The sequence below is a fragment of the Aquimarina sp. AD10 genome (genome assembly GCF_003443715.1).
Classification (GTDB): domain Bacteria; phylum Bacteroidota; class Bacteroidia; order Flavobacteriales; family Flavobacteriaceae; genus Aquimarina; species Aquimarina aggregata.
The window spans coordinates 288,356-403,698 of sequence record NZ_CP031965.1; the positions used below are offsets into that span (position 1 = coordinate 288,356).

The 115,343-nt window shown below is 32.3% G+C and carries 98 protein-coding genes, 1 other RNA gene and 1 riboswitch (1 of these 100 cut by a window edge); of the genes, 46 read left to right on the forward strand and 53 right to left on the reverse strand.

What is annotated here, in order from left to right:
• The 4 genes in view from D1816_RS00945 to D1816_RS00960 are tightly spaced (at most 58 nt apart) and all read left to right on the forward strand, a layout consistent with a single transcriptional unit that may run on beyond the window.
• Positions 1-343, forward strand: the end of a protein-coding gene (locus tag D1816_RS00945; RefSeq protein WP_118500841.1) for an ABC transporter permease. 764 nt of this gene lie to the left of the window's left edge; 343 of the gene's 1,107 nt are visible here — the last part of the coding sequence; the start codon falls outside the window, past its left edge; its stop codon occupies positions 341-343.
• The gene (locus tag D1816_RS00950) at positions 336-773 is read left to right on the forward strand and encodes a hypothetical protein (protein ID WP_118500842.1); all 438 of its coding nucleotides are present in this window, start codon (positions 336-338) and stop codon (positions 771-773) included. The genes D1816_RS00945 and D1816_RS00950 overlap by 8 nt, the downstream gene beginning before the upstream one ends.
• A 58-nt stretch (positions 774-831) precedes the next feature.
• Positions 832-1,626 carry a 5'-nucleotidase C-terminal domain-containing protein gene (locus tag D1816_RS00955; protein ID WP_118500843.1) on the forward strand — a complete coding sequence of 265 codons (795 nt, stop codon included), beginning with the start codon at positions 832-834 and terminating at the stop codon, positions 1,624-1,626.
• A gap of 12 nt (positions 1,627-1,638) precedes the next feature.
• Complete coding sequence (locus D1816_RS00960) at positions 1,639-2,553, forward strand: bifunctional UDP-sugar hydrolase/5'-nucleotidase (protein WP_118500844.1); 915 nt, start codon at positions 1,639-1,641, stop codon at positions 2,551-2,553.
• 140 nt (positions 2,554-2,693) lie between these two features.
• On the opposite strand, the gene D1816_RS00965 is transcribed toward D1816_RS00960, so the two are convergent.
• From D1816_RS00965 to D1816_RS01000, 8 genes are all read right to left on the reverse strand, one after another.
• Positions 2,694-3,911: a GTP-binding protein gene (locus D1816_RS00965; protein ID WP_118500845.1), complete on the reverse strand. Its 1,218-nt coding sequence runs from the start codon at positions 3,909-3,911 to the stop codon at positions 2,694-2,696.
• Between the two features lie 87 nt (positions 3,912-3,998).
• Positions 3,999-4,952 (reverse strand): DUF5829 family protein, encoded by a 954-nt coding sequence (locus tag D1816_RS00970; protein ID WP_118500846.1) that lies wholly within the window; start codon positions 4,950-4,952, stop codon positions 3,999-4,001.
• A 69-nt stretch (positions 4,953-5,021) separates the two neighbouring features.
• Positions 5,022-5,609 carry a HupE/UreJ family protein gene (locus tag D1816_RS00975; RefSeq protein WP_066311954.1) on the reverse strand — a complete coding sequence of 196 codons (588 nt, stop codon included), beginning with the start codon at positions 5,607-5,609 and terminating at the stop codon, positions 5,022-5,024.
• Positions 5,610-5,621: 12 nt separating this feature from the next.
• On the reverse strand, positions 5,622-6,152 hold the full coding sequence (locus D1816_RS00980; RefSeq protein WP_118500847.1) for a DUF6702 family protein: 531 nt from the start codon (positions 6,150-6,152) through the stop codon (positions 5,622-5,624).
• A 148-nt stretch (positions 6,153-6,300) separates the two neighbouring features.
• Positions 6,301-8,508 carry a DUF5916 domain-containing protein gene (locus tag D1816_RS00985; RefSeq protein ID WP_118500848.1) on the reverse strand — a complete coding sequence of 736 codons (2,208 nt, stop codon included), beginning with the start codon at positions 8,506-8,508 and terminating at the stop codon, positions 6,301-6,303.
• Positions 8,509-8,523: 15 nt separating this feature from the next.
• On the reverse strand, positions 8,524-9,060 hold the full coding sequence (locus tag D1816_RS00990) for a hypothetical protein (RefSeq protein WP_118500849.1): 537 nt from the start codon (positions 9,058-9,060) through the stop codon (positions 8,524-8,526).
• Positions 9,057-9,530 carry a hypothetical protein gene (locus tag D1816_RS00995; protein WP_118500850.1) on the reverse strand — a complete coding sequence of 158 codons (474 nt, stop codon included), beginning with the start codon at positions 9,528-9,530 and terminating at the stop codon, positions 9,057-9,059. Before D1816_RS00995 ends, D1816_RS00990 begins: the two co-directional genes overlap by 4 nt.
• Positions 9,531-9,791: 261 nt before the next feature.
• Complete coding sequence (locus tag D1816_RS01000; RefSeq protein WP_066311949.1) at positions 9,792-10,106, reverse strand: hypothetical protein; 315 nt, start codon at positions 10,104-10,106, stop codon at positions 9,792-9,794.
• Between the two features lie 263 nt (positions 10,107-10,369).
• On the opposite strand from D1816_RS01000, the gene D1816_RS01005 reads away from it, so the two are divergent.
• Positions 10,370-10,879 (forward strand): hypothetical protein, encoded by a 510-nt coding sequence (locus D1816_RS01005; RefSeq protein ID WP_066311947.1) that lies wholly within the window; start codon positions 10,370-10,372, stop codon positions 10,877-10,879.
• Positions 10,880-11,026: 147 nt separating this feature from the next.
• Here the strand turns inward: D1816_RS01005 and D1816_RS01010 are convergent, their stop codons facing one another.
• Positions 11,027-13,294, reverse strand: a complete 2,268-nt coding sequence (locus D1816_RS01010; RefSeq protein ID WP_118500851.1) for an acyl-CoA dehydrogenase — start codon at positions 13,292-13,294, stop codon at positions 11,027-11,029.
• A 706-nt stretch (positions 13,295-14,000) separates the two neighbouring features.
• On the opposite strand from D1816_RS01010, the gene D1816_RS01015 reads away from it, so the two are divergent.
• From D1816_RS01015 to D1816_RS01050, 8 genes are all read left to right on the forward strand, one after another.
• Positions 14,001-15,455 carry an arginine decarboxylase gene (locus D1816_RS01015; protein WP_118500852.1) on the forward strand — a complete coding sequence of 485 codons (1,455 nt, stop codon included), beginning with the start codon at positions 14,001-14,003 and terminating at the stop codon, positions 15,453-15,455.
• Between the two features lie 25 nt (positions 15,456-15,480).
• Positions 15,481-16,428, forward strand: coding sequence for an agmatinase (gene speB, locus D1816_RS01020; protein ID WP_118500853.1), 948 nt, complete (start codon positions 15,481-15,483; stop codon positions 16,426-16,428).
• The gene (locus tag D1816_RS01025; RefSeq protein WP_118506181.1) at positions 16,418-17,392 is read left to right on the forward strand and encodes a deoxyhypusine synthase family protein; all 975 of its coding nucleotides are present in this window, start codon (positions 16,418-16,420) and stop codon (positions 17,390-17,392) included. Before speB ends, D1816_RS01025 begins: the two co-directional genes overlap by 11 nt.
• Before the next feature lie 5 nt (positions 17,393-17,397).
• The gene (locus D1816_RS01030) at positions 17,398-17,691 is read left to right on the forward strand and encodes a hypothetical protein (protein WP_162900329.1); all 294 of its coding nucleotides are present in this window, start codon (positions 17,398-17,400) and stop codon (positions 17,689-17,691) included.
• Positions 17,692-17,709: 18 nt separating this feature from the next.
• Positions 17,710-18,126: a VOC family protein gene (locus D1816_RS01035; RefSeq protein ID WP_066311938.1), complete on the forward strand. Its 417-nt coding sequence runs from the start codon at positions 17,710-17,712 to the stop codon at positions 18,124-18,126.
• Positions 18,127-18,283: 157 nt separating this feature from the next.
• Entirely contained in the window at positions 18,284-19,672 is a 1,389-nt protein-coding gene (rimK, locus tag D1816_RS01040; protein WP_233565298.1) for a 30S ribosomal protein S6--L-glutamate ligase, read from the forward strand.
• Complete coding sequence (locus tag D1816_RS01045) at positions 19,669-20,256, forward strand: SET domain-containing protein (protein ID WP_066311936.1); 588 nt, start codon at positions 19,669-19,671, stop codon at positions 20,254-20,256. The genes rimK and D1816_RS01045 overlap by 4 nt, the downstream gene beginning before the upstream one ends.
• 210 nt (positions 20,257-20,466) lie before the next feature.
• Positions 20,467-20,721: a hypothetical protein gene (locus D1816_RS01050; RefSeq protein ID WP_066311934.1), complete on the forward strand. Its 255-nt coding sequence runs from the start codon at positions 20,467-20,469 to the stop codon at positions 20,719-20,721.
• Positions 20,722-20,764: 43 nt separating this feature from the next.
• On the opposite strand, the gene mnmE is transcribed toward D1816_RS01050, so the two are convergent.
• Positions 20,765-22,156 (reverse strand): tRNA uridine-5-carboxymethylaminomethyl(34) synthesis GTPase MnmE, encoded by a 1,392-nt coding sequence (gene mnmE / locus D1816_RS01055; RefSeq protein ID WP_118500854.1) that lies wholly within the window; start codon positions 22,154-22,156, stop codon positions 20,765-20,767.
• Between the two features lie 306 nt (positions 22,157-22,462).
• Here mnmE and D1816_RS01060 point away from each other — a divergent pair, with 306 nt between their 5' ends.
• Together D1816_RS01060 and D1816_RS01065 are read left to right on the forward strand one after the other, a co-directional pair.
• Positions 22,463-24,916 carry a trypsin-like peptidase domain-containing protein gene (locus D1816_RS01060; protein WP_118500855.1) on the forward strand — a complete coding sequence of 818 codons (2,454 nt, stop codon included), beginning with the start codon at positions 22,463-22,465 and terminating at the stop codon, positions 24,914-24,916.
• A gap of 157 nt (positions 24,917-25,073) precedes the next feature.
• Positions 25,074-25,412 carry a DUF4870 domain-containing protein gene (locus D1816_RS01065; protein WP_118500856.1) on the forward strand — a complete coding sequence of 113 codons (339 nt, stop codon included), beginning with the start codon at positions 25,074-25,076 and terminating at the stop codon, positions 25,410-25,412.
• Between the two features lie 71 nt (positions 25,413-25,483).
• Here D1816_RS01065 and D1816_RS01070 read toward each other — a convergent pair whose 3' ends face one another.
• Positions 25,484-26,740, reverse strand: coding sequence for an ammonium transporter (locus tag D1816_RS01070; protein WP_118500857.1), 1,257 nt, complete (start codon positions 26,738-26,740; stop codon positions 25,484-25,486).
• A gap of 58 nt (positions 26,741-26,798) precedes the next feature.
• Complete coding sequence (locus D1816_RS01075) at positions 26,799-27,137, reverse strand: P-II family nitrogen regulator (protein ID WP_066311920.1); 339 nt, start codon at positions 27,135-27,137, stop codon at positions 26,799-26,801.
• A gap of 469 nt (positions 27,138-27,606) precedes the next feature.
• On the opposite strand from D1816_RS01075, the gene gltB reads away from it, so the two are divergent.
• Positions 27,607-32,106, forward strand: coding sequence for a glutamate synthase large subunit (gltB, locus tag D1816_RS01080; protein ID WP_066311918.1), 4,500 nt, complete (start codon positions 27,607-27,609; stop codon positions 32,104-32,106).
• Positions 32,107-32,118: 12 nt separating this feature from the next.
• Entirely contained in the window at positions 32,119-33,582 is a 1,464-nt protein-coding gene (locus D1816_RS01085) for a glutamate synthase subunit beta (RefSeq protein WP_118500858.1), read from the forward strand.
• Between the two features lie 117 nt (positions 33,583-33,699).
• Here the strand turns inward: D1816_RS01085 and D1816_RS01090 are convergent, their stop codons facing one another.
• The 3 genes from D1816_RS01090 to D1816_RS01100 form a co-directional block, all read right to left on the reverse strand.
• Complete coding sequence (locus D1816_RS01090; protein WP_118500859.1) at positions 33,700-35,235, reverse strand: T9SS type A sorting domain-containing protein; 1,536 nt, start codon at positions 35,233-35,235, stop codon at positions 33,700-33,702.
• A gap of 213 nt (positions 35,236-35,448) precedes the next feature.
• The gene (locus tag D1816_RS01095; RefSeq protein WP_118500860.1) at positions 35,449-38,115 is read right to left on the reverse strand and encodes a M56 family metallopeptidase; all 2,667 of its coding nucleotides are present in this window, start codon (positions 38,113-38,115) and stop codon (positions 35,449-35,451) included.
• Positions 38,115-38,474 carry a BlaI/MecI/CopY family transcriptional regulator gene (locus tag D1816_RS01100; RefSeq protein ID WP_066311911.1) on the reverse strand — a complete coding sequence of 120 codons (360 nt, stop codon included), beginning with the start codon at positions 38,472-38,474 and terminating at the stop codon, positions 38,115-38,117. Before D1816_RS01100 ends, D1816_RS01095 begins: the two co-directional genes overlap by 1 nt.
• Positions 38,475-38,687: 213 nt before the next feature.
• On the opposite strand from D1816_RS01100, the gene D1816_RS01105 reads away from it, so the two are divergent.
• Positions 38,688-39,974, forward strand: coding sequence for a carboxymuconolactone decarboxylase family protein (locus tag D1816_RS01105; RefSeq protein WP_066311908.1), 1,287 nt, complete (start codon positions 38,688-38,690; stop codon positions 39,972-39,974).
• 101 nt (positions 39,975-40,075) lie between these two features.
• Here the strand turns inward: D1816_RS01105 and D1816_RS01110 are convergent, their stop codons facing one another.
• The 15 genes from D1816_RS01110 to D1816_RS01180 all read right to left on the reverse strand — a co-directional run bounded on the left by D1816_RS01110 (position 40,076) and on the right by D1816_RS01180 (position 52,471).
• Positions 40,076-41,011, reverse strand: coding sequence for a pyridoxal-phosphate dependent enzyme (locus tag D1816_RS01110; RefSeq protein WP_118500861.1), 936 nt, complete (start codon positions 41,009-41,011; stop codon positions 40,076-40,078).
• Between the two features lie 46 nt (positions 41,012-41,057).
• Positions 41,058-41,702: a spermidine synthase gene (locus tag D1816_RS01115; protein WP_066311904.1), complete on the reverse strand. Its 645-nt coding sequence runs from the start codon at positions 41,700-41,702 to the stop codon at positions 41,058-41,060.
• A 64-nt stretch (positions 41,703-41,766) separates the two neighbouring features.
• The gene (locus D1816_RS01120; RefSeq protein ID WP_118500863.1) at positions 41,767-42,165 is read right to left on the reverse strand and encodes a heme-binding protein; all 399 of its coding nucleotides are present in this window, start codon (positions 42,163-42,165) and stop codon (positions 41,767-41,769) included.
• A gap of 74 nt (positions 42,166-42,239) precedes the next feature.
• A complete protein-coding gene (locus D1816_RS01125; protein ID WP_118500864.1) occupies positions 42,240-43,358 on the reverse strand; it encodes a Gfo/Idh/MocA family protein in 1,119 nt (372 codons plus the stop codon).
• A gap of 124 nt (positions 43,359-43,482) precedes the next feature.
• A complete protein-coding gene (locus D1816_RS01130; RefSeq protein ID WP_066311897.1) occupies positions 43,483-44,334 on the reverse strand; it encodes an alpha/beta fold hydrolase in 852 nt (283 codons plus the stop codon).
• A gap of 80 nt (positions 44,335-44,414) precedes the next feature.
• Positions 44,415-44,813: a hypothetical protein gene (locus tag D1816_RS01135; protein ID WP_118500865.1), complete on the reverse strand. Its 399-nt coding sequence runs from the start codon at positions 44,811-44,813 to the stop codon at positions 44,415-44,417.
• 173 nt (positions 44,814-44,986) lie between these two features.
• Positions 44,987-46,105 (reverse strand): DNA polymerase III subunit beta, encoded by a 1,119-nt coding sequence (gene dnaN / locus D1816_RS01140; protein ID WP_066311892.1) that lies wholly within the window; start codon positions 46,103-46,105, stop codon positions 44,987-44,989.
• Between the two features lie 249 nt (positions 46,106-46,354).
• Entirely contained in the window at positions 46,355-46,930 is a 576-nt protein-coding gene (locus tag D1816_RS01145; RefSeq protein WP_118500866.1) for a DUF1572 family protein, read from the reverse strand.
• 81 nt (positions 46,931-47,011) lie between these two features.
• Entirely contained in the window at positions 47,012-48,043 is a 1,032-nt protein-coding gene (locus D1816_RS01150) for an iron ABC transporter permease (RefSeq protein WP_066311888.1), read from the reverse strand.
• Positions 48,044-49,183, reverse strand: a complete 1,140-nt coding sequence (locus D1816_RS01155; RefSeq protein ID WP_118506184.1) for an ABC transporter substrate-binding protein — start codon at positions 49,181-49,183, stop codon at positions 48,044-48,046. It abuts the gene before it with no gap.
• A 101-nt stretch (positions 49,184-49,284) separates the two neighbouring features.
• A complete protein-coding gene (gene cobC / locus D1816_RS01160) occupies positions 49,285-49,812 on the reverse strand; it encodes an alpha-ribazole phosphatase (protein WP_066311883.1) in 528 nt (175 codons plus the stop codon).
• Positions 49,794-50,558, reverse strand: coding sequence for an adenosylcobinamide-GDP ribazoletransferase (locus tag D1816_RS01165; RefSeq protein WP_066311880.1), 765 nt, complete (start codon positions 50,556-50,558; stop codon positions 49,794-49,796). The genes cobC and D1816_RS01165 overlap by 19 nt, the downstream gene beginning before the upstream one ends.
• Before the next feature lie 30 nt (positions 50,559-50,588).
• Positions 50,589-50,900, reverse strand: a complete 312-nt coding sequence (locus tag D1816_RS01170) for a hypothetical protein (protein ID WP_066311877.1) — start codon at positions 50,898-50,900, stop codon at positions 50,589-50,591.
• 10 nt (positions 50,901-50,910) lie between these two features.
• Positions 50,911-51,948, reverse strand: coding sequence for a nicotinate-nucleotide--dimethylbenzimidazole phosphoribosyltransferase (cobT, locus tag D1816_RS01175; protein WP_118500868.1), 1,038 nt, complete (start codon positions 51,946-51,948; stop codon positions 50,911-50,913).
• A gap of 10 nt (positions 51,949-51,958) precedes the next feature.
• Positions 51,959-52,471 carry a bifunctional adenosylcobinamide kinase/adenosylcobinamide-phosphate guanylyltransferase gene (locus tag D1816_RS01180; RefSeq protein ID WP_118500869.1) on the reverse strand — a complete coding sequence of 171 codons (513 nt, stop codon included), beginning with the start codon at positions 52,469-52,471 and terminating at the stop codon, positions 51,959-51,961.
• A 79-nt stretch (positions 52,472-52,550) separates the two neighbouring features.
• A riboswitch (cobalamin riboswitch) is annotated at positions 52,551-52,847 on the forward strand.
• 76 nt (positions 52,848-52,923) lie between these two features.
• Between D1816_RS01180 and D1816_RS01185 the strand changes: the two genes are divergently transcribed.
• On the forward strand, positions 52,924-54,867 hold the full coding sequence (locus D1816_RS01185; RefSeq protein ID WP_118500870.1) for a TonB-dependent siderophore receptor: 1,944 nt from the start codon (positions 52,924-52,926) through the stop codon (positions 54,865-54,867).
• Positions 54,868-54,936: 69 nt separating this feature from the next.
• Here the strand turns inward: D1816_RS01185 and D1816_RS01190 are convergent, their stop codons facing one another.
• Positions 54,937-56,427 (reverse strand): S41 family peptidase, encoded by a 1,491-nt coding sequence (locus D1816_RS01190; RefSeq protein WP_118500871.1) that lies wholly within the window; start codon positions 56,425-56,427, stop codon positions 54,937-54,939.
• Between the two features lie 102 nt (positions 56,428-56,529).
• Positions 56,530-57,918, reverse strand: a complete 1,389-nt coding sequence (locus D1816_RS01195) for a S41 family peptidase (protein ID WP_118500872.1) — start codon at positions 57,916-57,918, stop codon at positions 56,530-56,532.
• 133 nt (positions 57,919-58,051) lie between these two features.
• On the opposite strand from D1816_RS01195, the gene D1816_RS01200 reads away from it, so the two are divergent.
• The 4 genes from D1816_RS01200 to D1816_RS01215 all read left to right on the forward strand — a co-directional run bounded on the left by D1816_RS01200 (position 58,052) and on the right by D1816_RS01215 (position 60,252).
• Entirely contained in the window at positions 58,052-58,561 is a 510-nt protein-coding gene (locus tag D1816_RS01200; RefSeq protein ID WP_066311861.1) for an RNA polymerase sigma factor, read from the forward strand.
• Positions 58,548-58,982 (forward strand): hypothetical protein, encoded by a 435-nt coding sequence (locus D1816_RS01205; RefSeq protein ID WP_066311857.1) that lies wholly within the window; start codon positions 58,548-58,550, stop codon positions 58,980-58,982. Before D1816_RS01200 ends, D1816_RS01205 begins: the two co-directional genes overlap by 14 nt.
• A 57-nt stretch (positions 58,983-59,039) precedes the next feature.
• On the forward strand, positions 59,040-59,576 hold the full coding sequence (locus D1816_RS01210; RefSeq protein ID WP_118500873.1) for a DUF4252 domain-containing protein: 537 nt from the start codon (positions 59,040-59,042) through the stop codon (positions 59,574-59,576).
• Between the two features lie 139 nt (positions 59,577-59,715).
• Positions 59,716-60,252 carry a DUF4252 domain-containing protein gene (locus D1816_RS01215; protein WP_066311851.1) on the forward strand — a complete coding sequence of 179 codons (537 nt, stop codon included), beginning with the start codon at positions 59,716-59,718 and terminating at the stop codon, positions 60,250-60,252.
• 80 nt (positions 60,253-60,332) lie between these two features.
• Here the strand turns inward: D1816_RS01215 and purB are convergent, their stop codons facing one another.
• Both purB and D1816_RS01225 read right to left on the reverse strand, forming a co-directional pair.
• Positions 60,333-61,676 (reverse strand): adenylosuccinate lyase, encoded by a 1,344-nt coding sequence (gene purB, locus D1816_RS01220; RefSeq protein ID WP_118500874.1) that lies wholly within the window; start codon positions 61,674-61,676, stop codon positions 60,333-60,335.
• A gap of 168 nt (positions 61,677-61,844) precedes the next feature.
• Entirely contained in the window at positions 61,845-62,396 is a 552-nt protein-coding gene (locus D1816_RS01225; protein ID WP_118500875.1) for an adenylosuccinate lyase, read from the reverse strand.
• A gap of 176 nt (positions 62,397-62,572) precedes the next feature.
• Here D1816_RS01225 and D1816_RS01230 point away from each other — a divergent pair, with 176 nt between their 5' ends.
• The gene (locus tag D1816_RS01230; protein ID WP_066311841.1) at positions 62,573-63,088 is read left to right on the forward strand and encodes a heme-binding domain-containing protein; all 516 of its coding nucleotides are present in this window, start codon (positions 62,573-62,575) and stop codon (positions 63,086-63,088) included.
• A gap of 15 nt (positions 63,089-63,103) precedes the next feature.
• On the opposite strand, the gene D1816_RS01235 is transcribed toward D1816_RS01230, so the two are convergent.
• On the reverse strand, positions 63,104-63,781 hold the full coding sequence (locus D1816_RS01235) for a Sir2 family NAD-dependent protein deacetylase (protein ID WP_118500876.1): 678 nt from the start codon (positions 63,779-63,781) through the stop codon (positions 63,104-63,106).
• A 531-nt stretch (positions 63,782-64,312) separates the two neighbouring features.
• On the opposite strand from D1816_RS01235, the gene D1816_RS01240 reads away from it, so the two are divergent.
• From D1816_RS01240 to D1816_RS01285, 11 genes are all read left to right on the forward strand, one after another.
• Positions 64,313-65,050: a LytTR family DNA-binding domain-containing protein gene (locus tag D1816_RS01240; RefSeq protein ID WP_066311835.1), complete on the forward strand. Its 738-nt coding sequence runs from the start codon at positions 64,313-64,315 to the stop codon at positions 65,048-65,050.
• Positions 65,051-65,467: 417 nt separating this feature from the next.
• A complete protein-coding gene (locus D1816_RS01245) occupies positions 65,468-65,827 on the forward strand; it encodes a hypothetical protein (protein ID WP_118500877.1) in 360 nt (119 codons plus the stop codon).
• Positions 65,828-65,864: 37 nt separating this feature from the next.
• Positions 65,865-66,023: a hypothetical protein gene (locus D1816_RS25500; protein WP_158597774.1), complete on the forward strand. Its 159-nt coding sequence runs from the start codon at positions 65,865-65,867 to the stop codon at positions 66,021-66,023.
• Positions 66,024-66,126: 103 nt separating this feature from the next.
• The gene (locus D1816_RS01250; RefSeq protein WP_118500878.1) at positions 66,127-68,187 is read left to right on the forward strand and encodes a sensor histidine kinase; all 2,061 of its coding nucleotides are present in this window, start codon (positions 66,127-66,129) and stop codon (positions 68,185-68,187) included.
• 106 nt (positions 68,188-68,293) lie between these two features.
• On the forward strand, positions 68,294-68,965 hold the full coding sequence (locus tag D1816_RS01255) for a response regulator (protein WP_066311829.1): 672 nt from the start codon (positions 68,294-68,296) through the stop codon (positions 68,963-68,965).
• An 816-nt stretch (positions 68,966-69,781) separates the two neighbouring features.
• On the forward strand, positions 69,782-70,117 hold the full coding sequence (locus D1816_RS01260) for a hypothetical protein (protein ID WP_066311826.1): 336 nt from the start codon (positions 69,782-69,784) through the stop codon (positions 70,115-70,117).
• A 189-nt stretch (positions 70,118-70,306) separates the two neighbouring features.
• Positions 70,307-71,263, forward strand: coding sequence for a type IX secretion system membrane protein PorP/SprF (locus D1816_RS01265; RefSeq protein ID WP_118500879.1), 957 nt, complete (start codon positions 70,307-70,309; stop codon positions 71,261-71,263).
• Between the two features lie 119 nt (positions 71,264-71,382).
• Positions 71,383-73,356 (forward strand): OmpA family protein, encoded by a 1,974-nt coding sequence (locus D1816_RS01270; protein WP_118500880.1) that lies wholly within the window; start codon positions 71,383-71,385, stop codon positions 73,354-73,356.
• Positions 73,357-73,545: 189 nt separating this feature from the next.
• Entirely contained in the window at positions 73,546-74,361 is an 816-nt protein-coding gene (locus tag D1816_RS01275) for a mechanosensitive ion channel family protein (RefSeq protein WP_118500881.1), read from the forward strand.
• Between the two features lie 1,705 nt (positions 74,362-76,066).
• Positions 76,067-76,726 (forward strand): RNA methyltransferase, encoded by a 660-nt coding sequence (locus D1816_RS01280; protein ID WP_066311818.1) that lies wholly within the window; start codon positions 76,067-76,069, stop codon positions 76,724-76,726.
• Between the two features lie 107 nt (positions 76,727-76,833).
• Entirely contained in the window at positions 76,834-77,199 is a 366-nt protein-coding gene (locus D1816_RS01285) for a VOC family protein (RefSeq protein WP_118500882.1), read from the forward strand.
• Positions 77,200-77,206: 7 nt separating this feature from the next.
• Here D1816_RS01285 and D1816_RS01290 read toward each other — a convergent pair whose 3' ends face one another.
• The 3 genes from D1816_RS01290 to D1816_RS01300 all read right to left on the reverse strand — a co-directional run bounded on the left by D1816_RS01290 (position 77,207) and on the right by D1816_RS01300 (position 81,115).
• Positions 77,207-77,971 (reverse strand): carboxypeptidase-like regulatory domain-containing protein, encoded by a 765-nt coding sequence (locus D1816_RS01290; RefSeq protein WP_066311814.1) that lies wholly within the window; start codon positions 77,969-77,971, stop codon positions 77,207-77,209.
• An 81-nt stretch (positions 77,972-78,052) separates the two neighbouring features.
• On the reverse strand, positions 78,053-79,810 hold the full coding sequence (locus tag D1816_RS01295; protein ID WP_118500883.1) for a DEAD/DEAH box helicase: 1,758 nt from the start codon (positions 79,808-79,810) through the stop codon (positions 78,053-78,055).
• A gap of 255 nt (positions 79,811-80,065) precedes the next feature.
• Entirely contained in the window at positions 80,066-81,115 is a 1,050-nt protein-coding gene (locus D1816_RS01300; protein ID WP_118500884.1) for a glutaminyl-peptide cyclotransferase, read from the reverse strand.
• A gap of 89 nt (positions 81,116-81,204) precedes the next feature.
• Here D1816_RS01300 and ffs point away from each other — a divergent pair.
• The 3 genes from ffs (at position 81,205) to fsa (ending at position 82,990) form a co-directional block, all read left to right on the forward strand.
• Positions 81,205-81,303, forward strand: an RNA gene (gene ffs, locus D1816_RS01305) — signal recognition particle sRNA small type.
• Positions 81,304-81,387: 84 nt separating this feature from the next.
• Positions 81,388-82,209, forward strand: coding sequence for an SDR family oxidoreductase (locus D1816_RS01310; protein ID WP_118500885.1), 822 nt, complete (start codon positions 81,388-81,390; stop codon positions 82,207-82,209).
• Between the two features lie 127 nt (positions 82,210-82,336).
• Entirely contained in the window at positions 82,337-82,990 is a 654-nt protein-coding gene (gene fsa, locus D1816_RS01315) for a fructose-6-phosphate aldolase (RefSeq protein ID WP_118500886.1), read from the forward strand.
• 56 nt (positions 82,991-83,046) lie between these two features.
• On the opposite strand, the gene D1816_RS01320 is transcribed toward fsa, so the two are convergent.
• Positions 83,047-84,525, reverse strand: a complete 1,479-nt coding sequence (locus D1816_RS01320) for a hypothetical protein (RefSeq protein ID WP_066311803.1) — start codon at positions 84,523-84,525, stop codon at positions 83,047-83,049.
• Positions 84,526-84,771: 246 nt separating this feature from the next.
• Between D1816_RS01320 and D1816_RS01325 the strand changes: the two genes are divergently transcribed.
• The 3 genes from D1816_RS01325 (at position 84,772) to D1816_RS01335 (ending at position 90,668) form a co-directional block, all read left to right on the forward strand.
• Positions 84,772-86,397, forward strand: coding sequence for an ABC-F family ATP-binding cassette domain-containing protein (locus D1816_RS01325; protein WP_066311802.1), 1,626 nt, complete (start codon positions 84,772-84,774; stop codon positions 86,395-86,397).
• Between the two features lie 304 nt (positions 86,398-86,701).
• A complete protein-coding gene (locus D1816_RS01330) occupies positions 86,702-87,127 on the forward strand; it encodes a hypothetical protein (protein WP_118500887.1) in 426 nt (141 codons plus the stop codon).
• A gap of 22 nt (positions 87,128-87,149) precedes the next feature.
• Complete coding sequence (locus D1816_RS01335) at positions 87,150-90,668, forward strand: hypothetical protein (protein ID WP_147405106.1); 3,519 nt, start codon at positions 87,150-87,152, stop codon at positions 90,666-90,668.
• A 58-nt stretch (positions 90,669-90,726) separates the two neighbouring features.
• Here D1816_RS01335 and D1816_RS01340 read toward each other — a convergent pair whose 3' ends face one another.
• Positions 90,727-91,326, reverse strand: coding sequence for a TetR/AcrR family transcriptional regulator (locus tag D1816_RS01340; protein ID WP_066311796.1), 600 nt, complete (start codon positions 91,324-91,326; stop codon positions 90,727-90,729).
• A gap of 282 nt (positions 91,327-91,608) precedes the next feature.
• Between D1816_RS01340 and D1816_RS01345 the strand changes: the two genes are divergently transcribed.
• The 4 genes from D1816_RS01345 to D1816_RS01355 all read left to right on the forward strand — a co-directional run bounded on the left by D1816_RS01345 (position 91,609) and on the right by D1816_RS01355 (position 96,953).
• Positions 91,609-93,162: a GMC oxidoreductase gene (locus D1816_RS01345; RefSeq protein ID WP_118500889.1), complete on the forward strand. Its 1,554-nt coding sequence runs from the start codon at positions 91,609-91,611 to the stop codon at positions 93,160-93,162.
• 334 nt (positions 93,163-93,496) lie between these two features.
• Positions 93,497-93,667, forward strand: coding sequence for a hypothetical protein (locus D1816_RS25505; protein ID WP_157766038.1), 171 nt, complete (start codon positions 93,497-93,499; stop codon positions 93,665-93,667).
• Positions 93,668-93,729: 62 nt separating this feature from the next.
• A complete protein-coding gene (locus D1816_RS01350) occupies positions 93,730-96,075 on the forward strand; it encodes a TonB-dependent receptor (protein WP_118500890.1) in 2,346 nt (781 codons plus the stop codon).
• 32 nt (positions 96,076-96,107) lie between these two features.
• On the forward strand, positions 96,108-96,953 hold the full coding sequence (locus D1816_RS01355) for a DUF4249 domain-containing protein (RefSeq protein WP_066311793.1): 846 nt from the start codon (positions 96,108-96,110) through the stop codon (positions 96,951-96,953).
• Between the two features lie 84 nt (positions 96,954-97,037).
• Here the strand turns inward: D1816_RS01355 and D1816_RS01360 are convergent, their stop codons facing one another.
• From D1816_RS01360 to D1816_RS01370, 3 genes are read right to left on the reverse strand one after another with little or no spacing between them, the layout of a single operon-like run.
• On the reverse strand, positions 97,038-97,238 hold the full coding sequence (locus D1816_RS01360) for a hypothetical protein (RefSeq protein WP_118500891.1): 201 nt from the start codon (positions 97,236-97,238) through the stop codon (positions 97,038-97,040).
• Between the two features lie 4 nt (positions 97,239-97,242).
• A complete protein-coding gene (locus tag D1816_RS01365; RefSeq protein WP_066311788.1) occupies positions 97,243-97,470 on the reverse strand; it encodes a putative signal transducing protein in 228 nt (75 codons plus the stop codon).
• Positions 97,471-97,481: 11 nt separating this feature from the next.
• On the reverse strand, positions 97,482-98,219 hold the full coding sequence (locus tag D1816_RS01370; protein ID WP_233565310.1) for a hypothetical protein: 738 nt from the start codon (positions 98,217-98,219) through the stop codon (positions 97,482-97,484).
• Positions 98,220-98,406: 187 nt separating this feature from the next.
• Here D1816_RS01370 and D1816_RS01375 point away from each other — a divergent pair, with 187 nt between their 5' ends.
• Positions 98,407-99,267 carry a family 16 glycosylhydrolase gene (locus D1816_RS01375; RefSeq protein WP_158597787.1) on the forward strand — a complete coding sequence of 287 codons (861 nt, stop codon included), beginning with the start codon at positions 98,407-98,409 and terminating at the stop codon, positions 99,265-99,267.
• Positions 99,268-99,914: 647 nt separating this feature from the next.
• Here D1816_RS01375 and D1816_RS01380 read toward each other — a convergent pair.
• The 10 genes from D1816_RS01380 to leuC all read right to left on the reverse strand — a co-directional run bounded on the left by D1816_RS01380 (position 99,915) and on the right by leuC (position 115,284).
• Complete coding sequence (locus D1816_RS01380; RefSeq protein WP_118500893.1) at positions 99,915-100,298, reverse strand: copper resistance protein NlpE N-terminal domain-containing protein; 384 nt, start codon at positions 100,296-100,298, stop codon at positions 99,915-99,917.
• Positions 100,299-100,652: 354 nt separating this feature from the next.
• Positions 100,653-101,192 carry a hypothetical protein gene (locus tag D1816_RS01385; RefSeq protein ID WP_118500894.1) on the reverse strand — a complete coding sequence of 180 codons (540 nt, stop codon included), beginning with the start codon at positions 101,190-101,192 and terminating at the stop codon, positions 100,653-100,655.
• 17 nt (positions 101,193-101,209) lie between these two features.
• The gene (locus D1816_RS01390; RefSeq protein ID WP_118500895.1) at positions 101,210-104,983 is read right to left on the reverse strand and encodes a DUF6443 domain-containing protein; all 3,774 of its coding nucleotides are present in this window, start codon (positions 104,981-104,983) and stop codon (positions 101,210-101,212) included.
• An 8-nt stretch (positions 104,984-104,991) separates the two neighbouring features.
• Positions 104,992-108,417: a hypothetical protein gene (locus tag D1816_RS01395; protein ID WP_118500896.1), complete on the reverse strand. Its 3,426-nt coding sequence runs from the start codon at positions 108,415-108,417 to the stop codon at positions 104,992-104,994.
• Between the two features lie 4 nt (positions 108,418-108,421).
• Positions 108,422-109,570 carry a tail fiber protein gene (locus D1816_RS01400; RefSeq protein ID WP_118500897.1) on the reverse strand — a complete coding sequence of 383 codons (1,149 nt, stop codon included), beginning with the start codon at positions 109,568-109,570 and terminating at the stop codon, positions 108,422-108,424.
• Position 109,571: 1 nt separating this feature from the next.
• Complete coding sequence (locus D1816_RS01405) at positions 109,572-110,621, reverse strand: tail fiber protein (protein WP_118500898.1); 1,050 nt, start codon at positions 110,619-110,621, stop codon at positions 109,572-109,574.
• Between the two features lies 1 nt (position 110,622).
• Entirely contained in the window at positions 110,623-111,660 is a 1,038-nt protein-coding gene (locus tag D1816_RS01410; protein ID WP_118500899.1) for a tail fiber protein, read from the reverse strand.
• A gap of 432 nt (positions 111,661-112,092) precedes the next feature.
• Positions 112,093-113,208 carry a 3-isopropylmalate dehydrogenase gene (gene leuB, locus D1816_RS01415; protein ID WP_066311761.1) on the reverse strand — a complete coding sequence of 372 codons (1,116 nt, stop codon included), beginning with the start codon at positions 113,206-113,208 and terminating at the stop codon, positions 112,093-112,095.
• A gap of 103 nt (positions 113,209-113,311) precedes the next feature.
• Positions 113,312-113,899 carry a 3-isopropylmalate dehydratase small subunit gene (gene leuD / locus D1816_RS01420; RefSeq protein WP_118500900.1) on the reverse strand — a complete coding sequence of 196 codons (588 nt, stop codon included), beginning with the start codon at positions 113,897-113,899 and terminating at the stop codon, positions 113,312-113,314.
• Positions 113,900-113,901: 2 nt separating this feature from the next.
• Positions 113,902-115,284 (reverse strand): 3-isopropylmalate dehydratase large subunit, encoded by a 1,383-nt coding sequence (gene leuC, locus D1816_RS01425; RefSeq protein WP_066311757.1) that lies wholly within the window; start codon positions 115,282-115,284, stop codon positions 113,902-113,904.
• Positions 115,285-115,343 lie beyond the last annotated feature (59 nt).

Below are 115,343 nucleotides of genomic sequence, written 5' to 3' on the forward strand. Positions count from 1 at the left end.
TTTTATTAATCTTATAAAAACAGTAAGAGAAAGAAAACATGAATTAGCTCTATTAAGAACCTATGGAACTACCGCCTTTCAACTATTAAAATTAATTTTTTTTGAAGCACTTTTTTTATCTTTAATAGGAGGTGTCCTGGGGTGGTTTTTAGGAAGAGTATGCATTTTATTGTTTTCAACTTTGGCTACAAATGGCTATACATATCATTTTGAGATAAGTGTACCAGATATAGAAGAGTTTTTTTTATTAATTGCAATAATTTTAATAACAATACTTGCCACGATTTTGGCTTCTTTCTCTTTATTTAAGTTAAATATTTCTAAAACCCTGGGAGATGCGTAAAGTACTTTTATTGCTTATTTTTATAAGTATTCCATTTCATTTTTTTGCTCAACAGAAATTATCTTGGAGCGATTTATCAAATGTTAGTTTTCATAATATTTATAATGTATACTATGATGATTATTTTTTAAAACCAACATTTGATAATAAAATAAAATCATATCAAGGATCCAAAATTAGTATCAAAGGCTATTTCTTAGATTTTTCTTATGAAGAAGAATTTTATATGGTTTCCCGAAATCCAATGTCTTCCTGTTTTTTCTGTGGGGGCGCAGGCCCTGAAACTATCATTGAAGTTATTTTTAAAGATAAATCAAACTATAAAACCGATCAGATAATAGAAGTTGTAGGAATATTAGAATTGAATGTAGATGATGTAGATCACTGTAATTATATATTAAAAGAAGCAACAGCTAGATTAGTGCAATAAATTGAATTAAAATTATACATTAGCTATTAAAGAAGAGATTAATTAAATTTAAGAATAAATGGATAGAATAATATACCATAATTGCTGTATAAAAAATATAATTAGTAAAAGTCTTTTTATACTTACATGTATAATCACCCTTTCTTCTTGTCAGAAAAATAAACACCTTGTAAAGGTAGAAGGAGCAAGGATTGAAGTAAATAATACCACTCCTGATAATCCAGACATCCAAGCTTTTGTTAAACCCTATATGATGCACGTAAATAAGACTTTAGATAGTGTTCTGGCGTATGCACCAGAAACATATTCTAAAAAGGATGGTATTTTGAATACAGCTATAGGCAATTTAATGGCAGATATTGTTTTAGAACAGTCAATTCCTTTTTTTAAATCAAAGACTAAAAATACAATCGATATGGTATTGTTAAATCACGGAGGAATACGAGCACCAATACCAAAAGGTAATGTTACTGCACGTACCGCTTATCAAGTGATGCCATTTGAGAATAGTATTGTAGTAGTTGAAATGAAAGGTACTCATATTTGGAAATTGATTACTTATTTACAAGAATCTCAAAAAGCGCATCCAATTTCAGGATTAAAATTGACTATTGATGCAGATAATAATATTGTACAAGCATTGATCAATAACAAGGAAATTGATGACAAAGAGGTGTATTTTGTTGCAACCAATGATTATCTGTATCATGGTGGTAGTGAGATGTATTTTTTTGAAGAAGCAGGCAAAGCTCATAAATTAAATTATAAAATTCGAAATGCAATGATTGACTATTTTAAAAAAGTAGATACAATCGCACCAAAGATTGATGATAGATTTTCACAGATCAACTAATTAAATAAAGAAATGAAACGAAGAGAATTTATAAAACATACGGCACTAACCACGGGTTTGATGACTATAGGAGGAGTTGGTTTATCATCTTTTGCTGATAACAAAGCAAAAAAAATAACGATTTTACATACAAATGACGTACATAGCCATATAGATCCATTTGGCCCGGATGATGGTAGAAATGCAAATAAGGGCGGAGTGGCAAGAAGAGCGACTATTATTGAAGATATTAGAAAAGAAAACCCAAATACTTTATTACTAGATGCTGGCGATATTTTTCAAGGAACTCCTTATTTCAATTTTTATGGGGGTGAACTTGAATTTAAATTAATGAGTATGCTTAAATATGATGTTGTCACTATAGGTAATCATGATTTTGATAACGGGATTGATGGGTTACATGCCCAAATGCCGTATGCCGGATTTAAATTTGTTTCTGCCAACTATGATTTCACCAATACAGTTATGGATACGTTTGTTAAACCTTATGAAATCATCATAAAGGATAATATAAAAATAGGAATATTTGGTTTGGGAATTGCCCTGGAAGGTTTAGTAATGAAAGATTTATATAAGGAAACTAAATATCTTAACCCTATAGAAATTGCTCAAGATATGAGTGCTACATTAAAAAATGAAGAAAAATGTGATTTGGTTATATGTCTATCACATTTAGGGTATGATTATAAAAATGAATCAAATAAAGTAAGTGATTTAAGTCTTGCCAAAGCTACAGATAATATTGATCTTATTATTGGCGGACATACCCATACTTTCCTTAAAGAACCGACTTTAGTAAAGAATAGAAAGGATAAAGATGTGCTTGTAAATCAAGTTGGGTGCTATGGTTTGTATTTAGGAAGAATAGATTTTTATTTTGATAGTCAAAAAAATAAAGCTTCATATGGACGAGCCCTCATGGTGTAAAATTCTAATAATTAGCTTATACACATATAAATTTAATAAGATTAAGATTTTAGATGCAGAAAATACTGTAGCAACAAATCCGGTAAGATTGTAGGCAAACCGGATTGTTCATTGTTGCATATTATTCTATTTTGAATTCATTACATTGATGACTCTTGATAATTTGGAATTGGCCAATCATCATTTATAGAGAATTCTCCTTTTTTCCATTGTGCAAGTTCTGGTTCTGTGAGTAAACAGTCATCCAGATGTTTAGTGACCAATTTTACATCGATATTTTGACCGATAAATACTAATTCAGTTTTACGGTCGCCAAAAGAAACATCCCAGTCTTCTTCTATTGTATTTTGATTATCTAAAAATGAGGCATAACTAATTCGTTCGCTAAAAGGCATAGAAGCCCACCAAACTCCTGCAGGGTCTGTTTTAAGTGATCCTCCAGCAGAACCCCAAACTAGAGCTTGGTCGGGACGAGAGGCAAGCCAAAATAATCCTTTACTACGAATAATATTTGAAGGGAAGTGATGTGTAGCAAAATTTAAAAATCGATTAGGATGAAAAGGGCTACGTTTTCTATAAACAAAAGAACCAATTCCATATTCTTCGGTTTCGGGGATGTGTTCATTTTCAAGTTCTTGAATCCATCCTGCCGATGCTTCTGCTTCCTCAAAATCAAATAGACCTGTATCAATTACTTCGTGCAAGGAAACTTTAGAATTTTGAGTAGGAATAACATGAGCATTTGGGTTTAATTTATGAATAATATCATATAAATTCCTTAATTCTGATTCTGTTACCAAATCCACCTTATTTAACAAAATTACATTCGCAAACTCTACTTGATCGGTAAGTAGGTTAACAATGGTTCGGTCATCACCTTCAATATTGGTGAGTTCTCTATCTATTAAATACTGTGAGCTTGAAAAATCTTTTAAGAAATTATATGCATCTACAACAGTAACCATTGTATCAACATAACTGAATCGGCTTAGATCTAGTTGTCCATCTTCACTGGCAAAACTAAAAGTTTGTGCTACAGGAATTGGTTCTGAAATCCCAGTACTTTCGATAATTAAATAATCAAACCGTTGTTCTTTTGCTAGTTTTTCTACTTCTAGCATAAGGTCTTCTCGTAAGGTGCAGCAGATACATCCATTTGACATTTCCACAAGTTTCTCTTCGGTTCTAGAAAGTGTGTTTTCGTTTTCAACAAGTTGTACATCAATATTGACTTCACTCATGTCATTTACAATAACAGCAACTTTTAGTCCCTCTTTGTTATGTAAAATATGATTTAATAATGTTGTTTTTCCTGCACCAAGAAAGCCACTTAATACAGTTACAGGTAGTTTTTTCATTTGCTTGAATATTTTCGTTTTAAATTTTAATGTTTTAATAAAATTCTATGTATTACTTTTTAAACAGGAGTTATACATTAGAGTCTTTTAAGGATTATTTCTGTAAAGCTCATCAAAGTCCCAGATCGATTCAGTTCCTTGATTAGTGATGGTAACGTTACCTAATTGGGTAATACTATCATCTTTATCATTCAGTCGACAAATTATTTTAGTGATTCTACTATATTCAATCTGATCAGAAGGTTGTATGTTAATGATAATATCCTCACTGGCAATAGTAAGTATATTGCCTTTTTTTTCTAAGAATTTACATCCTAAATAATTCAATTCCTGAATAATACGACGATAATCATTTAAAGTACAGTTTAAGTAAATTTCTTTAATTGCATTAAAAAGTTTTTGATCTGTATATACCGGTTCAAGGAATGCTTCGCGTGAATATGTAGCATGATAGTTTCCATAAAGGCTATCTAAAAAAGTAGGATTATAGAAACCATACCAGGTATGTAAAGCTGTACCGGGACTAGGCGTATAAAAAGCCTTAAACCACGTATGCTTATGGTTTCTCAAAGGCATTTTTACAGTTTCGGTAGCATAAAGAAATGAGTTTTTAGTTATTTTCAATCTAGGTTTAACACCTAAATGAAAATGTTCATTTTTGTTTTTTAAAGAGAAACCAATACCACTTTTCCCTATAGGTTCATTGTATGAATTTTTTGGACTCAAAATCTCAATATAATGCTGATGCCCACGTAAAAAACAAGTAAGTGCCTTATCATGAACAGGTGCAAAATCTGGTAATCCTGAATCTAGAGAACCATACTTATTTTTCCATTGATTATCTTTTGTTAGTTTGGTATACGTAATACTATCTACAACCACATATAAATGGTCCAATAATACTTTAGATATATCTTTATTAAAAACTGCATCAATCTTTTTTCGATCGATAATAGTATTGTCATTTTCTTTTTTTTCTTGTGTAATACAAGAATCAAAGGATAGTAAAAGAATCAAACAAATAGCTATACGTTGAAACATAATTGAAATCATTTTTTAAAAGTGAATTTTGCTAAATAATTAGTTTTTGTAGTAACAATTATTGATTCATTATTGTACATCGTTAACAGCATTTAGTAGTATGGTTGCGGCAATACCAAAACCCGCTCCAGAGATAAATAAATTCCATTTAAAATGTGCTCCATTTATAAATTTTGTATATAACCAAAGTGAGGTCATAAAAAGTAACACAATAAATATTTGCCCTACTTCGATACCAATATTAAATGCTAATAAAGGCATGATAATACTGTCGCTAAATAGCATGAATTTAAAATTGCTTGCAAATGCTAGTCCGTGAATTAAGCCAAAAACCAATGCGATTCCATATTTTACTTTCGTATCAGAAAATTTACCATGTTTATTATAATTAATGATGTTTGCTAGTGCTGTGATCATTATGGTAAAGGGAATTAGCATATCTACTATTGTAGAATTTGCAGGAATAATATCTAAAGCACTTAGTATAAGAGTTCCACTATGTCCTATGGTAAATGCAGTTATAATTACCAGTATTTGTTTCCATTGTGTTAATTTGAATGCTGCGCATAATGTCATAACAAATAACAGATGGTCATACGCATGTATATCAACAATATGATCCCATCCATTAGTAAAAAAAGAACTTAAATTATTCATTAGTAAATATGTTTATAAATTTATAGGTAAAGAAAAGTCGTCAAATGTAGCTTCAAAGTAATTTTCATTAATAAAAGGAGGGACACGTACTGTAATCATATTGGTTTGCATAAATGCAAATTCTTCAAAAAAAAGAGTATTTTCTACACAAAGTTGATCGCCTTTTTTGATGGGTAAGACCTCTTGCGAAAATTTAAGAATAAATACATTGTGTTCTTCTAGAACCTTAGAAGTCTCGTATTTTAGAGGAAATCTATGGTCATTAATGGTTATTGGATAAAATTTTTCAAAGTAACCTTCAATTCCTTTTTTATCCTCTTTTGAGAGGTTAGAAAGATTTATGTTATTAGTAAATGTACCATCTATACTGTATGTGAAATCATCAATAAAAACTCTGCATTCTATTTGTAAACGAGATGTTTTAGGATTATATTCAATTAAAGATGAGGTTAATTTAATAGGATGTGAACTTGTAAATGAGGTAGAAAAAAATACTACATTTACTAGTAACCATATGGTATAAAATTTTGTTGATAGTTTCATTTTAATATGTGTTAGTTATTTGTAGGGGTTTTTAGGCGATACTGTTATAGTTGTACTGACTACGTTTTTTATGATTAGCTCGGTTTTATTCTTTTCTATACCCAAAAAATCATGAAGAAAAGTGTAGATTTTAAATTGATTTAACATATTAAAACTGTTTTAAGAAGGTTATTTTACTAATGAATTGTGTATTGCGCTGTAGCGGGTCAAATACATCAGTTTGTGTATCATTAAACACTAAATAAATAAACGACAATGGCATATACTCCCAGCTAAAGCGAACATTCCATCTACCTTGTTCGTTAAAGCTATTGTATTGATAAAAAGTTGACAGTTGCATGCGAGGATTAAGAGCCAATCGCAGATTTGCAGTATACAAATCGGTATCTAGGTCTTCCTGTAATATTCCTAATCCATTAATGTCATTGTGTTCATAATCTGCAGAAAGTGCAATATGCGGAACAGGAGCATAGCGTAATCCGGCTATAACAGTATTTCGCGTACCATTATAAAAATTCCCAAAATCATACCGAATAGATGCTGATAACTTTTTAGATTGGTCTGTATTGTATCTCAATAGAAACCTAGTATATTGGTATTCATCTTCTTGAATTTCCAGACCTAGAGGAGCAAAATTAAAATTTATATTTTGCCAAGTAGGAGTAAAAGAAGCTTCGATAAAACTATTATCCTTAAACCATGTATAAATAGGAAAGATATAAATACTTGCTTGTTGAAAATTACCAAAATCTTCGAAGTCATGATAGTAATTTAAAAAAGCCCCAGGATCCCATCTTCGTACAAAAGGTAACCATTTAGGTCGAACAATAGCGTATCCTCCCGGACTATGATACATGACGTCTTTTTGAAATACAAAACCCATATCCGGAGCATAGGAATTGCTTACAAAAGTATTAACATAACCAAGGTAATATTTGTTAGTTCGAGATCCTGCAAATACTCTTCCAGAATAACCTGTATCACCAGTTTCGCTATCTAATGATGTAGATAGTAAATAAGAAAGTGTGATTTCGCTTTTAGGGCGGATAAATCCATCAATAGAAATGGTTGTGTTATTTTGTGAAGAAACTCCTAAATCTCTAGAAGAATCGTCTAATCGATACGTAACCATAGCTCCGATATTATTTTCTTTGCCATAGTTTTGGGTGTATCTGGCTACACCAAAAGTACTAGCGGGACTATTATCGGTATCTCGTTGACGAACAGCAAGCGCAGCGATTGTCCTGTTTTCGTTTCTGTCTGTATAACGAGCACCAACATCTAAAGGAGCGGGAGCGGCATTAAAAGTATTTTCTAGACCAATAGTTCTACTAAAGAAAGGACGAACTTGAGAGTTACCTCCTCCGGCCCATATACCAGAATTTTCCAGAAAGAATTGCCGTCTTTCTGGAAAGAAAATTGTAAAACGTTCTAGGTTATTTACAGCCCTATCAACATCTGCCTGTGCAAAATCAGTATTTAAAGTTAAATCTAGTACGGCATTAGGATTGATCGCCCATTTTACATCTCCTCCAATTTTTGGGTCATTCGATTTATTTGTAATGGTATTACCAGTCTTATTTTCATCATATTGATACAAAGTATATGGTTCGATGCGAATGTTAGCTGATGGAGGAGGTACTTCTAAACCTATAAGTTTGGCTGCATAAACCATCCTGTTTTGTGAGAAAGATTGTGGAATTGCCGGAAAAACTGTCTTTTCAAAATCTTTTCTTGCAAGTCGATAAAAGGTAATGCCCCATTCTACTGGAACTCCTTTAACAGGTTTATCATAACGTATAGATTTAAACGGAATTGCGAACTCGGCATAATATCCTATATCTGTTCGCTTTGTTCGTACGCTCCAAAGTGCATTCCAATCTCTATCAGTATTATTATCATTAAAGTTCTGAAGATCTAATTGATTACCGTAAGGTGTTGTTTGAAAAGAAGCGGCATACTGTTTGGTATTCTGCGCATCAATTTGAATACCAAACACATCATTTTCTCCACTATTAAAGTCACGCCTTAGGTCTTGTATACGTATACCTTTCTTACCCATAGAATCCTTGGCAAACACACCAAAATATAGATTCTTATTATCATACAGTACACGAACTGTAGTTGCATTTTTAATGGATCCGCCTTGAATCGGTTCTACTCTAAAAAAATCTGTGACCGCTTCGGTATTTTGCCATTCAGCTTCATTTAATTCCCCATCAATTGTTATTTTTCCTACCGTTTTTGTTGCCTTAATTTCTAAAGGTGTCTTTCGAGGAGGAAAGTTTTGTTCTTCCTTCTGGGACCATCCATTAAAATGATATATAAGAAGCAGTAAAATTGTAACTCTAAACATGTTCTATACATTATCTTAGTTAAGTGATATTTGCCCGTGCGATAACACCTTATTTTCAATTATTTTTGGCGGATAAAAAATTTGATTATTAGGGTGATATACAAAACTTTGGGTAGTGACTTCATTATGTTTCAAGACTTTTCCTAGAATAGCAGTTTCTAGCATATACTTTTGTTGTGCTTGTAAATGCCGAGATGCTAAAAGCATTGTTCTTAAAATAGGATGACTTTGATTTAATAAGTAGTCCGGTAACGTCTTATCCAGTTGTAAAAATGTTTCACTAACATGAAAAAAAGGTTCAATTTCGGGTTCGAGTATTTCTTTATAGAACATGTTCGTGTATTTTGTTACAAAAACAATTTGAGCTACTTTTTGATTCTCGATTAGGGTAATAAGGTTTTTTTGAGTATCAATGTCCCACCTAAAATTAGCTCCAAGAGCCGTATAGAAAAATGCATTAGTACTACAAGTTTGCCTTAAAATAATTTCTATATGATCTGTTGGACAAATCAGAAACAGACAGTTGCTGGATTCTAGTTTATTAAAACTCATACACTTTCTTCTATATTAAATGGTAAAGACGAATGATGTACGTCTATTTTTAGTTTTCCATTCGTGTCTTTGCGATACCCAAAAGTGTATTCGACTTTGGTATCTTGTCCATTTATATCAGTGAAAAAATAATTACCCATAGCTAGCGCTCGGTTTTCTTCTAAGATCAAAGCAGCATTTTCAAACCTAACTTGTGTCCAGGGTTGGAGAGCAAATCCTTTATCTTCTGTATATTTTGAATTTCCGCCAATGAAATACGAAATGGCACTTTTACTAGTAGTTCTGAATTGATCAATTGCAGCCTTAGTAGGTTTAAATAATACCTGTTTGTTTTTAAAGTCATAAAGTTCGTCTACAAAATTTTGCGTGTAATTTTCGCATTGAACTCTATCAGATTGTAATGTTCCGATATGCACTACTCCTTGCCCCCATACTTTTTGAGCATTTTCTAAATCTTGTTTTGTAATCATTATTACTGAATTTATATTTGTAAATAGCAGAAAAGGATACATTCTGCCGTTGTATCTTTTAAATTACGGAGAGAATAAGTATTGCAAAAGACGATATCCCGTTAGAAAATATGCTAGTATTTGTATATTAGAATATAATAGATGTAATTACTACAAGCAGGCTTATCCCTATAAAGTCAGGATAAAACATTTATCAGATTAAAAAAAAAAGAATATGATTAAGTAATAAAACAGATTAATGTTCTAATAATAAAGCAATACTTATGACTTTGAAGGAGGGGGTTTGTTATAAATACTTTTGGGTTGCGTAATACTATATTGAGAAGTTTCGTAACAAAAATTAATCTTCTGTTCCTGAAAAGCAACTATGAACTTTTGTTCTATTTCCGTTAACGAATTATTGGTAAAAGGTGTGAGCTGATTTGTGGTGGTGAATATTTCACATAGCTCACAATGAGTTTGATCATCATCGTCTTCAGAAAAATGAGAAAAAGCATGAGCATTAACAACTTTAAGAAATATAAAAGCCGAAACAAAAAAGAGAGAAATTATATTTTTATTAATGTTCAATCTCATGTGGTAAATATAATAATTAAAAAGGTTCGCTTACCTGAAGATGATCAAAAGAACTAATTTTGGCAAAAGATTAAATAAAAAATAACTTTTATTTAAAATAAATTACAAATCATTTAACAATTTTAATTTTGGTTATAAGTAAATACTTTTTTGACACTCCTTGTTAGATAAACGAAGTGTTTAATTTAAAAAAAGAGGACTTAAAATAATTTAGTGAAAAATTAGTTTTATACATTTGAAACGTAAACCAATTAATCAAAATCATGAAAACACTTAGTAAATTAGCAGTAGTTGCAACAGTTCTTTTGTTTGTTTCTTGTAAACAAAACCCTGCTGAAGCACCAGAGCATAAAGCAATGGTAGAAAAGCATCAAGAAATGGAGGCTTCTCATGAAGCTATGGCCAAAGAGCACAATGATATGAAAGATGATCATCAACAAATGGTAGATGCTCATAAAACTATAGAGAACGATTCTATACATATAGTTACTGAAAAGAATCACACAACTTTATTAGCTAAGCACAGTGAACTTATCTCGGCTCACAAAGCATTAATAGAAAAACATAAGGAGATAGAAATTAAACATGCTTCTGGTCAGATAACTTTAGAGCAAATGAAAGAAGAACATGAGTCTGTGAAAGCTGAACATGAAAATATGGAGAAAGAGCACAAAAATGTAGCAGCCGAACATAAACGAATTACTGAAGAAGATGAAAAAATGATAAAGGAAGATAAAGAGAAAGCTACAGAAGAAGTTTCAGACCAAAAGTAAATAACAATAGATGTAGTCATCGAAAAACCCATACATAAAAACACTTTTTATGTATGGGTTTTTTATTGTCAAATTATTAAAAATAAAACACTGATTTTATTGCATACCTAAAGTTTAAAAAACTAGTAAATTTAGCATATATGTGTATCATTTTTTTGAAATAGGTGCATTCATACAATGCTTTGGTATCCCATATCCATCGACTAATGTTTTTATATGAGGTCTCAATTCTGTAGAAAGTCGTTCTACACGACTTCGTATCGCTTTTGATTTTGTACCACTGATATATCGTTGTTCGAGATACCAAGATGCATCTTTTCGTAATTCGTGTAATGCATATATAGTACCCATTTTCTGAAATAGTTGTCGGTACTTTTCATCTTCGATGGTTTCTGTAAAATTTGTGAAGGTTGTATATGCTAGTTCAATACTGTATGCTTTTCCTAAGGCTAATAAATGTGTTTGTACTTTCAGAAAAGCTTGATACGAAGGAATTCCTTTTTTTACATAATCTCGAATTCGCATAGCTAGCGTATAGGTAAGCCTTCTGGTGCGATAATCAAATGCATGTTTATGAAATTTTGAACTATATAGGTGATCCTTATCTGTATTATTGGTATATGCAGGGTTGATAGTACTTAATTTATCAGTAAGTCTAGAACCTAACAGTTTTAATACTGCAGTAAAACCAGCACTATTAAACTCGGATTTAAATTCTGATAATATGCCTTTGGCTGCTAATAGAAGTAATACATGGTTATCTCCTTCAAAAGTGGTAAAAATGTCTACATCATTCTTTAGGTTGGCAATTTGATTTTCTAATAAATATCCTTTTCCACCACATGCTTCTCTACATTCTTGTATTGTGTTATTTGAAAACCAGGTAATTATTGATTTAAGTCCGGCTGCCTGAGTTTCAATTTTTCGTTTATCTACTACGGATTTGTCACTGTATATTTCCATCATATGTGTTAACGTAACATCATATACATAACAGGCGGCAACTGCAGGTGTTAATCGTAATTGATGTGTTGGATAATCCATAAGAAGATCTTCTTGTATTTTGATACTGTCATTAAATTGTCTTCTTTTTAAGGCATGTTTAACTGCTATGGCCAGAGCTTTTTTAGCGCCTCCCAATCCAGCTCGAGCAACACATATTCTACCTCCAACCAGAGTCCCCAACATTGTAAAAAACCTTTTGTTTGGATTTTTGATATCAGAATGATACATACCATTGGCATTAATATCACCATACTTATTTAATAGGTTCTCTCGGGGAACACGCACTTGATGAAACCATATTTTTCCATTGTCTACGCCGTTAAGCCCCAATTTGTACCCGTTGTCCTCTATAGTAACACCAGGCATTAATTTGTGTTCCTCATTTCTAATAGGAACCAAAATGGCATGTACTCCTTCATTTTTACCATTAACGATTAATTGAGCAAAAACAGATGCCATTGTAGAATGTAATGCATTCCCAATATATTCTTTATTATCATTTTTGCCAGGTGTATGTACTATAATACTATCTGTTTCTTTATGATATGTAGCAGTGGTTTTAACACCTCTTACATTAGATCCATGACCAGTTTCAGTCATGGCAAAACATCCTAATAGTTTTGTTTCGCCAGTATTTGTTAGATATTGATCATGATGTTTTTTTGTTCCTAATTTTTGGATACTTCCTCCAAAAAGACCAAACTGAACCCCAAATTTTATAGCTAAGCTGCCATCTACATACATTAAGTTTTCAAAAATAGCTGCATATCCAGGCATATTTTCTGTACCTCCATAAGCCTCTGGATATGCCATTGCGCCATATCCTTCTTTAGCAAGGAACTTTACTTGTTGTAAAACGTGTTCCCTAAACTCTTCTTTTGTTCTTTTAATACCCCAATCAAAAATGGGGGCTTTAAGAACTTTTCTAAAATCATCCACAACAGTAGTGTGTTTTCCTTTTAGAATTAAGTCAATTTTAGAAGAATCATAATGATTAGATGTAATTTCTTGGACTACTTCTAAATCAAATAAGTGCTTATAGTGGTTGGGTTGGATGCCAAGATTTATTTCGATGTCTTTTAAACGAACATTAAAAGGGCAATCAGCATGATAGTAACAGACTAATTTTTGACAGAATGTAGTAAGTGGATGCACTTCACTTTCTACAAGTTTAATATAAGAATTTGTTATTGTTTTTTTCCAGTTTTTAAGTTCCTTATCTTTAGGTGGGGCTTTTGGGTTTAACCAACTAATCAAAATATCTTGATCATCTTTTCGCAGTGTTTCGTCTTCATGTATTGCCGTTTTTATGACAGAAATTTCAGAGTAGGATAACAAATCATCAGACCAGATTACATAAAAGAAAGGAATATATTGTAAAACTCCTTGGGTATAGTTAATTACATTCATAGAATGAAAATACAATAATTATTTCAGAATGATTATAGATAATAAGATGAGGTTATCTATTTACATGACATGTTTCTCAGGTTAAGTGGATGCTCATAAAACTTACCTTTTATTATAGATATATTCTCTTGGTCTGTTAACCTTTTAAGCATTCATGCTTTTATTAACGATGTTAACATTTAATAGTAGTCATGGATTTACTGATTAATTTCTTTGGTATACACTATTGGGGTATTTTTATTAATTCTTAAATTAAATCTTGAGTTACTATTTTATGTAAAACGGAATTTTAAAAAAAAGTACACAAAAAAGTTTTTGATATTAGTTTTTTATTACATTTGAATATAACAAATAATGAGTCCACTAAGGACGCATTGCCTACATAAATGAAAACGTTTTTCAGATTCGGGCTTAGGAGCATAAAGAAGTCTACTCCAAAAGCTGCCTCAGGGATGAGGAACCGAATTCTCAGGCTGACTTCCAAAAAGTATACAATTGCACTTCAATTTTTTGAACGAATGTCATTCGTTCCCTATACTATTTCCATTATTCGAATATGAAATAATTTATGTAAATGATTTAACCATTTATTTTATCTATTTCTGATTTTTTAAATCCCTTATAATGGAATGATCTATTGATCGCAGGACTACTCTGGTCCGTGCATGCAATGGTGATTTTTATCTGCAAAACAAAAATAAAACAGATGAAAACAAAATACATCGATCTTATCGACCAAACCTTTCATTTTCCTCAAGAAGAGTTTAAACTAGAGGATAATCAATTACAGTTTCATGGTATTAATCTTATGGAGCTGATTGCTCAATATGGAGCACCTCTAAAATTCACCTATCTACCAAAAATATCTGAAAACATTAACCGAGCAAAATACTGGTTCAAGAGTGCCATTAAAGCGAATAATTATGCTGGTGATTATAGCTATTGTTATTGTACTAAAAGTTCTCACTTTCGACACGTGTTAAACGAAGCGTTAAAAAATGATATTCATATAGAAACATCTTCGGCTTTTGATATTGATATCGTAGAAAACTTAAAGACCCAAGGCAAAATCAGTAGTAATGCATACGTGATCTGCAATGGTTTTAAAAGAGACCAGTATATCCAAAACATAGCTCGATTAATTAATAAAGGCCATCGTAATTGTATTCCAATAATTGATAATTATGAGGAGTTAGATTTATTAAGCAACGTAATCAATGAAGACTTTCAAGTAGGGATCCGCATTGCCTCAGAAGAGGAACCAAAGTTTGAGTTTTATACTTCTAGGTTAGGAATAGGGTATCGAAATATTGTGTCTTTTTATAATAACCAAATCAAGAATAACCCGAAAGTGAAATTAAAAATGCTTCACTTTTTTATTAATACAGGTATTCGTGATACCGCTTACTATTGGAATGAATTATTAAAATGTTTAAAGGTTTATATAAGTCTTAAGAAAATATGCCCGTCGCTGGATAGCTTAAATATTGGGGGTGGATTCCCCATAAAAAATTCTTTGGCATTTGATTATGATTATCAGTATATGATTAATGAAATCGTAAATCAAATTCAGATTGCCTGTGAAGAAGCACGAGTAGATGTTCCTAATATCTTTACAGAGTTTGGAAGTTTTACAGTTGGCGAAAGTGGTGGTGCTATTTATGAAGTACTATATCAAAAACAGCAAAATGATCGTGAAAAATGGAATATGATCAATTCGTCCTTTATCACAACAATTCCAGATACTTGGGCAATAAATAAGCGTTTTGTAATGCTTCCTGTAAATAGATGGCAAGAGGAGTATGAACGAGTGTTACTCGGAGGATTAACCTGTGATAGTGATGATTATTATAACTCCGAACAACATATGAATGCCATTTATCTACCTAAATATAAAAAAGATAAACCGTTGTATATCGGGTTTTTCAATACTGGAGCATATCAAGAAACTATTGGTGGTTTTGGTGGATTACAACATTGCTTGATCCCACAACCTAAACATATTTTGATAGATCGTGACGAGAATGGAAATTTAACTACAGAAGTTTTTGCACCGCAACAAACTTCAGAACAATTATTATCCATTCTTGGATATCAAAAAATAACAAAAGAAGAAGTTGTAGAATATTCACAAAAAGAAACATTTATAAATCCTAATTAATTTATTAAATCCAAACATTGTTAAAATGGAAACTCAGAAAACATATGCCGGAATTCCAGAACGATTTGCTGGCTATGACAAATCAAAAGTAGTATTAATACCTGTTCCGTATGATGGAACTAGCACTTGGGGGAAAGGAGCAGACAAAGGCCCTGAAGCATTTTTACATGCTTCAGAGAATATGGAGTTATATGATATAGAAACCAATAGCGAAGTATATAAGCAAGGTATTTACCTTACAGAAGCTGTTAATGAAAATGATTCTCCAGAAGCTATGGTTACAAGCGTACATGCTATTGTCAAGTCTAATATAAAACGTAACAAATTTGTGACTCTGGTAGGAGGGGAACATTCCATTTCTATAGGAGCTATACGTGCTTTTGATGAGTGTTTTAAGGATTTAACAGTAGTGCAAATAGATGCCCATGCGGATCTAAGAAAAGAATATGAAGGTTCTAAGTACAATCATGCTTGTGCGTTATATGAAGCTAATCAAAATACCAACCTTGTTCAAGTAGGTGTTCGGAGTATGGATGCTTCAGAAAATTTAGTAATGAATAAAGACCAAGTGTTTTTTGCTCATGAAATGGCAACAGATGATTATTGGATGGATAATGCTATCGAGCTAATGACAGATAATGTCTATATCACTTTTGATCTGGATGCTTTAGATCCTTCTGTTTTACCTTCAACAGGAACCCCAGAACCTGGCGGGTTGTTATGGTATGAAACCCTTGAATTTCTTAAGAAAATATTTGAAGAGAAAAATGTAGTAGGATTTGATATCGTAGAATTATGTCCAAATAAAGATGATAAATCCTCAGATTTTGCTGCAGCCAAATTATATTATAAAATGTTGAGTTACAAATTTGAAGAACAAGATGTTGATGATGAGAATGAAAATTTATTTGTTCTTAAAGGAAATGATAAAAATAACTCCCTAAAATTTACAGATGATGAATATGAAGGATAAAGGAGCTATATCTCAATTTTTAGAAAAGTATTACCTACATTTTAATGCAGCTTCCGTAGTAGATGCTGCCAAAGCATATGAAACCCAAATAGAAAAGGATTCAAAAATGCTGGTATCTCTTGCTGGAGCGATGAGTACTGCCGAATTGGGAAAAATTTTTGCAGAAATGATTCGTAAGAAGAAAGTGCATATTGTTTCATGTACAGGAGCTAACCTCGAAGAGGATATTATGAATCTGGTGGCGCATAGCCATTATAAAAGAGTGCCAAATTATCGAGATTTAACACCACAACAGGAGTGGGGTTTATTAGAGCAAGGATTAAATCGTGTAACCGATACTTGTATACCAGAAGAAGAAGCTTTTAGAAGATTACAAGAACATATTTTTAAGATTTGGAAAGATGCTGAAGAAGCGGGAGAGCGATATTTTCCACATGAATTTATGTATAAGATGTTATTGTCTGGAGTTTTAGAACAATACTACGAGATAGATATTCAAGATAGTTGGATGTATGCTGCTGCAAAAGCAAATTTACCATTGGTAGTTCCAGGATGGGAAGATAGTACAATGGGTAACATTTTTGCTAGCTATGTAGTGAAAGGAGAACTCAAAGCAAGTACAATGAAATCCGGTATAGAGTATATGACCTTTCTTGCAGACTGGTATACCAAAAACTCTAAGGATGGAATAGGTTTTTTCCAAATTGGAGGCGGTATTGCAGGAGATTTTCCTATTTGTGTCGTACCAATGTTATATCAAGATTTAGAAAGGACAGATACCCCGTTCTGGAATTATTTCTGTCAGATAAGTGACTCAACCACAAGCTATGGATCTTACAGCGGAGCAGTACCTAATGAAAAAATCACTTGGGGTAAACTGGATGTAGATACTCCAAAGTTTATCATAGAAAGTGATGCAACCATTGTGGCACCATTAATATTTGCCTATTTATTAGATATGTAAACAAAATGAAAACAGAACGAAACGCAAATTTGAAAAGAGTAATTGTTGATTATAAAAAATTAAACAATACTATTTTAGATCTATTGGTAAACGAATATCCTGATGGATATGATGATCAAAATATCATTACGTTTAGAAATGCACAAAACGAAATCGTAGAATGTGTAGAAGTAAAAACAGAAGATACCCTGTACTTGGTTAAAGTTAGTAAACGCCTGGTTAGTGCAATGGAAAGCCATGAAGATGAAAATGACCAAGGTGAAGAAACTGATTTACCAGAGGAACCAAAAATGGAATAATCGTAAAACTTTAGAATAATGAAAAATGCAGAATTTCATTTGGCCCTTCCCTGTGAGGATATAGAAAAAACAAAAGATTTCTATACCTATAAACTAGGTGCTAAATTAGGAAGATCTACAGATGGTTGGATAGATATCAATTTGTACGGAAATCAGATCACTTTTACCAAAGTGGGAGATTTTAACTTTGATTTCAAAAATTACCGTTTGGGAGATCATGTATTACCTTCTTTTCACTTTGGCGTGATCATAGATATCCATAGTTGGGGTAAATTGTATTCTAGACTCTTCTCCATGGATCTTGATGTAACTACCGAAGTAACGTTTTTTGAAAAGAAGGTTGGAGAGCACCTTTCCTTTTTTGTGAAAGATCCCAACGGATATATGGTAGAGTTTAAAAGTTTTAAAGACCACAGAGAAATATTTACTGTGTAATAAAAATAAATACAGAAGCATACGCGGTACAAATTGCTGATGCAATTTTTATAAAGGATTATAGAAAAGAACTTTGAGTCAAAATTACTATACCAAGATACTGATGAACTCTTTTACGAGAGCTCTCAGGAACTAAATATATAAGAAAACAAATCAAGTGGTAAAAACTTTAATATATAACGACCTAAAAATAATAGGAAGTGAAGAATGGTGTGTATTCGGAGAGTTTGGAATACCCGCAATAAAGGCACGTGTGGATTCTGGAGCAAAAACCTCTTCTATACAAGCAAATAATATTAAACTTATTCATAAAGGAACCGAAGAATGGGTACGTTTTGAGGTAAACCCTATTCAGGATAATAGAAGTATCGTGATTCGATGTGAAACTAAAATACACGATAAACGTATAGTAAAAAGTTCATCAGGTATTTCCGAGCAGCGTTTTGTAATCAAAACACCTGTGAATCTGGGTGATACAACCTTTGATATTGAACTTACACTTGCGAATCGTGACGCAATGGAATTTAGAATGTTATTAGGACGTGAAGCCCTTATGAATAGATACATTGTAAACCCATCTATTAGTTTTGCACAGCAAAATTTTACAAATGAAGAAATTCTAACAAAGTATAGACCCTTTTTTAAAGAAAAATCAGGACTAAAGATTGCATTACTGGCTAGCAATCCAGAATTGTACAGTAATAAACGTATCGTTGAAGCAGGTATAGCCAAAGGTCACGAAATGGTATTTCTAAATGTAGAGCAAGCTTATATGAAATTAGATGCTACAGAACCTGAAATACGGTACCGCGGAGGGAACATCATTGATGAGTTTGATGCTATTATTCCTAGGATACGACCCTCAATGACATTTTATGCGTGCGCCTTAATAAGACAATTTGATTCTATGGGAGCCTTTTGCTTGAATACAGCAGAAGCGATTACCCAATCCAGAGATAAACTATTGGCAACCCAGCTTTTTGCCAAACATGATATCCATATTCCAATAACTGGATTTGCAAAATCGCCTTTAGATACAAAAGATTTAATAAAAATGGTAAATGGTGCTCCATTAATAATTAAACTTTTAGAAAGTACTCAAGGAAAAGGAGTTGTACTGGCAGAAACAAATAAGGCTGCAGAAAGTGTTATTAACGCTTTTAAAAGTGTACAAACTAATATTCTTGTACAGGAATTTATAAAAGAAGCTAATGGACAGGACATTCGATGTTTTGTGGTAAACGGAAAAGTAGTAGCATCCATGCAAAGACAAGCTGCAAAAGGAGAATTTAGAGCTAATATTCATCAAGGTGGATCGGCCTCTAAAATCAAAATAACTACCGAAGAGCGTAAACTAGCGATTAAGGCGGCTAAGATTTTGAATCTTCCAGTAGCTGGTGTTGACATTATTCGATCCAATAAAGGACCCTTATTATTAGAAGTGAATTCATCACCAGGACTAGAAGGAATAGAAAATGCTACCGGATTGGATATAGCTAATATTATGATTGAAGCTATCGAAAAGAAATTAAAATTTAAACGATGATACACCCCGATACAGAAATACGGTTTATAAGCAATGAAATTGGTTACGGTGTAGTTGCTAAAAAAATAATTCCCATTGGAACGATTACTTGGATATTAGATAAGTTTGATCGTGAGTTCACTCCAGATCAATATGAAGTATTAGAACCTGTATATAAGAATATTTTAGAAACTTACGCCTATAAAAATAATTTGGGGAATCAGGTGTTATGTTGGGATAATGGACGCTTTGTAAATCATAGCTTTAATGCCAATTGTCTCACTACAGCTTATAATTTTGAACTAGCTATTCGGGATATTCATCCTGGAGAACAATTAACAGATGATTATGGCTATTTAAATATTGATAATCCTTTTAGAGGTATCGACGAAGGAACAAAAAGAAAAATTGTGTATCCTGATGACTTATTAAGATATCATAAGTCTTGGGATAAAAAATTACTAAAAGCTTTTAAGTACATATCAAAAGTAAAGCAACCATTAATTGGGTTACTAGATGAAGAACTATGGCAATTAGCAGTACAAATTAGTAAGGGAGAAAAAGAAATGGACTCTATTTTAAAAAATTACTATTACAAAATATAAGAGTTAGAAAACAAATCAATATGGTTCTTTAATGTAATTTTTTTTGTGTAGTGATTATACAAAACCATTTTTGCTTGCTGAACCACATAAGTTGAGAAAAATCGAGTGGGTGTATTGGAAAGATACCGTAAAATTTACGGGAAAATCAGATAAAAAAGTAGTGAAATCTTTATTTAAACCTTGTAAACTGAATTACGAAAATTAACAAACATGAATGGCTCAATTATTAATCAAAATGTAGAGTCTGGAGTATTTAAGAAATACTATGACGGATACTATCAATTTGTAATGGATAACGAAGAGATTATCGTATTTGAGGAAGTATCTCCTAATGTTATTAGAAAATTCGATCTTAAATCAGATAGGTTTAAGGACAAGAGTTTTGAAATTACTTATTCAGAATATATCGAAGATGATGATGAAGATCTTGTATCCTTCAGAATTGAGAAATTAAAACTTATCTAAAGGAAGTAAAACACAAGGAAAACAAAAACCTGCTAAAAGAAACCTATTTTCCAATACAGAAATTAGCAAAGATGTTGCCTAGTAAATCATCACTCGTAATTTCACCAGTAATTTCACCAAAGTGATATAGGGCTTGTCTAATATCGATAGCCATTAGGTCTCCTGATAATCCAGAGTCTAAGCCATATTGTACTTTTTGAATTTCTTCTAAGGCCTTTAGTAAGGCGTCATAATGTCGAGTATTCGTTACTATCGTATCATTATTGCGTAAAGCACCAGTATTTACAAATTCTAAGAGTTTGTTTTGTAAGTCATCAATTCCTATATTTTTCTTAGCAGAGAGTAAATGAATATTTTCAATTTCGGTAGTTAATACATTAATTTGAGAATCATTTAATTTGTCTACTTTATTGGCAACAATAATCAAAGGTTTTTGCGGGTGTTGATTTTTAATTTTACCAATTTCAGTTTTTATTTCTAGTAAACTTTCTGTAGTCAGGTTATAACTATCTATTAAATAAATAACTACTTGAGCCTGTTCAATTTTCTCAAAAGTTTTTTTGATACCAATCGATTCAACTACATCTTTAGTGTCTCTAATCCCAGCAGTATCTATAAATCTAAATCCAATACCGCCGATATTGATTTCATCTTCTATAGTATCACGTGTTGTTCCTGCAATATCAGAAACAATAGCGCGCTCTTCATTAAGTAAAGCATTTAGCAAAGTAGATTTACCAACATTAGGTTCTCCAACAATAGCTACTGGTATTCCGTTTTTGATAACATTTCCAACGGCAAAAGAATCGATAAGACGTTTTAATACATCTATAATTCTTGAAATTAAATTTTTGAATTGAGTTCGATCTGCAAATTCAACATCTTCTTCGGCAAAATCAAGTTCTAATTCTATAAGTGAAGCAAAATTGAGTAATTCTTCTCGCAGTTTTTGGATTTCATTAGAAAATCCACCTCGCATTTGTTGCATTGCAATTTGGTGTGAAGCTTCAGAGTCTGATGCGATAAGATCGGCTACAGCCTCGGCTTGAGATAAGTCTAATTTGCCATTAATAAAAGAACGTAAAGTAAATTCTCCCGCATTGGCCATTCTGCATCCTTTACGAAGTAAAAGTTGAATAATTTCCTGTTGTATATAAGTAGAACCATGACATGAAATTTCTATAGTAGGTTCTCCCGTATATGAACTAGTTCCTTTAAAAATAGATACTAATACCTCGTCTAATATTCTGTTTCCATCAATAATATGTCCAAGATGAATTGTGTGACTTTTTTGAACACTGAGATCTTTATCATGAATGGATTTAAATAGGGGAGCGCATATAGTAATAGCATCTTTACCAGAAATTCGGATTACGGCAATTGCTCCAGCTCCAGAAGGTGTAGCTAATGCTACTATAGTATCTTGTGTGATCATTTTTTATGCAATGAAGTGCAAAAATAGACATTAATATAATTACTATAAATTTTGGAAGATATCTTTTTTTGAAGAGTTGTTTTTCTTTCTTATATTGTAACTCAATTGCAATAGTGTGCACTGCATTACTATCTTTCATATCATCTGGAAGAAAAAAAATAAGAGAAAAATTTTCCTTTCTATCTGATTAAAATATTGGATAATTAGTTCGTAATATGGAATACAAGATAGTTGTAACAAAAGTTATGACCATTTAATTAACTAACGAATTTAATGTCTTAACCAATAAATTTTAATCTTATTCGTATGAATTTTTACAACACAAACTCAAAAAACTTAACAAAATTTAAGGGCCGTTATTCCTTTCGAAGATTTGGAGTACTTATGCTCATGGCTTTCATGTGTTTACCATTACTTAATTGGGGGCAAACAGGAGGCTTGCCTCAGCATATTAAAGCTTCAAGCTTAACATTGAGAGCAGGAGATAACATTGGAAAAAGTAGTGCTCAGGTTATAACCAAAACCATTTCAGAGAAAGATGCAATTTGGCTACGTTTATTCTTTAAAGATGTTAATTTAGGTGTAAATAGTACCTTGACTATTACTTCCAAACTTGATGGTGCAAAACAGATACTAACTACCGCTAATATTAAAGATTGGAAAAACTCTAGTGCCTACTTTAACGGGGATAGTGTTATTTTAGAATTGTCAATTGCTCCAGGTGAAACCGCTATTGGGTTAGATGTTATGGAACTAGCAGTTGGAGACCCTTCTCTTCAGATTAAATCTCAATGTGGATCAGTAGATGATAGAGTAGATTCAAACGATGCAGCAATTGGAAGAATAGTTCCAATTGGGTGTACTGGGTGGATTATCACCAATGGTAAATTAGTAACTGCAGGACATTGCGTAAGTAGCAGGGCAGAGATTATAGAGTTTAATGTGCCTAAATCTAATCCTGACCGAACTATCGTACATCCTGGACCAGAAGATCAATATCCAATAGGAAATTTTGTGACTCCTTATACAAATCAACCAAGTCAAGCAAATGACTGGGCAGTTTTTACAGCAAGCGCAAATTCTTTAACAGGCCAAACACCTATTCAAGCACAAGGTAAATCGTTTAATGTAGTGCAAAGCGCACCAGGGAACAATATCACAATAACAGGTTTTGGTACAGATACTGGTATTGATAATCAAACACAACAAATCCATACCGGACCTCTTAGTTCAGTTACAAATACTTTTGTGCGATATAGAACAGATACAACAGGAGGAAACTCTGGTAGCCCTATAATTGATACCGCTACAGGAAATGCCATTGGAGTTCATGCCTATGGAGGATGTACAGGATCAGGAGGTTCTAATTCTGGAGAAAGAGCGACTATTCCTGCATTTTGGGATGCTATGGGGCTTGATGGAGGAGGTAATCCACCAACAGATGAGTGTACCGGTGATGTTTCTTCTTTTCCTTTTAGTGAAAGTTTTGAAAGTAATCTTGGTCAATGGAAACAAGCTACTTCGGGAGATGATATTAACTGGACAAGAAACTCTGGGGGGACACCTTCTAATGGTACAGGTCCAAGTGCAGCTAATGATGGTTCAACTTATCTTTATGTAGAAGCTTCTGGAAACGGAACAGGTTATCCTAATAAGCGTGCAATTTTAAACTCACCGTGTTTAGATTTTGGAAGTTTAACGTCACCAAAATTAACATTTCAATATCACATGGTTGGTAGTGCAATAGAAAGTCTTGCTGTAGAAGCAAGAACGAATAATACAGGAAATTGGGTATCTGTATTTAATAGAACGGGAGCGCAAGGTTCGGATTGGAATGCTGCAGATGTAGATCTTTCTTCTTATGCAGGTGAAGCAAGCGTGCAATTACGATTTAATGCAGTAACTGGTGATGGTGGACAAGGCTGGCAAAGTGATATCGCTATAGATGCCGTTGCTATTCAAAACGGAACAGGAAATCCAGATCCAAGTTGTCCAACGTTAAACTTTAACGATTTCCAAATTAATGCGTATGCTAATCAGGATTCTTCAGGTAATAATTCATCAGTTGTAAGTGGTGGTTCGGGATTGTCATTATCAAATAACACTTGGAAATATATAACACTTAATTATAACGTGACAGCAAATACAGTACTTGAATTTGATTTTAGTAGTAGTGCTGAAGGAGAGATTCATGCCGTTGGTTTTGATGATGACAATGCATTAACAGCAAATCGTTATTTCAAAGTACATGGTACTCAGAATTATGGAGTAACAAATTATGATGATTATACAAGTGGTACAAAGAAATATACAATTCCTGTTGGTAATTTTTATACTGGTAATATGAATCAGTTAGTTTTTATTAATGATAATGATGCAGGTTCTGGTAATACTTCTATATTTTCAAATGTGAAAATTTATGAGGGTTCTTGTGGACAATCGGCTACAGCTGAAAGTTTAATTTCGGCATTAGAGTCTGTAACACCAATATTAGGAGATGAAAGCGAAAATAGTTTATTTAATACAAGAATTCACCCTAACCCTGCAAAATCTAGATTTTCAATTTATATTAATGATTACGTAAAAGGTAATATTAACGCGACTTTTTATAGTGTTCTTGGAAGAAAAGTGGGGCAAAAAGAACTTAAGCCCGGTGTTAATATAGTATCAGCGCAAAGTTTATCATTAGGAAAAGGTATTTATTTGATTAGAATAGATAGTGAGGATGGATTATCTACTCAAAAATTAATAATAAATTAAAAAATAAACAAAAGACATTAGATTATTAAAGATACATCCTAAATTAATTTTTAGGATGTATTTTTTTATGCTGTAACAAAATATAGATTCTTTCGTCATATAGATATATGCTAATAATATTAGCAATTCATCAATCAATCAAAAACGTATAGAAATTATGAGACAGGACAAATCAGTATTGGTTATTACCCATTTATCACAGTTATTAGATATTGTAACAGGCTTTGGAGGATTTATTGTTCCTTTACTACTGTGGCTAACGCAAAGAGAAAAAGTGTTAGCTATGGATGAGCATGGTAAATCTATTATGAATTTTCAGATTAGTATGTTTATTTATGCTATAGTATGTGTGCCTTTAATATTATTGTTTGGCGTTGGTATATTAGGATTGATGCTTATCGCTTTGTTATGTTTTGTTTTTCCAATACTTAATGCAATTAAAGCCAGTAATGGAGAACCACCATCATACCCTTTATCATTACAGATCATCAAATAAAACTAAACCGGGAGATCAACGATCTCCCGGTTTTATACAATATCTACTAAAACTAAATTTTATACTTTAGTCTAATGTTGATTAATTCTAAAATCTGGATAAGCATCCATACCGTGCTCATGGCCATCTAAACCATCGATTTCTTCTTTTTCAGAAACTCTAATGCCAATAGTTTTCTTAAGTGCAAAGATGATGATAAAAGAAGTTGCTACACAAAATACTCCAGCCGATAATACACCTACTCCTTGTATTAAAAATTGATCGAAACCTGCTTTAGCTCCAAAAATACCTACAGCTAAAGTTCCCCATATACCACAAATTAAATGTACTGCTATGGCACCAACAGGATCGTCTAATTTTAATTTATCAATTAAAGCAACACCAAAAACTATAATTGCACCTGCAATTGCACCTATTAAAACAGCATCTGTTGGACTCATTTGGTCAGCCCCAGCTGTTATACCTACTAATCCACCAAGGATTCCATTTAAAAACATAGTAAGGTCATAATTCTTATATAATAAAGTAGATACAAGAAATGCTACTACACCACCTGCCGCAGCGGCTAAAGATGTAGTTACTAAAGTAAGAGATGTACCTGCTGCATCTGCAGAAAGAACAGAACCACCATTAAATCCAAACCATCCTAACCAAAGAATAAGCACTCCTGCTGCTGCTAAAGGTATATTATGTCCAGGAATAGCCTGTGGCTTCCCATCAGAACTAAATTTTCCTATTCTTGATCCTAATAAATATACTGCTACTAAAGCTGCCCATCCTCCTACAGAATGTACTAATGTAGAACCAGCAAAATCATAAAAACCTTCAGTCTCACCAATCTTGAATGTAGATAAAAATCCACCTCCCCATTGCCATGAACCTACAATTGGATATACTAAACCTACATATATAATAGTGAATATCATAAAAGCTCCTAGTTTGATACGTTCTGCAACAGCTCCAGAAACTATTGTTGCTGCTGTAGCGGCAAACATTCCTTGAAATAAGAAATCTGTCCAATAGGTATACCCTTCGTTATACGTAAGATCAAGTGCTCCTTCAGCAGTTAATGGAGAATCTAATCCAAAACCTGCAAAACCTAAAAATCCAGCAGCACCTTCTTCAAAACCTGGGTACATTAAATTAAATCCTACTAAGCAATAGAGTAAAAGACCTACGCAGATAATAAAGACGTTTTTAAATAAGATATTAATTGTGTTTTTTTGACGAGTTAATCCTATTTCTAAAAAAGAAAATCCTAAGTGCATGAAAAAAACTAGTGCTGTACACACCATCATCCATACATTGTTTATAGTTAACATTTCCATTGTTTAAATACTATTAAAGTTATTTTTTGTTTTCAGTTGGGTTAATGATAATAAAGACTTAATTTAAGGTGCCTCCACCTTTTTCTGAAGTACGAATTCTATAAGCTTCATTTACATCCGAAACAAAGATTTTTCCATCACCAACTTCTCCAGTCTTTCCTGCTTCTAGAATAGCAGAAATAGCAGCTTCTTCAAAATCATCATTGACTACTATAGATAAATATCGTCTTTGGATATCTGTTGTGCTGTATGATACTCCTCTGTATACACTTCCCTTTTGTTCGTTTCCTACACCAGTTACATCCCAATATGAAAAGAATGTTATTCCTTTATCGTGAAGAGCTTCTTTTACAACTCGATATTTAGACCTTCTGATGACTGCTTCTATTTTTTTCATATAGAATAAAAGTTAAAATTAATGTTAAATTCAGGTCAAAAATATGTGAAATTATATTTTACATCCAAATTTTATAGGGTAAAGACGTAATTTTTATCATTTTATAATATTTACCCCCTAAAAAATTGGGGGTATGTAATTTTTCTATTTAAAATTGAAGATTTCATACTTGATTAGTAGATGATAAATACGAAAACGTTTTCATTTGAAGTAATTGGTTATCAAAAGGCTATAATTTTGGTGAAACCCTAATTTTATTGAGGTTATTTAACAAAAACCGCGTTATCAAATTCGTAATCAGAGATCATTATTTTGTGATTATTTTATATAAGTGGCACTTTTTTTATGTAGCTCAAAAAAGTGAAGTAGAATGGTTCTGTTTTCTTTTTCATTCCTTAATGATTTGTTAATTTCAAACTCTTGAAACATCAAAATTCAAGAATAGTTCACAATTAGATCGGAAAATATTATGAAGAAACAAGGAATGTATCTACCAGAATTCGAACACGACGCATGTGGTGCTGGATTTATATGTAGTTTAGAAGGGAAAAAATCAAATGACATTATACACAAAGCATTAGAAATTCTTGAAAAACTAGAACATCGTGGTGCAGTAAGTGCAGATGGTAAGACAGGAGATGGAGCAGGTATCCTAATAGACATTCCTCATGATTTTTTTGTAGAAAACTGTGATTTTGATTTGCCTGAGGCGGGAGAGTATGCAGTAAGTAATGTATTCCTTCCTAAAAAAGAAAACCAAAGAAAATTTTGCATCGATACTTTTGAAAAAAATATTGTCGATCAAGGATTAGAGTTATTGGGTTGGAGAGATGTTCCTGTAGACCATATTCATTTGGGAGAGATAGCTGTAACGACAGAACCATTTATTAAACAAATTTTTATTGGTAAATCAAGTGATGAGCAAAGCTATTTTGATTTCAATTTAAAACTATTCACGGCGAGAAAAGTTACAGAACATACTATATATGGTTCTAAACTTTCTGAAAGTAAATTTTTCTATTTACCAAGTTTGTCTACAAAGACTTTAATATTTAAAGGGCTTTTAATGCCAGAGGATATTAAATTATATTATACCGATCTTATGGATCCAAAGGTGGTGACAAGGCTAGCTCTAGTGCATCAGCGATTCTCAACCAATACGTTTCCGACTTGGGATTTAGCACAACCTTTTAGATATATGTGTCATAATGGTGAAATTAATACGTTGCGCGGTAACGTGACAAGAATGAGATCTAGAGAAGAACTCTTAGAGAGCGATTGGTTTGGAGAGGATATTAAAAACATATTACCTGTAGTGTTAAAAGGTAAATCAGATTCTGCTTCTATGGATATGGTCGTAGAATTGTTGTTAATGACAGGAAGATCGCTACCAGAAGTTATGATGATGATGGTTCCAGAAGCTTGGGAAAAAAACCCAGACATGTCTGAAGCAAAAAAAGCTTTCTACGAATACAACTCTTGTGCTATGGAACCATGGGATGGTCCAGCTTCTATTCCTTTTACAGATGGAAATTATATAGGAGCCGTACTAGATAGAAATGGGTTACGACCTTCTAGATATAGTGTTACTAAAAATGGATATGTGATCATGTCTTCAGAAACTGGAGTTGTAGATCTTGAACCTAGTAATATAGAATATCACGGTAGATTAGAACCAGGAAAAATGTTCTTGGTTGATATGAGTGAAGGGCGAATTATTAACGATGAAGAAATTAAAGAAAAAATTGCTTCTAAACATCCATACAGAGAATGGCTAGATAATAATTTAGTTCATTTAAAAGATATTCCGTATAACGATTGCCCATTGTTTTTAGGTGAAGAAACAGTAACAAAACGTAAAGCTGTTTTTGGTTATACGCAAGAAGATATAGATACAATTATTGCCCCAATGGGACAATTAGGTAAAGAACCAATAGGATCGATGGGATCTGATACGCCTATAGCGGTTCTTTCTGAGCGTCCTCAATTAATATATAATTACTTCAAACAATTATTTGCTCAAGTTACTAACCCTCCATTAGATGGTATTCGTGAAGAGTTAATTACAGATATAAGTTTAACATTAGGAGCTGATCATAATATTTTTGATATTAATGAAAAACATTGTAATAAATTAAAAATTCAAAATCCTGTAATCTCTAAGGAAGATCTTGATAAAATAAAGACATATACAGATAAAGGATTTAAAGTTAGTTCTATTCCTATACTTTATAATGTAAACAGAGGGTTAAATGGTCTTGAAGATGCATTAGAAACTTTACTTCACAATGTGTCTGATGCTATCGATAAGGGGACTAATGTAGTTATACTGTCTGATAGAAATGTAAGTAAGCATAGAGGACCGATTCCTGCATTATTGGCATGTTCATATGTAAACAGTGGATTGCAAAAACTAGGAAAACGTTCTAGAGTAAGTATTATCATAGAATCTGCAGAACCAAGAGAGGTTCATCACTTTGCTTTATTGTTTGGATACGGAGCTAGCGCAATAAATCCTTATATGGTAAATGAAATTATTGGGGAAGAGATCCAAGAAAATAATATCACAGGGATAACGGTCGACGAAGCTATTAAAAATTATAATAAAGCCGTTGGTAAAGGTGTGCTTAAGGTGATGAATAAGATTGGGATTTCTACCTTAAATTCATATAGAAGTTCACAGCTTTTTGAATGTATAGGGATTAATACCAAAGTTGTGGATCAATACTTTCCCAATACAGCAACACGAATTGAAGGTATTGGATTATATGAATTAGAGAAAGAGATTGCTAAACGTCATAAAAAAGCATACGTAGAGCAAGAAGTAGCAGCAGATTTAGAATTAGAAATAGGAGGACAGTATCGCTGGAGACGTAATGGAGAAAAGCATCAATTTAATCCATTGTCAGTTGCAAAATTGCAAAAGTCAGTTCGAGATAATGACCCTAATACATATAAAGAATATGCCGAATTGATTAATGAACAATCAAAGAGTTTAATGACAATTCGTGGATTGTTAGAATTTTCTAACTATGATCCAATTTCAATTGATGAGGTAGAACCGTGGACAGAGATTGTAAAACGTTTTAAAACAGGAGCAATGTCTTATGGGTCCATTAGTAAAGAAGCTCATGAAAATCTAGCTGTTGCTATGAATCGTATTGGTGGTAAAAGTAACTCTGGAGAAGGAGGGGAGAATCCACTTCGTTTTTATAAAGATGTAAATGGAGATTGGAAAAATAGTGCAATAAAACAAGTTGCTTCGGGACGATTTGGAGTGTCTTCAAATTATTTAACCAGTGCTGCCGAAATACAAATAAAAATGGCACAAGGGGCTAAACCTGGAGAAGGGGGGCAGTTGCCAGGACCAAAAGTAAACCCAGAAATAGCAAAGACAAGAAACTCTACTCCATATGTAGGATTGATTTCGCCACCGCCACATCATGATATTTATTCAATTGAAGATTTATCACAATTAATATATGATTTAAAATCCGCTAACAGAGATGCTAGAATCAATGTAAAACTTGTTTCAGAAGTGGGTGTGGGAACTGTTGCTGCTGGTGTGGCAAAAGCAAAAGCAGATGTGGTATTAATTTCTGGTTTTGATGGAGGTACAGGAGCATCCCCATTAACTTCATTAAAACATGCAGGACTGCCATGGGAGTTAGGAATTGCAGAAGCACAACAAACTTTGGTGGGTAATAATCTACGTAGTCGTATTGTGTTAGAGTGTGATGGGCAGTTAAAAACAGGAAGAGATGTTGCTGTAGCTTGTCTATTAGGAGCAGAAGAATTCGGTTTTGCCACTGCACCTTTAGTGGCTTCAGGTTGTGTAATGATGCGGGTATGTCATTTAAATACATGTCCGGTAGGTATTGCTACGCAAAACCCTGAACTACGTAAGAAATTCAAAGGTAAACCAGAACACGTGGTAAACTACATGTATTTTGTCGCTCAAGAATTACGTGAGATTATGGCACAATTAGGATTTAGAACTGTTGATGAGATGGTGGGGCAAGTAAATAAATTAGATCATAATAAAGCTATTGCACATTATAAAGCTGCAGGTATCGATCTTACACCTATTTTACACCAAGTAGAAGCGCCAGAAGGTGTAGCTATTTATAATACAGAAACACAAGATCATGGACTTGGAAAATCAATAGATTTTGAAATTATAGAACAAGCGCATCCTGCATTGTTTAGAAAAGAAAAAACAACAATAGATTTCGATATCTGCAATACTGATAGAGCAGTAGGAGCTATTTTAAGTAATGAAATTTCAAAAATATATGGAGCCCAGGGATTACCAGATAATACATTGAAATTAAACTTTACAGGGGCAGCCGGACAAAGTTTTGGAGCATTTGCAACAAAAGGATTAACTATGGTTGTAAATGGTAACACCAACGATTACTTAGGAAAAGGACTTTCTGGAGCAAAATTAATAATTAAAGTTCCGGAAGAAGCTACTATTATTCCAGAAGAAAATGTAATTACTGGTAATGTTACTCTTTATGGTGCTACTGCCGGCGAAGTATATATTAATGGTAAAGCGGGAGAACGTTTTTGTGTACGTAACTCTGGAGCTAAAGCAGTTGTAGAAGGAATAGGAGACCATGGTTGTGAATATATGACAGGTGGAGTTGCAGTTATATTGGGAGAAGTTGGTAGAAATTTTGGAGCAGGTATGTCAGGAGGGATAGCATATATCTACGATGATAAAAAGACCTTTGAAGCACATTGCAATAAGGAAGCCTTAAATCTTGATCCTGTTGTTGAACAACAAGATATTGAAGAGCTAAAAACACTAATAGAGAATCATTATAATGCTACATTAAGTCCATTAGCGCAACGAATTCTTGAAAATTGGGAAAAAGAAGTGTCAAAATTCATAAAAATATTCCCAGAAGAATATAAGCAAGCACTAAAGAGATTAGAAGAAGAAAAATTAGCACAAGCATAAACGATAGTAAACATGGGAAAGATAACTGGATTTTTAGAATTTGAAAGAGAGATCGAACAGTACGAACCTGTTAAGGATCGCGTAAAAGGTTATAAGGAGTTTACTGTGGCCATGCCAGAGAAAAAACTTAAAGATCAAGGAGCACGTTGCATGGATTGTGGTATTCCATTTTGCCATAGCGGTTGTCCATTAGGAAATTTAATACCCGATTTTAATGATGCTGTTTATCGTGGTAAATGGGAAAAAGCGGCTAACATACTACATTCTACAAATAATTTTCCTGAGTTTACCGGACGATTATGCCCAGCACCTTGCGAAGAAGCATGTGTGTTAGGAATTAATGAAGACCCGGTAACCATAGAGAATATTGAAAAAAATATTGTAGAAGAGGCATTTAAAAATGGATGGGTAAAGGCAAACCCTCCTAAAGAAAGAACAGGAAAAACTGTAGCTGTTATCGGTTCAGGTCCGGCAGGTTTAGCAACAGCTCAACAATTAAATAGAGCGGGTCATTTGGTAACTGTTTTTGAAAGAGACGAAAAAGTAGGAGGATTATTGCGATATGGTATCCCCGATTTTAAAATGGAAAAGAATGTCATTGATCGCCGAATTACAGTTTTAGAAGAAGAAGGTATTGTATTTAAAACGAATACTGCAATAGGAAAAGATATCCTTGCTGATCAGTTAAAAGAAGATTTTGATGCTATTGCGTTGTGTACAGGAGCTACAGTACGCCGTAATTTACCAGTTAAAGGGTCAGATTTAAAAGGCGTTGTGCAAGCCATGGATTTTCTGCCACAAAACAACAGAAGAGTTGATGGCATCAAAGATTTAGGAGAAGAAATTTTAGCCACAGATAAAAATGTAATTGTTATTGGAGGAGGAGATACAGGGTCTGATTGTATTGGTACTTCTGTGCGTCATGGAGCGTCTTCTGTAACTAATTTTGAGATAATGGGTAAAGGTACTACAGAGCGTCCGGCTAATCAGCCGTGGCCTTTCTGGCCAATGCGCTTACGTACAAGTTCTTCTCATCAAGAAGGGGTTGAGCGTAACTGGAGCATCTCGACCAAAGAATTTTTAGGGGATAAAGATGGAAATTTAAAAGGATTGATTACTTCTGAGGTAGAATGGGTAAAAGAAAATGGAAGATTTACCTTAAAAGAAATTCCTAATACAGAAAAAGAATGGAAATGTGAACTTGCATTATTAGCTTTAGGGTTTACAGGTTCAGAGTCTACAATTGCAGAGCAATTGGGAATTGAAATGGATGCAAGAACAAATATCAAAGCAACAGAAAATGATTATGCAACTAATGTGAAAGGAGTTTTTGCCGCAGGTGATACACGAAGAGGACAATCATTAATCGTTTGGGCTATTGCAGAAGGTAGACAAGCGGCTCATCATATAGATTCATATTTAATGGGAGCATCAAATTTGCCACTAAAAGGAGAAGGAGATTTACCAAGAGTATAAAGATTAAGCTTTGGAAACTTAAATTTCCAAAGTTTTTTGAGTGTTAAATGAAAGAAGGATAAAGGCTGTTAATATGGGAGTTAACAGCCTTTACTATGTTTTAGAAATAACTTACTATTAATGAATTAGTTTTTTTAAATATTCTCCAGACGAATTTTTAACTTTAATCAAATATAGCCCTCTGGACCTTAGGACACTTTTATCAATTTGATATTGTGAGCCTTTAAAAGTAGTATTGATTAGTTCTCTTCCTTGAATATCATAGATCGATAAAGCACTTGTTTCTTCGGCTTGCCCTAAGTTTAAGGTGACTTGTTTTCCTAAACTTGGATTTGGTGACATTGTGAATCCTGCATTAGTATCATTTGCAAATATTTTTGATAAACCAAATTGAATGGCAAACTTTTCCTGATCACCAATGTTTGTTTTGTTACACGTCATTGCGCCGTTACCATTTACAGAGCTTATGTACTTTCCGTTATTTCCTTTAAAGCTATAAACGTTGTTACCGTGGTTTATGAGTTCAAATTTTTCCCAACCTAATGCACTGTTTCTATTACATGTTATGGGTTTACTTCCATTTTCGGAACTTACATATTTACCATTATTACCTTTAAGGGTTACAATATCGTTTCCGTTAGTAGAACCCACAACAGAAATATCAAATTTCTCCCAAGCTCCAATACTATTTCGATTACAATTCATAGGTTTTGTTCCATTTTCAGAACTTACATATTTACCATTGTTTCCTTTCAGTGCTGATAATGAACCACCACCTCCACCTGGAGAATCACCATTAACAAGGCGGTATGTGCGAACCCAGTCATAAAAAGCTGTGTTTTTATTTCCGTTGTTTAGGTCATTATTTGAAGGAAGACCTGGTCCCCAAGTAAAGGCTTCCATATCAAAAAACATGTACATATCTTCATTAAAATCATGAGATAATGTAACGCTTGCAACTTGCACACCGTCTCGATACCATCGTATATTACGACTATCCACCCACCAAACGCCATAAACTGCATATTCAGCAGAATTGCCTACATTTCCTGGATTAGTTGCATGTTTTGGTGTTTTTTTATCGCATGGCCATCCGCATGGTTTAGGATAATAATGGGTGTTCATTTCCATGGTGTAGTCAAGGTATCTCCATTGGTTGTTTTTAACTTCACCCCAATTTTCGATGACATCAATCTCACTATAATTTCCTTGCATCCAAAAAGATGATACAATAGCCATATCGGCATTTTTGATTCGAGCCTCGGCATACATGCCTTTTTTGAAACTTTTAGCTTTAGAGGTCAGACATGCAGTCCATATAAAATCTCCTTGTCTGTTTGGGTATCGTAAGGTTCCTTTTAGCCTTAAATTTCCATTTTGCCAGGATAGGTTATTGTTATTAAACTGGCTAGGGGATCTCCCTGCCCAATAGGGATGTCCTTTTTGCCATTTGTTACTATTAAACGAATTAAAATCGTCTGTGAGTTCATTTACAGCTTGCCATTTTTTTCCAGAAGGGGCATTGGGTTGTGCAATCATCTCCCCAAAGCTTAGGCTAGTGATAAGAATAGATATTACTATTCTTAGGAAAGAATTAAATTTCATGAGTATAGTGTTTTTTGTGTTACCAGAATTGTTTTTAATGCAATTCATACATAATTGATTAAGTGTATAAGATACAAATAATAATTCATAATTAACTAACAATCAGTAGTGTGGTTTGGTGAAGTAATGAGTTTATTGTTAATTTTATAAGAATATCTAATAAAAACTATTTTCAAATAAAAAAGATCATTAACAAATGAGCTAATGATCTTTTTCGTTTTTTGATTGATTGAATGTGTTTTGGCTACTGATAAACTGTTTTTAAAAATGAATTTTGATTCTAATGGCTTGATCTAAGGAAATATTAGGGTCCTCGTCTTTTAGTTTTTTTACAAATTCTGGGGTAACTCCATGAATTTTTAAGCTTCTTGCTTGATCTGCTGTAACGTTTGTAAACCCTAAGTCTTTAAAAGATTTTACAAATTCAGAAGTTACATTATGGATTTTAAATGAAGTTATTTCATTTAAAGAAAGGTCGCTAAATTGTGTTTTTTTAAACTTCTTAATGTACTCAGGAGTAACATTATGTATTTTGAGTTTTCTGACGTCGTCTAAAGAAATGTTTGTATACCCAAGTTTTTTATAGGCAGATGCAAAATCAGGGGTAACATTATGGATTTTTAAAGAACGAGCATCATCCAAAGAAATATTTTTATATCCCGCTTTTTTGAATGAATTAATAAACTCTGGCGTTACGTTATGTATTTTTAAACCAACCACCTCGTCTAGAGGTATGTTTTTGTATCCTGCGTCATTATACTTTTTTATAAATTCAGGAGTTACATTGTGTATTTTTAAGGCAATAATTTCATCTATTGATGCATTTTCATATCCTAATGCTTTAAAACGTTTAATAAACTCGTTTGGGTTTTGTTGATCATCATTTAAGTCTCCTGATCCCATACTATTGGTAGAACTAGATTTTTGATCTTGATACCCGTTTTTGTTTTTTGAATTCTTTTTGATAGCCTTTACATGTGAGGGATTGATATCATGAATTTTTAGTTTAATAGCTTCTTGTAGTGTGATATTGGTTTGACCAGCTTTTTTATACGATTTTATAAGTGCTGGTGTAACATTATGTATTTTAAGTTTCTTGGCATCCTTTAGTGATATATTTGGATAGCCTATCTTTTTAAAACTGTCAATAAATTCTGGAGTTACATTATGTATTTTTAGGTTTTTTATTTCTTTAATAGAAACGTCCGTGTATCCTGCTTTTTTGAAAGAATCCATATATTCAGGAGTTACTTTGTGAATACTTAAATTCATGTATTCTTTAAGCCCTATTGAATTAAATCCTTTCTTTTTGTAAGCGTTTACAAATTCTTTAGATAAATTATGAATTTTAGCTTTAGTAATGGTTTTTAACGGTTGTTTGTCATTAGTAATACTATTAATAAATTTTATATAGGGAATGTCTACATTAAATAAATTGAGTTTACTAATTTCTTCCATTGTGTAGTCTTGATATCCAATTTTTTCAAGCTCTTTTCGATACATTTTTAATTTGTCTAAAGGAAGAGATTTGTGAATGATATCCTCAAAATCATCTTGATTGATATCCAATTTTTCTTTTTTTAGATAATCAAGATAAGCTGTATCAAAACCGGTAAGAAAACAATGAACAAGATCATTTTCTTCTACAGTCAAACCGTATTTTTTTAATGATTGTATAAATGCTGTATTTGGAGTAAAGGTATATCTACCATCTCCTAGAGTATTGTCGAATTCTCCTATAAATGTTAAAGTTCCGGCATCTTTTGTGATAGCAAGTTGCTGTTTGTCTCCTTTTGGAAAATTAGCAAAAAATGAAGGGTCATAACATCTGGTAGTGGACCAAAAACTACGTTTTAAAGGTTCTGCATTTCTAAACATTATACAGAGCTTTCCTCCACCAACTTCCGCATCCCAAACTCCTTTTGTAAAATCATTTTGATTTAGAATTTTTACTTGTGTTTGTATTTGGGTATTCACATTTTCTTCAATTGTACTGCTAAGAGTTTGTTTAGGTTGTACGGGATTAAAAGAGAGTACTGTAATAGCAAGTAGTGGAATAATGATTAGGTATTTCCACCCAGATTTTGTTGTTGATTTTTTTGAATTCATCATGATTATTCGTTTTTTGAGAAATGATTGATTGTAACTTGTTGCCAAGCCAGTAGGCATATCGGGAGTCGAGACTTTTAAAAGGTTCATTTGATATACTTCGGGATCTTCTCCGATATTGAGCATGTTATTGTCGGTAAGATATTCTAAATTATTGTCAATTGCTTTGCGGTAAAGCCACGCAAATGGATTGAACCACTGCAACATGACAAGTAATTCTACCAATAACATATCAATACTATGTTTACCTTTTATATGTACTTGTTCGTGTTTTAAAATTTGCAGATAAGTATCAGGAGCATATTGACTTGGATTCATAAATATTCGATTCCAAAAAGAGTAGGGGGCATGTTTTTTATTAGTTTCAATAATTTTATAGTTATCAACTTCTACGGTAGGATATTTTATCATTCGATACAGTAAAACACCTAGTTGTATCAAGAAATGGATCCCAAAAACTAAAATACCTAGAATATAGATATATTTTATAATCGATCTCCAATCAAAATCAATGCTCGCGCTACTTGTGGTTGTAGTGTCTTTTGTAACAGTATCATCTAAAATTGGTTCTAAATTATCTGTTATAGATGGATTTGTTGTTGTTATATTTTTTGTGGGTGGCAGTATACGTTCTGAATGATTTAGTGACTTAAAAGATAAGTTCTCAGGAATACTTATAAAGGGTAATGTTAGTGAGAGAACTATTAAGGATAATAACACCCATCTATTTAGATGATAAAAAGTTTCTTTAGAAAGAAAAAGTGTATAGACCATATAGGATAATCCTATCAAAGCCGAGCTATGTATAAGATAATTCATTATTTCTTGTTTTTGATCAGTTTGATGATTTCTTCTAATTCTTCTGAGTTTATTTTCTCTTCTTTAGCAAAAAATTTAACCAATGCTAATGGTGAGTTATCAAAATAATTATGAACTACATCTCCTAATACTTCTTTTTGATATTCATCTTTAGATACAAGAGGGTAATATTGAAAACTATTGCCATAAGCTACATGATTAATAAACCCTTTTTCTTCAAGGATTTTTACAATTGTTGCGGTTGTATTATAATGAGGTTTTGGCTCTGTAAGCTCTTCAATAATTTCTTTAATAAAAGCCTTCTCTAACTTCCACAAACTTTGCATAATCTGTTCTTCTCTCTTAGCTAACTTTTGCATAGTATTGATTTTATAAAACAAACATACTACTAATCTTTTAGTTAACCAACTAATCAATTAGTTTTTCTACTAATCAATTAGTTTTTGTTGTCGCAAATTGTTAAATTTCATGTTGTTGAGCTCATTTTATGTTATGTGATCTTATTGTTAATAATTTAGAAATAACACAAAGGTTTTTTAAATTGTAAGAATAATTAACCAAACTCCCTCGTAATGATATATACACTAGCTCAACAATTAGAGCCCCTTGCTATTGATTTTGAAGTTTTACAAAAAAAGTATAGTCCAATGTTGTCATTGGTAAACGAATTAATAGGTGTTATTCCTAATGCCGATCCGATTATGGAAATATGGCCTACAGGATTCAGAACGTATAATTTATTAGTTCCGAATTTGTTAAATTTGCCACATTCTTTATGGAAAAATAAACCTTTGAAAGCATTAAAAGGGCTTGCTATGTATACTTCAAGTAGAGTAGCAGAATGCCAATATTGTTCTGCTCATACCTGTTCTTTTGCACTTCGTAGAGGACTAGATCCGGAAGTGATTTCTGGAAAACGAAAATATACAGTATTAGAAAATGCTATTGTAGAATTAGCAAAAGGGATATCCGAAGTTCCTGTCAAGATTACTAAAAAAGAATTAATACTATTAAATACTCATATTTCTAAGGAAGAAATTGAGGAAATAGTATTGTCTGTGGCTTTAATGGGATTTCTTAATAAATTTATGGATGCTGTGGGGATTGAGTTAGAGAACTCCTCGCTTAAAGATGTGGGTAAATTACTTTCTGCCACAGGTTGGCATCCAGGTAAACATAGAAGAGATGAAATTGATTTTGATGGACTGATCTCTTCACCAATACAGAAAGATAATTTTTGGACCTATTTGCGTATCCTTAAATTTGCCCCGAAAGCAGTATTATTAGAAAAAAAATGGACAAAAGGGGTTCCTGATAATTATACACAAAGTGCATTATATCTTAAAAAGCATACAGGATATACGTTTCCAATTTTAGAAAAAATAAAAAGTAAACGAGTGATTAAAGCTTTGACCACAGTCTTAAAAGATAATCTTGATCCTGTTAAAAGTGAATTGGGAATTAGAGTCAAATATTTAACTAGTCTGGTCTATTTTATTACGATTAATAATATAACATTGGCAAAAGAAGCAGAAGTAATTGTTACAAGATTAACACCAGAAATAGGTCTTATGACTTTGGATAAAGTTAAAAATATAGCGAAACAATGCACTCCTAAAGAGTCTAAAGTTTGTAAAAGTATTTTATCAGATTTCGAAGAAAATACATGTCTCACCAAAGAAGAAGCCGCTGCTGTTATTTTGGCAAAAGCAATGTCTACCAGCCCGGCAGAAGTAAATAAAACTATTTTGATAGAAATAACACCATATATGAAACCCGAAAGTGCCATCGAACTGGGAATCTGGATATCGATACAACAGTTGTTTCATAGATTACAAACATATTATCAAATCATCTAAAATTAGATTTTTACTCAATAGGTGTTAAGACAAAATGCATGATATATCTAGTTATCTTACTTAGGTAATAAATTTTTATGTACCCTGTTTTGTGCTCTTTTTTAAAAAGGTAAATTTCCCAAATCTACATTTCCTCCAGAGAGGATAATACCCATTTTTTTGTGCTTAAACTTTTCTTTTTCTTTAAGTAATGCAGCAAAAGGCACAGCGCAAGAAGGTTCTATTATAATTTTCATACGCTCCCATATAAGCCGCATAGCATCAATAATTTCTTGTTCTTCAACACGAATGATTTCTGAAACATGCTTTTGTATAATAGGAAAATTAATAACACCTAATTGCGTTTTCAAGCCATCTGCGATAGTGTTGGTAGTGGTATTTGTTTCGATTTTACCACTTAACAAAGAACGATAGGCATCATCAACTTCAAATGGTTCTCCTCCGATTACTTTACAATTATTTCCATAATAATGAGCAGCCAAGGCTGTTCCGGCAATAAGTCCGCCTCCTCCAACAGGAGTAAAAATATAATCCAAATCAGGGTGGTCTTCTAACAACTCTAGTGCTGCTGTTCCTTGCCCTATTATTACATCAAGATCATCTGATGGATGTATGAAAGTAGCTCCTCTCTCATTTTGAATTTTTGTAGCAGTTTCTTCTCGATCCTGAAGGGTAGGAGGACATTCTATAATTTGACCACCATAACCTTTTACAGCATCTTTTTTTACCTGCGGTGCATTAGAAGGCATAACGATATATGCTTTTACACCAAGGCTTTTGGCAGCAAGCGATAATGCTTGCGCAAAATTACCTGATGAATGTGTTACGACACCTTTTTCTTTTTGAAGAGCGGTTAATTGTGAAATACCATTGGCAGCTCCTCGCATTTTGAAAGCTCCCATGCGTTGAAAATTTTCGCATTTAAAAAACAAATCAGCCCCAGAGATTTCATTTAGTAAACTTGAAGTAAGCACTGCTGTTCTATGAATATAAGGTTTAATTCTGTTATGGCATTGTTTTAACTCTTGTGAAGTCATTTGTATTGATGTTACGTTTTCAAAATTATAATTTTTACACTATTGGTTACATTACTTTATTTCCAATTAATAATGTGTTTACACCCTCTACTTTATTATGTTGTTTACAGATTGTGTTTGGTTCTAAAATAGATTTTATTGGAGCTATTTTCGAAGTATCTTCAAGAAAAATACCTGCATTAAAAATAATATAACCTCCTAATTTTACTAGTTGGTTTAAAGAACTCCAAAATTTTTGATCATAAAAGGATTCAGGAACTGTATGATCAATAAAAATATCTACTATAATTAGATCATAACACTTTTTACAATGGTTAACATATTGTATAGCATCACTATGAATTATACGTAATTGTTTGTTTTCTTTGATATCAAATTCGTCCTTTGCGATTTGGATGATCGTATCGTCAATTTCTACAGCAGTGATTTTACCTTGATAATTGAATCTATTTTGAAGAGATTTAATAACTGACCCACCTCCGAGACCTAAAATCAATAGTTCATTAACCTGTTGCATTTCAATTTGTAAAAGCCCATATTCTAAGACTTTTTGCAATGCTCCGTAAGAATAATTAGCATTTTGACTATCAAGTACTTTTTTTCCATTAATCCAGGTAACCTCTAGAGGGCCATTTATTTTGGATGTTTTTCTTTTGGTCAGAGGCCAAATATGGCTTACGATTTTTTTCATAAATAAATGCCGATTGTTGTCATACAATATAACAACAATCGGCATTGTTCTACTAAAAAAAGTATTATAATGTTAATGCTCCAGCTTCTGCTACTGCATGATCATTTTCTACGGTACTTCCGCTTACGCCAATAGCTCCTATTATTTCTCCTGTTTCATTTTTAATAGGTACACCTCCAGGGAATGTAATAAGACCATTATTAGAATGTTCAATGTTGTAAAGTGGTTTTCCTGGTTGAGATAATTCTCCTATAGCTCCAGTATTCATATCAAAATATCTAGCGGTTTTTGCTTTTTTGATAGCAATATCTGTTGAACCTAACCATGCTTGATCCATACGAATAAAAGATATAAGGTTAGCTCCAGAGTCTACAATTGCAATATTCATTTTTGTATCTAAAGCCTCTGCTTTTTGTTTTGCAGCTTCAGTTATTTTTAGAGCTTGTTCTAAAGTAATATTCATGTTTTTGTGTTTAAAATATAATTAAAGTTATGTTACGTGTTTTAATAAATGGATAAGGAGGCTAAGAATAATTATTACAATCTTATAGCGATCTTTTTTCCACCTTCTTCTATAGATTTATAAATAGATTTTACGATTTTAATATCACGAAGTCCCATACTACCGGGTACTTTATTTGGAGTGTCGTGCAGGATATGTTTTGCAAAATCATCCATTTGTAAAGCTTGTTGTCTTTTATGTGGAAATTTTATTTCAGTTCCTTCAGAGGTTCTCCCGTGTAATGGCCCGTAAGTGTAAGCGGTATCCAGTTCATACCAACCTTTTTCGCAAGAGGCATAAAGTCGATCAGCTTTAGCATTATGCGAGGTAAATAAGTTGCCAATAGTCCCGCTAGGAAATTCAAATTGAGCAGTTATGGTCTCATCGGTATCTTTGAAATTTTCTGGCATTGTACTAAACTCTTGGGCGGTTACTGATATGGGTAACTCACCTGTGCCGTAGATTAATCCTTGTATAGCATATACTCCCATGTTCATTAATGCACCACCCCCAGAAAGTTTTTTATTAAACCTCCATTGATCCCAGTTTCCTCTAGATAAGTAAGCAGCTTCGGCGGATATATAATTAACCTTACCAAAAGTTTTTTCTTTTACGATACGTTTTACTTCTTGTGTATATGGTTCTGAGTGTAAACGATAACCAACGCTAAGTTTTACATTAGCTTTTGCACAAGCATCAATAATAGATTCACATTCTTCTACAGAAACGGCCATGGGTTTTTCACAAATGACATGTTTTCCTGCTTTTGCCGCTCTAATACAAAAATCTGCATGCATGGCATTTGGTAATACTACATATATAATATCAACTGCATCATTAGTAGCTATAGTATCAAAATTTTCATAATTATATATGTTCTCTTTGGGAATGTCGTACTTAGCTGCCCATAGTTTTTCTTTTTCAGGAGTTCCTGTAACAATAGCTGTTAGTTCGCAATATTCTGTTTCTAACAATGACGGAGCTAATTCATGCGTGCTGTACGTACCTAAACCCACTAATGCAATTCCTAGTTTTTTCTTTGAATTAGAATAGGTACTCATACCGCAGGCCATAGGAATGTGACTAGCCATTATAATACCTCCCATTCCTTTTATAAAATTAGAATTGAAGGTTCTTCTGGAAATTTTTTTCATACGTAGCTTATTCTAGAGTACTAGTTTAGTTTAGGTATTATTGTTATCCTAGAGATAATTACATAATACTACACGCTACTGTTAGTAGGGTTAATTAGTAAAAGCTAACGATTGTTTGCAAAAGTTATTTTATTGCATCAAACCATAGTAAGGTTTTTTTCCAAAGCGTATCTTGAAATTTTCTGCTAAAAAAACCAAAATGCCCTATTTTGTTAGTAGGAACACTACTTACTGGTATGATTTCTAGTTTTTTGTCAGATCTTACAAATAAATCATGTACTCTTTTAATAGCAATTTTTGTACCTATAGGATCATCTTCTATACCGAGAGTTAGAAGCTTTGAAGAATATGTATTATAAAAGAATTGTACACCCATAGCTTCCATTTGTTGTTTCATATTTGTATGTTTTCTTCTGGTATGCCATTGATCTACAACTCCTTTGGGAACATCTTCTAGTAGCCCTAATCTTTTACCCGGAAAGTAACCTATTACTTTTGTGACTAGCGGGAAAATAACATGCCATAAAAAGTATATTTTCTTTTTTTGTTCTTTTGACCAATCCTTATAATATGCAGTTTGTGCGGCAATTGTTATAATACCTCTTATTTCGGTGTTTTTAGGAGTCATACCAATTATAGTACCGCCAATACTATGTCCAAGAGTAACAATACAATCATTCGGAAATTCTTGTTTTACAAAATCAATTACTCCAGAAAAGTCTTTTTCACCCCAATCAATAAATGAAGTTTTAAATCCTTTTAGTTTTTTAGGCCTCGAATCTGCAATTCCTCTATAATCATAGGTCACAACATTGTAACCATGTTTAGACATATAAGTTGCGTAGTGGTGATATAAATTTTTGTGTACTGCTGTTGCTGAATTAATAATTAAAACCTTATTTTTTTGTAAAGTTTTGTTTCCTAAATATACTTTAGCAGAAAGGCTGTAATTGTCTATAGCAGGAATTTGGATCATTTATTAAGACTATATTATCCTTAAGTTTAATATTTTATAGTTGAAAGATAAATATTAAAAAATTGATATTTGTGTACAGATTAGTCAGTAACCGTTCCGGTTTCACCATTAGGCCCTGCATGTAATTTTATTAGTTTGCTTTCTTTGTTATAGTTTTGTGACCACCCCCATTTTTCTCCATTTAGCATGACAGAAACCACGCCTTTAATAGAATTGTCGGGTTTGTTTGTGAATATAATTATTTCATAACTTCCTACATCAAGTTTTTTCTCAAATGGTGTTTTGATGTTTTCTAATAGTGTTTCTTTTGATTTTGAGTTGTGAGTAGTTTTGCTAATTATTTTTAAGTTAAAATTTTCAATTTGATCTGTTGTCGAACTAATAGTAAGTAAATAAGTGTATTCATCATTTTCATTAGTATTTGTTGTAAACCCTAGTGTAATAGAACATAAAAGAAGGATTAAAATTTTAGTATTCATGATTTTGTATAATAAGTTAAATAATCTAATTTAAATATTTGTAATATAAATGAACTAAAAATCACTCTATTTCTTCAGTAGTACTATCAAAGTTTAGTTGTTGTAAATTCTATTACTAAAAAAACCAATCATATAGTATGATTGGTTTTTAACAATTTAATCTTTGTTATATTTTAACTATTAAGCATCACAGGCATTACTAACATAGTAACATGTTCTCCTTCATCCAATCCATCTACAGGTGTAAGAATACCGGCTCTGTTTGGTAAAGACATTTCTAATTGTACATCATCTGCATTAAGGTTATTAAGCATTTCACTTAAGAAACGTGAATTAAATCCAATTTGCATATCATCGCCTTGGTAGTCACAAGTTAAACGTTCTTCTGCTTTATTAGAGTAATCAATATCTTCTGCAGATATATTTAATTCTGCACCAGCAATTTTTAAACGAATCTGATGTGTTGTTTTATTAGAGAAAATAGAAACTCGACGAACAGAGTTTAAAAATTGTGTACGAGCAATTGTTAACTTGTTTGGATTCTCTTTTGGTATTACAGCTTCGTAGTTTGGATATTTTCCATCAATTAATCTACAAATCAATTGTGTCTCATCAAAAGTGAATTTAGCATTTGATTCATTATATTCTATTAGTACCTCACTATCACTACCTGCTAAAATTCCTTTAAGTAAGTTTAACGGTTTTTTGGGCATAATAAATTCTGAAGATTGAGATGCTTTTATGTCACCTCGAGTATATTTAACTAATTTATGTGCATCTGTAGCCACGAAAGTTAATCCTTCTGTCGAGAATTGGAAAAACACACCACTCATTACTGGTCTTAAATCGTCATTACCGGTTGCAAAAATAGTTTTACTTACAGCAGTAGCTAAAACGTCTCCTAAAAGTGTAGTAGCACTAGGATCTTCTAATTCTACAGCTTTCGGAAATTCTTCTCCATCGGCATACGCTAAAGCATATTTACCATGATTAGAGCTTATCTCTACGGTGTTGTTGTCTCCTGCCACAAAGGTAAGTGGTTGCTCAGGGAATGTCTTTAACGTTTCTAATAATAATTTAGCAGGTACAGCAATGATTCCTTGATCAGAAGATTCGACTTCTAATTTGGCAGACATTGTAGTTTCTAAATCCGAAGCAGATACTGCTAACGTATTATTATCTAATTCAAATAAGAAGTTATCTAAAATAGGTAAGGTGTTACTATTACTAATTACTCCACCTAATACTTGTAATTGTTTTAGTAAGTAAGAACTAGATACTATAAATTTCATCTGTATTTCTTTATTGTTTATTAGTTTTCAGATGTAATTCACCGCAACGCATTTATATTGTTTTATATAGTACTGTAGCGGGTCATTTCATGTGTGATTCATTATGTACAGTTACGCAAATATAATTGTAATCTATAAGGATTTCGGTATTCAAAAAACCATAGTTATTAACAAACCTTAAGGAGTTATTGACTATAGTGTACAATTATAGATTAGGCATAATCAAATATAAATTCTTTAACCTAGTAATTAATTAGAAGGATCGTCCATTAATTTATCTGTATAATGGGCTTTATGTTTTGGAGTTGCAAAACGTTTTTTATTAAAGTCTGATGATTGTCCTTTCGGGATAGACAAACTTTCCCATTTCGTTCCATTACTCATTTTTCCTAGAAATACAATTTGACCGATATGATATGCATAATGAGCTAATTGTCTATTAATAGCTTCAGTTATGCTATGTTCAATATTTCTAATGTAAACAGGTTGATTAAAGTTAGAGTCATTGATACTATTGAGCGCTTCAAAAAGACAACTCCAGCCTTCATTCCATTTAAGAAAAAGTTCTTCTTTTGTCCTAATATCACTGTCAAATTCTGCATCTCTTTGTCGCCATTCTTTTTCCCCATCTGATATTAAGAAATCTGTCCAACGAGACTTCATGTTTCCCCATAAATGCTTTACAATTATGCCAATACTATTACTCTCATCATTGTATTGCCAGAATAATTTCTCGTCAGGAAGTTGGTTTATGGTTTTCTCACCTAATGATTTATAGTAATTAAATTGTTTTTTAATTCCTTCAAGATATACAGATGCAGTCATAATTCTTTAAATTAAACTAAAGATAGTTCTTTTGGACAAGAATGATATATTTCAAATTTATAATTGAGTAAAAAAAAGAAATTAAAAAAGCATTTTACGCTTTCTTACTAAAAGCCAAATTACAACCGGAGCCCCTATAAGAGAGGTGATTGCATTAATTGGGAGGGTGTATTCGCTTGATGGTAATTGAGCAATACTGTCACAAATTAACATGATAATACTGCCAATTAATATAACCGCCGGAATCAAGGTTTTATGATCCGAAGTATGAAATAGTTGCCTAGTAAGATGGGGAACAGCTAATCCAATAAATGCAATTGGACCAGCAAAAGCCGTACTACTGCCGGCAAGTAAACCAGTTGCTATTATAATTAAAAATCTACTAGTTTTAATATTTAACCCTAAACTGCGAGCATAGTTTTCACCTAATAATAACGTATTTAACGGTTTTATAGAAGCAATAGCCAGAAGCAAGCCAAATAAAGAGATGCCAAAAAATATAAGTACTTCAAACCAAGATAAATTACCTAAACTTCCAAAACCCCAAAAGACGTATTGTTGCAATAAATCTGCAGGAGCAAAGTAGGAGAGTACACTTACGATGGCTGTGGTTATACTACCAAACATAAGACCTATAATAAGGATAGCCATAGTATCTTTAACTCTAACAGATACAATCATAACGGCAAACAAAACGATAACGCTTCCTAAACTTGCTGCAATAATCAATCCCCATTTTGATGTTAAAAACGAAGAAACTGCTATACCAGTAAAAGTACTTCCTAATATTAACAAGGCAACTCCCAGTGTTGCTCCAGAACTTATGCCTAATACAAATGGGCCGGCTAATGGATTTCTGAATAAAGTTTGCATCATTAATCCAGAAACACCTAGTCCACTACCTACAATTATAGCGGTTAAAGCTTTTGGTAATCGATATGCTATAACAATATGTCTCCATGATTCTTTTTCTACAGAAGCACCTATTAAACTACTTAAAGTATCTAACCAAGGAATAAAAACAGAGCCTAAGCTTATATTGGCAATAAAGCACAGTAATAGTAGGGCAATTATACCAATGAATACCTTTTTGTATGATTTATTTGGGGTCAATTAATTTAGTTTTTCTAAAAAATAAGGTTCGTAATCTATTAAAACTTCGGGGTGTGCAATTTGGATAATATCTTTGAGAATTAAGTCGGGTCGCATAGGACCTAATTCATAATATATTGTTCCTCCGGTAGCACCGGTTTTTATTGCAGAAGAATATACGGTTTTATTTTTAAACGCATCGAATAAAGCATATTGATGATTTTTTTCTTTAAGTTCAGAAAGTGACTTGGCTCTTCCTGCACGAATCCATAAATTCGCATTTTGTGCTTTTTCCAGAACACTTTCAAAACTTAAGGTAATGCTTCCGGTTTTGTTTATATCAGACCAAAGGTAATTTGTATTGGCATCTTTTAGGAATTTTGCAAAATAGCTATTTCCGCCAGGTACATACCACACATCTTTAAACATATTACCTGATAAAACAGTAGGCTTATTCTTGGTGTTTTTTGCAAGAGTTACGGCTTCCAAATAATCTTTTTTAATATTTTGGAATATATCTTCTGCTAAAACTTCTTTCCCAAAAAAAGCTGCCACAAATTTTATCCATTCAGCTCTTCCTAAAGGATGTTCTTCCATCCAGGAACCGTTCATGACTACTGGGATTCCGGTTTTTTGAATCAAATCATAGGCCTTGGTGTCACCTGTTGCAGAGAATCCAATAACAAGTTCTGGGGATAACTCTAAAACAACTTCTGTGTTAAGGTTATACTCTTTACCTAGTTCTTTGATTTTACCTTGATCAATTAATGCGCGTGTTTTTTCTGAGGAAATATAATCAGTATGAGGAAATCCAACTAGTTTTTGTTCTTGATTCAAATATTCGAGCATAGGAATATCTGTAGTCGAAGTAACTACAACTCTTTCTACAGGTACTTCTATAAAGATAATACTGTCGGATTGAAATGGTTTTTGAGTTCCTTTCGGATATAGAATATATTTAAGTTTTTTTTCTGCTTCTGGCCAAGGTGTAGAAACTACAATTTCTTTATAACCCTCAAGGTTTTTGATTGTAAAACCAGACGCGTATTCTAATTTTTGAGTGGCGAGTGGTTGAATAGTTAATGCTTCAGTTTTTTTAATTGTCTTTTTACAGGAATTAAATAATAAAGCAATTAAAAAGAGATATGTAATATTGCGCATAGCGTTAATCATTTCAATAAAAATACTAAATAGAGACGAGTTCAAGAACAAAAACAAAATTCATAAAAAAGGAGCGGTTAATTTTTAGATGATAAATACTACTACTTGACATCAAGTTCAATGACTTGACCATATTCGATTTTGATATCAAAAGAATCTTTAAGGTGAACCTCTTGAAGGTGCGATAACAAAGCTCTTAATGGTCCTGCATGGGATACAATTACATTTTTTTCGTTAGTAGTTTTATCTAAAGAATAAAAAAAATCTAACATGCGTTGTTGAAGCATAACATATGATTCTCCATTAGGGGTTTTTATGTTTACAAAATCTTTCATCCATGGATCTAGTTCTTTACTATGTATGGCATCCCAAGGTTGCAATTCCCAATCGCCAAAATTTAACTCTTTTAATCGATCATCAAAAATGGTCTCTTTTTTAAATGTTTGTGCTAGCAATTTACATCGTTGTAATGGACTACTATAGACTTTAGAGATTTCTTTAATCGGAATTTGATTATGTATTTTATGAACTTCTGAAGGAAATGAATCGGTTATTCCAAGATCACTTTGACCATAACAAATTCCTTTTTCGATGTTAGGAGTAGTGTGTCTTACCAAATATAATTCCATAGCGCTATTGTTGTAAGATAAAAAACTACTTCACTTAATTGTTGTACTGCACCTGCGCAGTCTCCTGTTTGCCCACCAATCCATTTTTTGAATTTGACTCCTAAAAACATTTTTGATAAGTACATAGGGATTAGTGTAATGAAAATCCAAGGGTTTTTGAAAAAAAACAATGGAGCGATTCCAAAAAAAGCACTAATTATAAGTAACCTTAAACTCATGCTTTTTGCAGCAGGTTTGGCTTTACTATCTTCTGTATCTCGTACATAAGGGTGTGTATATAATAATGTAGTGGCTATAAACCGACTCAAAGCATGTCCGGATATAAGAAGTAAAGGAATATAAAGCACCTCTGTTTCTCGCAATGATGCAAATTTAATAGACAACATTAATACGATACCTAGTGTACCATATGTGCCTAATCTAGAATCTTTCATAATCAAAAGAATCTTATCTTTAGTCCAACCACCACCAAAACCGTCACATACATCTGCAAAACCATCTTCATGAAAAGCCCCTGTAGCATATATAGTTGAAAACATAGAGAGTAAAAGAGAAACTTCTGTAGAGAATAAAAAAGAAGAAGTATAAAAAACGATGGCTCCGATACTTCCGATTAGTATGCCAACTAAGGGGAAATATTTTGAGCTTTGTTGTAAATAATGTGGATCATGATTTACCCATTTTGGACAAGGTATTCTTGTAAAAAACATTAGAGCGGTAAAGAAAATATGAATTTCTTTTTTCATGACTTATTCAAATATTATATCCAAATTCTTTTATTGTATGGCATATTGCCAAAAAGGAATAAAAGTTAGAATTATCAAAAATACGGCTAAAAGAATTCCAATACTCCCAATTTTATGTTTTTTAAGAAATGAGATTATTCCAAAATAAAGACTTAATAAACCTATACAAATTGTTGTAATGCGATACGTTTTACTTATCGTAAGAATAGTTTTGGGCACTTCTATCGTATTTTCTTTAGGATTAGTTAAGGTTGTCATATGTTCTAGAAGGCTATGATTAAACCAGTAGATAAAATAAAATCCAATAAGGGCAATACTAATAGATAAAATTCCTTGTTTCATTATCCTATGTTTAGTTACCATCAGATACTCCCGCGCTTTCAAAGCTAGCCATGTTATTTAAGAAAGCAACAGCAGATTTGATTATAGGATAGGCTATTGCTGCACCTGTACCTTCGCCTAAACGCATACCCAAATTGACAAGAGGTGTTTTACCAATATATGCTAGCATTTTTTGATGACCTTGTTCTCCTGATGTATGCGCAAATATACAATAATCAAGTACCTCAGGATGCATTGCATGAGCACCTAGAAGTGCTGCTGTTACAATAAAACCGTCGATAACAATAGTCATTTTGAGCCCTGCAGCTTTTAGAATAGCGCCCGTAATCATTACAATTTCGAACCCTCCAAAGCAGGAGAGTGCTTCTTGAGGTGAAGTAGGATTATGTTTATGGTATACTTCAGATAAGATTTGTTGTTTAATAGTAATGGATTCAGGTTGTAAACCTGTTCCGGCGCCAACACATTCTGCAACTGGAGTATCCGTGAAGTATGACATTAATAGGGACGCGGCAGATGTATTACCAATTCCCATTTCACCGAAACCAATACTATTACAATCGTTATGAAAAATCTGTTTAGCAATATCTCCTCCTTTTTTTAAAGCGTTTTCATATTGTACTTTGGTCATGGCTGGAACTTCTTGGTAATTTTGAGTGCCATAATCTATTTTGGCATCAATAAGATCAGAAATCCCATTAAAGTTATGATTAACACCTGCATCAATAATGTGCAGATCAATATTATTCTGGGTACAAAAAACGTTTATTGCGGCACCTTTATTTAAAAAATTATAGACCATTTGTGCTGTTACTTCTTGGGGGTAAGGATTTACTTCTCCCTTTTTAGCAATCCCATGATCCCCTGCAAAGACTGCAATGGTTGGGTTTTTTAAAATAGGCCGATCTGTACCTTGAATTAACCCTATCTGCAAAGCGATCTTTTCTAAAGTGCCAAGAGCACCAATAGGTTTGGTTTTTTGATCTATTTTTGATTGAAGTGCTTCTGCTAGATTTTTATTTGAAACAGATTTAATTTTAAAATCCATGTACGTTTGGTTAGTTATTGTTTTTGATTTCTACAGGTATTCCAGATATCATAAGTGTGGCCTTATCTGCATGTTTTGCAATATGTTGGTTCATCCAACCTTGTAGTTCTGTAAATTTTCTACCTACTTCTGTGGTGGCATGAACTCCCATACCAATTTCATTAGATATAATAATGATTGTGGCTTTTTTCTGTAAAAGTTTATAAAACTCTTCTTTAGCCAGTGCTAAAGATTCTTGTACATTATTTTGAGTATCTACAAAATAATTTGTCAGCCATAGAGTAACACAATCAATCACGACAACACTATTCTCTACAATTACTTTAGAGATTTCTTTTTCTTCTTCAATAGAAATCCAACGTTGGTCACGATCAGCAACATGCCTATCTATACGTTGCCGATGATTTTCGTCCCATATTCTAGATGTTGCCAAATAGTAAGGTGTGGGTGACAGTTGCAGGGCCAGATTCTGTGCATAACTACTTTTTCCAGATCGCTCTCCTCCTGTAATGTAATGTAACATTTGCTTTTTTTAAGAAAGCAAAGTTAATTGAATACATTATTTATTTGTTAAAGTAATCTCAATTTCCATAAAATATAATACATTCGCGCAGAATTTTGGTTCTTAACTCTTTGAATAAGAGTTAAGATTAAAAGGGAATCAGGAAAAATATACTGTAAACACTAAACTTGAATTTTTAATTCAATACTCTTAAAACTTGTATAGTAAATTAAAAGACCTGAGCTGTTCCCGCAACTGTAAGCTTAGCCAATTATAGTATTAATTGGTGTTTGTTATAATTCTTTAAACCACTGTATGCACTAATATATGTTAGTTAAACGGGAAGGTAAATAACAAAACGCAAGCCAGGAGACCTGCCTTAATTCGATAAGTCAAACTGTCGGGATAATAGTTTGGGTATGGGTAAACTGCATACTTTTTTCCGGTTATTGTAAAAAATAAGTATTTAAGTAATGAACAAAAAGATGTTTTTTGGAGCAGCATTTTTGATGCTGGGATCTTCGTATTTAACAGGGCAAGAGGCAACGTCTGAAGAGAAGGTTAATGAACTAGAAGAAGTGGTTATTTCTGATTCTAAATTTAATCTAAAACGAGAACAAAGTGGTAAAGTAATCACTAAAATTACTTCAAAAGAATTAGAACGAAGTCAAGGAGAGTCTGTAGCTACAGTACTTACAAGAACCGCAGGAGTATTTATTAATGGTAGCGGAGGTGCTGCCGGACAGAACTTAGGGGTTTATGTTCGAGGAGGAAGAAATCGTCAAGTTGTAATAAGAGTAGATGGCGTGACGGTTAGTGATCCTTCATCTTCTGCTGGAGATTTTGATTTAAGATTATTATCTGTAAATCAAATCAAAGAAATAGAAATCCTAAAAGGTGCATCCAGTACCCTTTATGGATCAGGAGCAGCGAGTGCAGTAATTAATATTACTACAAAAGGAGAGAGTAAAGAAAAGATTGCTGCAAGCTTTCAATCTACAATAGGGACTAATCAATCTCAAGATGATCAAGATTATGATATTAATGAGTTTGTTAATCTAGCTTCTATTAATGGAACTTTAGGAAAAGTAAGTTACTTAACTAGTTTTAGTAATCAATTTGCAGATGGATTGTCTACTGCAGAGGCAGAAGGAGCAGAGACCGATGCTTTTTCAAAATTTAATGTGTATGCAAAAGTTGGATATCAATGGAATACCAATTTCAAATTTCATTTTTTTGGAAACTTAGATCAATATACCAATGAATTTGATGCAGGAGCAGGCTTAGATGGAGATAATGAATTTGAGAGTAAACAATTAAGAGCAGGTTCTTTTTGGGAAATTAAATATCCTAATGGTAGTGTTACTTTTACAAATAGTATAGCAAAATTAGAAAGAGATCTTACACAATCAAGTTTTCCTTCAAAATATGAAGCAGATGTATTTACATTTGATATTTATAACAAATACAAAATTGATAATACATTTTATACGGTTATAGGGGCAAATGGTTCATATAGCGACTTTAATTTATTAAGTATTCCTTTCGGTACTTCAGATCTAGTTGAAACGATAAGTGATGATAATGCAGAGTTTGATATTATTGATCCTTATGCAAATTTTGTTTATGCATCTGATTTTGGACTAAATGTAAATGCAGGAGCTAGACTTAATATCCATAGTGTATATGGTAGTCAATTAGTGTATAATCTTAATCCATCTTATGTACATACATTTGGAAGTAATTATATCAAAGGATTGGCTTCATATAGTTCTGCTTATATAACGCCTTCTTTGTTTCAATTATATGATACAGCATTTGGTAGCGGGAATGTAGACCTTGAGCCTGAAGAAAGCAGAACGTTAGAAGTAGGAGTAGAACTATCTCATGCAAAAAGAGCATTGGTAAGTCTTGTGTATTTTAATCGTACTTCGGAGAATTTTATCACTTTTGACCCAAATACATTTGTAAATTTAAACTCAGTCAATGATATAAAGGTAGATGGTGTAGAATTAGAATTATCAGCTACAGTTTTAGATGACAAGTTGTTTATAAAGAGTAATTATACCTATACAAATATTGGTAAGTTAGATGATAACATTAGAATTCCTGAGCATATGGTTAATGCAAATATAGGGTACCAATTAAACGACAAGACCTATACCTCTTTAAATTACCAATACAATACCGAGCGATCAGATAATGATTTTTCTAACCCAGACCCTATTACTTTTGCCCCAGCACAAGTGACTCTGGATAATTTCGGATTATTAGATTTTTATATTAATCATAAATTGATGGATAATTTAACCGTATTTGCGGCATTGAATAATATAACGAATGAAGAATATCAAGAAGTTTTTGGATTTAGTACAAGAGGAAGAAATGCAAAATTAGGATTTAATCTTACTTTTTAACGATAAGAATTAAGTATAAAAAAAGTCCTGAGTTTTGCTCAGGACTTTTTTGTATTTAAAAATTGAAGTTTATTCTTTCTCTTCAAAAGTAGAGAAAGGAATATTGTCAATATACATTTTTTGATATGCTGGAGATAATGATTGTGTCTCCCAATTAAGCATTTTAAGCGGATCAGCACTTTTGTTTAATGCAGCAGCAGGTATTGTACCATCTACAATAAAATCCAAAGCAGCTTTTAATAATGGCTCTTCAACTTCTCCAAGAGTTCCTAAATTAAGAACCCTCTCTGTGAAAGGTACATCGGGTGTTAGTCCATTCACAAAATCAGAAACATCATTTGCATTTGCCGATTTTAATATTAGTGGTTGGATAGCATAGGTATGTGCTGTACTTACACCATCTTTACTCAAAAGACTAGGAGAATCATAAAGTGTAACTGAAGCTTGAAATTTACCTGTCGTAGTATCTCCAATCTGTACAACATCAATATAAGGTTCAAGGCCATTAATTACTAATTCACTAGCAGATGCGGTACCATCGGCTGTTAGTACATGTAATTTTGTTAGACCTAAACTATTTATGGGAGTGTCACTTAATGTTTTGTCGACAAATCTATTAATAAGATCTTCAGGATCACCAGCCTCAAATTGAGCTTGTAATTCAGAGTTAAAGATTCGCTTAGAAAAGACTTTATCAGCAAACTGTCCAGTAACTAAACTTGATAAAAGTACTGCACTAGATACTCGTCCACCTCCATTATATCTAAGATCAAGAATTAAGTCTGTAATACCATCTGCTTTAAATTGCGCAAATGCAGTATTAAGTTGCTCATCAAAATTAGCTACAAATGAATTATACATCATATAGCCAATTTTTTGACCCTTATAATCTAAGGTTTTAGATATTAATATTGGGTTTTCTGTATATTCTACTTTATTTAAATCAACAGTTGTTCCTGTAGGAACAAAGTTTGTTCCATTAAAAGTTGCTAAACTTAGATTATATGAATCTTTTCCGAAAGCGGCATTAAAATCTGTACTTCTAGTCATTTTAACACCGTCAATAGCATTAAAAATATCCCCTCTTTTAAGGCCTTTAGCTTCAGCATCGGTTCCTGGTAGAACATAACGTACAAAACCAATTACATCATCAGAAGTATCTGAAACGAGACTTAACCTAAAATTTAGTCCATTACTTTTAGAGACACCACTAAACGATTGCTCAAGAGCTATATAATCATCTACTATAAAACTAAACCTATCTCGTGGGTTTGTAGATTTCAAACCTTCATACACTTCTTCGGGTGAAGAAAATGTACTTAAGAATTGAAACAATTCTTGATCTGTAGTAAACCTATTATTAGCCAAATCATTTACACTTTCTTTATATAGATAATAAGCATTCATACCACGCCATATAAAAGCGTCTAATCCTTGATCTGGGTTATTTATTTCTTGTTCATTACCACCTCCTGGGGTGCTGTCATCATCACTAGAACAAGAGACGAGAAATAAAAATGTGAATACTAGTACTGCGGCTCTAAATATTTCCTTTTTCATTGAGTTATGTTAAAATGTGTTACTTTTTTAAGCTAAAATACTCTTTTTTTGAGTATTCTTAGAATTTTAAGAACTACAACAATAATTATACCAGTATAATACTTATTTGTACATAAGTTCGTAATCAGGGTTTAACATATTACTATTACCCAAACTTTCTAGTTGCTCTGTGAAATACGCTTTTGCATTTCTGGTACCAGAAATATTATCTATTGCGGCTTTTAAAAGAGGTTCGTTAGGATCGCCAAGAATGCCTAGATTAGAAAAATCTTCTGCAATTTCTATTTCAGGTGTAAACCCGCTGAAGTAATCTGTGAAACCTACAGAATTAATAGACCTAAGTACCAATGGTTGCATCGCATACCTATGCCCAATATTTGCTCCTAATCGCCTAAAATTTGGAGAATCATATATAGTTATTGAAGCTTGAAATTTTCCTCTAGAAGTTGATCCTACTTGGATAACATTGATATAAGGGTCTAATCCATTTATAACAAGTTCACTAGCAGAGGCAGAACCCCTAGTGGTCAAAATATATACCCTAGATAACCCTAAACTGCTAATATCCTCACCATTTCTAATTCGATTATCAAAAAGATTGGTACTTCCACGTTCACCATTTAAGTCTGCGTTCCACTCTTCTGTAGAAAAAACTTGACCATTAAACTGTCCTGTAATCATACTTGATAAATCAATAGCAGAAGTTACAGAACCCCCACCATTATATCTTAGGTCTAAGATTAAATCTGTTACATTATCTGCTTTGAGTTGTGTAAAAGCAGCATTCAATTGAGAATCAAAATCGGCTGTAAAGCCGTTATACATTAAATACCCTACAGGGTTGCCACCAACATCAATAGTTTTTGTAATAAAAACAGGGTTTTCGGTATACTGCACTTTTGTAAGAGAGATTGTATTGGTAGTTGGTGTGACTGTAGTGCCATCAAAAGTAGCTAATCCAATTGTATAGTTATCAGGAGCTATTAGTTGTCTAAAGTTTTGTCGAGTGATCTGTGTACCATCAATAGTATTAAAAACATCTCCTCTTTTGACTCCTTTATCCTCTGCATCAGTATTAGGAAGAACATAACGCACATATCCAAAAACATTAGTATCATCATTTGGATAGCCCACTAGACCAAATTCCATTCCGTTATTTCGCGTAATTCCATCAAAAGATTGTTCTAGAGCAATATAATCACTTACTAAAAAACTAAATTCATCTACATCAGATTGCAATGCATCAAAAATAGCTTCAGGCGAATTAAACCCATCTAAGAATGTAGTGAAAGCTTGATCAGAAGAAAAACGATTATTTGCTAAATCAGGAACATCGGCTTTGTATAAATAAAAATTATTCATACCTCTCCATATAAAACTATTAATTTCGGTAGTGCTTGATATTCTTAGTACATCATCATTATCATTAAAGCATCCAGAAAGGAAACTACTACACAGAAACAATATTGTAAAGGACTTGAGGTATTTCATAATGACTTCTCTTAACTATATAGCGCTAAAAGTAACTACTTTATTATTATTTTAAAAAAGATTGTAACAAATTATATGTATAGTCGTCTCCCTAGTATAAAGCTGACAAAGTTTTAATGCAACCAACCAAAAAATGAAAGAAAGAGTATTTATAACATTAACTAATGGATTTAAGGACAAACTATTTAGGTTGGCTAAGCGTTTATTGGTTAGTAATGAAGAGGCTGAAGATGCAACACAAGAAGTATTGCTAAAGCTATGGAAAAATAAAAAGAAGATAGAAGAGTATAAGAATGTAGAAGCCTTTGCTATGACGATGACTAAAAATTACTGTTATGATAAGCTTAAAGCAAAAGAAACTGGAAATCTAAAAATTGTACATAGTAATTATAAGGATGAAAGACCTTCGTTACAAAGACAAGTAGAAGCTAAGGATAGTTTAGATTGGGTTGGTAAAATTATGAATGATCTGCCAGAACAACAACGAATGATTATCCAGCTTAGAGATATAGAACAATATGATAATGCCGAGATTGCAGATATGCTTGGCCTAAATGAAACAGCCGTTCGAGTAGCATTATCAAGAGGAAGAAAAAAAATTAGAGAAGAATTATTAAAAAAACACAATTATGGAGTTGTCTAACATAGAAAAATTACTCGAAAAGTATTTTGAGGGTGAAACGACCATTTCTGAAGAAAAAGAATTAAAGGTTTATTTTACCAGAGAAACTGTGCCGTCACACCTCGAGAGATATAGAGATTTGTTTCAGTATTTTTCTGAAGAAAGCACCATAACTGCTACTAGGGATCTAAAACTAAAAACTCGTAACAGACCTAAGTTTGCTTGGGTTGGCATGGCGGCATCTATCGCTTTGATTACAGGCTTGTTTTTAACAAGAACTAATCCGCCTCCTGAAAAAGTAGATACGTTTGAAGATCCAGAAATAGCATTGCAGGAAACCAAAAAGATCCTCAGTATGGTTTCTCAATATATGAATGAGGGTAAGCAGGGGTTAGTGTACCTGAAGGAATTTGAAAACACTAAAAGTAAATTTATAAAATAGAAACACAAACACAAACAACGATCTCGATTAACTTCGAGGTAATTTAAATTAAGAAATATGAAAAAGTTAGCAATTATTTTAGTACTGGCTGTATTACCATATGTGTCTAATGCACAAAGTTATTTTGATAAATATGAAAACATGAGTGACGTTACCTCTATGGTGATCACCAACAAAATGTTTAAACTATTAAGTAAAATTGATTTCGAAAGTTCTGATAAAGAAACTCAAGAATATCTAAACTTGGTAGAAAATATTAATAATATTAAAGTATTTATCACAGATAATAAAGAGATAAGTCAGAAAATGCAAGGAGACGTAGGAAACTACTTAAAAAGTTCTTCTTTAGACGAATTGATGCGTGTTAAAAGTGATGATGGCGAAAATATAAAATTTTATATAAAGCCAGGTAGTACCGATGACTATGTAAGTGAGTTATTTATGTATCTAGAAGGAAATGATAAAAAAGATGGTCCAGAATCTATCATATTAACCATAACAGGAAAAATAGATCTTAGACAAGTATCAAAATTGGCAGATGATCTTAATATCCCAGGTGGAAAAGAATTAAAGAAGGTTAAAAAAGGAAATTAATCACTAGTATTTAAAAAACTACTATCATTTTAAACGAAGTCATTACTAACCGGCTTCGTTTAAAGTAGTAGTAGATTATAGTAACATCAATCAAAAACGATCAACCAGCCTTATCTAATTAAGGCAAAAAACCAAAAGAATGAAAAATGTATTTAAAACTTTAGGACTTGTAGGTTTATTAGCTTTTGCAAGTTGTAATAGCGATCAAACATTACAAGAATATTTTGTTAATCATCAAGACGATAATGATTTTATAGCAGTAGATGTTCCTACAAGCCTATTAGATAAAGATGAGATAGAACTAAGTGCAGATGAAAAGGAGACGTTAGAAAGTATTAAGAAAGTAAATTTTTTAGCATTGAAACTTAATGACGATTTAAGAGGTAAGTTTGATAAAGAAACTGCTGCTATTGGTAAAATATTAAGCTCAGACAAGTATGAGACGTTAATGAAATTTGGTTCTAACGGGACTAAAGTAGAATTAAAGTTTCAAGGAGACGAAGATAAAATTGATGAGGTAATCGTATTTGCTAACGATCAGGAAAAAGGACTAGCACTAATACGAGTTTTAGGAGATAATATGAAACCTGCAAATATTGCAAAACTAGCAAAGTCTATGGAAAAAATGGATCTAAGTGCTTTTAAGCAAATTGCAGAAACTATAGATATAGATTAAATAGATGGTTATAGTTAAACATAAAAAAGCCTCTACTAAATTTTAGTAGAGGCTTTTTTAATGTTTTTATGTCTCACAGATTAAATCCCTGTATAATTAGAAGGATTTATCTGTTTTAGTTCTGCTTTGATCTCGTTAGAAACCTCTAAAGTTTCTATAAAATCAGCGATAGATTTCTCGTTAATAGCTTCATTGGTTCTGGTTAACCCTTTTAATGCTTCATAAGGGTTAGGGTAGGCTTCTCTCCTTAAAATAGTTTGTATTGCTTCGGCAACTACCGCCCAATTATTTTCTAAATCTTGTGCAAACTTGCTTTCGTTTAATAACAATTTGTTTAAGCCTTTTAATGTAGCTTGAAATGCAATGATAGTATGTCCAAAAGGTACTCCAACATTTCTAAGTACAGTACTGTCTGTTAAATCACGCTGCAATCTACTTACAGGTAGTTTGGCAGCAAGGTGCTCAAAAATAGCATTTGCAATACCTATATTACCTTCACTATTTTCAAAATCAATAGGATTCACTTTATGCGGCATTGCCGATGAACCTACTTCGCCTTTTTTAATTTTCTGCTTAAAATAATCCATAGATACATACGTCCAAATATCACGATCTAGATCAAGTATGATGGTGTTAATGCGCTTTAAGCCATCAAATAAGGCAGCCATATGATCATAGTGCTCAATCTGTGTAGTAGGAAAAGAGTGATGTAAACCTAATTTTTCTTGAACAAAACGAGTTCCAAAAGCTTTCCAATCGATATTTGGATATGCAACTTTATGTGCATTGTAGTTTCCTGTTGCACCACCAAATTTTGCAGCGCTAGGGATATCATTTAATAAATCAAATTGTGCTTCTAGTCTGGTAACATATACTTGTATCTCTTTACCTAATCTAGTTGGAGAAGCTGGTTGACCATGTGTACGGGCAAGCATTGGGATATTAGACCATTCTTTGACCAGAGTGGTTAATTTATCTTTTAATTCTAAATATTGTGGAATGTAAACATCACCTATAGCTTCTTTAATACTTAAAGGTATAGCAGTGTTGTTAATATCCTGAGAGGTTAGACCAAAATGAATAAACTCTTTATATGCTTGCAACCCTAAAAGGTCAAACTTTTCTTTGATAAAATATTCAACAGCTTTTACATCGTGATTGGTTACTTTTTCAATATCTTTTATAGCCTGAGCGTCATTTGTAGAAAAATCTGAATAGATGGCTCTTAATTTTTCAAAAACAGCATTGTCAACACCTTGCAGTTGGGGTAATGGCAATTCGCAAAGCGCAATAAAATATTCGATTTCTACTAAAACACGATACTTGATTAAAGCTTCTTCGCTAAAATATGCACTTAAAGATTGAGTTTTTGATGCATAGCGTCCATCAATTGGTGAGATGGCTTGCAAAGGAAATGATGACATAATTTTTTGTTTTTTTGAAAGGGGCAAAGATAATTTAATTAATTACCAATTACGAAGGACTCGTAATGATTTTTTGATGAAATTAGATGCCTATGTCTTGAATATGAATCAAGTCAATAAAATTAATCTAGAAGATAAAAGAACTCATTAAATCTAATATAGTCAAAACTACAACTTTTTTAAAATCATTCTTGATCGTGCTTTATAAGCGGCACTGCCTTCATTGTAGTTATTTTCTAAAGTAACTTTAAGCTCAGGATGTACCCAATCAAATTCTGTACCTAGCAAATACAGTGATGTTATAGAATATGCTTTGGGAGCTACTTTCTGATCTGTGATTAACCAATCAAAACAAATTTCAGTAATGTTTTCTCTATGTTGCCGAGATAATGCTTTTCTAACCGCTATTGATTTGTCTTTATAATATGCAATACATAAATATTCGAATATTTTGGCCATTGGGCGTACTGCAGGATGTTGATATACCGATGGTACAATGGTAATAAGTTTATCTAGGTAGGGTAGAATAACGTTTAAATTCTTTTTTGATAAAAATTCTAAACCCCAAGATGCTCTGCACGAGATTTCATGATTGACTTCTGCACAAATCTCTAAAAGTTCAGGTAGTAATTCTGGAGAATCAAGAATTAAATTTGCAAAGTAATTTCTTTTTTCACGAGAATGATTAACGGTATCCAGTACATCTTTTAATACGATCATTATAATTTGATAGTTGTTCAAATCAAAATTAGAAAATAATATTTAAGTGTTAAAATCGTTATCACTTGTATAACACACAATTATCTAAATTGATTTTTGTTATGAATGAATCTTAATGTTTTGTTTCAATTCAAAGAAAAAAAATAAGAGATGTTCATTACTAAAGGGAATACGTCATGTTTAAAAATTTACTTTTTTTATTAGTATTAGTACTGGTTATTTCACAATTTTTAAGACCAGATAAAAATGAATCCAGTTATTTAAGTATTACTAATTTTGAAGAAAGTGTGGGGGTTACAGGTGAGGTTAAAACAATTTTAGAAAATAATTGTTATGATTGTCACAGTACATTTACCAGATATCCTTGGTATATGCAAGTAAGTCCTATCTCGCATTGGATGGCCTATCAAATTGAAGAAGGTAAAGAACATTTTAATATCTCTGATTGGGAATCATATACTATAAAACAAAAAGATCACAAACTAGAAGAGTTTATAGAAGAGCTGGAGAAAAAAGAAATGCCACTTAAACCATATACATGGGTACATGGGGAACTCTCTTCATCAGACTCAGAAGTATTGATCAATTGGGCTAAAAAGACTAGAGAAAAATTAACAGATACGATAACTCCCAAAATTACAGATACCCTCGCACAAGAATCTTTACAACTAAATAAAGATACGATACAGTAATATTACAAATTTGGATTACTTCATTAATTCAGTTACCACTTTTTGTACTCCGGTTGTTGCTTTTTCTGACAAAACAGTCAGGCGTTCGTTTGCAGATATAGAGGGTTTGGGATCTATAAAGTAGATAGGTGTGTTGTTGGGTGCATATTGAACCAGTCCTGCAGCAGGGTATACTTGCATAGACGTCCCAATGATCATAATAAAATCAGCTTGTTCTGTTATTGCAATAGCCTTATCCATCATAGGTACATCTTCGCCAAACCATACAATATGAGGTCTTAATTGTGAATTGTGTTCACAAAGATCTCCTGTGTTTAAATCTTCTTTCCAATCTAAAACAAGTTGCTCGTCAAATTGACTACGTACTTTAAGTAGTTCACCATGAAGATGAATAATTGAAGAACTTCCTGCTCTTTCATGAAGATCATCTACATTTTGTGTAATAATAGTGACATCATATTGTTGTTCGAGAGTAACAAGATCAAAATGTGCTTTATTAGGAACCACGGTTTGTAGTTGTCTTCGTCTTTTGTTATAAAAATCTAATACTAAATCTTGATCATTTCTCCAACCAATAGGAGAAGCTACCTCCATAATGTCATGACCTTCCCAAAGCCCATTTGCGTCTCTAAAAGTGTTGATGCCGCTTTCGGCACTTATTCCTGCTCCAGTAAGTACTACAATCTTTTTCATAAGGTAAAATTAAGGCAAAACAGAGTCTCTTCACAAGATTTGCTACAAATATATTTTAAGACTTTAATGCTAAATAGTATTAATAAGATGGTGTTTTTTAGTTTTTGGTAATCATTTAAGATGTATTATTCACGCATTTAGTAGTGCAAAGACTTAAACTTTTATTAAAATTTTAAAAAATAGTGGTTGAGGGGTGTCTTATTTAATGAAATTTTAATAGTTGTTTAATAAGTCAAGGTGGATTTTAAACTACTTTTGGCCGGTTTTTGGTAATATAATTATGGGTTCTGTAATTTTTCTATAAAAACATATACTATAATTCTGCTTTTGTCGTTTAAGGATGGCTGTATTTTTGTTTCGATTAAATGTAGCTATTGATCGATAAAGAACAGTCTGTGAAGCCTTGCTATCAAAGGCTCTCCATAAAAATGTTACGGTAAAACCGTATTTAAAAAAGAGTTAAAAATCCTATCTTGTAAGAACAATAATTTGATGTTCATTAACCGACACTAATATTTTAATTTTTACCCTATGAAATATCCTTATGTAATTATTGACAATGATCAAAAGATTGCAGATTCCATTCAAATAGCATTAGATGAACAGACAGATTATATTTGTACGGGAATTGCAAAGGATGAGCAAGAAGCATTAGATCTTATTTTAGAAAGAAAGCCAAGATTAGTGTTTTTAGAACCAGAAGTTCCAGGAACACATTGTGCTAAAACACAATACACGTTAATGACCGAATTAACAAAGTATATGACACAACTGCCAGAGTTTATTGTGATCACTAAAACATCAGATTATGCTATAGAAGGGATACGCAATAGAATTTTAGATTATATACTAAAACCAATGAGCAAAAGCCAGATAAACCGAACGTTGTTAAGGTTTGAGAAGGATTTTGATAAGGTAGAAGATAATACATTATGCTTTAAATCCTATGGGGATTATAGGTTTGTAGATGTAGAAGAGATATTATATTTAAAAGCAGATAATAATACTACAGATTTTATTATGAGTAACGGCAATAAGGTAGAAGCATTCAAAACCTTAAAGCATTTTCAAAATTTATTGCCAGATCATTTTGTAAGAATTCATAACAGTTATATTATAAATACCAACTATGTTTCTAGGATTCATTTTGGTAAAGCAAAATGTGCAATCAAGAACACAGACGATATGATTCCGTTTTCAAAATCATATAAGACTAATGTAGAAGAAATTAAAGATGCGCTATCTAAAAAAAGTTTGATACATATATAGTTTAACAAAGTATTATTTAAAAATTAACCGATAGATAACGTTATCTATCGGTTTTTTTTATTAAGCCTGTCATACTGTCTTCGAAGTCAGAAAAGACACTTTTTTCCTACAATAAAAAACCTGTATTTTTAAAATACGTCCAACCACCCGTATAATCGATCCAACCACACTTAATTGGGGGTCAATTACTAAACACACCTTAATATATTGGGCGCGCGCGAGGTTTAGGTCTACATTTGTAGTGTACAAACAGAGAAACACACTATCAAAATTGCATAATGAGTCTCTAGTACAAATTTTCGCAAGCGCAGCGAAAAACCCCAAAGTAAAAGTAAAAGTTAAACTAAATAAACAAACAATTACCCCAACTTAAGACAATAGTCTTAAGGAGTAAACAAACTAATAAAAGAAACAGTTATGAAAACTATAAAGACATTATTCGCAATAGTAATATTAAGTACATTTTTTATCGCTTGTGAGGCGGATGCAACAAATGATGAGATAGGAATTGAGGATTTAGATATTCTCTCAAATGAAGACGAAGAAGGAAATGGGGTTGAGCCACCGAACGTTATAAAAAACAATAATAACTCTGCAGTTGAAGATGAGGAAGGAAATGGAGTTGAGCCTCCAAGTGCTGTGAAAAATAATAATAAGTTCTCAACAGAAGATGAAGAAGGTAATGGAGTTGAGCCGCCTAGTACTGTAAATAATAAGTTCTCAACAGAAGATGAAGAAGGTAATGGAGTTGAGCCACCATCAGGAAAGAAGAAATAATAAGAAGATACGATATAAAATTTAAAATTTAAAATATATGAAAACTGTAAAAGCATTATTTGTTATATTGGTTTTAACTACAATTTTTTTGGGATGTGAAGCGGATGAGTTGAATGATGAAACGGCAATTGAAATAGAAGACGTAATGGGTGAAGATGAGGAAGGAAATGGAGTGGAACCACCTTCACCAAGATAGATTATATTGTCAAAAGACAAGATTAATAATTTTTGAAAAAAGTTCTAATATAATTAGAGCTTTTTTATTTTGTATAAAATGATTATTTTAGAATAAAAAATAGATGATTAGAGTCTTGCTTAAACAAGTTCCATTATTATTATTATTATTATTATTTATTGGTTGTACTAATTCAGGTAAAACAATAGAAGATAAGGAAGTGAAGTTAAATTTAATTCGTTCTTATATTGAAAATGCCAAAAATTCACAGAACTCTATCCAAGAAAGAAAAAACAATTTGGAGAAAGCTTATAATATTTGCTCTACACTTCAAGACAATTCTTTTAAGGTAGAATATATTCAAGAAGTTTCATTTGCATATTATAAATTAGGTGATAATGATAACTATAGGAGTATGAATGAAAAGGCGTTGAAATTATCAACCTCAATAAATGATTCAATAAATATGGCTGAATCTTTTGCGTATATTGGTATTTATTACAAAAGACGTTCACAACTTGACATAAATATTGCTTATAAAAATTTCTATGAGGCTGAAAAAATATATTCTTCTTTGAGTGAACGCAAGCATCTTCCAGAAAATTATGCATTTGATAGAGGTAAAGTTTTGATTGATCTAGCTTTAATACAAAGAAAAATTAAAAATTATAGTGAAAGTGAATCATTGACAATTAAAGCAATTGAAAATTTTGTTTTGGCAGATAATAATCAATATTTACCACTTTGTTATACAAATCTAGGGATTTTATCAAAGTATCTAGAACGTTATGAAATAGCTATTGATTATCATTTTAAAGCTATAGAATATGCTAAGGGAACGGCGGAAGAAATTCCTAGAACACTAACTTCATATAATAATATTGGTACTATATATAAATCTCAAAAAAACTATGTTAAGGCAAAAGAATATTATAATAAAGCACTTTTGTATGAAGATTTTTTGATTCAATCACCAAGACGAAAAGCTAGACTAATAGATAATTTAGCATATGTGAATTTTTTATCTAATGATTTAGATGAAATCCCTAATTTATTTTTTAAAGCATTAAAAATTAGGGATAGTATAAATGATAAATTTGGTATTGCAACAAATACTTTGCATTTAGCGGAATATTATCATTTTTTAAATAATGATAGTGTTTCTAGAATTTATGCAGAACGTTCAAGAGATGTCTCATTGGAATTGCAAAATAATAATGAAGAATTGTTAAAATCATATCAATTACTATCTAAGGTTACTAATAGTGTTGAAGGTTTAGAATATGCGAATCGATATATAAAGTTAAATGATAGTCTTGTGAAAGAAGAACGATTAGTTCGAGATAAATTTGCTAGAGTAAAATTCGAAACAGATGAAATTGCGGAGGCGAACCAACAAATCAGTAAAGAAAATCAAATCCTGATTATTGCCATATTAGGATTAACGGCTTTGTTTTTATTGGGATATATCATATTTAGACAACAACAAAGCAATAAAGAACTATTGTTTGCCCAAACACAACAAGAAGCAAATCAAGAAATTTATCGATTACTACTTAATCAACAAATAAAATTAGAAGAGGGTAGGCAGTTAGAGCAACAGCGTATGTCTGAGGAGTTGCATGATGGGGTATTGGGCCGATTATTTGGAGTACGGTTAAGTCTAGATGGTATTAATCAACGTGCCAATGACGGTTTTACAGAAGCCAGAAATAAATATATAGACGAACTTAAATCTATAGAAAAAGAAATACGACTAATCTCTCATGATCTAGGGGCAGAAACTTTGCCGTCTGATGTGGCATATATTGATGCCGTCGAAGATTTGATCAAAGACCTTTGTGCAATACATAAGATTGATTTTGAGTTTAATAACGATGAAGATATCGATTGGGAAGAAATCGACGATCAGAAAAAAGTAAACTTTTTTAGAATTTTACAAGAATCAATGCAGAATATTTTTAAGCATGCCAATGCAGAAAATATAAAAATTGATTTCGATTATTTAGAAGATAAAATAAATCTTACTATCTTGGATGATGGAATCGGATTTAAAAGTACTAAGGTTAAAAAAGGGATTGGTTTAAAAAATATTACATCAAGAGTCAGTCAGATGAGCGGTGTGGTGCAGTTTTTGAGTGAAAAAGACGAGGGTACTAAAGTAGCCGTAAGTGTACCAGTTTAAACTAACAATCTAATTATAATAGTAGGATCATACTATTTTTCTTTTGTAAAAGTTATATACGTTGAGTCTACTGTTTTTTTTAGGTAAAAAAACAACAAATTTTAAAATGAAGAAAAAGCTAAAAGTTCTTATGATTGATGATCATCCAATGATTATCGAAGGGTATAAGAATACCTTATTAGGTGAAAACCAAAATGAATATCAAATCAAGATAGACATTGCCTCTAACTGTGATGATGCCTATGCAAACATTGTCAAATCTTCAGAAACGATTCCTTATGATATGCTTTTTGTGGATATCAAATTGCCACCATCTTCTGATGGTACAATAACTTCTGGAGAAGATTTAGCAAAGCATGCAAAAGAACTGCTACCTAAATCAAAAGTGATCATTTTAACCATGCATAGAGAAGATCACAGAATACATAATATTCTTAAAAATATTAATCCTGCAGGTTTTTTAATTAAGAGTGATCTTACATCTAGTGAATTGCTATTGGCTTTTAATAACATTGTAAAAGGTAAAGCGTATTATAGTGCAACGGTTAATGACCACTTCAGAAAAATGATGACAAATAAGTTTTCATTAGATGAAAAAAATCTGAAGATTTTATATCACTTATCACGTGGTGTTAAAACTAAAAACTTACCAAATTATGTAAGTCTTTCATTAAGTGCTATAGAGAAAAGGAAGAATCAAATTAAAGAAATGTTCTCTATTGCAAAGGCAGATGATCAACAGCTTTTAGAAGAGGCAAGAAAACGTGGTTTTATATAATTTATACATTTTAATTATATAAAATTGTACAAAACAAAAGAGAGGCTATCATATGATAGCCTCTCTTTTGTTTGTAACATATTATTTAGATTTTAGTAGATATTGGTCTATAATCATTGTTTAATTTCTAAATACGATACGTTATAGTATAAAAATATGGTTATAACTTATAAATATTGAGGTTATGCCATGTTGTTAATTGAAGTATTATGTATAAATTTATAATGTTAACAAAAACATAATAGATTAGCGATACCCACTAATTGTTATTGTTACACAAAATTAAACACGATATTTTAGTGTTGTTATACATTATGTAGAAGCGGTTTAATTTTTAGATGTTGATCATTTTGATTTAAGTAGGTAGATCGTCAAAATCTGATTGTAATACTCTCGCGCCCTAGGAGATTATAATTGTAGTAACTTAAATTATTGAAAAACACATTGTTTATGAGCAAATATACGCTAGTATTTTCTGTGGAAAGGTTATTGTCGTTCATATCTTTTTCCACCTCTTATCTGGATAGTCGTAATTCGGATTTTTTACAATCTTTTTTTGTGTTACTATATAATAATACCATTCGAGTAAAATCAAATTAGGAGTAGGTTGTACCTGCTTTTGAAAATATAAGTTCACATTTTTTTAATTAAATATAAATTATATAATGAAAAATTAAAATCTAAAAGAATTACCTCATTGCCAATAAGGCATTCTCTTTAATCTAAAAAAAACAATCTCATAATTGTGAAATTTGTGGCGAGCCAGCAAGAAATGAGATTTGAATAACGATAAATTTTAAAAGTAAACCAATAACTATGAATTCATATTCTTTTTCGTCAAAAAGCATAAAACCACCTCCAACTTCTAAAAATAATAATCAGCAGTTAGATACCGATAATAATAAGGAACCTAAGAAGAGTAAAAATAAATATTACGTATTGTTAATGTTGATCATAGCCCTTTTTTTAGTAGGACTCTATTTGTGTATTGCTGGTCTGTTTTTGTATAGATCCTCTAACGACAATTTGGATACCTCATATAAGAGTAATCTCACGATGTCTAGTAAACAGTATTTAAATGTCTATGAGACTAAAATAGATTTGGGAACAAAAAAAAGAAAAGATTTTTTGGTTAAAATCAATAGGTCTTAATGCATAACAACTCATCGATATAAAATCGTAACCCATGGGGTGAAATGTGTTATAGATAGATATTTGAACATATACTATAGTAACTTTTTTACATTGTTATAGAATTTAAAAAAACTTTAAAAAAAGTATTTCAAAATACTAATAAATGTAGAACTGTAGGAGTATCTAGATAATATTAAAGGAAAGCGAATGAAAAAAATACACAAAATAATTGTTACTGGACTTTTAAGCATTGTGTGTACTATGGGGTATACCCAACAAGATGCTCAATATACGCAGTATATGTACAATACAATTAGTGTTAATCCCGCATATGCAGGAAGCCGTGGTGTCATGAGTATCATGGGGCTGCATAGGAGTCAATGGGTTGGTCTTGAAGGAGCTCCGCGTTCTCAAACCCTAACACTTAATACACCTATCGGAAATAACGAAAGAGTTGGTTTAGGGTTGTCTATTGTGAATGATGAAATTGGCCCCACAGATGAAACGTATTTTGATATTGATTTTTCGTATACAATTCCGACCTCAGAAACAGGAAGGTTAAGTTTTGGTTTAAAAGCAGGAGCACATTTACTGAATATAAATCTACAAGAGTTATCTCAATTTAATCAAAATGATGCACTTTTTGAGACGAATATAGACAACAAATTTTCTCCTCAAGTGGGTATAGGTGTGTATTATCATACAAATAGGTTTTACTTTGGATTAAGTGCGCCTAATTTGTTAGAGACCAATCATTTTGATGAAAGCACAACGGTTAGTGGTAGTGATGCTGTTAGTTTTCTGGCAGAAGAAAGAATAAACTATTACTTTATAGCAGGACATGTTTTTGATATAAGTAGCGATCTAAAATTTAAACCAGCAGTATTAAGTAAGGTTGTGTTTGGTGCACCGTTACAGGTTGATGTCTCAGCAAACTTTTTAATGTATGAACGATTAACTTTAGGTGTAGCATATCGTTGGAGTGCGGCAGTGACAGGACAACTAGGTTTTCAAATTTCAGACTCAATGATGATTGGATTGGCTTATGATCGAGAAACAACAGAATTAGGAAGATCTCAATTTAATGATGGAAGTTATGAAGTTATGTTAAGATTTGAGCTATTCAAAAAATATAATAGAATGCTAACTCCTCGTTTCTTTTAACGGGACAAGAGGTTAAAATTTTCATCTTATTCAGATTAAATATTAGTATAACCAGGAATCATTTACACATCAAAAAAATTAAAATGATTTTGGGTTTTGATTAAATGTAAATTGAATATATGACAGGTTGCAAAAAACATTTTTTAGTATTAGCACTAGGACTAGTAGTTTCTTGTATGCTTTATTCTCAAGAAAAAAGACTAGAAAAGGCAAATGAAAACTTTGATCGTTATGCATTTGTCGACGCTCGAAAAATATACCTTCAAGTAGCAGAAAAAGGGTATGAATCACCAGAACTTTTTAAAAAACTCGCAGATTCATATTATTTTAATGCACAATTAGAAGCTGCAGTGCCGTGGTATGAAAAGTTGATTAACAAAAACCCTGACGAAGTAGATTCAGAATATTTGTTTCGATATTCTCAATGTTTAAAAAGTATTGGGCAATATGAAAAAGCAGATACAGTAATGGAAAAATTTAATATCCTTACTGGTAATGATCAACGAGCTCAATTTTTTATGAATACTAGGGATTATTTAAAATTTATTGAGATGCAATCTGGTAAGTTTAATCTGTCAAAATTGGATATAAACTCTAAATTTTCTGATTATGCACCAAGTTTTAACAATAGAGGGCAATTAGTATTTGCCTCGTCTCGTGGTAATCGAACCGGAATATCTAAAACCATACATGAATGGAATGAGATGCCGTTTTTAGATTTGTTTTCATCTAATATTCTTGAAGCAAATGGTGTTCTTGAAGCTCCTAAAAAGATAAAGGGAAGAATTAATACTAAGTTTCATGAATCTTCTACAGTGTTTAGTAAAGACGGTCAGACAGTCTATTTTACACGCAATAATTATACAAAAAAGAGACTAGGTTCTAATGCAGCGGGAACTATATTATTAAAGATGTATCGAGCAACATTAAAGGATAATAAATGGACTGATATAGAGGAGTTACCATTTAATAGTGATGAATATTCGGTTGCTCATCCTGCATTAACTTTAGATGGTAAAAAATTATATTTTGCTAGTGATATGGCTGATAGTAAGGGGCTTTCTGATATTTATGTGGTTAATATTAATGAAGATGGTACTTTTGGAGTTCCTAAAAACCTCGGAGATAAAATTAATACAGAAGGAAGAGAAACTTTTCCATATATAAGCGATTCAGGAAGACTTTATTTTGCCAGTGACGGACATGTAGGTCTTGGGGGCTTAGATGTATTTGTTGCTGTGCCCGAAAATGCTAACGAATTTTCAGTTCCTTATAATGTAGGAAAACCAATTAATAGTAAAGAAGATGATTTTACATTTGTTCTTAATGAAGCTACAAAAATAGGGTATTTTGCGAGTAATCGTAATGGAGGAAAAGGAAATGACGATATCTATAGCTTTAAGCAGATAGGCGAGTTAATAACAGAATGTAGACAATACGTAAAAGGTGTAATTACCGATGCAGTAACAAAAGAGGTAATACCTAATACAGAAGTTATATTAATGGATGACGCTAATAATGAGTTACAACGTATAAAGAGTGATCAAAACGGAAAATATTCCTTTAATCTAGAATGTGCCACTAACTATATAGTTAGAGCAACAAAAGATGATTATAAACCTACCGAAGTGATTTTGACAACACACAACGTGTTAGAACATGAGCATAATTTAACCCTACAACTTAGTAAAGGTGGGTTAGCAGAAAAAGAAGTTAAACCTGGTGATGATTTAGCAAAACTATTAGAACTTGAGGTTATTTACTTTGATCTTGATAAATCTTTTATTAGACCTGATGCCGAAGTAGAATTACAAAAAATTATAGCGGCTTTAAAACAGTATCCTCAACTTAAAATCGATGTAAGATCTCACACCGATAGTAGAGCAGGAGATGATTATAATTTGTTGCTAAGTCAGCGACGTGCAAAAAGTACTATTCAATATATAATTGAAAAAGGAAATATTGATAAATCACGTATAACTGGCAGGGGCTATGGAGAATCAAGTCTTGTAAATAAATGCGAAAATAATGTGCCTTGTAGCGAAAGCGAACATCAACTTAATCGACGGAGTGAATTTATTAGTATAAAATAACGGTTTTAAAAAAGGACTGTATCCAACTCCTTATTACTTGTTTTTTAATAATTTTTGTAAGTTAACGTGTTTTTAACTTTCTGAAAAGATGGTTTTTATAACTTGAAATGATAAAAACAATAATAGTCATTTTATTACAACAAGAAATATTAAAATAATTTCAATTTAATCACTAGATAATTTTTACTAATGGAAAAAGCAGAAGAATGGTTTAATTACGGTATTGAACTTGCTAAAGAATTTGGGCCCAAATTGATTACCGCAATACTGATATTTATAATTGGTTCTTGGTTGATCAAAAAATTGATTAAAACGATAGGGGGAGTAATGTCTAAGAGTAAATATGACGAATCCTTGCAAAGATTTCTTTTAAATCTTATTTCATGGGCGTTAAAAATATTTCTCATCATAATAGTTATCTCTAGATTAGGAGTTGATGTGACTACATTTGCTGCTGTAATTGCTGCTGCAGGTTTGGCCGTAGGTTTAGCACTGCAAGGATCTTTATCAAATTTTGCGGGTGGAGTACTCATTATGATATTCAGACCTTATAAAATAGGTGATCTAATAGAAGCTCAAGGTGTACTGGGTGCAGTTAAAGAAATTGAGATTTTTACTACTAAATTAATCACTCCTGAAAATAAACTTGCAATAATACCCAATGGAACATTGGCTAATGGAAATATTATTAATTATACGACAGAAGGCAAGATGCGAGTAGATATTGTTATAGGTATAGGCTATGACGAGGATATTAAACAAGCAAAAGAAGTATTATTAGAAGTACTAACATCAAATGATAAAGTTCTTAAGGATCCCGCTCCGTCGATAAATGTATTAAATTTAGGAGAGAGTTCTGTGGATCTTGCCATAAGACCGTATTGTACCCCAGAAGATTATTGGGATGTTTATTTTGCAACTACAGAACATTGTAAGATTGCTTTAGATAAGGCGGGAATAGAAATTCCTTATCCTCACGCTGTAGAAATCCAGAAAGATGCTTAATAATACAAGTGAAGAACAATTTTGTATAAGTATATTGATATCACATTAATATACTAAATGTATAACTATAGGATTAGTAGGGTAGTGGACTTATTTTAAATTAATTAAGTGTATTATAATCTGAAAAAAATAACAATTCTAAAATTAAAAAGAAGTAAAATTCAACCATTATAGCAATAAATTAGCAAGATATAAGGAAGAAAAATCCTACATTTTTAGAATATTGCAAAACCAATGAAAATTATAATCTTTTTTATAAGTAGTTGTTTTTTAGACGTTTATTTGTTTTTGAAACGAATTTTTATTTTCTGAAATATGTTTAAAACTACCATGTTGATGGATTATTACATTTTTTTACGGTAAAACCATAGTAATTATGTGGTTGCAAAATATGATGATCTAACAAATTGTGATTATATTTAAGTATTGTTTTTAACTAAGAATATAAAGTCATAATTGATTAGAATATAAATAGTTTTTCCTCACCCCATTATTTGTATTCTTAATTGTAGATAATTTGAGTCATTTTTTATAAAATGATTATTGAATTGTAGGTTATAAGTTTTCAATAATTAATAACTTATAATATATGAAAGGTAAAGTACTTTATATTGTACTTAATCAGGGTAAAATAAAATATTAAAAAGCTTATTGTTACTTATTTTTAAGAATCAAAAGAGCTTTAAAAACAACCCCGCTATTTGTGAAACTTTGGCGAGCCAACAAAAGCAGGGTCTGAATAACGATTAATTTAAAAAAATTAACCATCATGTTTGGGATATTACTTATAGTGTATATAAGATGTCAATTATATTTTGATAAAATCTCTCTTTACTTTAAAGAAAACGATTTTAATTTCTATCACATTTTAATATATGTGAAATATAGGAATTCTTCCGCTTTTTTACGGTCGTGCCGTAAGTTTTTTAGCAATTTCTTAACAAGTTTTTTAATCAGTCCGTTATCGATAATATTTCGTCGTATGGGTGTGATTGATCTTAACATGTTGATTAATAATTATGTAATGATGTTTTTAAGTTTTTACTTCAAAAATACGTTACCAAGCTATAGATCAAATTAATTTTTCTATAACATTATTAAACTAATAAGTTATTTGAAACTAGAATATGATTAACTAATAAAAAAAACAAATAAAAAAAATTAGTAGAACGTATATAAAGAAGCATTTTGACGATGTGTTTACATTAAAACCTCCTGTTTTTAGGGGTAATTTCAGGAGGTTTTTAAACTACTAATTCATTAAAATATACAGCTGTTTTTCTTTTTAGAAAAAGGCTATAAAGAAGCATTTTGACGATGTGTTTACTTTAAACCTCCCGGCGTTAGGGGTAATTTCGGGGGGTTTTACTTAAAAAGAATGAAAATAAGAAAATATACGGCCGTTTTCTTTTTAGAAAAAGGCTATAAAGAAGCATTTTGACGATGTGTTTACTTTAGACCTCCCGGTGTTAGGGGTAATTTCGGGGGGTTTTTTTTAAAACTAGTGTCAAATGTCATTTATTTACAACTATAGTAGATGACATAAAATTATCTTTTGAGTGTTTTTTTTAATTCAATGTAGATTTAGGTAAAACTGCCTGTTTTTCGGGCAGTTTTTTATTTACCTAATATATAAGACTTGTAACTTAAAATTTCCCATAACTTAGGTTTATTGAAATAGTAGCTATTTGTTTATTTTAGCACTATGACAGATTTAAAACTTCTTGAATATTTAGAATCATTTTTAACACCACGTAGACTTGGATTGTATAGTAAAGTATTAAATAAGCGTACAAACCATTTTACAGTGGCTGTAGAAGATGTTTACCAATTGCATAACACTAGTGCGGTTATTCGTAGTTGCGATGTTTTTGGAATCCAAAACATTCATGTGATAGAGGAGATTAATGTTAAGAGAATTGATAGAGAAATTGCTATGGGTGCTCAAAAATGGGTAGATATTAACAGATATCCAACTACAAAAGAATGCCTTAAAACTTTAAAGGATAAAGGGTATCAGGTGGTCGCAACAACTCCGCATGATGACTCTGTAGTGCTTTCAGAATTTGATATCACAAAGCCATCTGTTTTTTTCTTTGGAAGAGAATTACAAGGACTTAGTGATGCGGTACTTGAAGCTGCAGATGTCAAACTTCATATACCAATGGTTGGTTTTACCGAAAGCCTTAATATTTCTGTTTCTGCTGCTATTGTGCTTCAACATGTGACATCTTTATTAAGAAAATCAGAAATCAATTGGCAATTGTCTGATGCAGAAAAATTACAAAAGCGTATGGAATGGACTAAGAAAATTATCAAAAGTCATGAGCAAATTATAGCTAGATATCATGAAGAAAATTCATGAAATTTCAGGTTTAAATAACTTATAGTATTTAGTAGTTGGTTAATATGTATTTATGATATAAAAATATTCAGTAAATTGTTTTTGTCTAATCTTTAAAACATAATCAAATGGTTGCATGGTTTGAAATTCCTGTTATGGATATGAATAGAGCTAAAAGTTTTTATGAGAAAGTTTTTGATATAGAAATTGGGTTACATAAAATGGAAGGTATTCAAATGGGGTGGTTTCCGAATAAAAATGAAGCAGGAGTAGCTACAGGTTCTTTAATCTATGCTGGCGATCACTATAAACCAAGTACTGATGGGGTCTTAATTTATTTTTCTTGTGAAGATGTAGCAAACGAAATAGGAAAGGTTACAGAGGCTGGAGGAAAAGTAATATCAGAAAAGGAACTTATTTCTGAAGAACATGGTTATATGGCTTATTTTATAGATTCTGAAGGTAACAGAATCGCATTGCACTCCTCAAAATAACACTTGTTTATTTTCTGTCTAAAATTTTGTACTCCTCATAACATTCGCTAATCGCATCTAAAATTTGTAGATCATTGGCAAATTTAATGAAGTCTACAGAGTAGTTACAATTTCTTAGGATTTCATCTATATCCAAACGTTCTACTTGTAATAGGGCCATAAGGGTCTCACGATCGAACTTAGTTTCAAGAAGATTTCTTATTTCATCATCTTTTTTCATTTTCCTAAGTTTTCTAAGTTCCTTAGACCTTTTACTGAATATATTATATAAAAAATCGGCAGGATTAAATATTGCACCCAATACCTTGTTTACCGCATTTGGCTGTTTACTACCACCTTCATATCCAGAATTTAGACCAGAAATACTATATCTGTAATTGTTATATATAGGTATTCTTTTGGCGTCTATTTCTAGATAACCGGTTAATTGAACATCCGCAACAACGACTTCTTCAAGAGCGATACCTAACTCTGTCATTTTGATTTTTACATCACCAAATTTAATCCAGTCGTTAGTAACTCTAACACGCAAAGGTTTGTAGCCTATATAAGAGAAATATAATGTATCATTTACTTTAGCTGGAATAGAAAAATCTCCATCATTGTTAGTTATAGTACCAATAACTTGACTTAAGTTAACGATGTGTACATTTTCAAGTTTCTTGTCAGTAGAGGCATTTAATACTTTTCCTGACACATTTCCAGATGTATCTTCCTGGGCATAAAAACTTATGCTGCTAATAACTAATATGTAAAATAATATTTTTCTCATATAATATAGGACGTTCAATTACATATAAGATAACATAAAAATCACGCCAAAAATCATATTACTATGTTAATGTGATTAAATTTATCTTCGATCACTGCGTTTTCTTCTGTCTCTTCTTTGATTATCACCACTTTGACTATCACCACCAAAACGTTTTTTACCTTTTGGTTTAAAACCATCACTTCTTCGTTTTCCTTTGTAACCTCCACCATCATTATCTCTACGACGTCTTCCACCACGTCGACCAGAATCTTTAGAAACTTCTACATTTACTTTTCTGCCATCCATCTTGAAATCTTCAAAAATAGATAGAACAGTTTCTTGTTGTTCTGAACTTGTATTAAAGAAAGAGAAATTTTCTTTGACATCTACACGACTTAAAGCATCGCGACCTAACCCTAGAGTTTCTTTAAGAAAATCTTTAAGAGTCATCCAATCAAAACCATCTTTTTCTCCAACATTTATAAAATAACGTGTGCTTCCATCACCACTTCTAGATTCTCTATCTCTGTCATTAACAACATTTAAATCTCTAGACTTTTTATAGTAATTATGGAAACGAGAAAATTCTACAGAGAAGAACTTTTTTATTAACTCTTCTTTAGAAAACTCTTCTAAAACTTCATTTATAGAAGGAAGGTAACTATCAATTTCATGGTTTATTTCTGCTTTACCGATATCACTTGCAAGGTGAAATAGTTGCACTTGGCATATTTCTTCTCCACTTGGAATTTCTTTTTTCTCGAAACTCTTTTTTATAATACGTTCTACAGATTTGATTTTTCTAATTTCACTTTTAGAAACAATTACCATAGAAACACCGCTTTTACCAGCACGTCCAGTTCTTCCACTTCTATGAGTGTATGTTTCTATTTCGTCAGGTAATTGATAATTAATAACATGCGTTACATCATCAACATCAATTCCTCTTGCTGCAACATCTGTAGCAACTAACATTTGAATTTGACGATTTCTAAAACTTTTCATAACCAGATCTCGCTGATTCTGACTTAGATCACCATGAAGTGCTGCAGCATTATATCCATCTACAATAAGATTCTCGGCAACTTTTTGGGTATCGCGTTTCGTTCTACAAAACACAACAGAAAAGATGTCAGGATTTGCATCTGCAAGACGTTTTAAGGCAGCATAACGATCTCTAGAGTTAACTACATAATATTCGTGAGATACATTCTTAGATCCGGTATTTTTATGACCAACTGTAATTTCTACAGGATCATGCATAAAACGTTTAGCTATTGTAGATACTTCTCTGGGCATTGTGGCAGAAAATAACCAAGTACTTTTATCATCTGGGGTATGAGATAAAATAGCATTAATATCTTCATAAAATCCCATGTTAAGCATTTCATCTGCTTCATCAAGAATACAATAACCGATATTACTAATATCAACCAATTTACGATTGATCATATCTTGCATACGCCCAGGAGTAGCAACTACTATTTGGGCTCCACGTTTGATTTGTTTAGCCTGATCAGTAATACTAGCACCACCATAAATAGCTACAGTATTAAGTCCTGGAACAAATTTAGAGTAGTTTTTAAGTTCGTTTGTAATTTGTAAACAAAGTTCACGAGTAGGAGATAAAATCAATCCTTGTGTGATTCTGCTTTTACTATCTATTTTTTCAATTAATGGAAAACCAAAAGCAGCTGTTTTTCCTGTTCCGGTTTGCGCAAGAGCTACAATATCTGTATCTTGATCAAGTAAAATAGGAATTGCCTTTTCTTGCACCTCACTTGGGGTCTCAAACCCCATATCATTCACCGCCTTTATTATGGCTTCACCTAGGCCTAACTCTTCAAATTTGTTCATATAGCTAAAAATAAGCCGCAAAGGTACGGTTTATTATTTGTCTATTACAATAACGAGATACTTATTATAGTGTTGCATAATAAAAGTTTAGTTTCTTGTGTTGAGAAACAAAAAGATAGAGTGGTAGGGTTTAAATAGCGTGTTTTAGAATCAGATGTTATAAGTATATACTGTTTTATGCTTTTGCTTAACTAATAACCTTCGATAAGTTAAGAATACAAAATAAAACCTCTTTTTTAAATGTGAATTTTGATATTATTTAATGATTTCGATTTCAAAAAGTTTATCCCAATTTTTACCAGTCACAAATAGTTGTTTGGTTTCTGGTTTGTAAGCTATACCGTTTAAAACATCTAACTCTGGATGTTCTTTCACTTTTTTTCGTAATCCTGATAAATCAATAACAGCTTCTAAAGCTCCATTTTTAGGGTTAATAATTGCAATACCATCTTTTTGCCAAGTATTAGCGTATATTTTACCTTCAATCCATTCTAATTCATTAAACCTTGATTTTACACCTTTATTCGTTGTAACTTCAATGTATTCTTTTTCAGCTAGTGTTTGAGCGTCTAGAATCCATATTTTTTTTGTGCCATCGCTTTTGTAAATACGATTTCCATCATTACATAATCCCCATCCTTCTTTACTTTTGTTAAATGCAAAATCCCCAGTCTTTTTGAGAGTTGAAAGATCATAAATAAAACCTAGTTCTGATTGCCAGGTAAGTTGAAAAATTTTATCGTTTAAAATAGTGATACCTTCTGCAAAGTAAGAAGCATCGATATCTTTTTTCACCAATACTTCTCCTGTTTTATAGTTTACTTTTCTTAAAGATGAGACTCCTTTTTTTCCTGTACTTTCATATAATGTATCTCCAGAAAATTCTAATCCTTGTGTAAAAGCTTTTGGGTCGTGTGGATATTCGGCTATGATCTTGTACGTATATAGTTTTGGAGATTTATTATTAAGGAAAGTAAGTTTTTTGGTTATAGTATCGATCTTTCCTTTATAAAATACATGCGCTTTTAAAATATGAGTACCTAATTTTTCAGTATCAATTTCTTCAGTATAGGTAAATCCTTCTTTCGATTTTACTTTTTTGTCATTAAATAGATAGGTTACCGAGTCAATTTCTATGTTTTGGGCATTTTTTATAGACGCTTTTACAGTCTCGCCTAGTTTAAAAATGACTTGATTATTCTCTGTAAGAATAGAAAAATACTTTTTTTTCTTATTCTGATTACTTCCACAAGAAAAAAAGAATAAACTTAATATAATGACGACGAATGAGTTACGGATGTTCATTGTAATGGTTAAATTTTAGACCAAGATATTTATTTTAATTGGGTTTAAAAAATCATTGTTTTATCTATTAAAGATCGTATCTTTGCACCCGGCAAGTCCTACACAACTAGCTCCTGTTGAATCCTCCAGGGCGGGAACGCAGCAAAGGTAGACGGTTGTAGCGGTGTGATGTAGGTAGCTTGCCTTTTTTTGTGCCTTGTTGTTAACAAAAATAAATTTCATTTCTTCTTTATAGTTGTCAGTTTTTTAATCCTAGTTGTATATTTGTCACCATGAGTATAGACAAAAATTCTACTGTTGTTTTAATTACAGGTGGTTCTTCAGGAATAGGAAAATCAATAGGTACATATCTCGTAGATAAAGGATTTATTGTTTACGGCACAAGTCGTAACCCTTCTAGATATTCCGATTTTAATATGTTTCCGTTATTATCATTAGATGTAGCAGATGTTGATAGCATTAAAGGAGCCGTTGATAGCATTGTTAAAAAACATGGTAGATTAGATGTTTTAATTAATAACGCTGGTGCAGGCATTACAGGGCCTATTGAAGAAATACCAGAAAACGAGATTTTGAAAAATTTTACTACAAATTATTTCGGACCTATTAATGTTACTAAAGCTGTTTTACCTGTAATGCGAGAGAATAAAAAGGGCTTAGTCATAAATATTACCTCAATTGCCGGATATATGGGATTGCCATATCGCGGAATTTATAGCGCTTCTAAAGCTGCACTAGAAATTACAACAGAAGCATGGCGTATGGAATTGAAAAAGTTTAATATTGATATGACAAATATCGCTCCGGGAGATTTTGCCACGAATATAGCGGCTGGTCGATATCATGCACCGGTAATTAAGGACTCTCCATATGAAAAACCATATGGTGATACCTTAAAATTGATGGATGATCATGTGGATTTAGGAAATGATCCTTTAGAAATGGCAAAAGTGGTTTATAAAGTTATATGTGCTAAAAAACCTAAAGTGCATTATAAAGTAGGTGCGTTTATGCAAAAATTTTCTATAGTTCTAAAACGTGTTCTACCAGATACGATGTATGAACGATTATTAATGAATCATTACAAATTATGATATAAATTGTTGTTAATACTAACAATCAAAAAAAAATGAAGAGTATTTAACAGCCCAAGAGTGTATACAAGACGAATATTTTTATATTCGCATTCTTTTAGAAAACTATTAAATTAAACACAACAACATGAAATTTTTTATTGATACCGCTAACCTTGATCAAATTAAAGAAGCGCAGGATCTGGGAGTCCTTGATGGAGTGACAACTAATCCTTCATTAATGGCAAAAGAAGGAATTACTGGTGCAGATAATATTATTAATCATTACAAGAAGATTTGTGATATTGTTACAGGTGATGTAAGTGCAGAAGTTATTGCAACGGATTATGAAGGAATTATTAAAGAAGGGGAGCAGTTAGCAAAACTTCATGATCAAATCATAGTAAAAGTTCCTATGATTAAAGATGGAGTAAAAGCAATCAAATACTTTAGTGATAAAGGAATCAAAACTAACTGTACTTTAGTTTTTTCTGCCGGGCAAGCATTATTAGCAGCTAAAGCAGGAGCTACTTATGTATCTCCTTTTATAGGAAGGTTAGACGATATTTCTACAGATGGGTTAAATCTTATAGCAGAAATTAGATTGATTTACAATAATTACGGGTTTAATACTCAGATTTTGGCAGCTTCAGTAAGACATACAATGCACGTGATTGATTGTGCAAAAATTGGCGCAGATGTAATGACTGGTCCTCTTTCATCGATTGAAGGATTATTAAAACATCCACTTACAGATATAGGATTAGCAAAATTCCTTGCTGATTATAAAAAAGGAAATTAATTAGATAACTACTTATTACTTATTGGAGGTTATTAAGTATACCAACATTAAAAAAGCTACTTTCTATTTGAAGCGTAGCTTTTTTTGGCTTCAATAGTAGATAAACGGGTGGTATATTTTATCAATTGCTTTTCAAAAATAGAAGAAAATAAATTAGCATTTGAATTGATTATATTTCCGTAATTATCTACTAGAATCACTTTATTTCTATTAAAAATTACAAGTTCTTGCGAAGAGCACTTAGGATATTTAAATTCATATTCTTTACCAAGGTTATAATGATTACGCTTAATAGTTTTTAACCAATTTTTTGTTTGCTCATCATCTGTGTTTATAGCTATAAAATCAATATCTGGATATAAAGAACTAAGATAAGAAGCTTTTTTATGAGCTCTTGTATAATGATCCTTTCTATCCATCGACCAAAAATAAAGAGCCGTAATAGGTTTGCTAAATAAGGACGATAATTTTATAATTTCACCGTTTGAAGCAATAAGTTCTTGCTCTGGTAAAGAACGATTAGGCCTCAGTCTTGAAATAGATCGAGCAAGTTTCCTTAACTCTTGTTGTGAATCTTTATTAGTACTTACAGATAAGTAATGACGCAGCACTGTATTCGAATCTTTATTGTTTTTACTTCTTAATAAAAAGTTAGTGGTTACCCGTCGTAATAAGTTGTCCTTTATATAGGGATGTTGCACTATACTATCTATAAGATTTAATTTATGAGTAACATTTCCAACGCGTCCTCGATATGTAATTTTAGTGCTATTAGAATATTCGGTAAGAGAAGAGTTAGTAAAGTAGTAATTAAGATACCTATTGTAAGAAAACAAATGCTTTAATTGTTCATCATTAAAATTAATGCTATTTCTGTAATTAAAAAAAGTTCGAGGTAGATCCTTTGTCGCGTCTAAGCCTCCAATACCATATCTGTTATGAAAATATAATTCATGTCTTGTATAATAATCAAAAACAATACATGCTTGAGCTACTTTTTTTGCCAAAGGCGTAAAATGATATTTATCTATAAACTGATCAAAAGCTTTTAATTTAGAAGAAAGTAAAGAGTCCTGGTTTTTTTGAAAATAAGAAGGTGCTAATTGAAGTTCAGATTTCTTTAATCTTTCACGTTCCATCTCATTTTGTAAATACATCTCTACAAGGAAATTATTTTTTCTAGCCCCGTCACCAGTAAAAACAAGAGATTCATCAAATTCGATAGTGTTAAGACGAACTAAAATACTATCACCTTTTTCTAATAAAACAATTTGATTTTCTGGCTTATGCTGAAAGAAATAAAGTCCTTCTTCTAGATTTTCAATTTTGTGTAAAAACCTATTGTTTTTATCTAAAGGAATGGTGTCAATTAGACCGTTATCTTTTGATAATATTACATAATTGGTGTTTGGATTTACAATTTCCCCTCCAAAATAAGTGTAACTCCTCTCATTTTTTTCTGGAGAACTACAACTACTTAAGCAATAGGATATCAAAGAAACCTTTGCAAGATATAATATTAAAGAAAAACGCATTTTGGGAGCTATAATTAACTTACAATTTTTCCAAAAGTAAAAGGAAACGAGTTTTACAATTGTTAATGCTACGTTAATTCTTTAATTATTAGCATATTATTTAGAATTAATATTCTTAATACATGAATAATTTCTACAGAATAAAAAGTTAGGTTTGCCCACCATTAAATTAATGATAGATTGTTTCTAGTTGTGGATCGATTTTTCTACTTTTGCCGCAAATTCAAATTTTACAATTTTCTTATCATGCTATCAGTTTCAAATCTTTCGGTTCAATTTGGTAAACGAATACTTTTCGATGAAGTAAATACATCTTTTACACAAGGCAATTGCTATGGTATTATCGGGGCCAATGGTGCAGGTAAATCTACTTTCCTAAAAATATTATCCGGAGCCCTAGAACCTACTTCAGGTCATGTGCACTTAGAACCAGGAAAAAGAATGTCTGTTTTAGAACAAAATCATTATGCTTATGATGAGTACACTGTTTTAGAAGCTGTTATAATGGGAAATAAGCCTTTATATAAGATCAAAACAGAAATTGATGCGTTATATGCTGATTATACAGATGAGAATGCAGAGAAAATAGGAGAGCTTCAGGTTCAATTTGAAGAAATGAATGGTTGGAATGCTGACAGTGATGCTGCTACAATGTTATCTAACCTAGGTATCAAAGAAGATTTACATTATACACAAATGTCTGACTTGGATACTAAACAACGTGTACGAGTGTTAATTGCACAATGTTTGTTTGGGAAACCAGACGTTTTGATAATGGATGAGCCTACAAATGATCTTGATTATGAAACTATTTCTTGGCTAGAACATTTTTTGGCAAATTATGATAATACGGTAATAGTAGTATCTCATGATCGTCACTTCTTAGATGCTGTTTGTACTCATATTTCTGATATTGATTTTAGTAAGATTAACCAATATAGTGGTAACTATACGTTTTGGTATGAATCTTCTCAATTAGCAGCCAGACAAAGAGCACAACAAAACAAGAAAGCAGAAGAAAAGAAAAAAGAATTACAAGAGTTTATCGCAAGATTTAGTGCAAACGTAGCAAAATCCAAACAAGCTACATCTCGTAAGAAGATGATTGAAAAACTAAATATTGAAGATATCAAACCGTCAAGCAGACGTTATCCTGCTATAATATTTGAAAGAGATAGAGAAGCTGGAGATCAAATTCTAAATGTTGAAAATTTAGCGGCCAGTGTAGAAGGAGAAGTTCTTTTTAAAGGGATTGATATAAATCTTAATAAAGGAGATAAAGTAGTCGTATTTTCAAAGGACTCCAGAGCTACTACAGCGTTTTATCAAATAGTAAATGATAATCAAAAAGCAGATGAAGGTAAGTTTTCGTGGGGTATAACTACAACACAATCTTATTTACCTTCTGACAACAGTAGCTTTTTTAAGAATGATTTAACTCTCGTTGATTGGTTACGTCAATGGGCAACTACAGAAGAAGAAAGAGAAGAAGTTTTTATTAGAGGTTTTCTTGGTAAAATGATTTTTAGTGGAGAAGAGGCTTTGAAAAAATCGAATGTACTATCAGGAGGAGAAAAAGTACGTTGTATGTTGTCTAAGATGATGATGACTAGAGCAAATGTGGTAATGCTGGATGAACCTACAAATCATTTAGATTTAGAGTCGATTACAGCTTTTAATAATTCTCTTAAAAAGTTTAAAGGAACGGTGTTGTTTACAACTCATGATCATGAGTTTGCTCAGACTGTAGGAAATCGTGTTATTGAATTAACTCCGAACGGAGTAATAGATCGATACACAACTTTTGACGAGTATATGAGCGACCCTAAAGTTAAAGAACTACGCGAAAAAATGTATGCTGTTAATGCATAATAGCATTTAATTAGAGATTGTATTTCTTCTTAAAAATTAAAAAATAACGTTTACCTCAAGGTAGACGTTATTTTTTTTAGGTATATAAAAATTGATAAAAACAGAACAATTGTTTTTGTTTTGTTAAATAGGTTTAGAAAGTATTGAGTTCTCTAAAAATAAAGCTAATTTAGAGCTAGTTATACAATGATATTATAGTAATAAAAAGTATAACCTAGTTACTTAAAACCCTCTCCAAAATAAAATAATAACAGTCAACAATCATTTAGATTAAACTTTAAATTAACCTAGTAAAGTACTAATCATGTTGTCAAAAATAATTACGGTTAGTTTTTTCCTGAGTCTGACCATTTTTTCATTTGCTCAATGCAAATCGGGTAAAAACACCGCACTTCAAAATAAAATAGTCACACAGCCTAATAATCCAATGGCAAACCAAAGTACTACATCAAAGTTTAATAGTGATAAGTCAATGGAGCTCTATCTTAAAAAGAATATAAGAAGAGCGGATCCAGCAATACATTTCGAATATACGGTGTATGATGTGAAGACTAGAAAGGTTATAAAGAAAGGCACTTTTAGAGGCGCTAGAATCGAGTGGAATGATACGATGTCTTTAAAACTAATAGCCTACATAGGAATGGAGCAAAAACCAACTTCAGAAAACCCTGAAGAAGCCCTTCTTAACCAATCTCCAGCAAGAATAACAATTGTCAAATTACACAAATAACAACTATTAAATTTACTAACTTATGACACACAAATTTTATTGTAAGAAGCTACTTCTTTTGGCTATGATGCTGGTGATTTATTCTGCCTGCACTACAAAAAAAGAACAAAAAATCACAACTTCAGAAGTTGTTGATAATACCAAAAAAGAAAAGGTAGAAAAAGAGTATACCAAAAAGAAGGGAATAGAGGTCATGGCTGGATACATAGCCGATCTTTTAAAACCTATAGGAGCAGAGAAATCTACGTATAAAGATGGATTTTTGATGACAGAGCATCAAAAAGCAATGAAAAATAGATTTACATCTAAAAGTTCTAGTATTATTAAGTGGAAAGAGAGAGGTCCTGTAAATGTACCAGGTAGAATACGTGGTATTGTAGTGGCTCCTGATGATAATGATAAATGGTATGCAGGAACTGTAGGTGGCGGTCTTTGGGTAACCGAAGATGCTGGAATTACCTGGGAAAATCTAACAGATTTTAAAGTGCCTAGTTTATCTACATCAACCGTAGCAGTAAGTCCAAGTGATCCCAGAACACTATATGTTGGTACTGGAGAACCTTTTGGTAACCTAGATGCTATAGGTGGATTAGGAGTGCTTAAAACTACAAATGGTGGACGTAGCTGGGAGTATTTGAATAATACAAAAGATTTCGGCGGAGTAGGTAGACTTGCATTAAATCCTGCAGATGAAAATAACCTAATTGTAGCCAGCACTAACGGAATTTATGTTACTACAGATGGAGGTGACACTTGGCAAAATACCTACACAGGTGGTAACGTTCAAGATTTAAATTTTGACCCTACAAACTTTAATACTTTATATGGTGGTGTAAATAGTGTAGGGGTTATAAAAAGTGTAGATGGTGGTTTAACATGGGATTTAGTACTTAATAAGGATGATTATAATCCGGCGCATGCTCGTTTTGAGTTAGATGTGTCTCCCGCAAATCCAAATAAAGTATTCATTTCAGTATACACACCAAATAGAAACGCCTCAGGAGATTTTCCTGCTACGGCTGCAACTACAGCTGTAAATACAGATTTGTATGTTACAAATGACGCAGGTGAAACATTTACACTTCTTGGATTTAAAGGAGAACCAGCAGCAGGAAACTTGGTTACAGGTCAAGGATGGTATGATAATCTTGTTATGGCGCATCCTTTTAATGAAAATGTATTCTATGTAGGTGGAGTAGTAGTATATAGAGTGGAGCTAAGTAAAGGAGGCAAAAAAACAAAAGGAAGACCTCAAGATTATACATTTACACCAATTGCTGCAGGATATAATAACGAACTAAATAATTATGTTCATGTAGATCAACATGGTTTAACATGGACAGCACAACCTGCAGAAAAAAGATTTAAGCTTATTTTGGCTAACGATGGAGGGGTCTACCATACCGATTACCTTACTGATCCTGGAACAACTTTTAATGATTGGTCTCAAGCTGCGGTAGGACTTAATTGTTCTCAGTTTTATGGTGCTGATAAGCAAAATGGATCAGAAGACTATATGGCAGGAGCACAAGATAACGGAACATGGATATCGGCGACCGATCAAGGAGCAGATGATGAAACTGCTTATCGATTTATAATAGGAGGTGATGGTTTTGAGGTATTATGGAACTATAATGATCCGCAAAAATATATTGGTGGTTCCCAATATAATAATTTTGTTCGTTTCGAAAATGGACGAGGATTTAGTGCCAGACATGGAGAATCAGGAAACGGAACTTCTCCATTTTATTCAAAAATAGTAAATGCAAATAATAATCCTGATGTTATTTTTAGTCCGGCGATTAGTGGTGTATGGCGATCAGTTAATTTTGGAGAGTCATGGGAGTTAACTCCGTTACCAAATAACTTTTCTGTTGGAGCTTCAAGTGCTTTGGATGTATCTGTATCTACTGCAAATCCAGATGTAGTATGGGCAGGAAATGCAATGACAGAAACTGGTAGCTTTACACTACATGTTTCAGGAGATAACGGAGAAACATATACACCTGTAACTACATTCTCAGATCCAAGAGATGGTGTTGGGCATAATTACTTTATTGCAGGATTAGAAACGTCCCCTACAAATGAAAATAGAGCATACGCGCTGTTTTCTGGTCAAGGAGCTGCAAAAGTTTTAAAAACAAATGATTTAGGACAAACCTGGGAAGATATATCAGGCTTTAGTTTAGGCGAGGATAGAGGTTTTCCTGATGTGGCTATTCATAGTTTAGTTGAAATGCCATTTGATGAAAATAGAATTTGGGTAGGAACCGATATCGGAGTTTTTCAAACTTTAGATGGAGGTAAAAATTGGTCTTTATTAGCCGGATTACCTGCATTTTCTGTTTGGCAAATGAAAATAGTAAATAATGAAGTTGTAATGGCTACCCACGGAAGAGGTGTATGGACAGCTACACTAGACGAACTAGAAGGTTATGAACCACCTACATACTTTGGTCCTCCTGCAATTGTAAATGTATCTCAAAGCTCTGTAGGGAACAAAAATGGTACAGTTACGTATGTTCAAAACAATGCAGATGTGCAAGCCATAGTTGTGTACTTAGATGGAGTAGAAGTAGCTCAAATAACAGATAATATCGTGCAAGGAGAAACATTTTCTTATACCATTGAAAATATTTCAGAAGGACCACATACTGTAGGGTTACAAGCTGTAGATAGTCAACAAAATGCGACAGTAATTTCTTCAAAAGCATTTGATATTATCGAGTTTAAAGCAGCAGAAGAAGTAGTGTCTATCGAAACATTTAAAGATGAAGACGTATACTCTTTTGGCGGAGAATTTGTTGTTAATACTGTTGATGAAACAGTAAGCCAGCCTGTACTTAATAATACAGGTCACCCTTATTTGAACAATTCAGAGTATAGAGCAGTATTAAAACACCCGATTATAGTTTCTACAGATAATGCTAATTTTAGATATGAAGATGTTGCAATTACCGAATTTGATCCAAGACCAGGTAGATTTTTTGATTTTGTAGCAATTGAAGCATCCAGCGACTTGTTAGATTGGAAACGATTAGATACTTATGATGGAGAACGTTTTACAGAATGGATAGATGTTGTCAATTCTGGACCTACACCTTCAATCAATGATGAATTATTTAAAGAACAAACAATCAATTTATTAGATTTCTTTAATGAAGGAGAAGTGATAGCCATACGTTTTAGATTAGTCTCTGATCCATTAGTTAGCTCTTTTGGTTGGGCAATTAAATCGATTAATGCTGGAGAACAAGGCAGTGCCGAAGAAGAGATCGTAACATTAGATAGACTAGATGGACCTCGTTTATTTCCAACAGTCTCTACAGGAAATGTTTTTATCTCTTCAAAAACACCAATTAAAAATAGTGTTATTGAAATATATGGTTTAAATGGTGTACTCGCACATACACAAAACTTAGGAACGTTAAGTCCATCAAAAAAAGCACTTGCATTAAATGATCTCAGGTCTGGGATTTATTTGGTTAAGGTTTTTGGGGATAATGTACTTACGCAACCTTCCAGAATTATTATTAGATAATTAGTTATTCGTGTAATTTACAATGACAAACCTATAAACATCAAGTTTATAGGTTTGTTTATTTCATAAGCCCTTCGAACTTTAAAAACATATAATCTCTAACGGTTGTTTCTAATGTTTTTTGTGTTTGTACGAAAAAAGTATCGTCTGTTATTAATTGCATAATAAAGTACTCATCTAGTTTGGCAAGTAATTCTACCGATATCGATTTAAATACACCGCTTTGAATACCATAAGTGTAAAGTTGCTTTAAATCTTCCAGAAGACCAGATAAAAAATCTTCAATGATTTTCCATGCAGTAGGGTAGTGTTGTTTTAATTCTTTGAGATAAAATGATGAGATATCCTTAGCTCCTTCAGCAAGGATTTTAGCAAGGGTTTCATAATGATAGTCTAGCTTTAAGATTTCTCCAGTAATTTCTGTTTTATATACGTTTAAATTATCAACTCTTACTTGTGTGATATATTCAAAAATTTCTTCTTTAGTAGTAAAGTATTGATAAATCGTAGATTTACTTTTGTTCATTAACAAGGCAAGATCGTCCATAGTTAAACTTCCGAGCTCTTGGTTTTTTAATTTTGGCAATAGTGCCAATGTCCATTGTTCTACTTTTTTATTTTTTTCCTTTCGGTTTCTATCAATAGATTTTCTCCCCATTTTTGGTAAATTAACAAAATCAAACTATATTTGAATTCATAGTTCGATTTTAAATAGTTAAGCTAGATTTTATTTACATAAAAGATCGAGCAGTTTTGCTAAAATATAGAGGAAAGGTGGCTTTGCCAACTATAGCCTTATTTTTTATACTCCTTTTGGAATATATGGGGTTGAATTACGAAAATAAAAATCGATAACGACTAGTTTTAATATCAAAGACTCTAGTATTAGAATTGTTTTATTTCGTTGTTTTTTCTCAAAAACCAATAGTAAAGTAGTGTTATGAATGTAGAGAAAGAATATGATTATATCATTATTGGTAGTGGTTTTGGAGGTTCTGTTAGTGCGCTTAGACTTTCAGAAAAAGGATATAAGGTTTTAGTCATAGAAAAAGGAAAATGGTATACGTCTAAAGATTTCCCTAAATCTAATTGGAATCTTAAAAAATGGTTATGGATACCTTTTCTTAATTGGTTTGGGATCATGAAAATGACTTTCTTTAAACATGTTGTTGTCGCCTCAGGAACAGGAGTCGGAGGAGGGTCATTGGTATATGCAAATACATTACCTGTACCTAAAAGTGAATTTTTTACCTCGGGTAGCTGGGCAAATCTTGAAGATTGGCAAACTTTACTACAACCGTATTATGATACAGCTTTGCGTATGCTGGGGGCTCAAAAGAATCCAAAACTTTTTGATGGTGACAATGCGCTTCATGAGTTAGCAAAAGAAATGAATATCAAAAATAACTTTGAAGAGACAGATGTAGCAGTTTTTTTTGGTACCCCTAATGTTACAGTTCCTGATCCTTATTTTAAAGGAAAAGGTCCCGATCGTACTGGTTGTAATTATTGCGGAGGATGTATGACTGGATGTAGGTTTGGTGCAAAAAATACATTAGACAAAAATTATTTGTACCTGGCACAACAATTGGGAGCAGAAATTCTTGCAGAGCATGAAGTATTCGACGTAATACCGACTAAGAAAGGATATGAAGTAAAATTTAAATCTTCTACAACGTTTTTTAAAGTAAAAAAAACGATTCAGACAAAAGGTGTTGTTTTTTCTGGGGGAGTGTTAGGCACCGTAAAATTATTGTTAAAGCTAAAGAAAAAGTCCTTACCGAAAATTTCGGATCGTTTAGGGCACGATATCCGAACTAATAACGAAAGTTTAATTAGTGTAACTAATCTGGACGGTACAAAGAACTTGTCACAAGGAATCGCAATTGGTTCTATCTTAAAAACAGATAAGAATAGTCATTTAGAAATTGTGCGTTATGCCAAAGGTTCTGGATTTTGGAGATTATCACATTTGCCATTAACTCATGGTAAAAACAGTGTAATTAGAGTTGTAAAAATGCTAACTAGTTTTGTGACACACCCTTTGGCATACATCAAATTATACACTGTGAAAGATTGGGGTAAAAGCACGGTAGTTTTGCTTTTTATGCAAACACTAGACAGTACGCTTACCTTTACTAGAAATAGTTTTGGGATGATGAATACCAAAATTGCAGATGGAAAAAAACCATCAGCATTTATCCCGCAATCATTAGATTTAGCAAAAAGATATGCTAAACTAATTAAAGGAAAAGAAACAGTATTTGCATTAGAACCATTAGCAGGAATACCTTCTACAGCCCATATTTTAGGGGGAGCAGTTATGGGGTCGGATACGTCTAATGGTGTTATCGATAAAAATAATAGAGTTTTCGGATATCAAGATATGTATATTTGTGACGGTTCGATGATATCTGCTAATCCTGGGGTAAATCCTTCACTTTCTATAACCGCTATTTCTGAGCATGCAATGAGTTTAATACCAGATAAATAAGCGTGTATCTTTTTACGGTAAAATTTTCTTTTCAAATAATTAATAGGATATCAATTGCAACTTTCTAAATCTACAAAAGTCTTTTTTGATGGTAAAATTATCGTCTTATTGAGTATGGATTTCTTATAACCTGATTTGCCTGTTTAATTTATTTGCAAAAAAAGGTAGGGTATTTTTCTATTTCTTTGTTTTAGGCGTATAGGTAGTTTAAAGTACCAAAGAAGATTGATATAAATAATTGGATATCATCTTTAAAATGTATTACTGCCTTTGTATGAATTTGATTAACAACAAAAAATAAAACGCTATTTATTTTTTAAAATTAACAACGCTTATGAATGTGCAAAGTCAATTTAAACCGGATTACGCTTTAATTAATTTTTTTTCAGGTCGAGCAACAAGAGATGAAGAAAAACTTGTTCAAAATTGGATTTCTCAGAATCCAGAAAACACCTCATACTATTATAAAATACAACGCCTATGGTTTCAAAGGATAGTACTTTAACAACCACTATATAGTAGCTCATACCATACACCTCTAGTAGATAACCAATAAATCTAAAAAAATTGAAAACAAAACAAGTAGTACTTGTCTTTTTGGGACTATTACTATGCTTTTTCTCAGGGCATAGTCAAGAAAAAACAGCAAAACAAGCCTCTAAAAAATATACCATTAGTGGCTATATTAAAGAGAGTGGTAGTCAAGAATCTCTTCCTACAGTGTCAATCTATATTCCTGAAAAAGGAGTAGGAACAACCACCAATGATTATGGTTTTTATTCGCTAACCATTCCAGAAGGTACACATGAATTAATTATTTCATTTATAGGGTATAATACCATTAAAAAAGTGATTGACCTTAGTGCAAATACCTCTCTTAATTTTGATATGAGTTTGGGAACAGAAAGCCTTGATGAAGTTATTATTAATTCGGATAGAGGGGTCAATGAGAGTCAGGTCACACAGATGAGTGTTGTATCTATTAAACCTTCAGAAATTGAAGATATTCCGGCTATTTTAGGAGAAAAAGATGTGATCAAAGCTTTACAATTATTACCAGGTATTCAACGTGGTAATGAGGGAAGCGCAGGATTCTTTGTTCGTGGTGGTACACCAGATCAAAACTTGATTATCTTAGATGAGGCTCCGGTATATAATTCAAACCATTTATTTGGTATTTTTTCTGTTTTTAACGGGGATGCAATAAAATCTATAGATACCTATAAAGGCGGATTTCCGGCACGGTTTGGTGGGAGATTGTCTTCGGTACTTAAAATAGATACTAAAAATGGTAATAAAGAACGATTAAGTGGTAAGGTAAATATCGGCCTAATTTCAAGTTCTTTATTACTAGAAGGACCGATTAATAAAGGTAAAACTTCATTTATTTTTAGCGGTAGACGTACCTACGCAGATGTACTTACTAGACCTTTTCAGCCTTCAGATTTTAGAGCTGGGTATTACTTCATGGATCTTAATTTTAAAATACATCATGTGTTTAACGAAAAAAATAAACTGTATTGGAGTAATTATTTTGGACAAGATAAATTTAGTGCAGTTGATAAATTTGAAGGTGATGATTTTAGAACCAAATTAGGTTGGGGGAATATAACATCTACATTACGCTGGAATCATCAATTTAGTGATAAGTTCTTTTCTAATACTTCCCTTATTTTTAGTAATTATAATTTTGGAATTAAAGTAGAAGAAAAATTTAATGATGAAGTTTTTGATTTAAAAACCAGCTCTGGTATTAATGATTATGGTATCAAAGCTGATTTTGATTATTATCCAAGTCCATCACACTCTATACGTTTTGGATTGGCGTCTACCTATCATAATTTTAAACCAAAACAATCAAAAATTAATCAGACAGGAGAAGATAATGTAGATATTACTCAAAATATAGAGTCTTTAGAAAGTGCTTTGTATGCAGAAGATGACTGGAAAATCACAAAAACATTAAGTCTATCACCAGGATTACGATTAACACATTTTCAATTTAAATCTACAGATTATCTTAACTTAGAGCCACGGGCTACTATCTCATGGAATGTGAAACCTGATTTAGCTGTTAAAGCTTCATACTCTAAGATGAATCAGTATATTCATTTATTATCTAATTCTGGGATAGGATTGCCAACAGATCTTTGGGTATCGTCCACAGACAGATTAAAACCTCAGGTGTCAGAGCAGTATGCTTTTGGAGTAGCCAAAGACTTTTTGGATAGTGGTTATGCAATTACTTTTGAAGGATATTATAAAAAAATGGATGATGTGATCTCTTATAAAGAAGGCGCTTCGTTTTTGCTGTTAGAAGATTTAGAAACCGGAAACGAGATCGATTGGGAAGAAAATATTACCACTGGTCAAGGTTGGGCTTATGGTGCAGAAATTTTATTGCGAAAAAAAACCGGTAAGCTTACAGGTTGGTTAGGATATACATTGTCGTGGTCAGAACGACAGTTTGATGAACTAAATAGAGGAAGAAAATTCTTTTCTAAATACGATAGAAGACACGATTTATCTTTAGTAGGGATATATAAGCCACACGATCGTATTACTTTATCAGGAACTTGGATATATTCTACCGGGAATAATTTTAATCTTTTAGATAAGACCTCGGTGTCTAGCGCAGATAATTTTCCTGTTAGTACAGCTAGTCTTTTTGGTGGTGGTAATGCTTTTAGTACAGAGAGAAATAATTTTAGAGGAGAGAGCTATCATCGATTAGATTTAGGAGTGCAATTTCATAAGAAATTTGCTAAAAACAGAGAGCGTACATGGGGTTTCTCTGTATATAATATCTACGGAAGAAAGAATCCTTTTTTCTACTATTTTGATAATTCACAATTAAAAAAGGTATCGATATTACAATTTATACCGGCCTTTAATTACACTTATAAATTTTAAATAACCTTAGCTTAATTAGAAAACGTTTAATCATGAAATATTTTCAATATATAACACTTGTACTAGTAAGCATATTTTTGCAAAGCTGTGAGACCAGTGTCGATGCTAGTGGATTGTTAAACCAAGAACAATTAGTAGTCATTAATGGATTTTTATCTCCACAAGACACAACATTAAAAATACGTGTATCCAAATCACGATCAAAAGCGAGTACAGATACCTCTAGTTTATTAATTACAGATGCTACAGTTACGATTACAGATGAAACTGATAATGAAGTTATGCTAACCTATAATGCAACAACCTCTAATTATGAAGCACCTGCAACCGATTTACCAATTATGCCAGGCAAAAAGTATTTCTTAAAAGTAATGGCAGAGGGTGAAGAGTATAAATCCTCATGTACTATTCCATTAGAACGAGTAACTAGGGTAGAACAAGAAATTAAACTAGAAACAAGAGATGACTTTTTTGGAAATCGAGAAATGAAATTGACTGTAGAAGATATTAAAGATGTAAGTAATTATTATATCGTAGGTGCTGTTGTTACAGGTAGATTTCCTGGAGGAGGGGATACAGATGTATCTGTAGATTTTGAATTTAATAAATTTGTAACAGACACTAATCGAGAAAATACGGTTGTAAATGCTGATGGATTCTTTTTCCTTTCTGAAGATACAGAAATTACCAAAATAGTTATTCGAGTAGCAAATAATGAAAAGTTACTATACGATTCGCTTAGAGCAGAGTTTTTTAATAAAGAAAATGAAGATAATCCTTTTATAGAGCCAGTCATTTCACCTACCAATATCGAAGGTAAAAATGGATTTGGTGTTTTTGGAGGATATCAATTTGTAGAATTCGAAATCACACCATAAAAAACACAATACATATTTGAATTGCCATAACATACCATTAAACCTTACAAAAATATGTATGGGTTTGATGGTTTTGTTTTAATATTACTTTTTAGAAGAATTCTGAAAATGACGAAAAATAAGATATCCGCCATAAAGTATAAATGCAATAATAAAAATAGGCTTATAACCCCATTCGAAACCATGTTGTGAGGTATTATAAAGGCGTAAACCTCCAAACAACACTAGCATTATACCAATGATAAAATCCCAGTTTTTGCGCTGTGATTTGTGGTTCTCATCCATAAAATTAAGATAAACTTTTTTCGATAATAGGTAATGCTTCTTGTGTATCTGTTTTTTTTACAAAAAGTTGCACGTGATCAGGAATACCGCCACCAAAACCTGCCATCATACCTGATTTCATATCATCTCTTGTGACAGAATTGATACCGCTATCTTGTAACATGTTTTGCAAAAATTGAATAGTAATTAAACTACCGGTATATACTCTTTCATATTCACTTTCGGGGAACATAGATATTATTTTTATGCATTAAAATATTTACTATTCCAGATGGCTGTATTAAAGTTTTTACCAAGTGCAAATCCGTAAAACAATACTACGGCTGCTACAGATTTAAACATAAAGAAAAAAATCATGATAAAAGTTGAAGTATCACTGGTTTTACTAAACATTCCATTAGGAACCATAAAAGTAAGTAAAAGACTTACTAAAAAAGTAAGAATAAGTAAGTTTTCGAAACTTTTAAAAAACCACATCATCATTTTGCGTAACGGATGTAAATCGTTGCCCCATTTATGAACCAGATAAAAATAATCGTTTCCCATAGGAGCAAAGAGTAGGGGGTCATCTGCATTTTCTAACTTGAATAATTTAGAAGGTGCGATAATTTTAAAACCTCGAAGTTCGGTTTCATGTTTTTTTTCTAAATCTTTAATCGCAAAAATGGCCTCATTAGGTAATTTTCCTTTAAAATATTTAGAATCCAAAAATCGCAAGCGATAATCGATACATATTTTTTTAATTTGATCAATATGATAAATTCTAGATGTTTCTAGCTGGTCAAAATCAAAAGTATTACTTGTTTCTTTGACTAGCGTATCTAGATTTTTAAGGATTTGATCTTCGTGTTGTTTTTCTGCATTAAAAATATTCTGGACTTGCTGTCTCCAGGTAGAAAGGTCAGCATTTTTGGCACGTAATAGATTTAACTTTTTTTCGATGTTTGTTCTGGGCAGTAGCATTATTGTAGTCTTTTTCATTAGCCTTACTAAAGTAAGGATTTAGCATTAGCTTTAAAAATATAACGATAGTTAATACGTTGTAGTATAGCGTTTTTAACGCTTGTTGAAGTTTGGGTATCGTAAAACATTGAGACTGTAATTTGAGTTAATATTTAAGTTTTATGTATATTTCCGTGTAAACTATATGAGAATAAAAATGACAAAAATGCACATTAAAATAGGGGCACTAAGCATATTAAGTATTTTACTTTTTAGCTGTAGTAGTAGTGATGATCCAGAAACCGAACAAGTAAACCCACCAGACCCAGATCCGGAACCTGTAAAAGAATGGAGTCTGGTTTGGGAAGATAATTTTGATACAGATTTAAGTGCCTGGAACGCTTGGGATAGTGGCGCTTTTAATGAAGAAGTACAATTATATACACCAAGTCAATTGGTACTAGAAAATGGAGTTTTATCGGTTAATGTAGAACGAAAAGAAGTTACAGGAGCGACCATTCCTGGCAGTATGGATCAAAAAATGTTTCCGTATACATCAGGTAGGATAGAAACAAAAACAACCTATGGCCCTTCTAGTGCAGCTGGTGAACAAGAATATCGTTTTATGGCTCGCATTCAATTACCAGCGGGAGCAGGAATGTGGCCTGCGTTTTGGTCTTTTGGAGATCCATGGCCTACCAAAGGAGAAATTGATATTCTAGAAGCAAGAGGTAATGAACCTAATCAGTTTCAGTCTAATGTTTTTTATGGTACTACTGCCGGAACTGCAACCAGTTTTAATAACGAAGAGATATATACCAATTTAGAAGATTTAACTGCAGATTTTCATACGTATGAGCTTATTTGGGCTAAAGACAAGCTAACTATCTTATTAGATGATGTAGTAAAAGCTACATACACAACCATCAGAAATCATAATATATCTGATTTGTTTGATAACAAGCATAAAATCACTTTAAACGTTGCCGTAGGCGGGATTTTCTTCCCTCCTGGTGATAGAGACATTACAGCATATGCTGATACAGCAGTGATGAAAGTAGATTGGGTAAAGGTGTATAAGCGATAAGTTTGTAGTACTCTATTATACTTAAAAATATAATTATATAGAACAAAAAACACGGAGGTATAATCTGTGTTTTTTGTGGTTTTACCCTGTACTCTAGTTTTTAGACTTTATTTACTCAATTTTAAGCCTAACAAGCTTAACTTTAGACTTATTTAAGTGAGTGATGGACCTTTTTGACCTTCTGTTGGGCTGTTGTGACGAAAATTTGAGCATCATTGACCTAAAATTGAGAAAAGAAGGTTGAAATTTCAACACATCTTCTTAAAAATTAGACGTTGACTCTTAGATTTTGAGTCTATCGAGTTAAAAATAGCACCTTTTAAGTTAAACGGAAGGCCTTTTTGGCCCATCAGATGGTCTTTTGAGTTAAACATTCCGTATTTGATACCAATAATGCGATAACTCGGATTTGCAATCCGTGTTTTCTATTCTAAAATATGTTTAAAACTATGATTTTTTAATACTACTTCTAAAATAATAATATAAAATCTGATAACGCGGATTTGTAATCCGAGTTTTTTATTTTTTAATGTTATTCTAAAATAATAATATAAAAGCCGTAACGATAAAAAATTACGACTTTTCTTTACTTACTCATACTGGCACGGAAAATATTTCCGCGCTATTGGATAATTTTCTATTATGATTTATTGAATTCTTATCCAATTTGATGATGAAACATCAATATCTCTTATAACTAATGCTATTTTATTTTTATTCTTAATAAAGAATTTGGTGTTTTTTTTAACATTATTATCTCTTAAATATATAGTGTCATTACTTTTCTTCCAAGTGCCTTTTTCACTGTCTAAATTGAGTAAAATATTTTTTTTTATCATTTTTTTTGACGCATATTCTTGATATTTGATATGATAATTTCCATCTTCCTTTAAAGTAAGAATACTAACATTATAAGGAGTATATGCTGGGCTTTCTATTTTTCCCTCAATTCTATATATAATATCTTTTCTGTTTTGCGAAAAAAGTTGAATACTATGACAGAAAAATATAAATAAAAATAGTTGCTTCATAATTTTAATTTCTTTTAACTCTTCCTATTAATTCATTACTAGATGTCGTCATTCCATTAATGGCTTTTCTTAATTCTTTTTTACTGTTATAATTGCTAGTGTCTCCAAAAAAATATTGGTCCGATAACGCGGATTTGCAATCCGTGGTATCTATTCTAGAATATATTTAAAATTATAATTTTTTAATACTATTTATAAATACTAATATAAAAGCCGCAACATTTTATCGTTACGGCTTTACTTTACTTACTCATACTGGCACGGAAAACATTTCCGCGCTATCGGGTTATAAATTAAAAGTATCATGATTTAATAAATTTTCTCCTTCATTAATACTAATCTCATTTATTCTTTTTAACTTATTAAATGACCTGATAAGTGTTCTCCATCAAAAAAAAGGTTCCAATCACTAATTCTCCTCCATTTTTTATAACTGTGAATTCCATAGAAACTGAACCTATAAATAGATTTCTCAATTTCCTTAATTTCGGTGTTTCTTTTTATTCCAAGCAATGAAGAAAATCGAAATAAAACACAGACTTCATAGAGTTTGTCTTCTAAAAGATTAAATTTATCCTTATTAAAAAGGGCAAAATATTCAACAAAATCTCCTTCTTTTTTTTTTATACAAAAAAGCGTTTCATTAAAAATAGACAATAATGCATCAATTTTATTTTTATAATAGTCTTCTCCCTTATATATTTTATATCCTAAGTTTTGAGTGGATAAAATCAATAATATTTTATCAGACTTATCATTATCAAAATTAACCACAAACTTCTCAAGATTTAAATAGGTTTCAATATTATCTATTTCAAAAAAATCTTTTTTTAACCTTTTCCAGTTATGTTTAGTTTTAATGGCTATTGCCCCATGATTGATTATCCTTATCATAATTTATCCTAAATCTATTAGTATTTTGAATTTTCTAATGCTCTCCAAAGAGGTGACTTCTTCCATCTTACATTAGGTAGGCCTTGCCATAAATCATTAAATCGGTAACCATTCCCTCTCAATAAACCAGGGGAAAGATGCCCTCTAGTAAATTTACCAGCTTCATAGTAATGATAATGATACTGAAACTTTCCTCCTATAGTATGAAAATCTTTAGCAAGAGTTATATTATTTCTAGTTGTTCTATAAGAAAAACCTATTCCTGTTGTTTGTCGATAACCAATCGTAAATTCCGAACTACCTATACCAATACCCTTCCATCCTGAAAATGAAATAAATCTAGCACTACTTAAACCTCTACTAATACCAGCACCAATTGCTATACCTGCTAAGTCAATACTTGCTCTACCAAATTCTGCTCCATGTACAGCACCCAATGCCGTTGGGTCACCTTGCATTATTGCTATTTGTTGCTTAACTCCAAAAGATAACAATCGCCCACTAGGTATATTATCTATCTGATTTTGTACTATTTCTCTGGTAGAAGGAACTCTTAATAAAGCTAAAGGGTTTGTAAACAGAGTTTTAATTCCTGAAAATGCATTGGCAAAACTTTCATTAAAACTATTAGAATACTTACTAAAAAAAACATTTATACTAGTACCTATGCTTTGGCTAGCTGAAACACCTGTAATTGATTGATATTGGCTTAATTTTGCATCAAAATACTGTTTAAATTTATTAGGTTTTTCTCCGTTAGGTTTCTCTTCTTCTCTTTTACCTCTTGGGCTATCGGTAATAGTACTTGTTCCAATATTTGAGGGTATCGCTTGCGATGCCATCCCGTCTGGATCTACAAAATATTTGGGATTATTATTGGCATAATTATAAGGAGTTTGGTTTATAAATTGATCAGCCAAAGGATCAACATTCATCCAACGACCAATGCTAGCATCATAATTTCTGGCATGAAAATCTAGCCAACCAATACCTAATTCGTCCTGCTCTTCTTTCCCACCAAAGCCATAAGGGTGTTTTTTACCTCTAATAATATCATTGTATCCTTTATGTTGTAGTCCAAAAGGATAGTAGTTATACTCCTCAATAATTTCAGCTTGTGCGATCAGCCCATCGTTATTGGTGTCGCTATACGATAATCGTATATTACCTAGATAATCTCTATATTGATAAATATATTTATAGCCGTCTGCTTCCTTTTCTACAATACCTTCAGAATGACCAAAGAATTCAAGATTACCAGATTTGTAGACATAGTTACCAGCATATTCTGTTTCTATTGAAGAACTTCCACTAGGCGCAATCTTTTTTAATTTTGTCCCAGTTGCATCGTAAAAATAAGAAATAATTCCTGTTCCTTGAGCATTCGATATAGAAACTGTTTCTGGTAAGTTTAAATGATTATAGGTTATGCTTGTAATGCCCTTGTTTTTATCTTCGGTCATATTACCGTTAATATCATAATCAAAATCATTACCAGAGGTATTACCATCTTTGAATCCTCTGTCGAAACCAGTATCACTTACAGATAGTAATTTATTACCACTATCATAGGTGTAGGTAAGATTATCCATTACATTGCTATATCCTCCTGCATCAAAGCGATATAAATCTTTTATATTTCCATTTTTATCATAACTAACGCCCATATCATATTCTGCAGAACCTGGATTAGTACCTGTAAAAGCTCCATACTTTAGTCTATTTAACGCATCATAAGTATACGCATAACCTCTGGTCACATTATCATTTGCGGTTTGCCATGAAGTTTTAGTAATATTACCGTTGTACAAAGCATTAGAACCATTATTATAATCTAAGGTAAAGCCAAAAAGGTCTCCATTAGCCGTAGTGCCTTGGTTAATACTCTTTAACCATCCACGCACGTTGTACGTATAGTCCACATCTTGCAATCCACCACCCACTTCTTTAGAGGCTAACTGCCCTATTTCATCATACGTGTTAGCAACTATGCTTTCTGGTGTTTGTGAGTTGATTTGTTGATTTTGAGTTAGTAGTCTAGCTACATGATCATATGTAAAACTATCTATGGTTACTATAGCAGGGTTACTATCTTTGGTATGGGTAGTTTTGGTTTGTAACACTTTACCCGAAAAATCTAATTTACTTTCTATGACATCAGTAGTATTTAAAAAGTCATTTTTACTAGCAATATAAATTGGTCTGGCTTTTTTGTCATACCCAGTAATGGTTGTAATCCAATTGTTAGTGGTCAATACCTTAACGCGACTCCCTGTGCTAAGACCCCTGGTTTGTGTTGTATTAGCATCATCATAATTTACAATATCTACACCATAACTTTTTGATGGTAAGGCAAGTGTTACTTTATCAAAATAGTAATTGTCATAATAATTTACCGTTAATACCTCAAGGTTGGTATTTGGGAAATCGTCATTACTATAATAGGTATTGTCATACCCAGAACCTGTAGATACTTTGGTTTCATAGTTTTGTAGCGCAGTTTTATCAGTAAAATGATCTGATTGTATAGCAGCTCTATTTTTATTGTTTTTATGAATCCCGGTATAGATTACTCTACCTAACGCATCATATTTGGTAAATAACCATTCTTTAGGGCTTTTGGCTGCTTGATTTGCTTCTTGAGTAAGTACAGGACGATCAAGATTATCATATACAATAGATTCGATGCCTTTACCGGGTATTTTCTTTTCGATCAAGCGGTTTCTGTAATCATATTTGTATTGATAACATAACTCAGATAATTCAGTAGCACTCACACCATCTGTAGCACTTAAGGTTACTTTTGGAGGGATCATATAAGTAAGATTACCAAAATCATCATATACATAATAGGTATCATGAGGAACATTGGTATTATATGTTCTTTTTAAGACTACACGCCCTTGTTTATCTGTATACTCTTTGGTAGTATGATCATTAGTATGTGTTTGTCCAGGTTGCCAGTTTTCGTCTTTAGTGATGGTTATTAATAATTCATCTGCATTGTAATATCCATTTTTGATTAATGTTGGTGTTTCTGGGTTATCATTTGTAAAATTGATGTCAAAATAAAATACTTCTGTAGCTGTATTTGTAGCCCAATCAAATTTAACGGTATGATCTGTATCACTATTTGGATTGGCTTTCCAGTCTGTACCAGGTGCCCCTTGCTCTAGCACTCTGTTTAAAGGAGAAGATTCAAAATTACTCTCTGAATAAGCGTTTACATTTGCTGGTGTAACTCCTGCAAAATCTGCAGCATATTTATTTTGGTAATAACTATTAATATCTGTATTGATATTGACAGGATTATAACTTCCTACAGCACCAGCTTGGCGCTCAAAAGGAAGATATTGTTTCGCTTGTCTCCCAAAAGTGTCATAAGTAATATGATTAACAATATCTTTTTGATCTGGAGATGCCTTTATGGCTATTTGTTGTTTTGGTCTACCTAAGCCATCAAAATACGAGATACTCTCGATCACATCACTATTATTGCTAATAGCATTAGGTGTCGTTTTAGCTTCTTGATATACTCTAGTAAATATATAGTTTTCATCTATATTCAAACTAATAGGGATGTATGCATCTGGTGTAACTACTGCAGAAAAGTTACTTCCTTCTTTGATCCAGGAATTAGGTTTTAAGGTGATACTTTGTGTAGCCGTAAGTGTTTCTGTACTTGTAATTGTATAATCTCCTTCTTTTACGATGTTAGCTGGAGTTTGTGCCTGCGCAATACTACCTACAAAAAGTAAGGCAACCGCGATATATTTTGCTATTTTTCTCATGGTCTTGATTAGTTTTTGTAGTTATACTTGTTTTCTGATACGAGATTACCATCGGCATCTTTTACAAATTCCAGACGGTTAAAGAGATCATAATGATAATACATGGTATATCCCCTTGGATCAGTCATACTAGTGACACCAATAATTGGATCATAGGTATACGTAGAAGTCATTGCTTGTGGTAATTTTTCTCTTAATGAATTTAATGAAGACATAGCGCCTTCATCCAAATTTTTGAGTGCTGCTACGGTAATACCTAATGCACCTGCAACCTCGGCATATGTGGTGTTTTGAATTTTAGCAATGGCATATTGTTTATTGTACCCCCAAACATAAACCGTGTGTGTATCCTTAGTTAAGGAAACTTCTAATACATTATTATTGGCATCATAGTCGTGAAAGAAAAAGCGATCCTCTAAATTCCCTGATTGTTTACTATCCTGTATTTTAGACGGTAAAATCATATTAGTTGTTGAAAATTCATCAAAAAATGTTAATCGTTCATTTAAAACAGTATTGTCTTTTAAATTTTTTGTGAATACAGGAATTGCTATTCGATTTTGATTTACTAAATCTTGCATATATGGTTTTGTTGAAATCCCATTTTCGCTATCAAAAGGGTAATAGGTATATGATTTAAGGATAGTGTTATTTTCTGAAGTAGAAGTAGTACTTAGTTCTGGTAAATATCTTTCGTTATAGGTATTCGTTTGAACGGTCTTTATAACTTTGTTGTTATGATATTCGGAATTTTCTTTTTGTGTCAAAAGCGATAATTGCCCTTTTTGAGTATATCCATATGAAGCAATTACATTAACAGTTGTTAAGTGAGCTCTTACAACAGGAACTGATGTTAAAGTAACATCTTGATATGTGGCGTAGTTAATGAAAGATTTAGTTTCACCATTTACATCAATAATTTCTTCAGTAAATAAATTACCGTTTTTATAGTCAAAAGAGATAGGGTCTACACCAATCAAATAGGCATTGCCGTAGTGGACATCTGTGTATGACTGACTAATTTGTGCTGATTCTAATGCATATTCATAGGTAGCTCCTATAAACATTGAAAGGTGTTGATTTTTTGTGTTTACAAAATTAGATCTAATTACTCCATTGTTACTACCGTCTTCGGTTTCATTTCTTTCTTCGACAAAACTATAGCCTATATGACTTCCTTGTGCGGCGTAGTCTAAGTTTAGTGGATTACCAGAAGACATTGTGAATCTTCCTCCAAAATCTTGAGGCGTGTAATCATAAACACCAGCTTTTGAATGGTATACTAATTCATTCATAAGAACTCCAGAAGAAACGGTTGTTCCGTATTTACCTTCTGTGTAAGTATATGTTTTTTTAGTAATGAATTGATTATTATGATCTTTATTAGTTACAGATTTTACTCGAGCACCTCCGACTTCAAATTCTTCAAAAGGAAAGGAATTTACATCTGGGGATTTGATATAGAATGCTTTAGGGTTTTTTGCCGAAACAGCTGCTGAAAACCCTCCAGGAGGCCAGTCATAAGAATTAATTTTTAGTTTATATGTACCGTTAGGTAGATTAAGACTTTCTTCGCTTACAGAAGAGACATTGGCATATTTTATGATTTCATAGACCTTTGATGGATCGTTAACATTTTCTATTCTAAAAACATATTGTGGTCCGGCGGCACCTAAGTGACAGTTATAACCACATTGAAAACCTGTAGAAGCTTTGAAATTATAACTAAACGGTAAATCTTGTGCAGAGTTAATGGTAAATATGCTTCCTGATCCAATTGGGGTATAGAAACTTTGTAGGTTAGTTCGTTTTAGATATTGATAATTATAACTAAAACCGGTTGAATTTGTATATGGATCACTATAGTCAACAGTAGGTTTATCAATAGTAGCCTTATTACTTTCATACTCAAAAACTGTATATCCTTTTGTAGGATAAGTAACCTTTTCTAACAATCCAATTTTACCATACGTAATATCACTTCCTCGATTTACACCTTCAAAATCTAAAAAAGCATTTTTATTATTGATTGCGCATCTCACAACTCTACCAAAAGATGGTATACGGTTAGTATTATCTTTTCCATTATAAAATCCCCAAAAATCTTCAGCTTTCGAGTTTTTTGCAGGCAATGAATTTGAAGATATATAATCAAAGCTAAATTTTTGATTAAGAACTACTACCTCGTCAAGTTTCAAACGAAGGTATTTTTCTTTTTTATAGTCATCTGTATCTTGATTTTTATCGGCATTAAAATAGGTATGAGTTAAACTGGCAGATTTTCTAATTACTCCATTATAATCTTTAATAACAATAGAAGATAATTTTTTAGGTTTTTGGTTTATATCTACCGGAATGGCTAAAGGAAATGTAAATGGAGTTTGAAATCTAGAAGAAATATCTTCTCTATCTGTAAGTCCAAAAGTTACACTACCAAATCTACCAGAAATTTGATTTAGATATAAACTTTCAAAACCAGTAATATATCCAGTGATTGTCTTAGTAGATACTTCGCCATCGATATGATCAAGACCATTTACAGTTCCTCCAAAATCACATAAGTTAAAATCACGAGATTCTGAAAATGAAGGATAACTCATATGAAACCCTTTCTGATAGGAGAAAAACAACTCCTCACCATTGGGAGCTTGTATTTTATCTAAATGCCAAGAAGAAACTTTGTGTCTTGTTCTGCTACCATCAGCTGTTTGATAATTAATTACACCCAGAGCACTTTCCTCGGTATCTAAAGTACCAGATCCACCTAAACCACTTCTATATGCTGTGGTAAACTCTTTACTACCAAAAAAGAAGCGGTAGCCAAGACTATTAATAATTTCAAAAGATTTAGTACTTGTGTTATAAAATACCTTTGTATTTGCATTGTTTAGTACGTTTGCGCTAATAGTATTGGTATTTCCTTTTTTTGGAAGAGTAAACTTAATAGATTGACCAAAAAGACTAATGTTAAACAAATCTGGTTCAGTATCTATTGGATTTGTACTATATGCGGTTACTAACTCTTGTTGTTGAGTAGCTGATAGAGGATAAGTATAATTGTTACTAAACAAATAACCTACGGCTCCTTCATTATTGGTCAAATCATCATATCCTTTTATCTGTCTGGATATAATAGCATTTGCAGATAAATTCCATCCTAATCCGACCCAAGAAGCTTCTTGTGATACCTTAATTCCACCAGTATTATAAGAAAGACTAATGGGAATAGAAATTTCTTGAAAAGAAATTTGATGAATTGGGACGCCAATATTTGCAGTTCCATTATATTTTCCAACAGGAACTTCTCCAAATTTTCCTAACTCCGAAGTAGTTGGACTTGGAGGAATTAATTCTGAAAAATAGCCTTTGCTATCTTGAGATAAGCCTACAAAATGCAGTATAGATAAGATTGTTAATGCAATATACTTTTTCATGGATTTATTCTTTAATAAGTAGTTTTTCTATTGTAACAAGTCGAGCCTCCAGCTCATTATTTTTGCTTTGAAGTTTTTTATTGACCGTCGTCTGTTGCTGTAATCGTTTTTCCTGATCAATAGTGTAGAGGGTAAGCTCTTCAATTTTTTCTAAGAGTTTCATATTCATAAGGCCTAGATCAACACCTTCAGTTTCTAAAACTTTTGCAGATGGGATATTGGGTAAATGACCCTTTTCTTTGATATGCTGTTGTACTTGTGCTATAGTTAATAGATCATAGTCTTTTTTAAATACATAATCCGGTGCAGGAACACTTAAATCTATTTTTACTTCTTCGGCATGTATTTTACCTTTTACCGTTAGTTTTGAGTCTGGTTTTGAAGTTCCGATACCGACATTTCCATTTTGGTGAATCCCTATAGAACCAGAAGAGGTTTTTAATAAAATACCATAGTATCCGGCTAATTGTACAGAGGAGACCTGATCATCATTAGATAAATCGGTAAAATTTGACCTTCCTGTACCGTACCACGGGCTATCGTTTATTCTATCATTAATATTAGAAACTGAAAACCTTTGTGCACGAATACCATTCCCTTCAACATGCAGTTTAGCCGTTGGATTAGTTGTGCCAATACCAACGTTACTTGTTGTTCTTGAAACAGACAGTGCTACGACATCAGGTTGGCCTATTAAACCAATACCATTTCCTGTATTTGTTCTTAATAAGGACCAATCGCCTACATCGTTATCCCTATATAAAAGAAGATCAGTATTACCATTTTTTAAGGCTAAAGAACCTTGAATTTCTAATTTGTGAGTTGGATTTGACATGCCGATCCCTACATTTCCATTATCTTTTATTATCATTCTTGATAAAGCCCCACCGTTTATATTGGTAGTTTTAAAAATGATATTACTTCCTATAGAGTTATTATTATCTATTTCTATTTCCCCTCTAGTATATCCGTCATTTGATACTCCAATTCGTAAAGCTCTAGTCGTGGTATTGTTAGAAAGTAAATAATTTCCCCAACTTCCTTCTGAAATAGCCCCTTCAGAAGGAAGTTCAGTTTCATTCTTATTTGGAACTTGGGCGTAAGCCTGAAAACCAATTGCTATGAGTATAGTTAATATAAATATTGGTTTCATATTACTTTTTTATTTGAGTTAATATTAATGCCATTTTCTTCTCTAATTTTTTTATTTTATTTTCCTGATCAATAGTATAGAGGGTAAGCTCTTCGATTTTTTCCAACAATTTCATATTCATCAATCCTAGATCAACACCTTCGGTTTCCAGAACTTTTGCAGATGGGATATTGGGTAAATGACCCTTTTCTTTGATATGTTGTTGTACTTGTGCTATAGTTAATAGATCATAGTCTTTTTTAAATACATAATCCGGTGCAGGAACACTTAAATCTATTTTTACTTCTTCGGCATGTATTTTTCCTTTCACGCTGAGTTTGGCATCTGGTGCCGTAGTGCCAATTCCTACACGTCCGTTGTTAACAATAAAATTTCCTCCGGATTTAAACTGATAATTAATGATATTATCTTGTTTGATTTTTAATCCATCACTTTCTATTTGAAAATTATAAATTTGATTAGGCGAATAGTGTGTATCTTTTAATGTCAAGAGCGAATTGGACCATTTATCTGTTTCAATTTGTAGTTTTCCTGAAGGAGAATTGGTTCCTATTCCTATGTTACCATTAGTTTGTATAAAGAATTCTTCTTTTCCAAATCCATCATAACCACCAACCCAATAGTGTAAACCTTTATCGTCTGCACCAAAATCAACCTTTCCTTCACCGCTTCCGACTCTGTTAAGTTGTACTTGAATAGAGCTATTTAAAGCGTCAACCTGTAACTTTTGAGATGGGTTTGTAACACCTATACCAAGATTGCCTTGATTTACAATAAAGTTCCCACCCGATTTAAATTGGTAATGGATGGCATCATTTTGTTTGATTTTTAATCCATCGCTTTCAATCTGAAAATGATAGGTTTGAAAAGGAGTGTAATGGGTGTCTTTTAAGGTAAATAAGGATGGTGACCATTTATCGGTTTCTATTTGTAGTTTTGCTTCGGGAGTAGTAGTTCCTATGCCGACATTTCCATTGGGTAATTCGGTGATTTGTGCTTGTGTTACTATAAAACTTGCTAATAAAAATCCTGTTACAATTATTTTTTTCATCTTATTTCTTTAGTTGTGTTATTAGTAATGTTATTTTTTTCTCTAAATCTTCAATTTTAGAGCTTTGATTTTCTAATTTTTTTATTTTATTTTCTTGATCAATAGTGTAAAGGGTAAGCTCTTCAATTTTTTCCAACAATTTCATATTCATCAATCCTAGATCAACACCTTCGGTTTCCAGAACTTTTGCAGATGGGATATTGGGTAAATGACCCTTTTCTTTGATATGTTGTTGTACTTGTGCTATGGTTAATAAATCATAGTCTTTTTTAAACACATAGTCTGGAGCAGGAACACTTAGGTCCACTTTAATTTCTTCGGCATGTATTTTTCCTTTTACGGTTAGCTTAGAGTCAGGAGCAGTAGTGCCAATACCTACATTTCCCAGATGATCTATAACCATTCGTTGAATTGTACCACTATTTGCAACACCAATAGTTTCAAAACTTAAAAGACTAGGGCTTGTGGAACCATTCCAATTTCCAGTTCCTAGAAACCTAATTGCTGCCGCAGTTTCACTAATTCTTCCTGCACTATCATCATCTACAACCCATGTAATTCCATTAAGGTTTTTTCCATTGGCTATTCCTTGGTTTGGAGTTGATAAAGTAATTCCTCCTTGATGAATATCAAATTTGTCAAATGGATTATTAGTTCCGATTCCTACATTTCCTTTATGATCAATTATCATTCGTTGAACAGTTCCTTCACCAGCAGCACCAATAGTTTCAAAACTTAAAAGACTAGGGCTTGTGGAACCATTCCAATTTGAAGTTCCTAGAAACCTAATTGCTGCCGCGGTTTCACTAATTCTTCCTGCACTATCATCATCTACAACCCATGTAATTCCATTAAGATTTTTTCCATATCCTATTCCTTGATTTGGAGTAGATAAAGTAAGTCCTCCTTGATGAATGTCAAATTTATCTAATGGAGTAGTAGTTCCTATGCCGACATTTCCATTGGGTAATTCGGTGATTTGTGCTTGAATACTAATAAAGTTTCCAAGTAGTAAAATAATCGTTAGTATTTTCTTCATTTTTGTTTAGAGGTTTGTAGTGATATGTATTTATGTCTTTATAATTAAATTTGTTACCTAATTAATTTATTTTGTTTTTTGAAATTTTGAGATACAGTGTATTTCCTGCTAAAAAAATATTCTTTTCTATAGAGGATTAATAAGGTATTTCAAAGAAATAGGTTGTAAAAGTGCGGGCGAAGATATAAAAGAATACTACCTATTAGGACTTGGAGAATATTTTGTTAATAACTACTTGATTCAGATTTTAGAACGTATGGTAACTACTTGTTTTTAATGATTTGGAGATCATAGTTTTATTAGTAGTGTCTGTTCTTCTTGATTGCTTATGTTATTCACATAAAAAAAGCAACTAAGGAATTCCTTAGTTGCTTTTGACTAAACAAAACAGTTTGAATACTAATCTGTAAATGAAATTAGATTAGCAGAAAATTATATAATTGTAGATTGCCCTACATGAATATTTTCAAAATTAATATTAGAATCTTCTGGATTTAAAATGTAATCTGTAATAAAATCTCCAACCTTTTCTGTAGATAGTGGATTACTAGTATTTAAATCTGGTGTCGTAATATTTAGTTCTAAGGCTTTTTCTACAGCGTCTCTAATAGCATTAGCTTCTCCTACTAAATCAAAATGTTCTAATAACATCGCAGCAGATAAAATTGCAGCAATAGGGTTAGCTATTCCTTTTCCGGTAGCTTGTGGGTACGAGCCATGTATAGGTTCAAACATGCAACAATTATCTCCAACAGAAGCAGAAGCTAATAAACCGATAGAACCACCAATAACGCTGGCCTCGTCTGATATAATATCGCCAAACATATTTTCGGTAAGGATGACATCAAATTGACTAGGGTTTAAGATCATTTGCATAGCAGCATTATCAACAAATAAGAAGTCCAGTGTTACGTCTTTATATTCTTGCGCTACCTCGGTTACGACTTTTCTCCATAATCTTGACGATTCTAACACATTGGCTTTGTCAACCAGAGTTAGTTTGTTTTTTCTTTTTTGTGCAGCTTTAAATGCCAAATGTGCCACTCGTTCTATTTCCATTTTAGAATATTCACAAAGGTCAGAAGCTACAGTACCGTCATCACTTAAATGTTTTTTCCCGAAATAAATACCGCCTGTAAGTTCTCTATATATTGAAATATCAGTACCTTCTATGATATCTCTTTTTAAAGGAGATTGATCTATCAGTGTAGGATATGCTTTTACGGGTCTAATATTCGTATATAATCCAAGTTCTTTTCTTAATTTTAAAAGCCCCTGTTCTGGTCTAACGGGCGCGCTGGGATTATTGTCATATTTAGGATCCCCGATTGCACCAAACAAGACAGCGTCTGTATTAACACACAATTCTAATGTCTCGTTAGGTAAAGGGTTTCCGGTTTTGTCTATTGCTATAGCACCTACTAAAGCTTCTTTAAAAATAAAAGTGTGGTCAAAACTATGGGCAACAGCCTCTAATGCCTTTATAGCCTGGGCGGTTACTTCTGGCCCAATACCGTCTCCTGATAATACTGCGATATCTAATTTCATCTATTTATTTCTTTATTTCAATTTTTTATTTATTTGGTTATATCAGGATGTTCAAAAATGTGACTTCTATTTGCACAAGCCTAATTATAAAGGTAAATTATATTTATGATAAGGTTTTCTCGAAAGCTTCTATTTCTGAAGTATTGCTTAGTAAAAAGTCAATATCATCATATCCATTAATTAGACATGTTTTTTTGTACGGATTAATTTCAAATATAGCAGATGCTCCTGTAGCTAAAAGTGTTATTTGTTGATTTTCTAAATCTACTTGGATTTCTGTTTTTGAATCTTTTTCGATAGCATCAAATAGTTCTTTTAAGAATTCTGGAGATACTTGTACAGGTAATACTCCGTTATTTAGTGCATTTCCCTTAAAAATATCTGCAAAAAAACTTGAAACAACAACTTTAAATCCAAAATCATGAATGGCCCATGCTGCGTGTTCTCTACTAGAACCGCATCCAAAATTATCTCCGGCAACTAGAATACTGCCTTGAAATTTTGTGTCATTTAGAACGAACTCTTCATTTTCACTTCCATCTTTATGAAAACGCCAATCTCTAAAAAGATTTTTTCCAAAACCATCACGATTGGTAGCTTTTAAAAAACGAGCTGGAATAATCTGATCGGTGTCTACATTTTCTATAGCCAATGGTATAGCAGTAGAGCTTAATTTTACAAACTTATCCATGATTAATTAAGTTGTTTAGTAATGTCAATAATTTTTCCTTCGATTGCTGTTGCTGCTGCTACCAATGGACTTGCTAAAATTGTTCTTGATCCTTGTCCTTGTCTTCCTTCAAAATTTCGATTAGAAGTAGATACACAATATTCTCCTTCTGGTATTTTATCATCATTCATCGCTAAACAGGCTGAACAACCGGGTTGTCTAAGGGTGAACCCTGCATTTTCAAAAACTTCATTAAGACCTTCTTGTACGATCTGTTCTGCAACTTGTTGTGAACCCGGTACAAACCAGGCAGTGACGTTATCAGCTTTTTTCTTTCCTTTTATATAATTTGCTGCTACTCTAAAATCTTCTATTCTACTATTTGTACAGCTCCCTATAAACACATAATTGATCTCTTTATCTACTAGAGATTGTCCTTTTTCAAAATTCATGTATGCTAATGATTTTTCAAAAGAAGCATTATTTTCTACTGGGATATTTTCTGATATTTTAATACCCATTCCAGGATTAGTTCCGTAGGTGATCATAGGTTCGATATCGGCGGCATCAAAGTGATATTCTTTATCAAAAATCGCATTTTCATCTGTCGGCAATGTTTTCCAATAGGCTACCTTTTTATCAAAATCAGCCCCTTGAGGAGCAAATTCTCTACCTTTTACATAGTCAAATGTAGTTTGATCAGGAGCAATCATACCACCACGAGCTCCCATTTCAATACTCATATTACAAACCGTCATACGGCCTTCCATAGACATTTCTTCAAATACATTACCTGCGTATTCGCAAAAATACCCTGTACCTGCATTTGTACCTAGTTTTGAGATAATATATAGTATTACATCTTTTGGTAATACGCCAGACTTTAAGGTTCCGTTTACGTTTACACGTAGACTTTTTGGTTTTTGAAGTAGTAAACTTTGGCTAGCAAAAACTTGTGCTACCTGGCTGGTTCCTATTCCAAAAGCAATAGTGCCAAAGGCTCCGTGAGTAGAGGTATGGCTATCACCACAAACCATAGTCATTCCTGGTTGCGTAATCCCCAACTCTGGTGCCATAACATGCACAATGCCATTATATTTATGACCAAGTCCGTATAAGGTAATGTTGTTTTTTTTACAATTTTCGGTAAGCTGAGCCAATTGATTTCTTGACAAAGCGTCTTTTACGGGTAAATGTTGATCGACAGTTGGTGTATTATGATCGGCCGTAGCTACAATTTGATCTGGTCTAAAAACAGGAATTCCACGTTGTTCTAGCTCTCCAAATGCTTGGGGACTTGTAACTTCGTGGATAAGGTGTTTATCGATATACAATATCTGAGGACCGTTTTCTATCTCTTTGACGACATGTGCGTCCCAAACTTTATCAAATAAGGTCTTTTTCATTCGTTTCTCTTAAAAATACTTCAAATTATTAACTGATATGTGTAATTTATATTTCGAAG

Excerpts from the sequence above, each read along its gene's own strand:
- leuB (WP_066311761.1), bottom strand. The coding sequence starts at position 113,208 with ATGAAATTAGATATCGCAGTATTATCAGGAGACGGTATTGGGCCAGAA.
- dnaN (WP_066311892.1), bottom strand. The coding sequence starts at position 46,105 with ATGAAATTTATAGTATCTAGTTCTTACTTACTAAAACAATTACAAGTA.
- D1816_RS00990 (WP_118500849.1), bottom strand. The coding sequence starts at position 9,060 with ATGAGTTTTAATAAACTAGAATCCAGCAACTGTCTGTTTCTGATTTGT.
- D1816_RS01060 (WP_118500855.1), top strand. The coding sequence starts at position 22,463 with ATGAATTTTTACAACACAAACTCAAAAAACTTAACAAAATTTAAGGGC.
- D1816_RS01280 (WP_066311818.1), top strand. The coding sequence starts at position 76,067 with ATGACAGATTTAAAACTTCTTGAATATTTAGAATCATTTTTAACACCA.
- D1816_RS01190 (WP_118500871.1), bottom strand. The coding sequence starts at position 56,427 with ATGAAAAAGGAAATATTTAGAGCCGCAGTACTAGTATTCACATTTTTA.
- fsa (WP_118500886.1), top strand. The coding sequence starts at position 82,337 with ATGAAATTTTTTATTGATACCGCTAACCTTGATCAAATTAAAGAAGCG.
- D1816_RS01070 (WP_118500857.1), bottom strand. The coding sequence starts at position 26,740 with ATGGAAATGTTAACTATAAACAATGTATGGATGATGGTGTGTACAGCA.
- D1816_RS01085 (WP_118500858.1), top strand. The coding sequence starts at position 32,119 with ATGGGAAAGATAACTGGATTTTTAGAATTTGAAAGAGAGATCGAACAG.
- D1816_RS01100 (WP_066311911.1), bottom strand. The coding sequence starts at position 38,474 with ATGCAAAAGTTAGCTAAGAGAGAAGAACAGATTATGCAAAGTTTGTGG.
- D1816_RS01170 (WP_066311877.1), bottom strand. The coding sequence starts at position 50,900 with ATGAAACAAGGAATTTTATCTATTAGTATTGCCCTTATTGGATTTTAT.
- D1816_RS01115 (WP_066311904.1), bottom strand. The coding sequence starts at position 41,702 with ATGAAAAAAATCGTAAGCCATATTTGGCCTCTGACCAAAAGAAAAACA.
- D1816_RS01295 (WP_118500883.1), bottom strand. The coding sequence starts at position 79,810 with ATGAACAAATTTGAAGAGTTAGGCCTAGGTGAAGCCATAATAAAGGCG.
- D1816_RS01270 (WP_118500880.1), top strand. The coding sequence starts at position 71,383 with ATGACAGGTTGCAAAAAACATTTTTTAGTATTAGCACTAGGACTAGTA.
- D1816_RS00980 (WP_118500847.1), bottom strand. The coding sequence starts at position 6,152 with ATGAAACTATCAACAAAATTTTATACCATATGGTTACTAGTAAATGTA.
- D1816_RS25505 (WP_157766038.1), top strand. The coding sequence starts at position 93,497 with ATGAATGTGCAAAGTCAATTTAAACCGGATTACGCTTTAATTAATTTT.
- D1816_RS01340 (WP_066311796.1), bottom strand. The coding sequence starts at position 91,326 with ATGGGGAGAAAATCTATTGATAGAAACCGAAAGGAAAAAAATAAAAAA.
- D1816_RS00955 (WP_118500843.1), top strand. The coding sequence starts at position 832 with ATGGATAGAATAATATACCATAATTGCTGTATAAAAAATATAATTAGT.
- cobC (WP_066311883.1), bottom strand. The coding sequence starts at position 49,812 with ATGGAATTATATTTGGTAAGACACACTACTCCTAACATCGAAAAAGGA.
- D1816_RS01345 (WP_118500889.1), top strand. The coding sequence starts at position 91,609 with ATGAATGTAGAGAAAGAATATGATTATATCATTATTGGTAGTGGTTTT.
- D1816_RS00975 (WP_066311954.1), bottom strand. The coding sequence starts at position 5,609 with ATGAATAATTTAAGTTCTTTTTTTACTAATGGATGGGATCATATTGTT.
- D1816_RS01155 (WP_118506184.1), bottom strand. The coding sequence starts at position 49,183 with ATGCGCAATATTACATATCTCTTTTTAATTGCTTTATTATTTAATTCC.
- D1816_RS00960 (WP_118500844.1), top strand. The coding sequence starts at position 1,639 with ATGAAACGAAGAGAATTTATAAAACATACGGCACTAACCACGGGTTTG.
- D1816_RS00965 (WP_118500845.1), bottom strand. The coding sequence starts at position 3,911 with ATGAAAAAACTACCTGTAACTGTATTAAGTGGCTTTCTTGGTGCAGGA.
- D1816_RS01395 (WP_118500896.1), bottom strand. The coding sequence starts at position 108,417 with ATGAAAAAGTATATTGCATTAACAATCTTATCTATACTGCATTTTGTA.
- purB (WP_118500874.1), bottom strand. The coding sequence starts at position 61,676 with ATGTCATCATTTCCTTTGCAAGCCATCTCACCAATTGATGGACGCTAT.
- D1816_RS01320 (WP_066311803.1), bottom strand. The coding sequence starts at position 84,525 with ATGCGTTTTTCTTTAATATTATATCTTGCAAAGGTTTCTTTGATATCC.
- D1816_RS25500 (WP_158597774.1), top strand. The coding sequence starts at position 65,865 with ATGAAAACTGTAAAAGCATTATTTGTTATATTGGTTTTAACTACAATT.
- D1816_RS01245 (WP_118500877.1), top strand. The coding sequence starts at position 65,468 with ATGAAAACTATAAAGACATTATTCGCAATAGTAATATTAAGTACATTT.
- D1816_RS01025 (WP_118506181.1), top strand. The coding sequence starts at position 16,418 with ATGAAGGATAAAGGAGCTATATCTCAATTTTTAGAAAAGTATTACCTA.
- D1816_RS01075 (WP_066311920.1), bottom strand. The coding sequence starts at position 27,137 with ATGAAAAAAATAGAAGCAGTCATCAGAAGGTCTAAATATCGAGTTGTA.
- D1816_RS01035 (WP_066311938.1), top strand. The coding sequence starts at position 17,710 with ATGAAAAATGCAGAATTTCATTTGGCCCTTCCCTGTGAGGATATAGAA.
- D1816_RS01205 (WP_066311857.1), top strand. The coding sequence starts at position 58,548 with ATGGAGTTGTCTAACATAGAAAAATTACTCGAAAAGTATTTTGAGGGT.
- D1816_RS01030 (WP_162900329.1), top strand. The coding sequence starts at position 17,398 with ATGAAAACAGAACGAAACGCAAATTTGAAAAGAGTAATTGTTGATTAT.
- D1816_RS01110 (WP_118500861.1), bottom strand. The coding sequence starts at position 41,011 with ATGACTTCACAAGAGTTAAAACAATGCCATAACAGAATTAAACCTTAT.
- D1816_RS01405 (WP_118500898.1), bottom strand. The coding sequence starts at position 110,621 with ATGAAAAAAATAATTGTAACAGGATTTTTATTAGCAAGTTTTATAGTA.
- D1816_RS00995 (WP_118500850.1), bottom strand. The coding sequence starts at position 9,530 with ATGATTACAAAACAAGATTTAGAAAATGCTCAAAAAGTATGGGGGCAA.
- gltB (WP_066311918.1), top strand. The coding sequence starts at position 27,607 with ATGAAGAAACAAGGAATGTATCTACCAGAATTCGAACACGACGCATGT.
- D1816_RS01005 (WP_066311947.1), top strand. The coding sequence starts at position 10,370 with ATGAAAACACTTAGTAAATTAGCAGTAGTTGCAACAGTTCTTTTGTTT.
- leuD (WP_118500900.1), bottom strand. The coding sequence starts at position 113,899 with ATGGATAAGTTTGTAAAATTAAGCTCTACTGCTATACCATTGGCTATA.
- D1816_RS00950 (WP_118500842.1), top strand. The coding sequence starts at position 336 with ATGCGTAAAGTACTTTTATTGCTTATTTTTATAAGTATTCCATTTCAT.
- D1816_RS01335 (WP_147405106.1), top strand. The coding sequence starts at position 87,150 with ATGACACACAAATTTTATTGTAAGAAGCTACTTCTTTTGGCTATGATG.
- D1816_RS01225 (WP_118500875.1), bottom strand. The coding sequence starts at position 62,396 with ATGATCGTATTAAAAGATGTACTGGATACCGTTAATCATTCTCGTGAA.
- D1816_RS01045 (WP_066311936.1), top strand. The coding sequence starts at position 19,669 with ATGATACACCCCGATACAGAAATACGGTTTATAAGCAATGAAATTGGT.
- D1816_RS01360 (WP_118500891.1), bottom strand. The coding sequence starts at position 97,238 with ATGGATGAGAACCACAAATCACAGCGCAAAAACTGGGATTTTATCATT.
- D1816_RS01285 (WP_118500882.1), top strand. The coding sequence starts at position 76,834 with ATGGTTGCATGGTTTGAAATTCCTGTTATGGATATGAATAGAGCTAAA.
- leuC (WP_066311757.1), bottom strand. The coding sequence starts at position 115,284 with ATGAAAAAGACCTTATTTGATAAAGTTTGGGACGCACATGTCGTCAAA.
- D1816_RS01325 (WP_066311802.1), top strand. The coding sequence starts at position 84,772 with ATGCTATCAGTTTCAAATCTTTCGGTTCAATTTGGTAAACGAATACTT.
- D1816_RS01230 (WP_066311841.1), top strand. The coding sequence starts at position 62,573 with ATGTTTAAAAATTTACTTTTTTTATTAGTATTAGTACTGGTTATTTCA.
- D1816_RS01300 (WP_118500884.1), bottom strand. The coding sequence starts at position 81,115 with ATGAACATCCGTAACTCATTCGTCGTCATTATATTAAGTTTATTCTTT.
- D1816_RS01135 (WP_118500865.1), bottom strand. The coding sequence starts at position 44,813 with ATGAATACTAAAATTTTAATCCTTCTTTTATGTTCTATTACACTAGGG.
- D1816_RS01210 (WP_118500873.1), top strand. The coding sequence starts at position 59,040 with ATGAAAAAGTTAGCAATTATTTTAGTACTGGCTGTATTACCATATGTG.
- D1816_RS01050 (WP_066311934.1), top strand. The coding sequence starts at position 20,467 with ATGAATGGCTCAATTATTAATCAAAATGTAGAGTCTGGAGTATTTAAG.
- D1816_RS01010 (WP_118500851.1), bottom strand. The coding sequence starts at position 13,294 with ATGAATGTAATTAACTATACCCAAGGAGTTTTACAATATATTCCTTTC.
- D1816_RS01195 (WP_118500872.1), bottom strand. The coding sequence starts at position 57,918 with ATGAAATACCTCAAGTCCTTTACAATATTGTTTCTGTGTAGTAGTTTC.
- D1816_RS01380 (WP_118500893.1), bottom strand. The coding sequence starts at position 100,298 with ATGAAGCAACTATTTTTATTTATATTTTTCTGTCATAGTATTCAACTT.
- D1816_RS01235 (WP_118500876.1), bottom strand. The coding sequence starts at position 63,781 with ATGAAAAAGATTGTAGTACTTACTGGAGCAGGAATAAGTGCCGAAAGC.
- D1816_RS01065 (WP_118500856.1), top strand. The coding sequence starts at position 25,074 with ATGAGACAGGACAAATCAGTATTGGTTATTACCCATTTATCACAGTTA.
- D1816_RS01310 (WP_118500885.1), top strand. The coding sequence starts at position 81,388 with ATGAGTATAGACAAAAATTCTACTGTTGTTTTAATTACAGGTGGTTCT.
- cobT (WP_118500868.1), bottom strand. The coding sequence starts at position 51,948 with ATGGATTTTAAAATTAAATCTGTTTCAAATAAAAATCTAGCAGAAGCA.
- D1816_RS01000 (WP_066311949.1), bottom strand. The coding sequence starts at position 10,106 with ATGAGATTGAACATTAATAAAAATATAATTTCTCTCTTTTTTGTTTCG.
- D1816_RS01095 (WP_118500860.1), bottom strand. The coding sequence starts at position 38,115 with ATGAATTATCTTATACATAGCTCGGCTTTGATAGGATTATCCTATATG.
- D1816_RS01255 (WP_066311829.1), top strand. The coding sequence starts at position 68,294 with ATGAAGAAAAAGCTAAAAGTTCTTATGATTGATGATCATCCAATGATT.
- D1816_RS01215 (WP_066311851.1), top strand. The coding sequence starts at position 59,716 with ATGAAAAATGTATTTAAAACTTTAGGACTTGTAGGTTTATTAGCTTTT.
- D1816_RS01090 (WP_118500859.1), bottom strand. The coding sequence starts at position 35,235 with ATGAATTGCATTAAAAACAATTCTGGTAACACAAAAAACACTATACTC.
- D1816_RS01180 (WP_118500869.1), bottom strand. The coding sequence starts at position 52,471 with ATGTTACATTACATTACAGGAGGAGAGCGATCTGGAAAAAGTAGTTAT.
- D1816_RS01145 (WP_118500866.1), bottom strand. The coding sequence starts at position 46,930 with ATGACTGCATCTGTATATCTTGAAGGAATTAAAAAACAATTTAATTAC.
- D1816_RS01130 (WP_066311897.1), bottom strand. The coding sequence starts at position 44,334 with ATGATCCAAATTCCTGCTATAGACAATTACAGCCTTTCTGCTAAAGTA.
- mnmE (WP_118500854.1), bottom strand. The coding sequence starts at position 22,156 with ATGATCACACAAGATACTATAGTAGCATTAGCTACACCTTCTGGAGCT.
- D1816_RS01400 (WP_118500897.1), bottom strand. The coding sequence starts at position 109,570 with ATGAAACCAATATTTATATTAACTATACTCATAGCAATTGGTTTTCAG.
- D1816_RS01125 (WP_118500864.1), bottom strand. The coding sequence starts at position 43,358 with ATGAAAAAAATTTCCAGAAGAACCTTCAATTCTAATTTTATAAAAGGA.
- D1816_RS01290 (WP_066311814.1), bottom strand. The coding sequence starts at position 77,971 with ATGAGAAAAATATTATTTTACATATTAGTTATTAGCAGCATAAGTTTT.
- D1816_RS01105 (WP_066311908.1), top strand. The coding sequence starts at position 38,688 with ATGATATATACACTAGCTCAACAATTAGAGCCCCTTGCTATTGATTTT.
- D1816_RS01240 (WP_066311835.1), top strand. The coding sequence starts at position 64,313 with ATGAAATATCCTTATGTAATTATTGACAATGATCAAAAGATTGCAGAT.
- D1816_RS00985 (WP_118500848.1), bottom strand. The coding sequence starts at position 8,508 with ATGTTTAGAGTTACAATTTTACTGCTTCTTATATATCATTTTAATGGA.
- D1816_RS01375 (WP_158597787.1), top strand. The coding sequence starts at position 98,407 with ATGCACATTAAAATAGGGGCACTAAGCATATTAAGTATTTTACTTTTT.
- D1816_RS01275 (WP_118500881.1), top strand. The coding sequence starts at position 73,546 with ATGGAAAAAGCAGAAGAATGGTTTAATTACGGTATTGAACTTGCTAAA.
- D1816_RS01330 (WP_118500887.1), top strand. The coding sequence starts at position 86,702 with ATGTTGTCAAAAATAATTACGGTTAGTTTTTTCCTGAGTCTGACCATT.
- D1816_RS01015 (WP_118500852.1), top strand. The coding sequence starts at position 14,001 with ATGAAAACAAAATACATCGATCTTATCGACCAAACCTTTCATTTTCCT.
- D1816_RS00970 (WP_118500846.1), bottom strand. The coding sequence starts at position 4,952 with ATGTTTCAACGTATAGCTATTTGTTTGATTCTTTTACTATCCTTTGAT.
- D1816_RS01365 (WP_066311788.1), bottom strand. The coding sequence starts at position 97,470 with ATGTTCCCCGAAAGTGAATATGAAAGAGTATATACCGGTAGTTTAATT.
- D1816_RS01200 (WP_066311861.1), top strand. The coding sequence starts at position 58,052 with ATGAAAGAAAGAGTATTTATAACATTAACTAATGGATTTAAGGACAAA.
- D1816_RS01390 (WP_118500895.1), bottom strand. The coding sequence starts at position 104,983 with ATGAGAAAAATAGCAAAATATATCGCGGTTGCCTTACTTTTTGTAGGT.
- D1816_RS01185 (WP_118500870.1), top strand. The coding sequence starts at position 52,924 with ATGAACAAAAAGATGTTTTTTGGAGCAGCATTTTTGATGCTGGGATCT.
- D1816_RS01370 (WP_233565310.1), bottom strand. The coding sequence starts at position 98,219 with ATGAAAAAGACTACAATAATGCTACTGCCCAGAACAAACATCGAAAAA.
- D1816_RS01355 (WP_066311793.1), top strand. The coding sequence starts at position 96,108 with ATGAAATATTTTCAATATATAACACTTGTACTAGTAAGCATATTTTTG.
- D1816_RS01165 (WP_066311880.1), bottom strand. The coding sequence starts at position 50,558 with ATGAAAAAAGAAATTCATATTTTCTTTACCGCTCTAATGTTTTTTACA.
- D1816_RS01265 (WP_118500879.1), top strand. The coding sequence starts at position 70,307 with ATGAAAAAAATACACAAAATAATTGTTACTGGACTTTTAAGCATTGTG.
- D1816_RS01120 (WP_118500863.1), bottom strand. The coding sequence starts at position 42,165 with ATGAATATTACTTTAGAACAAGCTCTAAAAATAACTGAAGCTGCAAAA.
- D1816_RS01410 (WP_118500899.1), bottom strand. The coding sequence starts at position 111,660 with ATGAAGAAAATACTAACGATTATTTTACTACTTGGAAACTTTATTAGT.
- speB (WP_118500853.1), top strand. The coding sequence starts at position 15,481 with ATGGAAACTCAGAAAACATATGCCGGAATTCCAGAACGATTTGCTGGC.
- D1816_RS01260 (WP_066311826.1), top strand. The coding sequence starts at position 69,782 with ATGAATTCATATTCTTTTTCGTCAAAAAGCATAAAACCACCTCCAACT.
- D1816_RS01385 (WP_118500894.1), bottom strand. The coding sequence starts at position 101,192 with ATGATAAGGATAATCAATCATGGGGCAATAGCCATTAAAACTAAACAT.
- D1816_RS01250 (WP_118500878.1), top strand. The coding sequence starts at position 66,127 with ATGATTAGAGTCTTGCTTAAACAAGTTCCATTATTATTATTATTATTA.